Here is a 112,157-nt window from a genome sequence, read left to right on the forward strand (position 1 = left end):
CACGGCGGAGCCCAGCGGAGCGGACAGCGGCCGGCACGGCGGAGCCCAGCGGAGCGGACAGCGGCCGGCACGGCGGAGCCCAGCGGAGCGGACAGCGGCCGGCACGGCGGAGCCCAGCGGAGCGGACAGCTCACCTTTTGCTTTTCTGGGTTATGAATGGCGAAAATGCCAAGAAACGGTGAATCGCGAGCGGGTTTAATCTAGGTTTCGGCTCAAGCGATTCAATCCGAGAGAACTCAAACAAAGTTGAGTATTGACGCGCCGTCGAAATGTGATTGTCAAGCGCAAAGCGACAATCGGACGCGAATTGATGCAAGTGTCGAATTCGAGCCAAGTTGATCAACGGCGAGTGCGCAGAAGCGGGCTGTGACCGTGACCAAAGGGGCAGCGAGAGGTGGGCAGTGCATGACGATCAGACGGCGGGAAGTGGGGTACGAACGGATGGCGACCATCGCAGTCAGGGTGACCACGGGATCACGAGTGACGACAGGTGACCACCCACCCAAATCGACTGTTCATGTGCCTGCCGGCCACCGAGTCGGGCGTTACATCGGTAGCCCCTGCGGCCCTGGTGACCAGGCACTTCGCGGAGTCGGAGGGCTACCGCTCTAGCGGGCAGTTGAATCGGACCGTCGTCCGGTAGGTGACCAGGACACTGCAGAACGATCACTGACCGTGCTGTTGATCTACTAGTTGGTCACTCGATGTGGTGACGGCAGCTCGTCCTAAGTAGAAATACGCTGCACCGGGTACCCCGTTTGACGTAGCGTTGACAACCTTGACACTGATCAACCGAAGGTGGCTGATGGCGGAGACGATGATACGCCTTCTGGTCGGAAAAGGAGGCGATTCTCATTTTTGAATGTCAGGGCTCGCCTGTGCCGCGGGGGCGGGGTGTAGGCGGGCCATCGCGAACAAGTATGGGGGGTGTACATGGTAACGGGGGACGCTAGATACCTAGCGCGGTCGCGGGATCTCCGCCACGTGCTGAACGGTGAATGGATCACGCACATTCTCGTGGCGTTGAGCGCTGGTCCGCTGCATTACAGCGAGCTTCATGCAGCCATTCAGGAAATGACGACGTTCGATCCGTGGACCGGGACCGTACGCAGGATTCAGAGCCGGGCGTTGGGTCGCACCTTGCGGCGGATGGAGACCGCCGGTCTGGTGGACCGGGTCGAGGAGCGGACGTTCCCGCGGTCGGTGGTGTACTCGCTGACTCCCGCCGCCGCTGATCTGCTGGTCCGGGCGCGGCCTCTGATCGATTGGGCGGAAGAGAACCTCGATCTGATCGAGCAGCTGCAGAAGGCGCCGGACGACGGCGATCAGCCGCAGGACGACGACGAACAGCCTGACTGAGACAACGCTGCGCTGGCGGAAGCCGTTCAGCTGGCCGCGGCGTTGTCGGTGGAGACCGACCGCCGGGTGCTGCCGCGGCGCTGGAGGAAGTCGGCGAGGTTGAGCGTGTCGGCGGTGGGGCGTTGGCCGATCTCGTCGAGTGTGGTGGTCAGCAGCGCGAGGGTGCGGGGGATAGCGGCGTACTGGTCGAGGCGGGCTTGGGTGCGGATGATGTCGCGGTAGACGCCTTCGTTGTAGCGGTCGAGCTTCCGGGTGCGTTCCAGCAGCGTGAGCATGGTTTCTGGGGCGCTGTCGCCGTGCGCGCGGATCAGGGCGCCGAGCGCATCCAGGATGTCGCGCCTGGTGGCCTCGCGGAACGGTTCGATCCAGGGCACGAGCAGGTCTTCGGCGAGGTCGCCCTGGTAGAGCTCGACGGCGTCGTGCAGCTGGGCCTGGGCCTCGGCGTCGGGTGGGCGGGGCGCCTGCAGGGCGTGCTGGAGTTGCCAGTAGTCGATGCCGACGAGTTCGTCGTTGAGCTGGTAGCGGCCATCGTCGTTGAGGACGAGGTTGGTGATCAGGCCGTCGGTGGCGTCGGTGAGCGCGCGGCGCAACATGGACAGGGTGTTGTGGAACGAGTTGTACGGCCGCGGCGGCCGGCTGTCGGGCCAGACGGCCTCGTTGAGGACTTCGCGGCGGACGCCGTGGGGGTGCAGCGCGAGGTAGACGAGCAGTTCCCGCTGTTTCGGTGTCAGCGCGCCGCTGAGCTCGCGTTCTCCCTCGTCGCCGCGCAGGGCCAGGTGCAGGCGTCCCAGCACGCGTACGACCAGCGGGCGCTGCGGCGCTGCCCGGTCACCGTTGTTCGGTTTGTGGGGTTCCTCGGCGGCCGGTGCCTGGTCGGGGGCTGGCTTGACGTCCTCGGCGGCCGTGCGGCGGTCCTCGGTGTCGTCGTCCGGGGTGGCTGAGGCCGGGCCCTTCGGCTGGACGTCCACGGGGATGGGCTGGACGTCCAGCAGTTGCAGGCTCGGAACCGGTGGGGGCTGCCGGTTGTCTTCCTGTTCCGGCGGGTGGGTGGATTCGAGCTGTGTCATCTCGTCGACCGAACGTTGCTCGGGGACGGGTGGCGTGCGTACAACGTCGTGATCGTCCGCGGGCGGTAGGTGCTCGTCGCCGGTGAGGCTGCTGGTTGCGTGGTCGGATGTGGCCAGGTCGGCGCAGCCTTCGGCGTCCCGGAGCACGGCAAGAAGCTCGGTGGCGTCGGTGGCGGGCAGGCTGAACAGGCGTGTGTCTGCGAGGGCGTCGCCGAGGCCGGGGCTGGTTGCGCTGATGGTGCCGTCGTGGCGGACGCGCACTGTCGCGCCGGGGCGCCACTGGCCGAGGAGCACGCCGGCCAGGCCGAGGGTGGAGCCGTTGTCGAGGACGGCCTGCAGGCGCCGTTCGGCGTGAGGCGCGGGGCTGACGAGCAGCACGAGCGAGGTCGGGGTGAGTTGGGATTCGGTCTCCTCGATGGCGTGGCGAGTGCGGGTGAGCAGGGCCGCTTCCATCTCGTCGAGAGCGGCGTCGAGCGAGGTGACGACGTGGACGGTGGACGGCAGGTTCTCGACGTCGGCGCCGTCGAAGACGAGGTGCAGGTCGTCGGCGGGCACGAGCACGCAGATGCCCTCGCCGGGCTGCTGTTCGGTGAGCAGGTGCAGCAGGAGCGCGCGAGCAGCGGCGGGCGCGCCGGGACCGGCCAGGCCGAGCCCGCGGGTGCTGGCGAGGTTCAGGGCAAGTTCGTGACCGCGCCGCACGCCGACCCTCGCCGGTACCGGGACTGGTTTGTCGTCGGGTTCCAGGGCCCCGGCGGCGGTGATGTGGATCCGCGGTGGTGCCGGCGCGAGGTCGACGAACTCCACGTCGTCCCTGGGCCGCTGGTCGTTGTCGTCGTGGTCGTGCGCGGCCCGCAGGGCGCGGACCACGGGCGCGATCGGGCGCTGCAGGTCGGCGCGGTCGCCGCTGCCGATGCGGTAGCGGCGTCGGCGCCACATCCTGGCTGACACCGTGGCCGCGGTGATGGCTCCGGCGAGGCCGAGGCTGACGAACACGCCGGTCAGCAGGTCCAGGCCCGGTTCAGCGTGGTCTTCGCGGTGCTCGCCGGCCTGGTCCGGCGTGGCCGGCGCCGGGGTCGTGTTCGGTGCGGGCTGCGTTGAGGGTGGTGTGGTCGGCGCGGTGCCCGTCGGAGGTGGTGGTTGCTGGGGCGGCACCTGCGGCTGCTGCTCGCCGGGGAGATGCTGTTCGGGTGGGGCGGGGATGTAGGCGGTGATCTTCCAGCCGGGGCGCACGAGGTTGGGCTTGGTCAGCGCGTGGCCGTCGGGCTGCTCCACGCCGCGGTTGAGCTGGAACAACTCGGGCCAGCGGCTGCCGCCGCCGGGACCGTAGATGCGTTCGGCGACCCGCCACAGGCTGTCGTAGATCCCGTCGTGCGGCAGCCGGACTTCCTCGGTGACCTGGACCATGCCCGGCGGGGCCGGCGCTGCCCGGTCGACCACCAACGTGGTCGCCGGGACGACGGCGATCTGCGGAGCCGCGGCGGGCGTGACTGGGCCTGGGGTCAGCGGTGCGACGACCGCGACGGGCGTGAGATCGGCGGTCAGGTCCGCTGTGGTTGGGGTGGGCGTCGTGTACGGGGTCCGGTTGCCGAGCAGGGTCAGCACGATGGTGCCGATCAGTGCCGCGGCGAGCCCGTGCAGCGGGCCGGGTGGGCGGACCTGCGGCCAGGTGATCCCGCGCGCCGCGTCGATGGTGCAGCGCAGGACGTCGAGCGCGAAGAAGAACCAGGCGATCCAGCACAGCACCGCCAAGGTGTTGAGAAGGAATTGCGCGCTCATCGGGTTGAGCAGCGTCGCCTGGATCTCGTCCCAGGTCGGCACGTGGTCGGGCAGCGGCCAACCCACGAAGTGCACCAGGGCCCAAGGCAGACCCGCCACGAGGGCGAGCAGGACGACGAACGCGAGTAGCCCGCGCACGAACCGGAGGCTGGCGGCCAGCGCCCACCAGCCGGGCTGGCCTGTGCTCGGCCGTATCGGCTTCCGGCGGGAGAAGTGCGAGTGTGCGGTCACGACGTACTCAATTCCTTGGAACGTGCAGGTTTACGACTCCGCGGTCGCCACCCGAGACAGCGGCGGACGCTGAACGAGCCGGAGCGGCGATGTCACGTCACCGCCGCGGGAACCCGGCTGGACGTGTCCGCCGCGCCGCTGCGAGGCCCGGTGAGCTCGGGTGATGCGGACGTCTGGCTGGCCGGCGGTGTCTTCGCTGTGGTCTGTGTCCCGCTCGCGTCGCTCTTGGTGGTTGGCGTGCTGGCGGTGGAACGCTTGCGCTTGGGGCGAGTCGCTTTCCGGCCGTTGAGCCACTGGGTGAGGTCGGCGGCCGGTACGTCGGTGAACTTGGCGAGCTCGTCGACGCCGATGACGTCGCTGGACTCGGCGAGGACGTCCCCGAGCTCTCGCTCGATGTCGCCGAGTTTCTCGGCCACTTCTGCCCGCAGCTGTGCGAGCTCACCGACGCGCTTTGCCGCAGCGGCCCTCTTCGCGCTGCGGGCCGCGTCGGCTTCCTCGACGCGGCGTTCGATCTCTTCAGTAGTCGCCATCCTGGTCTCCTTCCGCGTTGTGGCACTGAATTGGGTACGAGCGTGTGGAGGTGGTCATGGGAGTACTCCGGAGATTCCGCGCTGTGGCTGGGCTTGCCCGGTTGCGGTGACCGTGATCGAGCCGATGCTGACCAGTCCGAGCAGCTGGGTTGGCTGGTTGATGCTGACCGTCACGTTGACGGTGTTGCCGGCGACCGACACGGTGCCGGTGTGGCCCGCGGCGGCGAGGTAGCTGTGAGCGGCTGCGCTGGCTTGTTGGGGAACCAGGCGCAGCGTGCCGTCGGCGCGGTAGGCGGCCAGGTCGATTTCCTGGGCGCCGGCCCGCGCGGCTTCCTGTGCCTCGCCCATCGCGCGGACCTTGGCGGCCAGCGCGAGCCCGCCGTCGAGCACGAGCCCGGCGAACAGCAGCGCGGCGAGCGTGATGATGACGACGAATGCAGTCACCCGACCGTCCTCGTCCTTGCGTAGCCGGTGCGTTCGGCGGCGCAGCGATGCGGCCCATCTCATGGCGCACCTCCCGCCTGGGCGTTCGGGGAGGTGCCGCGCCACACGTCAACTGGGGAGGAGAAGCTGGATTCGAAGGTCCGACTGCCGGGCACACTGAGCGAGGTCAGGTCACCGAGGCCGACGCTGCAGGACACGGTGACGGTCACCGTGGAACCCGGCTTGAGACCCTGGGTATCGGTGGACACCGACAGCGACTGGCAGCTGATTCCGGCCGAGGCCAGGGCTGCGCTGGCGGTGGCTTGGGCGTTGGCAGTGGCCTGCGATGGGGTTCGGGCCAGGGTGGCGGCACGGGCGGCTTGGTGCGCGACGTCGTTGATCCGCAACTTGGTGTCGGCGAGCCGGCCGCATAACACCACGAACAACAGCAGCAGGATCAGCAGCGGAGTCAGTAGAGTGAGCTCGGCTGCGGCGGAGCCCCGTTCGTCACGGCGCAGCGCGCGGATTCGCGCGCACGCCGAGCGTGCGAAGGCGGCAACCCACGGGGACGCGGTCATGGGGCCACCGCCCCGGTGCCGGTCGGCGGGGTGAATTTCTCAACGGGCCCAACGGCTTCGGCGTGAACCGTGAAGGTCGCGAACGGAATCACGTTGATCACTGTCCCGGTGATCGTCACGGATGCCTGGGTTGGTCCCCGCTGGACGTTGACCGAAGTTCCTTGCAGCGGACCACTTCCCAGTTGCGTGAGGATTCGTTGCCCCTCGGTGTTGCCTGCGGCGGAGCTGCCGCCGTACACCCGTGCCGCGGACAGTGCTTCGGATGCTGCGGCTTGGGCGATGTGGGTGGCGTGCATGTACAGGGCGAACTGCGCGATCAGCAGGATCAGCAGCAACAGCAGCGGCGTGGCGATGACGAGTTCGACCGTGCCGGCGCCACGCTGATCCGTCCGCAGCCGGCGCAGCGCCGCCTGCACGCGTGTCCGGCGTGGACGCTCGCGTGTGTTCGGCGTGCGGGGTCGGCTGTGGCGTCGAGGCATCGTGGTCACCGGCCTACAGGTTGATCCCGTTGGCTTTCTGGGTGACCTTGATGACGATGATCGCGATGACCGCGATGGCCAGCGCCGCCAGCAGGGCAGTGACCACGACCGCTTCGGTCGAGTAACCGCCTTCGTCGCGGCGCAGCCGCTCCAGCTCGGCCCGGATGCGGGCCATGAGGATCTGAACTTCGGTGAACATCAGCTTCTCCCCTGTGGTTCGGGGTCCGGTATGGACAGTTCTTGTGGAACTCAGAGACCTCCCAGCACGCTCGCGAGTGCAGGGAACCCGATGAAAATCAGGAATCCGCCGAACAGCATCACCACGGGAAGGCTCATTCGTTCGGTGGCGGCCTGGGCTTCGCCCTCGGCGTCGGTGAGCTCGCGCGTGCGCAGCGCGGCGGCCTTGGCCGCGAGGCTGGCGCGCACGCGGGCGCCTTCGGTGCCGGCGAGGCTCACCGACGCGGCCAGCTCGGACAGCTGGTGCACATCGAGTTCAGTACCGAGCTGGCCGAGGGTGGACCACGGCGTGGTGCGGGTCAGCTTGGCGGTTACGAGTGCGCGGCGCAGCTGTTGGAAGGCCCAGCCTTTGCCGATACCGACCGCGTCGGACAGGGCACCGTCGACTCCGGCGCCGCCGGCCAGCAGGACCCGGATCAGGTTCAGATAGGCCGACAGCGCGTGCCGGAAGGTGGAGCGGCGCCGCTCGGCTTCCTGCCGGACGCTGATGTCCGGCAGCAGGAACCCACCGAGCGCGAACAGCAGACTGGCGACCGCGGGGACTTCCCAGCCGAGACCGACATCGGCCACGACGAGCAGGAGGTGCATCAGGATCGGCAGCAGCAGCCCGGTCAGCGCCAACGTGGCCTTCTCGGCCAGGTGGTGTTCGATGCTCTTGCCGGTGACCGCGAGGTCGTTGCGTAGCTTGCGGTTGGGCAACCCGAGCGCGGCCAACGGTTTGATGAACGGACGGCCCACGCGCAAGGCCCAGCCGTCGGAGTCCGCGGTGAGGATCGGCGGTGGCGCGGGGGTCGCGTGCAGCCGGTCGACCAGCGCTCGCAGCGGCGGCCGGGGCGGGAACACGTAGACCACCAGCGCCCACAACCCGACGCCGAGCCCGGCGCCCCACAGCAACGCGCTGATCATGACGACGCCCCCTTCCCAGTGAGCAGGTCATCGACGTCCACGTCGGCGTCGTGTGGCCGGATCGTGGCCAGTTCCGTGAGGAAGCGCTCAGGCTCCCGCAGCCGCGCAATCCTTGCCAGCCAAGCAAAAGAGGCAGCGAACAGCGCGCCGACGAACAGCAGCATGATCTGGCCGAACGCGGAGTCGTACGGGGCGAGGTAGCCGCGGTTGAGCAGCACCAGACCAATCGCGAAGGACAGCGTGGTGATCACGATGACGCGCACACTGGTCCGGGTGCGAGCGCGGCCGGCTTCGACCCGCATCCGCATCGACGCCTGCTCGCGGGCCTCGCTGGCCAGTTCGCCGAGCAGGTCGGCCAGCTGGCGGGCCTGGTGCTCGGCAGCCAGCACGAGCGCGGAGATCACCAGGTCCGCCGTGGGGTCGCGCAGCTGGTCGGCGAGGTGACGCAGCGAGGGCGCGAGGCGTTCGCCGCGTTCCAGCCGGACGGCGAGCTCGGTGATCTCCTCGCGGATCGCCTCGGGGCAGGCTGGGGCGGTGGCGAGGATGGCCTGTTCCAGACCGGCTGCGGCGACCAGGGTGTCGCGCAGCATCTCAGTCCAGCCGGCGATTGCCTCGATGCGTTCGAGGTGGTGCTTGTGGTCGACGTTCGAGCCGAGGATCCGCGGCAGGCCGACGACCGCGAGGGCGGTCAGGATGGCGGCGACCACCCAGCCGGTGACCGCGCCGACGGCCAGGCCGGCGAGCACGGCCACGACCAGCCACCCGACCCGCTTGCGGTCGTGCCGTGCGGCCAGCCAGGCGCTCAGCCGCGACGGCGTCGCCGCGCGGGCAGGCCGGCCGCGCAGTCCGGCAACGATGAGCAGGACCCCGACGGCCGCACCGGCGCCGAGCAGGCCGAACAGGGCGGCGGTCGTGGTCATGGCGTCCACCACCCTTCGCGCCGCTCGAACAGGTCCGGGTCGTAGCCCGCCTCGACGAGCAGGTCGACGGTGTCGGTACGTAGCGGTGCGCCCGGTACGGCGCGCAGGTCCGGGCCGGGGCGCCAGACCTCGTTGCTGATGATCTGGGCGCCGTCGGCACCGACGACTTCGCGGATGGAGGACACGACGCGCTTGCTGGGGTCGTCTCGGGGCTTTTCCAGGTGCACCACGAAGTGCAGCGCCGCGGCGACCAGCAGGTTGGTTGCTTCCATCGGCAGCCGCTCGGGGCCTTGCACGGCGTAGGCGGCGAGCTTGGTGAACGCGCCCTGGCTGGAGCTGCTGTGCAGGGTGCCCATGCTGCCGTCGTTGCCCATGGACATGGCGTTGGTCAGCGGGATGACCTCCGGGCCGCGGACCTCGCCGACGATGACCCGGTCCGGCGACATGCGCAGGGACTGCCACACCAGGTCCGACAGGGAGATCTCGCCCTGGCCCTCGATGTTCGGTTCGCGGGCCTGCAGCGCCACCACGTCCGGGTGGGCGTCGGCGTCCTCGCCGAGGCCGAGCTCGAAGACGTCCTCGATGGTGATCAGTCGCTCCCACGGCGGGATGGCCGAGGCCAGGCCGCGCAGCAGCGTGGTCTTGCCGATCGCCGTGCCGCCGGTGACCAGGATGTTGCGCTTGGCCCGCACCAGGGCTTTCAGGAAGCTCTCCAGGGCGAGGTCGATGGTGCCGTTCTCGCGCAGCTCGGCGAGGGTGACCTTGGCGAACCGGTGTCGCCGGATCGATACCGACGGCCGCGTGGTGACCGCCATGACGGCCGAGACGCGCTCGCCACCGGGCAGCTGGAAGTTCACGATCGGGCTGCCGCGGTCGAAGCGGCGCTCTTCCACCCCGGAGCGGGTGGCGAGGTCGCGGATGAGGTCGATCAGCTCGGTGTCTGAGCCGACTACCGGGGGCAAACGGTTGCGGCGGCCGTCGGCGTACTTGACGAAGACGCGGTCGCCGTTGATGTTGATGTTTTCGATGTCGGTGTCGGCCAGCAGCGGTTCCAGGCCGGCCAGGCCGAAGACCTCGTCGAGGACCTGGCGGATCAGTCGCTGCTCGACCTCGGGCGCCACCAGCATCCCGCCGGTGGCGGAGTTGCGAAGTTCAGCCTGCGCGTGCGCCTCGGCCGCGTCGGTCAGGATCGCCTCGGCCAACCGGCGGCGTTGTGGGGCGTCCATCGGCGGGCGGCCCGCTGTTTCGTCGGCCCGGATGCGTTGGCTGAGCTGGGTGGACAACTCGTCGCGCAGGTGCTGGCGTAGCCGTTCCACCGCGGCGGCCTCACCGGCGGGCCGGTGAGGGAGCTCCGCCGGTCCAGGCAGGGGCTGGGCAGCGACCGGGTTCGGGCCAGTGCCGTTGTTCGAGGTGGTCAGGCGCGGGTCGCCGAGGCCGGGCCGGGTCATGACGTCGCTCCGTTACGGGTCTGCGGCCCGAGCGGTTGCAGTGCCGCGCCCGAGACCGGGTCGCCCGGAACGGCCACCCGCAGGTGCGGTGCACGAGTGCCGTTGCTCGTGGTCGGCGCGTGCCAGTGCGCGTGAATGTTGAGTGCGATCTTGGCGGCGGCGCGGCCGAGCGCGGACTTGTCGGGCCCACGTCGACCCGTGCCCTGGCCGCACAGCACGGCGGCGCCCTTGTCGTCGCGCGGCACGCGACCCATCACCGGGATGCGCAGCGCCTGGGAGACCTCCGCGGTCGGGTAGCCGTCGCCGACCAGGACGAAGCACGGGCGGCGCGACCACTGCTGGGCGGCCTGCAGTTTGAGCGCGACGTGCGCGAGCTCGTCGTCGTGGGGACGGGCGACCAGCAGCATCGCATCCGCGCTGCGGATGATCGGGAACGCGGGTGAATCGGGATCAACCCGGCCGCAGTCGGCGATGACCGTGGTCTCCGGCTGGTCCGCAGCCCGCCGCAGCGGCGAGGACGGCCCCGAGGCCAGCACCGCCAGGGCGGCGCGAGCTTGTTCGGCGCCGACCGGACCGAGCACCACCCGCAGGCCACCGGGGAGAAGCTGGGTGTGCTGAGCGAGCAAAGTCGGGTCGGCGCCGCCGCGGCCTCGCGCCGCCGCGGCCAAGCTCACCAGGCCCGGTGAGTCGGGCAGCCGGAAGCGGGCCATGAGGTCACCGCCGGCTGGGTCGGCTTCGACCACGATCGGATCTTCCTGTCCCGGCCAGCGGGCGCCGAGCGCGGTCGCCAGGGTGGTCGCGCCGGGCGATCCTTTGAGTGAGCAGACGGCGATGAGCATCAGCGGCCTCCTCCCGCGATCGCGACCAGGCTGAGTTGCCCTGCTGGGGCTGAGGCCAGCGCGCGAGCGTCCGATTCGGACATTTGCAGTGACACCACCGTGGTCTGCTCGGTATCGCGCGTGGCAATACCGGTCACCACCGCGGTCCACGACGACGTCTGTCCGGAGCCGGTCGACGTCCCTGTCGTCGTGCCCTGCCCTGGCGTGGTGAGGACCGCGACGGTGGTGCCGGGCGACAGGTCGGGCGGGAACTGTCCCGGCTTGAGCCCCACAGCGGCGATTGCCTTGCCCTGCGCGGGAATCTGCGGTGTCCCGAGGACAGATCGGGTCATGAGCGAGCCAGCGGGCAGGCTGAACGCGACCGGTTGTCCTACCACTGTGGACGCAGCCGATGCTGGCAGCACGTCCATACCGGAGTCCGCCGCCATGCTGACCTGCTTGAGATCCTGCGCGGTGAGGATCTGGCCTATGGCAACGGGACGGGCCAGCGCGAGAACGCTTTCCCGCTCGCCCAGCTGCATTCCGGCGAACACACCGCCGGCCGCGCACACCAGAACCAACAGGACACCGAGTAGCAGGTAGGGCACGCTGCGGCGCCGACCGCTGCCGCTCAAGCGCGAAGGAGTCTTGCCGTCACGGCCAGCCCACGCGTTCGGCGACGCCGGCTTCTGCGTCGTCGTGTCCGTGCTGGTCGAACCTGCGGTAGTGGTCACCACCGACCTCCTTCAGGCATGACGCCATCGCGACGCGTCGACTCGGGTGTTCGACGTGCCTTGCTCTCAACAGGGTTGTTTCGTTGTGCACGCCCGCCCTCGTGAGGCGGGAGGCTTCGGTTCAGCCGGTCGCGATGCCCTGGCTCTCCGCCACGCGGAACGCCACCGACGCCGAGGTCGTCATGTTCGGGAACGTGCCGCCCTGGCCAGCGCCGGACCACGTCACGGTCCAGTTCACCGTGGCGGTCACCGGGAACGCGTCGGCGCGCTGCCCGGCCGAGGACGTCTTGTAGGTGTAGCCGCAATCCGGCGAGGCGCTCTTCGGATCACCACCAGCGGGGAACGGCGAGCCAGGGCCGGTGCAGGTCACCGAGCCACCGTCACCCATCGACCACGTCACCGAGGTCGGCCTCGCGACCGCGGTCACCGACACGCCCGGCACGGACGCGGTAGCCGAGACATCGCCCCAGCTGCTGCGGTCCAGCCACAACCAGGTCGGCAGGCTAACCAGCTGGTCACCAGCAGGGTTCGCCGCGATCTTCGGAGCAGGCAGCCGCAACTGGTTCCGCGCCTGCGCCGCGAGCTCAGCCGGCGACGGCAACGGCACCGGGCCAGGCTGGCCGTCCGCGATCCACACCGGCGGCCGGTACAGCGCATCCGCGAAACCGGGCCCAGTGCACTTGTAGACGTACCAGGCACCCGACGGCGGCTGGGCCTGTGCGAACCGCGGCTGCGCGACCGCGAACTGCGCGGTGGCCGGCTCGCGCTGCGGCCGGTACACCGCGGGCACCGCGGTGACGGCACCCGACTTGGGCGGCACGTGGAAGGCCGCCGGCTGCGCGCCTCCCGGCGGCGGGCCCTGATAGTCACTGCGTTCATAGCCGCACTGGGCCAGATTGTTGTTGCCGCCGATGATCGTGTCGCCGTTGGCGTTGGCCTGCCCCGTGCCGGGATTGGTCTGGCCAGGGTTGCTGGGCTTGCCGTTTCCGTTGCCCTGGTTACCGGTTCCAGGCCGAGGGTTCTTGCCTGCGCCGAGCTCGCAACCAGGGTTGGGGTACTGGCTGCAGTCGGTGAATCCCCAGCCGCCGTCCGCGAACGCGGGTACCGCGGTCGCCACGAGCACGGCCGCAGACAGGCTGGCAACGACTCCTAAACGTTTCAACACGAGCCCACCGCCTCTACTGCGAAGCGGGTGACCCTCCACGTGCCGTCCTGCTGCTTCTTGACTTCCGCGGTGATCGAGCGTCGCCCGCCCGGTGTGTCGTTGACCAACTGGCCGTTCTTGTACTTGAGCCAGCCGCTGTCGTCTCCGCAGTCCGAGATCATGACCGTGGTGGGATTGTCCGGTGGTTCCACCTTGGACACTTCGGGGTTCGTCTTCGGCTCGCCCTTCGTCACCACACCATTGAGGTGGTCCGTGTACAGGCTGCGATTGATCACCCCGAGCGCGTCGCCGGTGGCGTACTTCGCGAGCTCGGGCGACTGCCAGTCTCCGGTCTCACCGGCCTTGGCCATCTGCCGCCACATGCCTGTGTAGGCAGCCGTCGCCTGCTGACGCGCCGCGTCCGCCGGAGAGACCGACGACGGCGGAGCGCTGGTCGTTGGTGGCGGCGTTGCCGCCCCAGTCGTGCCCCCAGGCGTCGAAGACGGATTCGAACTACAGGCCGCCAACGTCAGCGCAACGAGTCCAACAAGAGCCAGTCCCACCCTGCGCCGGCCGTTGCGGCCGTGTACGTTGCCCCCGACCACGTGCACCCCCTCGGATCTGCGAAAATTCCTTTCGATCTAGTGTGGTACTCCTCACGTCTACCTGCCGCCCCCTAGGAGACCGCAATGTCCCTATGAAGGGACACAGGTGTCGGAACAGCGAAAACTGGTCAAAGTTCACCCGAATGGGCTAATGACAGCGTGTCCAAATGGCGCTGCGTAGTAGGTTCACTACACCGGAAAGCCGTAACCAGGGGGCTACAGGGGGTAGATCGTTGACGAACTCTGTCACTCGTGCGAACCGACGAGCGGCACGAGATTCACGGTGACGCCGGTCAGCATCGCCGGTTGGGGCCTGGTAGGGCTCGTACTTGCCAGCATCCTGCGCATCGCCGTCCAACGGAGTTCGATCCTCCCAGCGACGTGCGATCGGCTGGCGCCACCAACCGTTCTGGAAGTAGTCACCGCCGCCCTGTTCTCGGCGCTGGCCTGGCGCATCGGCGCGGAACCTGACCTGTTCGCTTACTCCTGGCTCGCCGCTGCCGGTGTCTTGCTCGCCGCGGTGGACTGGAACTCCCGCATGCTGCCCACCAAGCTGATCTGGCCCAGCGGAATCATCCTGGCCGCGCTGTTCAGCCTCGCCGCCGTCCTCAATCGCGATGCGTACCCGCTCATTCGCTCCGCGGCCGGCATGCTCGCGCTACTCGCGTTCTACGGAGCGCTCTATTTCCTTCAGCCTGGCCAGCTCGGCGGCGGAGACCTCCGACTCGGCGCCCTTCTGGGCCTTGCTCTCGGGTGGGCAGGCTGGTCGGCGGTTCTGGGCGGCACGCTGTTCGGTTGGTTCAGCGCTGCCGTCGCTCTGCTCGTGCTGCGTATCGCTCGGCGATCGAGGACTGGCCGTGACGTGCCGCTAGGCCCGTTCCTGATCATCGGAGCCTTCGCGGCGGTGCTCATCCAACCGACGAATTGACGGCGTCCACGGGCGGTCTGTCGACCGCCGCTTGGTAACGCATCTCCAGCGCTGGAGCCGGGCGTGTCACTCGGAATAGTCCGTGGCGCCTGTGGCGAGGGCATCGTGCGCACGGGCCAGTCGCTGCGCCATGTCGGGCCGCAACATGGCCTTCGCCTCGGCAAGTTCGACGAACGCGAACTCGCTGATCTCTGGATCGCAGATGCTGATGGTCTCCACCTGCGTGGCAGACAGCGTTCCTCCATCGAAGATGAACACCAATTGGTCATCCCACGGGCCGTGAGGTCCGATCCAGTCCAGAAGTAGGACGCGGCCAGCGAGCACGGTGAGCCCGAGTTCCTCGGCCAGTTCGCGCTCGCCCGCAGCCTTCGGCGGTTCATTGCTTTCCGCCATGCCGCCAGGCAGGTCCCAATTCTCCTTGTAGGTGGGGTTCACCAACAGGATGCGTCCGGCTTCGTCACGGATCAGCAGGTCGGCGGCCACACGCTTGCGAGCCTGCTTGGCGTTGCCCTCCGCCAGGTAGGCGAAGCGGGCCTCGTCGTCGGTCATACCGGCCACGATGACACTGGTAGCCCGAGATATCACCGTGAGAGGGGTACCGCGCACCCGCCTCCGGTCAACTGCTTCAAGTGGGCGCCAGTTATCACAAATCGCCCCGTGGTGTCTCGCTTTTTTGCGGCCAGTACCCAGAGTATTGCGCGGTTTCACCCATTCGGCACAACCGTGCTCGATCGGGATTTCCGCAGGTCATGACACCTGCCGCCCCGTGCACGCCCCATGGCCGCCACGCCCGCGCTCTGGTTCGTGTCGGGCCGCGGACGTTTAGCTGCATTGGCGGGTTCGCAGCGGCTCTACCAGCACCGTTGCCGCTAGAGCCCGCCGGTCGCCCGGCTTGGCCGAGCGAACGACTAAACGCTCGACGCTATGGGAGTAGCAGAAGTTCGGGACATAAGTAAATCGGGACTCGCTGAGTATCGGAGTAGATGATGAAACTCTCCCAGCGATTCGCGGAACTTTCGGTTCCGCGATGCCCACAAGCAAAGCTCGCTGTGCCGCGTTTCCTCGTGCAGCCGGTGTGGGTACGGAGTTGGGCCACCGCACGAGGCGGTGACGCACGATGAACGACCGCGGACCTTGGGCGGTGACGTGCCGCGATGTCGCCGGCCGCTCTCGGAGCCTGACGGTGATCGTGCGCGGCTCGGAGGTCGTAGTGGTGGCGCCCGCGGGTGAGGCAGCCTCGCTCGACGCTGCCGAGGCCGAGCAGTTCCGCTCCGTCTTCACCAAGGCCAAGGAGGTGGCCGCCACCCCGGCCCCCGGTGGACTTGGCGCCTCCGAGGAGACCGGCACGGCGAGCACGGTGAAGCAGTACAGCGGCGGTCATCCCCCAGCCGTCGCGGGGCGCCCTGCTTCACCGCCATGTCGCGGCGGAATCACGACCCCGATACCTGGTTCCGCCGCGATCCCCGCCCTGCGAGGTGAGATCGCATGATCCCACTTGCCCCGGTGATCACCGCGATCGCCGCCGTGGTGTTCGTCAGTTGCCTGCTGTGCCGCGCCTTCCGGCAGCGCCGTCGTTCCGATGCGACTTCCACTGGCAGGCACCGACCTGCCAAGTTGCCGCGCGTCGGAAGGCATTGGCGCGAGCCGGACCAAAACCCGTCGCCGGTACTCGTGCACGCGCTGAAGACGGTTGGCACACACGGCCTGGGTTTCATTCGAGAAAGCGAAGCCGCATGAGGTGGCCTACATCAAGGCGTCGCATAAACCCGGCACTTCCCAGGCAGTTCCGAGCATTGCCTGACGTTGCCTGACCTGAATTGCCTCGCCCGCCTGTCGTCCGGCGCGATCTCGCGCGGTGTCACCACCGCCTCCTCGATCACGGCGGAGCTGGGGTTTTCCCGTTGAGGCACTCCGGCTCCGCCGCACCATCCCTTGCAGTAAGGAGCACAACCATGACCACCGCCACAGCAGCTGACGTTCAGCAGCGTGAAGCGGTTCACGAAAGTTCGCAGTCGCAGTACACCAAGTTTCTCAGCTGGCCGACCACCATCGAGCCGTCGACCGGCGAAGTTCGGCTGCGTCTGGGCGACACTGTGGACGCGCTGGTCATGCGGGCCGGGCTCGGCGACGAGGTAAACCATCAACTCGTCCAAGCGATTCTCACGGCCCCGATCATCGTCGTGCCCGGCGTACCAGGCACGAAGCCCGACGACTGGATCTTCCTGACTCAGCCCCGCACGCGCATGCGGGAGTCCACCATCGCCGACCTGGTGTCCATACAGGTCGGTTGGTATGAGTCTGATACGACGATCCCGTTGCCCGCCTTCGGTTGCACTGAAGGCGGACTGCGCTGGCTGGCGTGGCCCGAGGCCGGTCTGGAGTTGCCGACCTGGGGTGTCGTCGTCGGTGCTGTCCGGCGCACCTTGTCACGGGCGTGGTGAGCATGTCGACTGCCCAGGCCGAGCGCCGGCACCCCGAACACGTCGTCGTGATCGCCTCCGGCGGACTGGATTCGACGGTCCTGGCCTACTGGCTGGCGGCCCGACACGCCCGCTTAACGTTGCTGTCGTTCGACTATGGACAGCGGCATCGTATTGAGCTCGATCATGCCGCCGAGATCGCGCAACTGCTCGACAGTCCACACCGCATCATCGACTTGACCAGCCTGGGCGCGTTGCTGACCGGATGCGCGCTGACTGACGCCTCGGTGGCAGTACCGGACGGGCACTACACCGATGAGTCGATGGCTGCCACGGTGGTGCCCAACCGCAACGCGATCATGCTCGATGTCGCCGTGTCGGTCGCCATCGCCGTCCGGGCCGACGCGGTGGCGTTCGGCGCACACGCCGGAGACCACACGATCTACTCCGACTGCAGGCCCGAGTTCGTCGAGCGGTTCGCCCGCAGCGCGCAGGCCGCCAACGAGGGCCTACTCGTGCCGGACTTCCAGGTGCTCGCACCTTTCCTGACCCTGTCCAAGACCGACGTCGTACGGCTCGGGGAAGCACTGGAAGTGCCGTTCGCGCGAACGTGGTCGTGCTATCGCGGTCAGGACGTGCACTGCGGCACCTGCGGGACCTGTACGGAACGGCGGGAAGCCTTCCGTGGCAACGACATCACCGACCCCACCGTGTACCGGGCCGCGTAGAGGGCGTGACGACCGTGGACGTAGACGCTTCCGGAGCCGGGCCTGAGCGGGGCCGTCTTTCCTCGGGTCACAGCTCGCGCGTGTTGGGTTGCGAGCCTGACGTCAGTGACCGGGGGATCGTGCCTGCCGCCCAAGCGGCGCCGACGCTAGCGCACCGCCGCGCCGCGCCGCCACCCCGCCGCGCCGCGCCGCCACCCCGCCGCGCCGCGCCGCCACCCCGCGGCCCGCAAGCGCACTCGCTGATGCCGATGCTGGATGAGAAGCACCTGCGAACGGCCTTGCGGCAGTGCGGCCGGCGCACCTCGGCGCCCGGCGTGGACCGGATGACCCTGGCGGAGTTGCGTCGGCGCTCCGGTGAACTGCTGCCTCGGTTGGCAGACCAACTGGCCGATGTGGTTTTGAACGTGTGATGCGACGTCACTTGTCCGCGACCTGTGACGGCACTGCCGGTGAGGGGCGGGTTGCTGTCAGCGAATTTTGACGTCACTTGGGTCTTGCGGTGGCAGCATCGGTGTGCCTCGAAGTGAGGAGTGTCGATGCCGGGCATGTCGAAGGTCGAGCTGTACGCCGCGATCCGGCGTGACGCGCGCGAGGGCATGTCCGGCCGGGCGATCGAGCGCAAGCACGGGGTCGGCTGGCGCACGGTGCGGCGGGCGCTGGAGTCGGCGTGGCCGCAGCCACGGAAGAAGTACCCGAAGCGGCCGTCGAAACTGGACTCCTTCAAGGCGGTGATCGATGAAATCCTGCGCGCAGACCTGGACGCGCCGCGGAAACAACGGCACACCGCGAAGCGGATCTTCGACCGGCTGATCGACGAGCAGGCCATGACTGACGTGTCGTACCAGGTGGTCCGCAGCTACATCGCGACCCGGCGCCCACAGATCCGTGCCGAAGCCGGGCGGGGACCGGTGAACGTGTTCGTCCCGCAGACCCACCACCCCGGGGCGGAAGCCGAGGTCGACTTCGGTGAGGTCGCGGTCCGGCTGCGCGGAGAGCAGGTGACGTGCTTCCTGTTCGCGTTTCGGATGTCCTTCTCCGGCCGGTCGGTGCACCAGATCTACGCCACCGGCGGCCAGGAAGCCTTCTTCGAGGGCCACCTGCACGCGCTGACCACGCTGGGCGGGGTCCCGACCGGTGTCGTTCGCTACGACAACCTCAAGGCCGCCGTCGCCCGGGTCCTGGGGTTCTCCCGGCAACGGGTCGAAACCGAACGCTGGACCGTCTTCCGGTCGCACTTCGACCTGCAGCCCTTCTACTGCCGGCCCGGCATCGAGGGCGCCCACGAGAAGGGCGGAGTCGAGGGCCAGATCGGCTGGTTCCGCCGCAACCACCTGGTCCCCGTCCCCGAGGTCGACTCGCTGGCCGAGCTCAACGGCATGGTCGACAAGTGGGACGCCGACGACCTGTCGCGACGGATCGGCTCCCGCAGCCACACCATCGGCGAGCACTTCGCCATCGAGGCACCGCTGCTCAAGCCGCTGCCGGCCGAACCGTTCGAGACCGGCCGCTGGTTCACCCCGCGCGTCGACCGCTACGCCCAGATCCCGGTTCGCACCAACCGATACTCCGTCCCGGTCCGGTTGATCGGCCGCCGCGTCCGGGTTCTGCTCAACGCCAACGACTTGATCGTCTATGACGGTCGGGTCGAGGTCGCCCGGCACGAGCGGCTGCTGGCCAAGGGCGGCACCCGTCTCGAACTGGACCACTACCTCGAGGCGATGGTCCGCAAACCCGGCGCACTGCCCGGCGCGACCGCGCTCGAGCAGGCCCGCTCGGCGGGCAAGTTCACCCCGGTCCACGACGCCTGGTGGGCCGCGGCCCGCAGAACCCACGGCGATGCCGCCGGCACCCGCGCGCTGATCGAGGTCCTGCTGCTGCACCGCCACCTGGCCCACGACCACGTCGTCGCCGGATTGGCTGCCGCCCTGCGGGCGGGCGCCCTGACCGCAGACGCGGTCGCACTCGAAGCTCGCAAGGCCGCCGAGCTCGAAGTACCCGTCACCGGCGGCGCGACCGCCGAACCCGGCACGCCCGAGCAGGTCACCTCACTGACCCGGCGCCGGCTGGCCCACCTGCCACCCGACCCGAGGCCGCTGCCCTCGGTCGCGGTCTATGACCAGCTGCTGCACCGACATCGCACCACCACCGGCACCGACGAGGAAGGGACGACTGGACCATGAGCACCACCCGCCACCGCGGCCTGACCGAGCAGGCCGCCGACGCCGCCGTCGACCAGGCCTGCCGGATGCTGCGCCTGCCCACCATCCGCACCCAGTTCCCCGACATGGCCGACGCGGCGGCCCGTGAGCAGATGTCCTACCGCGGGTTCCTCGCCGAGCTGCTCATGGCCGAGTGCGACGACCGAGCCCGGCGCCGCTCCGAGCGCCGCATCAAGGCCGCAGCCTTCCCGCGGGAGAAGTCGTTGCGCGCCTTCGACTTCGACGCCAATCCCAACGTCGACCCGGCCGTCATCCACACCCTCGCCACCTGCGAATGGGTCAAGAAAGGCCTGCCGCTCTGCCTGATCGGCGACTCCGGCACCGGCAAGTCGCACCTGCTGATCGCCCTGGGCACCGAGGCCGCGATGGCCGGATTCCGGGTCCGCTACACCCTGGCCACCAAACTGGTCAACGAGCTGGTCGAGGCCGCCGACGAGCTGGTGCTGTCCAAGACGATCAACCGCTACGGCCGCGTCGACCTGCTCTGCATCGACGAACTCGGCTACATGGAACTTGATCGCCGCGGCGCCGAGTTGCTCTTCCAGGTACTGACCGAGCGCGAGGAGAAGGCCTCCGTCGCGATCGCCTCCAACGAGTCCTTCGGCGGCTGGACCAAGACCTTCACCGACCCGCGGCTCTGCGCCGCCATCGTCGACCGCCTCACCTTCGGCGGCAACATCATCGAGACCGGAACCGACTCCTACCGCCTCGCCCAGACCCGCAAACGCGCCACCAAGTGACGTCAGAATTCGCCGACATTGATCATGCTCTGAGCCCGCAAGTGACGTCGAGATTCACGGGCATCTGACGTCACCAAACACAGTCACGGCCACCGATGGCACCTGGCAACCAGGACCGCTGCGGGAGGTGCAGTTTCCGACCTACACCGGCAAGTCGATGGTGGTCTGCGTCCCCACACTGCTTGACCGGCTCGTACACCGCGCACTGCGCAACGCCATCGAACCGATTCTCGAAGCCCGCGTGCTGCGCGACTGGGTGTCGGGTTACCGACCTCGCCGCAACCGCATCACCGCACTGCGGCACGCCGCGGCCCACGCCGAGGCAGGTTTCCGCGCAGTGGCCGACGTGGACGTGGCCTCGGTGTCCGAGGGCGTCACAGTCGACCAGGTCGCGGACTGGTGTGCCCAGCACGTCCACGACGGCGCCTTCCTCGGCCGTATGCGCACCGCTTTGACCGCGATGCCGCATCCAATCGCTCCTGGGTCGGGACTCGCACCGATGCTGATCAACCTGCGCCTGTCGAGGCCGGACGCGCTGCTGGACGGATTGCGGGTGGTGCGGTTCGCCGACAACTACGCGGTCTTCTCCGCCGACGAGGCAGAAGCACGGGACGCCTTCGCGGTCATCAGTGCCGCGCTCGCCGAGTTCGGGCTCCGTCCCAACGAGTCCAAGAGCCGGGTGCGGCCACGCGCGAACGTCGAAGACCTCTTCCTGATCGGGGGCTGACTGAGGTGAACATCGAGTGGACCGAGGTGCCTGGCGGGACTTGCGCGTTCGGCGACGACGCCCGACCGGTCGAGATCGGTACCTTGCTGTGGACACGCACTCCAATCACCTACGCCCAACTGCACGGCGGACGCACCGGCACATGCGGCCTGCACCCGGTCACTGGCCTCAAGCACGCTCAGGCCGTTCAGGTCGCGCACGCTCTGGGCGGCAGGCTGCCGACCTCGGCGGAATGGGAGTGGATGGCGGCCGGGCCCACGGGCCGCCGTTGGCCGTGGGGCGATCAGGAGTGGATCCCGGAGCTGGCGAACCTGAATGGCTCAGGGCTGGACGCCACGAGCCCGGTCGACGCCCACCCTGCCGGCGCTACCCCTGAAGGACTGTTGGACGTAGCGGGCAACGTGTGGGAGTGGACCGCCCGCTCGACGATGGGCAACGGGGCGGTCCTGCGCGGCGGGTCCTACGCCTCGCACCCGCTGTACGCACGGTCAACGTTCCTCAACGCCGCGCCCGCCGAGCTGGCCTCGGAGGGCATCGGGCTTCGGGTGGTGCGCCGACCATGACGCTCGCCGCTGCCATCGAGCCCGAGCAGGGCTTGGTCATCGTCTCTTGCAGCCGCGAGAAGCTCGTCACCACCGACCCGACTCCGGCGCTGGAGCTGTACCAGGGCGCGCTGGTGCCTCTCCTGCGCGAGCACCTGGCCTCCGACTACCAAGCACGGATCAGGATCCTCTCCGCGGAACACGGTCTGCTGCACCCCGAGGACCTGGTCGGCACCTACGACCACAAGCTGCGCAGCCGCGACGAGGCCGAAGCCCTCCGGGCTCGGGTGGCCTCGCGCCTGGCCACCGACCTGCGCGGCAAGGCGCTGCGGCAGGTGCTGGTGGTCCTTGAGCCGCTCTACGTGATCGCCGCCGAGTGCCTATTCGACCACGTGCCGCCGCTGGAGTTGACGTTGTTGCCGGAACCGACCGACTGGTTGAGCGCAAGCGCAGGGCTGTCCCGGTGGGGCTGGCTATGACCGACAACTCCGTGCCGCTGCAGGAGGAGTTGCTGCGGCACGGCAACAACTACAGCTCCAGCACCCATGCCTGGGAGGCCCTCGCCGACGGGATCAGCTGGCACCAGCCCACCCCGTCGGACTGCTGGCTGGCGTCCGCACGGACGATCTCGGTGGTCATCCCCGCCCACCAAGTCGGTTACAGCCTGCCCACGGTGCTCGACGCCCTGGACGCTCAACACCACCAGTACGAGTTCGAGGTCATCGTCGTCGACGACGCCAGCACCGACGACACCGCCCAGGTCGCCGCTCGGCACCGGGTGGTCGATCGGCTGGTGCGGCTGCCGCAGCGGATGGGCGCGGCCACCGCCCGCAACGTCGGCACAGCGCTGGCGAAAGGGCAGACGGTGCTCTACCTCGACGGCGACATGGTGATCCCTCCACACGTGATCACTGACGTCGCTTCCCGCGCCACCGACACCAGCGTGCTGGTCGGGTTCCGCCACAACCTGCGCTACGAGGTCCACTCCCAGGAGCCGGCCATCCTGGGGCGCATCCCGAACCTCGCGGCCGACCACCGCGTCGTGTGGCGGCCACCGCCGAACACCGTGCTGCCCTACAGCGGGATCACGCTGCCCGAGCCGCTGGACGGCCGGCCACTCGACGACACCCACGACTTCATCGACCTCGGGTACGGGCAGTCCTACTACGACTGGGACCTGCCCCGCATGGTCGTCACCGCCCTGGTCGCGGTACCGCGCGCCGCCGTGCTGGACGTAGGGGGTTTCGACGCGGAGTTCGGCCGCCTCGGGTGGGGCATGGAGGACACCTACCTCGGAGCGTGCCTGATCGCCGCCGGACTGCTGGTCATCCCGCTGCGCCAGGTCGTCGGCTTCCACCTCGACCCACCGGACGCCGCCGAGCAGTGGCAGCACAAGCTCGCCGGCTGGCCGCGCACCCTCGCCCGCTACCGCGAGCTGCTTGACCTGCCCGCCCCGCGAGGCCGCACCCAGGACTTCATCGCCACCTTGAACACTCTGCTCACCCACTGCGAGGTACGCCCATGATCACTTCGACCGCGACTACCGGCCGCGCTTCGGCGCGCCGGAGGGTCGGCTGCGGCACGCGCGGCGGGACCGGTGTCGTCTACGACCCACTCACCGGCCTGACCCACCGAACCGGCGAGCCGACCCTGACCGGGCGCGCCACCCTAGCCAACGAGAGCATCGCGGCCTTGCCCGAGGTACACCCCGGTGGGCTGGGCGACGTGATGCCGGTCAGCGTGTGCTGGTCGCCGATCGTGCGCTGCAACCTGGCCTGCCCGCACTGCCTGGACGACAAGTCCGTCCCGGAGCTCGGCCGCGGCGGGCGCGCCGAGGTCGCGGCCAGGATCGCGGCCTCCGGGGTGCTCGGCGTGGACGTCTCAGGCGGTGAACCGCTGCTCATCCGGGACCTGCCCACCCTGCTCGATGTGCTGGTCGACGGCGGCTGCGCGGTCAGCGTCACCACCAACGGTACCCACTTGCCCCGCCGCGCCGAAGCCCTCGCCCGCCGGGTGGACGCGATCAGGGTCAGCCTCGACGGCCCGGACCCGCAGCAGCACGACCGCTGGCGCGGTGAGGGAAGTTTCGCCAAGGCCGTCTCCGGCATCCGCGCCGCCCTTGCCCACGGCATCCCCACCCAGATCCAGGCTGTGCTCATGCGCTCCACCGCCGCTGGTCTGCCCGCGTTGGTCGAGCTGGCCGACCGGCTCGGCGTCCACGGCGTGACTGTCCTGCAGTACCTGCCCTTCGGCGAAGGCGCCTCCCTTGCCAATGCCGAACAGGTGCCCGATGAGGAGGCCCTCGACCTGGTCGGCGCGCTCGGCCCCGCCCCGGTTCCGGTTCGGTTGCGCACCCGCGCCGACGCGGCCGGATTCACCGTTGTGCGCGCCGACGGGCAGGTCTGGCGCAACGCCCCGGACAGCACCGCCATCGCCGCCCTGCGCCCGCTGACCGGGCCGGTCAGCCTGGCCGTGACCGGACGGGACGGTTCGGCATGACCCGCACCGCACAGCGTGTGTTCGAGCACCAGCGCATCTGGCGGGTCACCCCCGAGGCCCTGAGCGATGCCTGCCTGCTGCTGTTCGCCACCATCAGCCGCGACCACCCGAAGGTCAACCACCTCATCGGCATCGCCAACGGCGGCGTCGCTCCCGCCCGCGTCCTCGCTGGCCGTCTCGGAGTGAAGCCCCGGACCGTGCAGGCCCGGCACAACGCCGACGACGGCCTCTACCGCCAAGCCACCGGCAGAGTCACCGTCGACTTCGACGCCTTCCGCCGCACCCTCGGCCGCCGCAAGCTCGACGGCACCATCCTCGTCGTCGACGACATATGCGGCAGCGGCGCCACCCTGCGCAAGCTCCGCAATGTGCTCACCCCGGTCCTCGCCCCGGACGCCCGAGTCATCACCGCAACGCTGTGCCTGAACACCGGTGCCGAGACCTGCCCGGACTACTCGGTGTGGACCGTGTCGGACTGGGTCAGCTTCCCGTGGGAGAAGCGCCCCGACCAGCCGACCACCGACATGCCGATCCCGGACCGGGTGACCAGCCATGCTTGACGCCATCAAGCCGCTGACCGTGGCATTCGTCCTGGCGTCCTACACCCGTGACGCGCCGGCTGGGATGGAACGTGCCACCGCCGCACTGGCCCGCGGACTGCGACAGCTCGGGCACCGCGCCCTGACCATCACCGCCGTCGAACCCGATCCGACCAAGGACGAAGTGGATGAGGACTTGGTGGTGCTCGGCTCAGTCGGCGTCGCCTTCCCCGCCGACGACGACGAACTGCGCGAGGCGATCAGCACCCACGGCCAAGACAAGATCATCGCCGCCGACCTACGCGCCCTCTTCCGCCACCACCGCGTCGACATCGCCGTCTACGTCGACGCCCTGTGGGGACTCGGGCGCCTTGCCCCAGCCTGCTTTGGCGTGCGGACGGTGCTTGCGGTGCATGTCGTCGGCCACGACCAGGACCTCGTGCCCGGTCTGGAACGTGCCGACGCGGTGATCGCGCCGTCGACCACGGTCCTTGGCCAAGCCCACGACCGGGGTTACGACAGCACCTGCTGGCAGACCGTGCCCAACGCGCTGCTCGTCGACCATGGCGCGCCCGACGCCCGCCAGCGCGAGGTGCTGCGGCAGGGCGGGCCGGTACGGGTGCTGGCCCGGCTCGGCCCGGAGAAGAACGTCCGCGCCCTGCTCGACGTCGGCCGCCTCGTCGACCGCGGCATCGAGGTCGTCCTCGCCGAGGCCGGGTTCGAGCACGCTGCCGGTGCACAGACGGCCGAATATCGTCGCTGCGCCCACTCTGCCGCCCACCTGCTGATGGGCAGCATCCGCGACGGCGGCCTGCCGTGGGATCAGGTCCAGCCGTGGCTGGCCGACGCCGCCGTGGTCATCGTGCCCTCGATCAAGGAGACCTTCGGGCTGATCGCCCTGGAGGCCATGAGCATGGGCACCCCGGTTGTCGCCTTCGACGTGGACAACCTGCCCGCCCTCATCGGCACCGGGGAGGGAGCGGGCGGGATCGTGGTGCCCCGCACCCACGGCGAGTTCGGGCTGTGGGGTGCCGCCGAAGTCCTCCTCGACGATCCGGTACGCTACGCAGCGCTATCACGGGCTGCGTACTACCGCTCGCGGGACTATCTGCCCACCACAGTCGCCCATGACTTCCTCAAGGCGGTGCGGTGATGAACGATGTCCCTCTTCTGCTGGTCGACGGCCACAACCTGCTCTGGCGCGGAGCCTTCGGCTTCCCCGCCGCGATCCACTCTCGCGACAAGACCCGCGACCTGACCGCCGAGTTCGCCTTCTTCGCGCTACTGCGCGTAGCCATCCGCGAGGAGTTCGCCGCGCCGCCCGAGGTGATCGTGGTGTTCGACGGCCAGCACGGCGCGGCCGAACGCCAAGCCACCGACAGCGACTACAAGGCCAACCGCGTCCTCGACGAAGCCGCGCTCAAACCCATCCGCGCCATCCCGCACGTCCAGGAAGCGCTGACCGCCTACGAGCTGGCGTGGATCGAGATCGAGACGGCCGAAGCCGACGACGTGATCGCCACCCTCGTTGCCCACGTCCGCCGCGACGACCCCGAGCGCCGGGTGTGGATCATGTCCGGTGACCGCGACTTCTACCAGCTCATCGATGACCACGTCCGGGTGCTCAACACCGCCATGAAGCGAGGACGCCGCCACATCGAGCCCGATACCGTGTTCGACCGCTACCGGGTCCAGCCGACCCAGTGGGCGGACTTCCGGGCCCTCACCGGCGACCCGGCCGACAACATTCCCGGCGTGCGCGGTGTCGGGACGGGCACCGCCGCCAAGCTCCTGGCCGGCGGCCTCACCCTCGACCAGCTCGCCGACGCCGGGCGGCTCATCGGCACTAAGGGCAAGGCCGTCGTCGAAGCCTGGGACCGGGTCCTCGGCTGGCGCGACCTGATCAGGATGCGCACCGATCTCGACCTGCCCCTGCTACCTGTCGGCCGCAGCAGCCGGACTCTGCCCACGCCCGCCGAGGTCATCGACAAGCTCGGGCTGTGGTGACTCCGGTGACCGCGACCGCGTTCATCCCGCCCGGCTCGGTGTTGACCGTGATGGCCCACCCCGACGACGCCGAACTCTGGGCAGGCGGCACGCTCGCTCTCTGCGCCGCCGCCGGAGCTGACGTCACCATCGCCGTCCCACGCCACCCGGAGCCCCGCGCCAGCGAGGCCGTCGCCGGGGCCGCCCTACTCGGCGCCGGGCTCCACGAGATCAACGAGCCCACCGCGGCGGCCGTACGCGAGCTGCTGCTGGACACCCGCCCTGAAGTCGTCCTCACCCACCCCCTGCGCGATGTGCACCCTGACCACCGACGCATTGCCGAAGCCGTGCTGGAGGCACTTCCCGAGGTCGTCATCGCCACCGGACACCCTCAGCGGGTCTACGCCGCCGACACCTACAACGGCCTCACGCTCGACGGCCCTGTCCCGGCTCACACCATCATCGACATCACCAGCACCTGGACCACCAAGCAACGCGCACTGGCTGCCCATGTCTCCCAGCCGATCGCCGAGCACTTCGGGCCGATGGCCAAAACCCTCGGCCGGCTATGGGGCGCACGCATTAGCGCTTCCCACGCGGAGAACTTCGTCCCGCTTCCCGTCCTCGGACGCTTGCCCGCCGCTGTAGCCCTCTGACCACGGTGTAGCGGGCCGGGTGGCTTCTGAGGCGCTGGCTAAGCGTGGAGTGGTTTGCAAGGAACCCAGGACACGACTCTTGGGTGGCGCCGCCCTTGGTTATCACCCGCGAGGAGATCGACATGGGTGTCGATGCGATCGGCGCCGTACTGAACTGACACGCTTTGTCCTCGCGAGCAGCCCACCGCTCACGAGGCAGCTGATCTGCGCCAGGTAATGTCGAGATTCAGGTGCTCGCGGGTAGTCAACTCCTCGTAATCGAAAGCGCGGAATCTTTCGGACTCTGTCCGATTCGATATGGGTTCATTCGGCAGGTACGAGCGGACGAAATCATCGAGATCCTCGCGTCGCATCGGCCGGCTCAGCCTGAACTGTTGATCGGTACGGAAGTCGTAAACCCAGACGCGGTTTGTTGCTGGCTTGTCTGGCGAAGTGGCCGGCTTGTCGAAGAAGACCACGTTCGCCTTGACGCCGCCGGCGTAGAAGATGCCGGTCGGCAGGCGAAGAACGGTATGAAGATTGTACTTCTCCAGCAGTTTCCGTCGGACAGATTCACCCGCACCGCCCTGGAAGAGGGCGTTGTCAGGCACGATCATCGCTGCTCGGCCGCCGACGCGGAGAAGATCCATCACATGTTGAACGAAGTTCATTTGCTTGTCTGTGGTCTGCACCCACGACTGGCGCGACGGAGCCTGTATCCGCTGAACCGCTCCCTCTGCACCTATAGTGACAACGTGCATTTTTCGGCCGAACGGCGGATTTGACAGCACGAGCGACGCCCGCCTCTTCGGGCGTTGTGCCAAAGAGTCGCCGATCTCGATCAAACTGCTGCCTTCTACGCGGCCAAGGCCATGAAGGGCGAGATTCACCGCGGCGAGGCGCGCTGTATTGCGAACAAGCTCCATACCGCTGATGCCGCCGTCAGCCAGGTGCTCGATATCGTTCGCAGTCAATTCGTCTCGATGGTTTCTGAGAATGTATTCATAACAACCCACGAGAAAACCTCCGGTGCCGCAGGCCGGGTCGAAGATTGTATCGCGAGGTGTCGGAGCCGCGCAGTCGATGATGGCGTCTATCAGTGCCCGCGGTGTGAAGTACTGCCCTGCGCCTGATCGGGCCTCCGACATGGGCCGCTCCAGCAGCGCGTCAAAAGCGTAGCCAGGGTGCGCCTTGTCCGAGGCAGACCAGTTCTCTCCGTCGATCAGGTCGACGAGCCTTCGCAGGATGACGGGGTTTGTGATCCTGGCGATTGTGTTCTGGAAGACCTCGCCGACATAGCTGTCCAGCCGGCCGAGCTGATCCATGATGCGCTGAAGGCGTTCAATTAGGTCGTTCTGGCTCGCGCTCGCCAGAGTGTGCCAGCTTATGCTCTCGGGTACGAGAACCAGTGATTCATCGTTCGCGTTCGCTCGCTCCTCGGATAGCTTGAGAAGCAACAGCGGGGCGAGAATATCCAGATAGTCCACCGTGGAGATCCCTTCGTCACGAAGTACGTGACTCAGGGACCACAGTTTATCGGCGAGTATTCGGTCATTCGATGTCCGGGCGCGGGACGTGAACTCCGCGCGACTTCCTGAATATGGAGCTTCTTTCTCTGAAAACGCCTCGTACAGCCGGTTGACTTTATCCGACAGCTCACGAAGTTCGTCGCGCAACATGCTGTTGGCGCGAACGGCGTCGAGAATGTCGCGCTCCGCCTTTGCGCGTGCCGCCGCCTCTGCACGTGCACGTGCGGTCTGTTCGTCGAGCTTAGCGGTCTGTGCGTTGATCGCGTAGTTCATGCGCACAAGCTCTTCTTTGTACAGCTCGAACTCGTCGCCGCCAGTCGACGGTTCGGAATCCGGAAGGGCTGGCGGAATGAATGGCGGCGGTTCGGCGGCATCGGGAATTGTCCGGTGATACCAGACGCCCAAGTCGTAACACGCGCGCACGAGCTGAAGCGCTTGGTTCCGATCGTCCAGCAGTTCCTCGTGGTTGGCTTGGTTGCCAGTCCTGCGTACATCGGTGAAGAGCGCACGGACGACGTCGTTAATGACGCCCTGGGCATACAGGGTCTGCACCCGTTCGTGCTGGGTCCCCGCGTGGCCGGTCAGCCGGAGTTCTGTCCAGAGCAGTTGCGTCAGTCGCTCACCGAACTGGCGGGACTTCAACATAGAGGTGTTCGCGTCCTTGTACACGTACGCCTCAGCGGATGCTCCGAGCAGGAACAGTTGGCTGTCGAGCCTGATGAGGTGGCCGAAGTTGGACAAACGGCGCGCCATCGCCTCCACTCGCGGTTCCACCGTCATGTGCTCCTCCCACGCCGTTTTCGTGCAGCCGAGCAGGCTAGCAGTGGCGGATCAACCAGTGCCACGACATTCGGGACGTGTCGGTGCTGGAGGATGATGAGACGGGGTGGCGACGGCGACCTGTACGGGAGCATGACGCTGCATGGGGGTCGGAGGCTCAGAAGGCGGACCACGACCACGGCCGTTCGATCTCGCCTCGCAGGCACGCCACCCGGTGTCGTACCTGTTCGGAGGCTTCCGGGTTGGTCGCGGCTTTGCCGAGGACGAAGGCGGTCCACCGTAGTTCTCTGATCGTCGCCAGGGTGCGGTAGCCAGGCCCAGCGGTCATGTCGTACCCGCCGTAGGCGTCCACAAAAGCCTGATAATCCGAGTCCGTGATCCGGGCGAAGTCGGTGTAGTCGACCGCCAACGAGACCAGGTCCCATTCGGGAGGTCCGATCCCGACATGGTCGAGATCCAGCAGCACGGGGGCGCCGCCCGCCCTGGGCACAACAACGTTGCCCTGCCAGGCATCGCCATGGATGACGCACCGAGGCAGTCCCGGAACCAGCACCAAGTACTCACTGCGCAGCTGCTCTGCGAGATCTCGAAGCCAGGCCCGGTCATCTTCGGGCAGGACGGTTCCGCCGTCGATTGATTCGCGCAGCCCTTCGAAGGGGTCGACTGCGGGGAACGAAGTCGACTTCGGTATCTCCAGGGCGTGCAGGCGTCCGAGGACCTCGCCCAGTTCGGCCGGCGTGGCGTGGCGATGATCAGGAAGCTCTACCCACCATGTGACGGGTCGGCTCCCAACAACCGTGGGCTGGTCGATGTCGTCGACGGCGCGCACAACGGGGATCCCGGCCTCAGCCAGCCAACGCGACGCCTGGATTTGACGGGCGGCGACAAGCTGCGAGCCTGGAGGGCCCACACGAGCAACGACACCACCGGTCATCTGGTAGATGACGTTCGTGCCGTCACGGATCAGCGTCGCTTTCGCGGTTGGCACACCGGCTTTCTTGCCCGCTGCCGCTAGCACGTCACGCGGATCTCCCGAGAGGACCAGCTCGGTGTCCACATCAGACATTGGTCATGGCCGATGCAGCGAAGTCGGAGAGGTCAGCCACTTCTGGTATTGACAGGTGACCTTCGCACGCACGTACCAGTTTGGACAGTTCCTCGTTCATCCTCCGCGAGTGCAACATCGCGGCATCGGCGATGGCTTGTTGTCCAATGTCGACTGCCTCGCGCGGATCGCCGATCGTCATGTGCAAGGTCGCCAACCGCGTTCTGGAGAATGCCCGTGAGCGAGGGTAGGCGTCGCTGTGCAAGCGGATCGCCGTTTCGAGGCGCTCCGTGGCATCACCCGGCCGCTTGTCGGCCATAGCGAGTGGAGTGAGTGCTCGCGCGCTGCTGCCTGCGTGTTCAGCCTCGTCGTAGTAGACCAACCAGGGCGGGTCGGTCGCCGCTTGACGCCCAACGAAGTGCATGTCAGCGCGCTCGACCTCGGCTCGCGCTTCGTCGTGGCGGCCTAGGATCGCCAGCAACCGAGCGCGGACGACGCCGATCATGGCCCGCGCTGTGGCGCTCAGCCGGTCAGCTCGGACCTGAGCGAACTCGATCAACGACAGAGCGTCGTCCAGATTGCCCAGGTAGATGGCTTGGCGCGCCATGTCGGCGAGAGTCGCAGCACGTAGCTCCCACGAGCCGCCCTGCTCTGCGCACCAGAGGCCGAAACGGAAGCATCGTGCTGCGGCGTCATGGTTACCGACATCGAAGGCTGAGAAGGCCACGACTCCTGCCAGGTTCCCGACCGCCTCGAACATCCCTGCTTCGACGCTGGTGTCGGCCTGGGAGCTCAGCAGGCGACTGGCCCACCGCAGGTGAGCGAGCCCGGCCTCGCCGGCCATGCCGCCGCCGTAGAGGTTCTCGCTGGCGGCCAGCGTGCGCGTCATCAGCTTTACCTGCTCGACCTCGGCCCACCTGACACGCCGGGGAGGCTGCACGTTCAAGGTCAACGGCTTGAGGAACTCGGCCGGGCCAGCTCCTACGTCAACATGCGCGGTTGGGTCGTAACCGGCCACGCCAGTGGCGGCAGAGCCTTGCAGCGCCAGCGAGGTACCGGATTGCCCAGGAACTTCTTGTCCGGTGCTCAACTGTGACGGATTCGTCGGGGCGTCAGCCGAGACCTGTCCGAGCAAGGCGTCCAACTCATCGAGGGGAACTTCGAGCGCTGTCGCGATGCGGGGCCTGCGCCACGGTTGAGGAGTCAGGGCACCGCGTTCCCAGCGGCCAACGGTAGAGAACTCCACACCGACGGCAGCAGCGAGGCTCTCCTGGGTGAAGCCCATCGCCTCGCGTCGAGCCGCGAATGCTTCACGCCTTTTCCCCACGTGTTTCCTCACTCCACCCGTTCACTCGTCCGCCACGCCGGAGCTTGAAGGCGGTGCCGCCCTACAGCGGCTTGGGCTTACACGTCCTGTTCGATGCGCTCGAAGATGTCGATGTCCGTCGCCTTCTGCCAGTCCGGCAGGTCGCCCCAGTCCGCGACGTAGGACGCCTTCGGCTCGGGGAAGTGCTTGAAGATCTGGCCGATCCAGCACAGCGCGACGAAACGGCCTTTCTGGTCGCGGGTGAGCTTGGCGGTGGCGCCATCGGTTGCCTTGATGAAGGCGAAGACCTGGTCGTACACAGCGGTCGCGGCGTCGCGCTCCCAGTCCGGGGTCTGGTCCCACGGCGTGATGTATCCGGGCTTGGGCTCGCCGGGGTAGTGCTTGGTGACTCCAGCGATCCACGCCTCGCGGAACACGCGGCCTCGGTCGTCCTGCATCCTGTTGTCCTCCATCACGCGGCGTGGCTGCCGATAAGGCTGTTGATCTCGGCATCGAGTTGTTGGATCTGCTGGTCGGCGAGCAAGGGTGCCAGGTGCGGCTGTAGGCCGCGCAGCTTGCGCACGACGACTCCGGAGCCTGTCTGGCGAGCGGTGGCTAGGACGGCGTTGGTGTAGCTGACGACCTGGTTGGGATCGCGCCGGTGCACACCGATCATTGCCAGGTCTGTGAGGACGCCTGCCTTTCGCCGCGCGGTCAGGTTGCCGGCCAGCGCATCGGTCAGCGCGGCCTCGGCGAGATCTGGGCGGCCAAGGGTGACGTAGCAGGTGCCGCGTTCCTCGGCAAGGCGGGAGCCGTCGAACCGGAGCCAGCCGCCGTTGTGCACCCGCCCCTGCAGGTGTTCGACCTCGGCGGCGGTGTCGAGTGCGCGCTGGCAGGTGTCGAGGTCTCCGAGTCCGGCGAAGGTCTCGGCCTGTACGGCGGCGATCCAATGCCGGGTCGAGAGAGCGGGGTCGCCGCGGCGGGCCAGGTCAGCAGCCAGTTCGAGGATCGGGGCGGCTTCGGTGAACCGGCGTTCGTAGACGGCGATGAAGGCGTGTCTGGTTAGCGCGCATGCCCAGAGGTCGGGGGCGTTGGCTTCTTTGCTCGCGGTCGCGGCGAGGGTGTAGCAGTGGGCGGCGTCGGTGTAGCGGTCACCGTCGAAGAAGATCTCGCCCGCCAACTGGAACAGGTCGGCGGACAACTCGCAAAGTCGCTGCCGGGTAGCCGATGTCTGTGGTCGACGCAAGCCTTCGGACAGCACGTCGAGCTGGGCGCGGACGAGGGGAAGTACCTGGCTCTTGGTCGGAGCGAAGGCATACACGCGCCACAGATGGCTGTTGAGCTGCTCAAACTCAGCGACTGCCGTCGAGTCCACGGCACCAGTTTGGGCTGCCGCGGCGAGCCTTTCCGCGTCGCAGACAGCCGACTCGGCCGCTGGCAACGCCAGCAAGGCGCCGGTCATGCTGAACAGGCGTAGCAGGTCGCGACGGTTCATATCGTCTGTCTCCGCGAGGTCTGGCTGAACAGGGAGGACATCCGCTCCCGCGATCTGGGCCGGGACGACGGCCGAGGTGCCGTTCTGCCCGGACGGTGTCGGTGTGAGCAACGTACCCAGCTCTTCGAGGGTGAGACCGAGCGCCTTTGCGATGCGGGGCCGCCGGTACGGCTGCGGCGTCAGATCGCCGCGTTCCCACCGGCCGACGGTGGAGAACTCCACACCGACGGCAGCCGCGAGGCTCTCCTGGGTGTAGCCCATCAGCTCACGCCGCGCAGCGAATGCCTCTCGCCGGTCGCCCATGAACATCACCTCGCTCCGTCGGTCCAATGCCACGATAACCAGCTACCGGTCAAGTCTGATCACCCGCTCGGCGAGCAGCACCCGTTCGGCCTACCGCCACAAAAGAGGTGTTTCCGCAGGTCAGGGAGGGTGGCGCCTCATTGCCGCCTCATTGCCGCCGCGTCGTCGCTCTGGATGCCGTTGATCATCGGGAGTTGACTGAGGTCGCTGCGGTCTGGGGGAGCTTCTGCCTCCGGCAGCAGCCCGAGTACCTAGAAGCACCTTCACCAGAACGCCCCGCTGTGGATGCAAGGTGGCGAGCCCACCCTCCACGTCGATGGGGAGTTCCCGTTCACGCGGACGTGCTGGTGGGCACGCTCGATGCGCCGCATTGAGATCTCGGACCGTTTCGTAATTCCAGGGCGTGACCGATGAGGAGATCGTCACCAATGCAGTTGCCGTGTCTGAAATCGAAACCCTTGGCATCGTGGCTCTAACCCAACTCGGTCTCTACGGTCTGGCGGTACAACAGCTCATACAGGTGTGCGCCCTTGATGAGGACCGAGGCTTCGACGGGGCGTTCGTTGTCGCTGTAGATGACACGCAACTGCCGGATCACCGGCGTCCCATCTGGAAGGTCCAGCGTCTCGGCTTCCTCCACCGTCGGGGGGCGTGCCGAAATCCGGTCGACGAAGGTCCGCTGAGGAAAGCCGAGGTCGGCAAGCGCCTGGGGTGCGCCGCCGCGGATTTTCGCGGCCTTCGCCAGGCTGCTGGTGGCGGCAATCTCGGCGGGATAGTACGACGCGGACAACTCCACGGGCTGCTCGTCGTGGAAGAGAATTCTGGTGCGAATGATCGTGGTAGCACCTGGCATCAGCTGCAATCCCTCGGCGATGCCCGCGGGTGGGACGACGTTGTCGACGTTGAGCAACTGGTAGCGGAACCGGCCTGGTTCAGGCTTGATGTAGGCGGAGGCGTCGATGATGAACGGCTGCCGATCACGGACATAGACGCCTTTGCCAACACGGCTGTCGAGGAAGCCTTCGTCCTTCAGTGCCTTCAGCGCGTGCTGGATGGTGGCGTTCGCTGCGCCGTACCGCTCGACGAGTTGCGCGGTGGACGGCAGTTGCGTACCTGGGCTCAGCTCGCCGCGCATGATGAGATCGCGCAGTTCCGCCGCGATCTGCTGATGCCGGGGCCGGATGTCACGGGCGCGAGGCAAGGCCGACTCCTGGAGACGCTGTCAGGGCGGTCATGGCGTCAGCTCGTATCGCAGCCGTCGCCCCTCGGCCACCATCGTCATCACGCTGGCTTCGACGGGCAGATCGTTCTCGGAGACGAGCGCGCGAGCGAGCAGCAGCACACAGGACGGGTCGTCCAGCTCCAGCGCGGTCCGTTCGTGTGGTGTGGCCAAGCGTGCGCTGACGTCTTCACAGACGCGGCGAGGCGGATGTCCGAGGTCGGTCAGGAGTGCGACAGCACCGCCGGGGATCTTGCGGGGCTCGGCCAGTCTGGTGCCCCGAGCGATGTTCGCGGGGTAGTACGAGTCGACGAGCTCGACCGGGTGGTCGTTGAACAGCATGAGGCGGCGCCGCACGACCACCGCCTCGCCCGCATTCAGGCCCAGCATGTCGGCGACCGTCGCGGAGGCGACCACCTCGTCAACACTCAGCAACTTTTGAGTCCCCGTGCCGCCATGCTCTGCTGCCTCGGCGCCCCAGGCGTCGCCCCGGTGGCCGCTCACGTAGGGCATCGACACGCTCGTCCACGGGCCGGCGCTCGTCATCGCTCGCCCTCCTTGTGTCTCGCGGTGGGAGGTACTCCCACCGTTGACCTTAGTCGTAAGGCAGCGAGGCCACGTTCGATGCTCATCCGACGAACTTGTCACCTTTCCGATATCGCAGTAAGGTCAATCGTAGCGAAGGTACTACAGATCGTCACTGGTCAGCTCGACCCCCGAACTTTCCGGCCGCTGCGTCAGCCGGGCCGGCAAGACAGTTCGGCCGCCAGCGCACATCGTCCGAGTGCCGTTCGGCATGACCGAAGAAGGAGGGCTACATGAAGGCCACTGAGGAGAAGTGTGTGGCGGACGGCCAGATCACCATCTCGCAGTCGTTCGGCTTCAGCGCCAGCCACGAGCTGAGGCAGTTACCGGCCAGTCACAAGTGTCGCCGCAACCACGGCCACAACTACACGGTGACCGCCTCGGCGTTCGTGCGCGATGACGCCCCCGGAGACCTGTCGCCTCTCGGGGACTATCTGGCCGCGACGTTTGACCACCGGTTGCTCAACGAGCAGGTCACCTTCCACCCGACGAGCGAACTTCTCGCTGCGCACCTTGCCGAGTGGTTCCGGGACCATGTGGAATCGACAATGCCGATCACGCTGGTCGAGATGGTGGTGTCGGAGACCGCGACCACGTCAGCACGCTGTGACGGCGTCACCAGCGAGGTCACGATCTCGAAGACCTTCAAGACCAGCCACGGCGACGTCACGCTGGTTCTGGGGGCGGACGGACTCAACGAGGTTGGGTTCATCACCGATTTCGGCGACCTGAAGCCGTTCGGGACGTACCTCCAGGCGCCTGACGCCGACGCGGGGTTACGTGCTGCCGGCCCTGCGCTGGTCGCCCACCTGGCTGGCTGGTTCGTCGACAACGTCGAGCCGGAGATCCGCGGTCGACTCGTATCCGTACGGGTCGACTCGGGGACGACCACCGGCCTGTGGGAACGAGGCGATGCCTCGTGAACACGCCGGCCTTGGCTCCCGAACGTGTAGAGGGTTCCGCGATTCTCACGGAGAAGTTCGAGTCGTTCCAGGGCGAAGGCCCGTGGACCGGGCAGCGCTGCGTGTTCGTCCGGTTCTCCCGGTGCAACCTCCGGTGCGGCTTCTGTGACACCCCAGAGAGCTGGGACTGGAGCAGATACAACCCGGCCGAGGTCAGCGACAGAGTCCCCATCGCCGAGCTGGTGTCGTGGGTGCGTGAGCGCGGCGTGGACATGATGGTGATCACCGGCGGGGAGCCGATGTTGCAGCAGCCCGCCATGACCGCCCTCGCCCGCGGCCTGGCGAACGTACGAGTGCAGGTCGAAACCAACGGCACGATGGCGCCCACACCGGAACTTGCCTCCTTGGTCGATCTCTGGGTGGTGAGTCCGAAACTCGCGAACTCCGGCATGACCTACTCAACCCGCATTAAGGCCGATGCCCTCTCGGCGTTGGTCGCGACAGACCGCGCGGTGTTCAAGTTCGTTGTCACTGAGCCCGACCGCGACCTCGACGAGATCGCCCAGCTCGTCGAGGAGCACCAGCTGGCTCCGGTGTGGGTGATGCCGGAAGGCACCACCCAGGAGAAGGTTCTGGCCGGTATGGATGCGCTCTACGGCCCGGCCACTGAACGCGGGTGGAACGTCTCCACCCGCCTGCACATCCTGACCGGAGCGCGGTGACACCGATTCCCAGACCGAGCGCTGGATCGCGTGGTTTCCGCGCCAGCACCAACAACTCGGCGATCTCCCGTTTGGACTCGGCTTCGGAGGACCTGACCGGGACCACCCTGATGCTCGCAGTCCCCAACGCTGCCCTGGCATGTCGCGCAGCGCCTGCGCGCCGGGGCTCTATCTCCAGCCGCCGCTGCTGACGTCTTTGACCCATTACCAAACCCGGAAGCGAGGCGAAGTCCGTGACCAACACCCTCGACAGGCTGGCTTCCAGCGACAGCCAGGACCTGGCGTCGCCGGGCCCGGTCGACACCGAGCGCGTCGCCGATCTTGTCGGCCAGCTCCTCGCCGCGATCGGCGAGGACCCCGGACGGGAGGGCCTGTCGGACACGCCGACCAGGGTCGCCGCGTGGTGGCGCGATTTCTTCTCCCCGGAGCCGTCGGCCACACCGACCTGCTTCACCGAGCAACACCTGAGCGGCCAGTTGGTCGTGATCGGCGGCATGAGCGTCTGGTCGCTGTGTGAGCACCACCTGCTGCCCATGAACCTGGACGTCGCAGTCGGTTACGTACCGGACGGCGAGGTGATGGGCCTGTCGAAGTTCGGCCGCATCGCACAGCAGTACGCGGGTCGCCTCCAGGTGCAGGAGCGCTTCACTCGGCAGGTAGCCGACGAGATCGCCTTAGCGCTCGGCAGTAACGACGTGGCCGTCGCGGTCCGCGGCACGCACCTGTGCATGAGCGCACGGGGTGTGCGGATGGAGGCAGCTCGTACCACCACAGTGCAGGCCGGTGGTCGATTCGAGAGCGATCCTGTGCTCTCCCAACAATTCCTCACCCTCGCCACCGACAGGTGGAGGGCAGCCTGATGGCCAAAAGCATCGCCTTCTCCGCGATCGCGCCGCCCGACTACCTGAACGCCTTCGTCGCGCAGGAGCCCGCCAGCGTCCACCACGTGGCAGCCCAGCGTGTTCTGACCGACGCTGCCTACCGCGCGTTCTTCCACCGCGAGGCCCAGCGGGGCGCAGAGATCATTGTCGACAACGGAGTCTTCGATCTCGGCCACGCCCTGCCGGCCGCCGACCTGATCGCGGCAGCCCGCATAGTCGACGCCCGCGAGATCATCCTCCCGGACGTCATGCGCGACGGGCTCGCCACCATCCAAGCCAGCGACGAAGCCGCCCGTCAGATCCTTGACCTGAGCGACGAGTTCCGCCTGTGCGTCGTGCTGCACGCGGCAGACGATCACGAGTGGCTGCACTGCTACGACTACTTCGCCTCCAGCGACTACGTCGGAGCAATCGCGCTGCCCGCCTCCCGGCGCCCCGCCCCCGAAGACCAGCTCTGCCGCACCCGCTGGGCGGCCACCCAGTACCTGGAAGACCACGGCATGATCGAGGACAGGATCGTCTATCGGCTGCTCGGCCTCGGCCGCACCGGACACCTGGAACTCGTCGAACAGCGCGAGCACGAATGGATCGCCTCGGTCGACGGCGCCGCGCCGGTCATCCTCGGCGCGATGGGCATCGCGATGCTGCCCGGCGGCCCCTACGAGAAGCCTAAAACTCCTCGGATCGAGGACCTGGGCCCCATCCCCGAGGAACGGTTCGACCTGATCCGACGCAACATCGCCGTCGTCCGCGAGGCGGCCGGCAGCAGCGTCCGTATCCCGGAGGCCGCCTGATGAACCTGCTCGCCAATGCCGTCCTGCCCGCACGCCCCGACTCGGCGTTGCGCAGTTCTCCCATCGCGGTGGACGGGCACACGATGGCCCCGGACCGCCTTCTGCGCTACCTCCAGATCAAGGTGCACCACCTGATCCAGGACCACGACTGGGACAGCATCCACGTCGTCGGCAGTTACGACCGCGAAGCTGTGATCTCCGCGCACGAGAAGACCGGCAAGCTGTTCAACTTCGAGCGCCCCACCGCCGACGTCCAAGGCCGCGACCTCACCGTCAAGGCATTCCCCGGTGCCGACTACGTCCACCACTACGCGCTGATCATCGCCACGTACCTTGCCATGACAGGAAAACCGGCCGACACCGTCACCTACGAGTTGCCCGACCCGACGTTGTCTCGCGAGGCGATGGGGATGCTCGACCTCGAACTCGATGGCGACCTCGTGATCGTCGGCTGGGGTCTGGCGCACCTCGCCCCGCCGGACGGTGTGTGGAACTACGGGCACGGCTACGCCTGGCAACGCGCCGAGGTCCACGGCCGCCGGGTGGTCTACCTCGGTTTCCTGCACAGCATCTGGGGCGACGTCGCCGGGCGCGTGGTCACGCGCCTGGCGGAGCTCGGTGCCCGCGAAGTCGTCTACGTCGGCAAAGTCGGCGCCCTGAACCCCGACATCGAACCCAACACGCAACTTGCCACCGGAAACACAAGCCTCGTAGGCGGCAGCCTCGTCACGTGGCCCGACTTCTTCGGCGACTTCGCCACCGCCCAACCGGGCGTGCACACCGGCGTCCACGTCACCTCGCCCTCGATCCTGCTGGAGAACCGGGACTGGCTGACCGAGCACGCCGAGCACGCATTCGTCGATCCGGAGATCGGCCCCATGGGGGTGGCAGCACGCGACGCCGGAATCGACTTCGGTTATCTACATGTCATTTCCAACAACCTCGCTCGCCATTACCCCGCGGACTTGTCCAACGAGCGTCACAGCGACGTTGTCCGGCGGCGCACCGTCCTCATCAGACAGATCCAAGACATCATCGCCAACCGACTGGCCGCCCGGCCGATCTGAACCCCTTGGAGGAGCACCACATGACGAACGCAGCACCCTTCTTCAACCCCGAGCGCGGACGGGAGATCACCGTCGTCGGCATCGACGGCGCGGGCAAGTCCACCCTCGCCGCCCGCCTGCACCAAGCACTCAACGAGGCCGGCCACGAAGCGATCCTGATCGGCAAGCACAGCACCGAAGTCCCGATGGACCCAGAATTGTCCGCCTACGTCGATCGGCTCAACGCCCTGGTCTATCGCCGCGACGCACGCGTCGCCCAGGCGTGCGGCGACCACTACTGGCTACTGGCGTTGGCCGCCTGGTACACCCTCCAGGACAAACTCGTCATCCAGCCCGCTCTCGCCGCCGGAACACACGTGATCCTCGACAACGCCCACCACAAGATCCTCGCTCGCTACGCGGTAAATCCCGACGTCTCCACCAGCCTGGCCGAACAGGTCTTCGCCCACCTCACCGAACCGGACCTGGTGTTCTTCCTGCGCATCAGCGCCCGTGACGCGCTCGCCCGCAAGGGCGAATTCAGCTCCCTGGAAACCGGCCACTCCGGCGGCGCGGACGAGGACTTCATCCGCTACCAGGACGTCGTTCTCGCGAAGCTGCGCGAGCACGAGCAGCGCGGCGGATGGCTGTCGATGGACGTGACCGACATGGACCGCGACGCGGTCTTCAAGACCGCCGCCGAAGCGCTCGCCGACCGTCTCCAACTCCCCATCTGACCCGCCCGCAGCCACCACGAGGAACGCAGCATGCCAGTGACCCGACCGACCGACGGCGAGTACGTGTGCCACGGCATCACCTGGGCGACAGGAGATCCCCGGCTGCTGCTGGCCCCGCTGCCCAACGACGGGCCGCTGGTGTACGCCGAGATCATGAACCAGCGACTCGGCTTTGCGGTGGGTACTGGCCGGTGGTGCACCGGCCGGTACCGATTCGCCGACACGGTGCGCGTCGAGGCCCTCGCGTGCCCCGACCGCGCGCAGACCGAGCAGAGCGACCAGTGCGCCCATTGCCTGCGCCAGGACGAGTTCCGCTTCGCCCACCAGTTCCACCAGGACGGCAACGTCCCCAAGGCCCTGCGCCAGTACATGGACCAGCCGCACTGGCTCTACCTCGCCACCTTCGCCGACGGCGCCACCAAGGTCGGCACCGCAGCCGAACCACGCAAGCAATCCCGCCTCGACGAACAAGGCGCCCTGATCGCCACCTACCTGACCAAGAGTCCCGACGGCCGGGCCGTACGCCACCTCGAAGACGCCATCACCCGCGGCCTGCAGATGCCCCAGACCGTCCGAGCCTCAACCAAGCTCAAGGCGCTGGCCAACCTGACCGACCTGTCCACCGCGACCGCGACCCACGACCACCACGTCTCCCGCGCCGCTGACGCGCTCGCCGCCATGGACGCCCCGGCAATGCTGGAGAAGTGGACTCCTCCTGCCGAAGGCGACCGAATGCGCGTCGCCGACGGTGTACGGATGCTGTATCCACACGACCTGCGCGACGGCGAGCACGGCTTCACAGTCGTCTCGTGCATCGGCACCCAGGTACTGGCCGTCCTGGACGGTGACGACGAGGTGGACTACATGCTCGACCTCGGCACTCTCAAGGGGCGCCATATCACGCTCGGCACGTTCACGTCGCCCGCCGCCGCCTTCCAGAACTCTCTCTTCTGACCGCCCCCGCCTGGCTCGTCGCGTCCATCCACCGAGAGCCCGGTCTGCACCCTGAAGCGAGGTACCCGCGATGGCACCCCTGGACGCCCTTCTCGGCTGGGACGAAGACACCACCGCAGAGGCGTACGCCGCCTTCACCCGTGACTTCCCCATGTACGCGGCCACCAGCCGAGACCTTGCCCGCCGCGCTGAGCTCACCGACGGCCGCCTGGTGGTCGACCTGTGCGGCGGAGCCGGCGCAACCGCAGACGCAATCCTCGAACTCGTTCCGATCGACGCACAGGTCGTCTCCCTGGACAACGCCGCAGCCATGCAGCGCGTTGGCCGACGTACCCTGGCCGACCCGCGCCTGACCTGGGTCACCGCCCCAGCCGAAGACCTGGCCGACCACGTTCCCGGCGCGGCGGACGCCGTGGTGTGCAACTCCGCGATCTGGAAAACCGACGTGCCACAGGTCTTCGCCGCCGTCCATCAGGTCCTACGACCCGGCGGCCGGTTCGCGTTCAACATCGGCGGCGGCTTTGCCGGCGTCCGCCACCCCGACGAGACCAGCGTGCGCACCGGACCGTCGCTGAACACCTTGATCCATCAGGTCGCGGCCCGTGACTACGGCTACGCCCCGCCGCCTCCAGCCGCCGAGGCAGCTCCCAAGCTGTCGCTGGACACGGTCGCCGAGCACCTGTCAGTCGCCGGGCTGACCGTGCTCGACACGGAGGTCGTCGCCCAGCACAGCACGATGGCCGAGAAGAAGGCGTGGCTGTCGATTCCGGTCTTCGCTCGACCCGACGGCGAGTTCACGCACGCTCAGCGGATGGACATCCTCGACAAGGCGTACTCGCTGACCACGCCCGACACACCTACCGTGACGAGCTGGCTCGTGGTGGTCGCGCAGCGACCCAGGGAACAACGTTGACCGCCCCGCCGCCGGCCAGTAGCCGCGGCAGCGGGACAAAGTACTGCGACCACGCGGCCGTCGGTGTGCTCATCTCCTCACCGGCCGGGCTGCTGGTCTTCGAACGGGCGAGGCCCCCGGCAGGGATCGCACCGGTCGCCGGTCATGTCGACCAGCACGGAGGACCCGAGCAAGCCGCCCACATTGAGGTCGCCGAGGAAGTGGGCCTGACCGTCACCTCCCTTCACCTGCTGCTGAGCGCATGGCGGCCCAACCACTGCCGCCGACCGACCAGGGACCGCGTGGGCCATCAGTGGTGGATCTATCAGGCCCAGACGTCTGGACCGGTCCGCCCCTCTGCCCAAGAGGTGCGCGCCCCACGATGGCTGCACCAAGACCAGCTCCAGCAGTACGCGCACCGCACCGCGGCCTATGCCGCAGGGCAGCTGAGCGAGGAGCAGTTCACCGCGGAACCCGGCTTGGAGCCGGTATGGGTTCGATTCCTGCACGAGCTCCAACTGGTGACGCTGCCCGACGACATCCTGAGCCTGGTCGACAAGGTCCTCTGACCGTGCGCCGACCACGGGCCTCAGTGCGCCCCCACCACGTTCCCCGCTGCCAATCGCCGCACGTACGCGCGGATACGTTCGCGGTCCTCGGGAAACACGCTCTCCCACATCTCGTCCAGGTCGACCCACTTCGACGGCTGCCCAGTCTCTCCGCCGAGCGGCACATCACGGCCGACGACGGCCCCGTAGGACAGGCTCAGCGTCGGCGCCCAGTCGGCACGGAAAGAGCGGACAGCCACCGCGGCCGGCGCAGGCAGCAACTCGCCCGCTACACCGGCCTCCTCTAGGAGTTCACGGGCTGCAGCTGCCCGCGGCGTCTCGCCCGGCTCGACCTTGCCGCCAGGCGGTACCCATCCACGCACGCGGTGCCGTACGAGCAGGACGTGCCTGCACGTCGGGTCGGTGACCCAGACCTCCGCCGCGAGCGGCTCCATCAGCGTCTGATGGGCGCGCAGCCACGCCTGGGCGTCATCGAACTCCATCGCAGCAAGGCGAGCATCGGCAACCGCCGCTTCCACGGTCAACTGGTCAATCACCTGACCCAGCGTAAGCCGACGTCGCGGCCACGCCGGACATTGCGGAGAGAGCAACGCGCTCCGTGTCACAGCCCGTGAATTCACCGCCACCACGAACGCCCGACGGTTGTGTGCCTCCAACGGTGGAATCGTCAGCGGCGAGTCGCCATGTTTCTGCAGGTCAAGCCCATTGGATCCGCATCGACGTGGTCAACCGGGAACCGGACGCCGGGCGGTCGCTGCGGACACGGATGTCAGTGGATTGGGCGGCCGAAGGGCCCTCGCTGTCGCGCGGTGTCAGCACGTGACGTAGGAGTAAGAGCATGGTGACCGCGGTGGTGTTCGACGTGGGCGAGACGTTGCTGGACGACTCGCGGGAGTGGGGTGCGTGGGCCGACTGGATCGGCGTTTCCCGCCATACCTTCTCGACGGTGCTGGGTGCGGTCACCGCCGCTGGCCGGGACAATGCCGAGACGTTCCAGTACTTCAAGCCGGGCTTCGACCTCGCACGGGAACGGCGGCTGCGCGAGGAGGCCGGCCTGGGTGAGCGCATCGAGGACAGCGACCTCTACAGCGATGTGCGGCCCGGCCTGGCTGCGCTGCGAGAACACGGCTTGTGGGTCGGGGTAGCTGGAAACCAGACCACTCGCGCGGCCGAGCTGTTGCGTGCGCTGGAGCTGCCGGTGGACCGGATCGCGACCTCGGGGGAATGGGGTGCCGCCAAGCCGTCGCCCGAGTTCTTCGCCCGCGTGGCAGAGATGGTCCCCGACGGGCCGGGCGAGACGGTGTACGTGGGTGACCACCGGGACAACGACGTGGTTGCCGCGAAGGCAGCGGGCTTCCGCACGGCGTTGATCCGGCGGGGCCCGTGGGGCTACCTGTGGGCTGACGACCCACTGGTCCGTCGCGACGCGGATTGGGTAATCGACTCCCTTTACGACCTGCCGAATCTGTTGTCCCCGCGCTGAGCGGCTGGTGGCGGCTCAGCGAGCGCGGGCCCAAGCGGCGAGGTCGAGCAAGCCGGCGCTGGGCGTGCTGTGGGTGCGCAGCAGGGACGAGAGGGACTGGCGGACCTGCGGGTGGGTGCGGGTGTGCTCGGGCGCGGCACGGCGCGCAGCCTGAAGGCACAGGTAAGCGTCTTCGTGGCGACCGAGGGTGAGCTGGGCGCGGGCCAGATCGATGAAGTAGTGGGAGCGACGCTCGGCGGGAAGTTCGTCGGGCGGGTGCCAGGACGCCGCGCGTTCGATACCCAGTGGATCTCGAAGTTCGACGGCGACTGCGAGTTCATGGATGCGTAGGGAGGCCGGGCCGAACGCGGTGCCGACGTAGATTCCCTCGGGCACCCTGCCCGCAGCGCGGCGGGCCTCGCGCAGGTGATCAGCTGCGACGTCGGCTTTGCCCGCCCGGCCGGCCACGACTGCGGCACGCATGTGCAAGGCACCGAACGCGGCTGAGGAGGAAGTCGTATCGAGATCGGGCACGTGGTCAACAGCAAGTTCGAGAGCGCGAGCGGCGGTGTCCAGGTCGCCGGTGGCAAAGAAGGTTTCGGTGCGCACGTACGCCACAGCGGCCAGTAGCAGCGGGTCCTCGGCGATCTGGGCGGCCGAGCGCATCAAGTCGATCAGTCTGGCGGACAGATCCAGGTAGCCGAACTTGAACGCCACGCCGTCAGCAGCCCGCAACGCCAAGGTCAGCAGGGCGGCGGCGTGGCGCTGGCCTGCCGCGTCGCCGAGCTGACCGGCGCGGGCGAGTTCGGCGATGAGGTCGGGCAAGCGGCGGGCGAGGTTGCCGTAGCGCGACTGCAGCCGGTCGTCGCTGGCGCGGATGATCTCGCCGTGCAGGTCGTCCGGAGACCTGGTTGGTCCGTCGTCGGGCAGGTCCAGCCGATCAAGCGCGCGGCGCAGGCGCGGGATGGCGGCATGGATGACGTCGGCCTCGGGCGCCGGTCCGTCCTCGTGAACGGTCCGCTCGACGGAGGCCGTCACCAGGCTCGACGAAGGTGAGATCAGGACCGTCGTGACGTTGGCAGCAGGTCGCCGAAGGGTACGTCGCAGCAGGTCGTCGAGTACGTCGAGCGAGACCTGCAGGGCGGTGGCGAGGCCGCGCCGCTGCCAAGGCTGAGGTGACTGGACCCCACGTTCCCAACGCCCGATGGTGGTCCGTTCGACCTTCAGGGTGACGGCGAGAGCTTCCTGGGTATATCCAGCGGCCTCGCGGGCAACGGCGAGCGGGGTGAGAGGCCGTGCTGCCATCGCGTTGTCCCTCCTTCCAGACCCTCCATAGCGCACAGTACTCGCCGGTTTTCGCAGCGTAGGGAGGGTGTCGCCTCATCGCTGCCGCATGGCCGCTCCGTTCTCGACCACGGCTGACGACCCGACTGACGCCAATCGCAGTTGCATGCCTCATCTGGGTGAAGCCCCTCGCTCCAGCAGACCAACAGCGCGCTGGTCAGCGCCTGGGTCGTCCCGTTGACGCCTCGTTCTCGCCGCACGGCCGCTCTGGTGATCGCCAAGGGCGGCGACGTTGACTGGGATTCGGCCTGCGGTGGGCGACCCCCGACCGCCCATCGCAGGCCATACCGGTCTCAACCACCCCCCTCGCTACGGAAAGTGAGCTTGCTTCAGTGGATATGCGCGGGGTGCAACCAGCACGCTCACCCGCGCCGGTCGACAACCAGTCGAGCCTGGTGGCCCCGGTAGTGCGATGAGGACCACCACGTTGGCCTCTTCGAGGCGTCACCTCGGTTATCGTCCTGTCCGTCGATCGTGAGAGCACCATGATGACCTCCACCACCACTCCAGCTCTCGGTCCTCTTGTCGGGGCATACGGCCTCGTTGGGCACGAGGAGCGCCTCCTGCTCGTCCGAGACCGGGACGCCAAAGCCTTCCGGCTACCCGGTGGTCGAGTACAACCCGGTGAATCCGTTGAGGACGCCCTGCGGCGCTCCCTGCGGGAACAGACCGACGTCGACCTCGCCTACCTCGACTTCTGCGCCACCGTCGAACTGCGTGACCACACCTCACCAAACGGGCCTGCCCTCTACGAACTGGCCCTGCTGTTCGACGTGACTCTCGCCGACCCCGAAGCCGCCCGGTCCAGCGAACACGAACTGCGGTGGCTCACCGAAGCGGACCTCCACCAAATCGAGCTGCGCCCCGCAGTCATCGCGGAACGACTGCGAAGCGACGCGCTGACCGTCGAACACCCGTGGTGGCCGCACCACTCCTGACCTTCACCGTCCACGGCCCGGTCCATTCGGCGCTGCTATACGAGCCGGGTATGCCCGAAGAACCGAAGGAACCATGCTGTCGGCACCCGACCTCACCACTGCCCTGTCCGCGGCACAGGCCGCGATCGATCTTGCGGTCGAGCATGTCCTCAGCCACCGTCCTCGCTCGATCCGGTACAAGGGCGACCGCGACCCTGTATCCGAAGTGGACGAGGACGTCGAACACGTTGTCCGCCAATGGTTGATTGCCGACGGGCACACCGAGATCGGGTTCCTCGGAGAGGAAACCGGCGCGGTTGGTAGCCAGGAGACCTACTGGGTTCTCGATCCCATCGACGGCACGATCAACCACCACCACGGCAGTCCCTTGTGTGCGATCGCCCTCGGGCTCGTGCACAACCACCGGCCCATCCTCGGCGTCACCGCGCTTCCCTTTCTCGGGCACCGCTACTGGGCGACCGACAGGCAAGGCGCCTACCGCGACGGAGAACCCATCGCCGTCTCGGCCACCGAGTCGCTCGATCGAGCCCTGATCGGGTTCAGCGACTATGGCAGCGGCCAGGACACTGCCCTGCGAGACCTGCTCTGCTCCACTGTGGACCGGGAACTCACCGCACGAGCACAAGGGCTTCGTCGCTACGGCTCTTCCGCACTTGACCTCGTCTGGGTCGCCGACGGCACCCTTGACGCCTGCGTCCTGCTCGGCAACCGGACCTGGGATACCGCGGCCGGGGCAGTCATCGCCCGCGAGGCGGGAGCCCTTGTCTTGGATGCCGACGCCAGTCCTCACACCACCCGTTCCCGGTGCGCGATCGCCACCACGCCGAGACTTCGCGACGAGTTGCTGCCCTTCCTGCGGGTCCTGCGTGGCACCCGGTTTTGGCCCGATGCCGACCGAGCCGAACCCGTCATGAGTCCGACCGGCTTGCCGCAGAGCGGTGAACCGTAGTGAGGAGCCCGACACGAAGGCGGACGCGATGGTGATCCTGCCGAGTCCTCGCTGCTCGCCGGAAACTCCCGGACTGTCGTTCGATGCTGTCCACGGTAAGGCCGCGCGCCGCCATGCCGACAACGGACCACTCACCGAGTACCTCCCCAGCCTTGGACAACTACCCGCCACGGGGCCGTCCGCGCTTCCGCTGGACCTCGACGAGGAACGGGCCGCTGCGCGGCGGGCCGCGCTGGAGGGACCGCGGCCAGACGACGAGCACCTGGCGCTTCTCGACCGCGTGCTGCAAGCACTGCGCCGCCTGTGACCAGCGCCGCCGCGACCTTGGCTGGAGTCCGTTTCATGCACCCGGCAACCGATGGCCTCACGATTCCCGACCCGATCCCGGACGCTTCGATCTTCCAACCCGCGCCGTGGGTCGCGCCGTCTTCCGAGCAGCTTCCCTTCCTCCGCCGGCGGCTTCACGACCACTACACCACCATCGCGGCCGAGGGCGCCCAGCAAGGACGAACAGGCCAGGTCGCGAGAGCCGCCGCGGCGGAGAGCGAGGACCGGGAAGTACGCCGATACGCCCGCGATGAAGCCGGCCGCCTCAAGAACGCGAGCCTGACGTGGGTCGACCACGAGGCGATCGAGATGGCCGTGACCTACTCGTCCACCCCGTCCACCGAACCCGCCCGCCCGGACCGAATGCCCAGCATGACCGGCTTCATGCTGTTCGAGAGCTGCATCGGCGGCGCCCTCTACGACGCCGCGCGTGCGCAAGACCTGCCAGGCTCAGGATGGACACCAGCCCCCTGGCTCCACGACGTCTCCGGTTACGTCGAGGCCCCAATCGTCGCCATCAGCTGGTCACGCCTGCCACCGCCGCACGAGGACCGGGTCCAACTGTCGTTCTACACCCCAAATCGGCCGCCCCAATGGGACGGCCTGCCCCCGGACACGTTCGTCGCCCAGTGGGCAGCGACAAAGACCTGCTACAGCGCGGGCTACTTCGCCGACCATGTCCGCACTGTCTCGGCCCGGATGAGCCCGATGCCGGTACTCGCTACCTTCACCGCGACCCTCCAGTTCGGTGAACTGCTCCCCGAACCCGACGCGAACCACTGCGCCGGATGGGTCCAGACCGTCTACGGCCTATGGCAATTGCTCGACCACAAAGTCAAGAAGCCGCTGACCCACACCGATGTGATCGCAGCTCCGCGATCAGTGACCCGAGGCGACGTCCGAGCCGGCATCACCGCGACGAGCGCCGTGAACATCGTCCGGGTACACCCGCGGTTCAGGACCGAAGACCTGCCTCCCGACGACGGAGAGGACAACGCCGACCACGACACGTCGGACAACAGCCGTCGCTCGCCTCACTATCGCCACCGGTACTGGCGCGGCCCGTATCGAGCAAACATGTGTATGAACACCTGGGGGCATAGCCAAGGAAACTGTGAACACAAAGAGGTGCCCGTGGGTCGGCATTTGCGCGGGCCGGTCGGCGCGCCATTCCGCGAGCGCGTCACGGAACTACGCGGCTCACCGGCTCGTAACTCCGGCACCGGCCAGCCCAAGCCGTAGACCGCGACCTGCACGTCGATGATGAGGCGAGGCGCCCTCGGGCTCGATACCTCGCATGCTCCGAGGTAGTCGGCTCGAAAACATCAGAGTCAGCCTGTTACGCCTTCTCGGGCCGGCGGTCATGGCTCGAACCGGAAACCGTAGGTTCGGTCGCCGATGGGCACGCGACCGTAAGGTGATCGGCGCTGCAGGGGGATGCCCGCCAGCGCCTGGTCGACGAGGACTTCAAGATCGGCGATGCTGCGTCGTTCCAAGAGCATGACGTAGTGCGTGCGTGGGGGCTTTCCCTTGGGCGGTTGCCAGTCGGAGTCTTCATTAATCCGGAGGCAATGTTCGACGCCGTGTCGTGGGCATCTCCAGACGGCGGGTATCTCGGCGTCTGTCGAGAATGGCACGGTGAACTCGTGTCCTCTTCGGCACGCGAAGCGGACTTGAATCCGCGGCGCCGGCCGCGCATCGCGATCCGGTTCGCCAGTGGGCGTTCCCAGGCGGTAGCCCCGCAAGACCCGTCTGGGCATCATGATCTCCGCTCGCGTATCGGATGGGCTGGTGTCGCGAGCCGTTCTCGTGCCCGCTGTCGCTGGGCTATGAGGCTTTGGGCTTGGTCCGGGTAGCGCCGCCGCGTCCACGCAGCACCACACCAGACTCCGACAGGATTCGGTGCACGAAGCCGTACGAGCGGTCGGTGGCCTCGGCCAGTGCACGGATGCTGGCGCCCTTTTCGTACTTCTTCTTCAGGTCAGCGGCCATCTTGATGCGGACCTCGCCGGTGATCCGGCGTCCCTTGGCCGTGGTGTGTGCTGCCATGCCGTTCGCTCCTCTTCGCGTTCAGGCGGTCGGTTGGTCGGAGTCGAGGGCGTCGCGCCGGGCGATGACGGTGGCCTTGCTCTTGTCGGCGCCGGGGCCGGCGGCGGTGTAGTAGTCGATGGCCTGGCCGTAGCGGCGGTGGGCCTCGGCGGTGTCGCCGAGCGCGGCGTGGACCTCGCCGAGCACGGTGCATAGGTCGGCCAAGTAGCCGACCGAGCCGTAGTCGCGCACGGCCTGCTCGATCGCGGCGAGCTCCGACACTGCCTCGGCGGCTTGCCCGTTCAGGGTCAGGGCCCGTGCCAGGTGCAGGACGGTGCGGGCGTGGCCGATGTCATCGCCGATGCCGGTGAACATGCTCGCCGCCAGCCGCAGGTGGTGGAGTGCGAGCGGGGCGTCGGCGACCTTGGGGTGCAGGGCAGTTTCGCCGAGGCGGCGGTGCCGCAGCGCGATGCTGCGGGCGTCGCTCATCCCCTCGGCGATTTCCAGGGCATGTTCGAGGTCAGGGAGGGCGGCGTGCGGGTCGTCGGCCTTGAGGTGGGCGCGGGCGCGGGTGGACAGCGCGCCGGAGTGCAGCCACGGGTCGCCGACTTCGGCGGCGCGCTCTACGGCAATCGTGCAGATGGCGACGGCGGCCTCGTGGTGGCCGAGGTTGGTCTCGCCGAAGCCCTGGCGGGTGTGGCAGACGACCTCCAGGATGTGCCCGGCGTCGGCCGCGGCATTGGCCCCGAGGAACTGCGAGCTCACCAACTCACCGGCGGTGTAGTTGGGGCGCAGCGGGTTCCACAGGACCTCGCCGAACTGGTACACCAGCTCCGTCCAGCCCTGGTCGGCGGCGACCTGTTGAGCGGCGAGAAGGTTGGCGCGTTCGGTCTCGGCCCAGTCCAGGGCGGCCTTCGCGTCGGCGAACACGCCGGTGTCCAGACCGGTGTAGACGGGGCTGAACCGGCGAGGGAAAGGATTGATGATCTTGTCGGCCGCCGCCGCGCGCCGCAGGTACCACTCGATCATCCGGCGGCGCACCGCGAGCCGCTTGGCCTGGTCATCCTGGCCTGCCAGGGTTTGCACGTGCTCTCGCAGGACGTCGTGCAGCCGGTAGCGCTCGTCTCCAGTCTCGGTGACGAGGTTCGCCTCCACCAGCCGCCCGAGCCCGCGGCCGACCTCGGCGACCGGCACGTCGAGCCCGGCCGCGAGCGGCTCGGCGGTGAACTCGACGCCGGGATGCTCGGCCAGGCCGCGGTAGAGCCGGGCGGTGGTGGCGTCGAGGTCCTCGTAGCTCATCTGCAGCACTCCTTCAACGGACAGCTCGTGCGGGTCCAAAGCGCCAGTGGACGCCTCGGCGAGGTGGGTCAGGCGGGTGATCAGGCGCGCCGGGTCGCGCCGGGGGTAGGCGGCGAGATGGGCCCCGGCGATGGTTAGGGCCAGCGGATGCCCGTGACAGCGGGTAGCCAGCGCGTGCAGCAGGTCCTCGCCGACGGGCTGTCGGTCCTCGTCGAGGAGGCCGGTCAGGAGCGCGGCGCCGGTGGCGGCGGGGAAGCAGTCGAGGTCGAGGTGGCGGAAGCCCGCGATGGCCAGCTCGGCGAGCCGATTGCGGCTGGTGACCAGGATCGTGCCGCGCGCCGTGGCAGGTACCAGGGGCTGCACCTGCTCGGCGGAGCGGGCGTTGTCGACCAGCATGGCCACCGCCTTGTCCGAGGTGACCGTCCGGTACAGCGCGACCAGCTCGGCCACCTCGCCCGGCAGGTCGTCGACGGCGACGCCGAGCGCGCGGAGCCATCCGGCGAGGACCTGCGCGGTGGCCGGTGGCGGGTGGCCGCTCCAGCCGTTGAGGTCGACGTGCAGCACGCCGTCGGGGTGGCGGTCGTGGTGTCCGTCGAGCCAGCGCACCGCCAAGCCGGTCTTGCCGACCCCACCCAGGCCGGTCACCACCACGCGGGTCGGGCCCGCCGTGGTGAGCAGACGGTCCAGCCGCTCCAATTCATCTGCGCGGTCGACCCAGGTGTGCGCGGGCGGCGGAAGCTGCCGGGGCACCGGCACTCGGTGCTCGGGAGCGTGCAGGACGATGGTTTCGGCGGTTACCGTGCGGGCTTGCAGCACCTGGCCGTGGACCGATCCGGACACGGTGTTGATGTGCTCGGCCTCGTTCATGCTCGCTCCGCGGGCTCGGAACGGCGGTCGGCGAGCACGGCGTTGCCCCACAGGCACTCGCGTACGGGCAGGGTGAGCCCGTCCGGTCGCCACAAGCCGATCGGCGCCACGCCGTCCGGGTGTGGTTGCCACGGTCCCAGCAGGTCGGCGAACTGCCGCCGGCTTCGGTGGACGAGCGTGATCCCGGCCCTGGCGAGACAGTCCTCGACTGCAGCGGCCGACTCCAGCCCGAGGACGATGCCGTCGGCGTGTGAGGCGGCCAACAGCGAGCCGGGTGCCAGCCGCTCGTGGTACCTGGCCAATGCGGCGGCCGGATCCTCGGCGTCGGGCAGGCAATGCAACACCGACCCGGCCACCACACCCACCGGGCGAGTCAGATCGAGCAGCCGAGTGGTCACGGCATGGTCGAGCACCTCGTCAACGTGCCGCAGGTCTGCCTCGATCACCCCGGTGCTCGGATCGTCCGCATGGACGATCAGACCGAGACCGGCGATGGCTATGGGGTCGCGATCGACGTAGACGACGTGGACGTCAGGACGTTCAGCCTGGGCGAGATGGTGCACGGGGTGGGCGCTGAACATGCCCGCACCCAGGTCGAGGAACTGCTCGATTCCGGCCGTGAGCATGTGAAGGACTGCGCGGCGGACGAAGGTGCGGCCCTCGCGGACGAATACGTCATACCCAGGCACCAGCGTGGTGATCTTGTCGGCCACGGCGCGGTCGGCCGCGAAGTTGTGCCCACCGCCGAGCAGGTAGTCGTAGATCCGGGACAGCGACGGCGCGTCGGGGTCTACCTGTTGCTCAAGACCTGACGCTCGCTCATGCGTCGCCATCACCGTGACGTTCTCCCCACCCCGTCTCGCCATCACGAGCCGACTCACCGTGCGTCTGGTCGACCCACCTGCCGTGACCTGCGGCGCACGAGCACCAGTCGAACCGCCGGGTCGATTCGTGTGGGCGATTAGACCCGCTGTATCAAGATCTGAACCAGAGCGGCAAGGAGGCGCTGGTGAGGCGTCCTTGAGGCGGCACCACGCGTGAGCACGACATCAGCGGCGGCACGGTTCACCCGGCCGAGTGGCATCCCATCGCAGTGACTGACCACGCTGCCTGTGCCGCCGTGCCTAGGGGCGGCGTGGGACGCTGTTCGGCATCGAGAAGGGATGTCGGCGCATGGCATTGGACTGGTCCAAGATCGGCGCGAACGGGAACGAACCGTTGCTGCGCCCCCGCGACATCTACGCCGCTCTGCCGCACCGGCCATGGCCCTACCTCCGGCAGGAACAAGGCGAGGTGCTGGAGAAGTGGTACCTCCGCAAGGACGATCGCGACATCGTGATCAAGCAGAACACCGGCGGCGGCAAAACTGTCGCTGGTCTGCTGATCGCGCAGAGCACGTTGAATGAGGGCGTCGGTCGGGCCGCGTACCTCGCCCCTGACACCTACCTCGCCGCTCGGGTCCGCCAAGAGGCGAACCTACTCGGCCTGCCCGTGGTCAGCGACCCTGATGACCCCGACTTCCACGGTCGGCAAGCCATTCTCGTGACGACATTCCAGACCCTGGTCAACGGCAAGTCCCGCTTCGGGGTGACCGGTGACGGCCGTGAACCGCTCGATCTGGGCGCCGTCATCGTTGACGACGCCCACGCGGCACTGGCCACGACAGAAGCTCAGTTCCGGCTCAAGGTTCCGCCCGGTCACGACGCCCACAACGCCCTGCTGGACCTGTTCGCCGACGACCTGAAGCAGCAGTCGATCAAGGCGTGGGAAGACATCCAGTACGGCGATTACACCGCCGCGCAACGAATCCCGTCCTGGGCTTGGGCCACCAAGATCAGCCAGGTGATGACGATCCTTTATCCGTACAGGCTGGAGGACGCGTTCAAGTTCGAGTGGCCGCTGATCGCCGACGTGCTGCATCTGTGCGCCGCGACCGTCACCAGCCGCGGTGTCGAGATCCGGCCGCCGGTCCCGCCGATCAGCAAGATCCCCTCGTTCACCAACGCCCAACGCCGCGTGTACCTGACTGCGACCCTGGCCGACGACAGCATTCTGGTCACCGACCTCGACGCCAACCCAGCACTGCTGTCCCGCGCTGTGACCCCCGGCAGCGCCGCCGACCTCGGCGACCGGATGATCTTGGCCCCCATCGCGCTGAACCCGTCCCTCGATCCCGAGGCGATCCGGATGCTGGCCAAGCAGTTCTCCGTTGGCGACCGCAACGGCGACGGTTTCGTGGACTCTCGCCCGGTCAACGTGGTCGTCCTGGTGCCCAGCACGAAGGTCGCGAAATCCTGGGAGCGCTTCGCCGACCGCACCTTGAACGTCAAGACCCTCGAAGCCGGCGTCGCCGAGCTGCGCGCAGGGCACGTCGGTGTCGTCGTGCTGATCAACAAATACGACGGAGTCGACCTACCGAAAACCGCCTGCGAACTCCTGATCATCGACGGCATCCCCGAACCAATGGACGGCGTCGAGCAGCGCGAAGCCGCCGCACTGGCCAACAGCCCCACGCGCCGCATCCGCGAGGTGCAGCGCATCGAGCAGGGCATGGGCCGCGGGGTCCGCGACAGCGACGACCACTGCGCTGTGCTGCTGGTCGGCTCGAAACTGGCAATGGCGACTCGCGACCCGGACTGGAAGAAGCTGTTCTCCCCGGCAACCCGCGCCCAGCTCGACCTCAGCAACCAGGTCGCGGGCCAGCTCAAAGGCCAGGGCCTCGACGCCGTCCGATCAGCGCTGACCGCGTGCCTGGACCGCGATCCCCAGTGGGTCGAACGAAGCCGCCGCGCGCTGGCCGAGATCCGCTACGTCGACACCGGGACGATCCGTCCGGAAGCCATCGCGATCCGCGCTGCGTTCGACCTCGCATCCGCTGGCCAATACAGCCCCGCGGCCGACGAGATCCAACGCGCCATCAACGGCATCGAGGACAGGCTGCTGCGGGGCCTGCTGCGCGAGCAGAAGGCCAGCTACTTGCACCACGTCAACCCCCAGCTCGCGCAGCAACAGCAAGGCGTCGCCATCCAAGAGAACGGAGCGCTGCTCAAGCCGCTCGTCGGGGTGACGACCATGCGAGTCCAGGCGGTTGTCGCGCAGGCTCAGGCCGCGGCCTCATTCCTCACTGCGGAGTACGGCACCGACGGCGTGCAACTGGTGCTCGGCATCAACGCCACCCTCGCCGACATCGAGTGGGACGAGGACCGCACACCGCAGGCGGAGGCCGCCTGGGAACGGCTCGGGTCGCACCTGGGATTCACGTCCATCCGGCCGGAGAAGCTGTACGGCAAAGGCCCGGACAACCTCTGGGCATTGGCCGGAGACCGCCACGCGGTCATCGAGATGAAGACGGGCTGCACCACAGACACGATCGCGAAGAAGGACGTCGACCAGCTCGGCGGCTCCGTCCGCTGGGACCAGGACAACCACCCCGGCATCACCAGCATCCCGATCCTGGTGCACCCCAGCCGGATCGTGGACCGCCAGGGAACGCCGGTGGCTGGAATGCGGGTGATCACGGCCGCCAAACTCGACGAGCTCAAGACCGCGGTGCGGTCGTTCGCGGTGGCACTGGCCGATGGGCAGGGCCGTTGGTCCGACGAGCAGGGAGTGTCGGTACAGCTCACCCAGGCACGGCTGACCGCCGGGAAGTTCCTCAATGCGTTCACCGAGGTCAACCTGGTCGAATCCTGACGACACCGAGGGCTCAGCTACTGGGTGCCCTCCGGATGGCCCCAGACGGCGACCGACCTGCGCTGTTCGGCGAGGTGATGATCGCCCTGCCGAACTCGATCTCCTCGGCCGTCGTGACCTGTGCCGAACTCCGAGTGGATGACGTCGCTGCTTGGGCAGATGCGCTGCGCAGAGCAGCCGGGCCGGCCGACCTCGACCTCCGGCTGTCAATGGAGGAGCTGGTCGAGTTCTTCAGCGTTGCGTGGACGACTGCGACGGAGGTCCTGTCGACGCTGGTCGACCCGGATCCGTACGGCGGGCTCTGGGCCGCGCCTCCCACTGTCGAGTTGCGGCTCAGCACCGAACAGCAGAGCGCCGCGGGACCGCTTCCGCGGCTATACGAGCTGGTCGACTTCACTGCCTCCGGTGATCGTGTTGATGATCAGCTCACCGAGATGGCGGTGACGATCACCGCTCCGCCACGGCTGATCCCTGGGGCCAGGCGGGACCTGACCCGTCGAGCGATGGTGCACATGGGACAAGCGTTCGGCTTCTGGACGCCACGGTCGATCGTCTCTAGCACTTTCATCAGCTACCTCAGTCGAACATGTGGACGAGGACACCGTGGGGGCACGGCAAGGTACGCCGAGGAAGAACCTCTGGACGCGATAGCCCCGAGATGGGAGTGGGCAGGAGCGTCGCTCTCGCGTGGATAACGAAGTCGGCCCGAAGGTGATTTGATCTTTGGCTGTTACTCAGTGTCGCCTAGGCTGACTGATCGTGGACGGCGGCAGCGGTGACGACGTAAACGACGAGGTCAGTGCGGCTGTGACCAGCCGCGAGCAGGATGCGGTGCGGATCTTGTTGTTGATCGACGGCGCTGCCGAGCCCTTGTCTGCGCCGATCCGGGACGACGCCGCCCTGGCCGACGCTGTCGGAGTAGTGGAGGGGCAGCTTCGGCTGCAGAAACTGGACTTCTGGCTACGGAGTCCCGATTTCCTCGCCGACGAGTTGCTCAACGACTACGAGCGCAGCGGCGAACCCAGACTGCTGGACTTGGCGGCACAGATCCTGGACTCCGAGGAGCCCGAGGTACGCCGATACCCGATGCTTCGTCACCACTTCGGCGCCTACGAGCCGCTCGATGACGCGCTGGCGGTCCTGCGCAGCGCGGGGCTGGTCGTGCGGCGGCGCCACGGCCGGGTCGGCCGTACTTCGCGACACGACTACTACCTGCTGGCTCGGGGCCGCGAGGTCGCCCGAACGGTCGTTGCCCAGGCGCCAGCCTTTCGCTATTACGTCGATCGTGTGCAGCTGGTGCTCGATCTGGCCGACGGACGAGGGGGGAACCAGTTGAAGGAGCGTCAGTACCTGCAGGACGAGTACGCGACGGCAGCCCGTGGGACACGGATTGGCAGCATCAGCGCTCGGGCACGGAGCCGTCTCGCCCAACTGCGGACGGAGGCCACGGTGACGGACGGGGTAGACGCATGACCGTGGAGGCATCCCGCGCCGAACACTCTGGCTCGCTCGTCGCGCGGATCGCTGCCGCGGCAAAAACCACCGAGGATGCTGTTGTTGAGGTCTTCACGACCCACGGCATCCCGCTGGCCTACCCGCCGGCACGCCCTCGGTCGGTCCGAGTCCACCGCCTGCGCGTGCACGGTGTGCGTGCCGGAACGAAGCATGACGGTCCGTTTGACCGCACGTTCACCTTCGACACCGACTTCACCGCGTTGGTCGCATCCAACTTCCGGGGCAAGACCAGCGTCTTGGAGGTCATCACGTGGTGCTTGCGGGGGTCACCTCGCGACCGCTTGCAGGCTGATGTCCGCCGCTGGCTCTCCGGAGTTGAGCTCGACGCCACCATCGCGGGGCAGGCGATTGGGTTTCGCCTCTCACTCGACAAGGGTGTTCTGACCAGAGGCGTGGTGCTCGCTGCCGCACGCTGGGAGAGCCTCACGGCGGAGGATGGTGCCGAGGACCGCCAGGGTGTCTCGATCCTGGTTGATGCCGCAGACGAGGACGACCATGCCGCGCAGGTGGCCACGTTGATGCTCGATCGGCTCGACTTGCAGCCGTTGGTGAATTCGGTGAGCAAGGACAAGCAGGTCGGCACCCAGACTCATGGCTGGCCTGCCTACTACTCCGCGATTAATCTTCCGGCTGGGCCCGACAAGCCCCTGCTCGGGGATCAGCCGATGGCCGGTCTGCCCGGACGGCTGTTGCAGGTGTTCCTCGACCTGCCTGCTGCCGCGGTGCTCACACGGGTGAAGGCGACGCGCGAGGTGTTGCAGTCCGAGGTCACCCAGGAACGTGAGCGCGCACGGGGAGCGGCCGAGCAGCGGGCGGCTGAACGTGCCCGAGCCCAGGAGGCGCTCACGGCTGCACAGACCGAACTCGACCGACTCGTCCAGCAAGCGCCCGGACCGTCGCTGACCGACCTGGCAGACACAGCCGGTCGGCTCGCCCGCCAAGTTGCCGATGCCGACGAGGAGTGGGACGAGCTCAACCGGGCCTACCGGGCCGCGCGGCGACAACGGCAGGCGGACGAGAAGGCGCTGAACGACGTCAAGGAAAGCCAGATCGCTCGGCTGCTGTTCCACGGTCTGGACCCCAGCGCGTGCCCGCGCTGCGAAACGCCGATCACCACGCAACGCCGCCAGGAAGAGCGCGATGTGCACCGTTGCGCGGTCTGCACCGCCGAGGTCGTCGGCGAGACCGCCAGCGACGAGGAGGTCGAGGCCGAGGCACAGGCGCGTGTCGATGCCAGCAGGGCTGCCGAAGATGCGGCACGGCAGGCGCTGGAATCCGCTGAATCAACCCTCTCCCAACTCACCGCACAGTTGGATGAGGCACAACAGCGATTGCGGGCCGCTGGCTCCACGGACACAGTGCGCCAGCGCATGACTGCAGAGCTTGAGGTGGCGCGGTGGAAGGGCGCGTTGGAGATGGTGCCCGAACTGGCCGAGCACGAGGAAGACCAGGAGTCCACTGTCCTCAAGGTGTTGGCCGCCGCGGACAAGGTGCTCGATCAGGACAGCAAGGCCGCTGCCGCCGCCCTGTTCACCGAACTGAACGCCGAGATCGCTGATCTTGCACGTCGATTCGGGATGAGCGCACTGGAAAGGGTGGAGGTCAACCGGGCCGCGCAGCTGAAGGTGATCAAAGGCGGGGGCGCGCAGTCGTTCTTCGGCAAGCAGAGTCCCGGTGAACAGGTCCGGCTGCGCATCGCCGTTGTGATCGCCTTGCTGCGGGTTGGTGCCAAGCTCGGGATCTCGACCCACCCCGGTCTCGTCCTGATCGACAGCCCCAAGGCCGAGGAGGTACAGGACTTCGACGCGGCCGTCGTCTTCAAGGAGCTCGCGGAGTTGGCCGCGAACAACCACATCCAGGTGCTGATCACAACCGCCGACCGCGAGCTGAGCAAGGCAGTTCTGCCCGCCGACTGCCTTGTCACCGCCGAGGAAGGTGCGCCGCTGTGGTGATCTCGGTATCTCCGCTGCAGCGTCCTGTAGGCGCATGCTCTGCGGCGTTCGACGTGACCGGTCGGAAAAATCGCTCACCATGGCGGTTGTGGACATGACCCGGCTCGCCGAACACCTCGCCGACACGGCGACCGCACGGACTACTGCCACGCTCGCCCAACTCGGAGTGGAGGCGGTAGCCGAGGAGGCAGCCGACATCGCCGCCGGCCCACTGGCTCCGGTGCTGGCGCACGCGCTAGCCCAAGTTGTCGGCGCCGAGACAGCTGGCTGGGAGACCGCCACTGCTAGCTTCATCGATGGCCTGACCGGCCAGCAGAGCCTGCTGGCGCTGGCGGGCAGCCTGGACGAGCTTCTTGCTAGTCCGTCCACAGTGGACACTCAAGGAGTGCAGCTGCACAACGTGTTGCTGCGCGACCTCGCGCCGCTGATCCACTCCAATCCGTTGCTGGCAGCTGGACGTCTCGAAGGCGCCGTGCGTCTGGCGGTGGCCGGTGCCGTCACGCCGTTCGGCATTCTCGGCCACCTCACCGCACCGCCGTCCGACGCTCCCGAGGAGTTCACCGAACGCCTTCCCCGCCTGCTGGGCGCGGCTATGGATCGCTGGGCGAACGAGGCCACCATCGCCACTTCACTGCGCAGCGCGCTGGATCAACTGCGCCACGACGAAGCGGCAGCGGTGGACGCGGCTTTTGAGCTGGCCTGTTACGAGTTGAGATCCGCCCTTGCCGCCGAGACTCTCCCGGCGGCAATGGAGGCGCTCACCACCGCCCGGTCAGGTTTCGCCACCGTCGACGCCGCCGAGGAGGCGCGTCACGATGCCAGGGCATACGCGGCTGCCTGTGATGCGATCCTCGCGTTCGCCGCCCACGACCAGAACCGGTTGACCGACGCCGTCGATCGGCTCACCGCGGCGCTGGACCAGCGCGAGGCATGGTTGAGTGGGATGCACGCGCCGTCGTGGCTTCGGCCTCGACGTGCCGCAGAACTCGCGTGGCAGCGACTCGTGCTCCTGCTCAATGCAGCAGCAGAGCGGTTGTCCGAAACGGTCTGGATGGACGTGTGGGAGGCGCTCGCAACGGTCCTCGACGCGTACGCCCAGGCCCGCACTGTGCGACCGCTGCCCGGCGTGGAAGCGACGCCAGGACTGGCTGCTGTTGTCGAGCCTGCTATCGAGAACGCGATCATGCGTCAGCAGAGTCTGCTTGCGGCGCTTCGCCGCTCGGTCACCGAAGTGTCCAAGTTGGATGCTCCTCCGCTCGACGTCTACACAGGAGAGCTGCTCCTTGCCCGTATTGAGGCAGTCGCTGCACGACAACGTGAGGACCACAGTCATTCGTCGCGCTCCGCAACCGATGGGGACGACGACGAGGAGCCTCACGCGGCCGATACCGCTCGGTTGCACCGTCTGGCACCCGCACTAGTCCATGCTCTTGGCGAGCAGCAGGCCGCTGATCTCGCTGCCGACATCAGCGACGACAATCTCCAGGTTCTCGAAGGGGTCGTGCACAGCAGCGAGCTTGCACGGTCGCGGACTGCGCACCCGGTACTCGATCGCCTCCTTGAGGATCTCCTCCGACAACTCGCCGAGTCACCGCACTTTGTCGGCGAAGTGCGAGACACCTTCGGGCTGCTGCTCGAACAGACCTTGCGGTTCCTGCACAGCCGCGCCGACCTCACGACCAAGACGTGGGGGCTGCACAAGGAGAAGGACAAGGACTACCGCCGCCAGCTCAAGAAGGGCGAACGTCGGCCTGTCGAGGCGGACCTGCAACAGGACTACCATCAGTGGCTCGCAACCGGACAGCTCGGCGGTTTGGTCTCGGTCGAAGCTTCCGACATCGCGACGGGGCGTGCCGACGTCATCGTGACGTTCGGAACCCTTCGGTACCTCACTGAGATCAAGCGCGAACTCGCCAACTCCGCTCCCACCAATCTTGAGGGCAAGTACGTTCGTCAGGCTGCGGAATACGGCAACACCAACGTGCCGTTCGGCCAACTTCTTGTACTCGACCTCACACCACATCCCGACGGCGCGCCACGAGTCGACGAATCGGTCTGGGCCGCCCGCCATCGTCCACCCGGTGCTACAACGGACCGCACTGTGATCGTTGGGGTCGTGGCTGGAAACCGCCCGACACCTCACGATCTGTCTACGTAGCCCGCCAAAGCGGCGCGCCGTCCTTGCCGCAGCAGCCGCCTTTCGACCGAAAGCGGGTCAGCGCGACGCCGGATGAGCCTGTTCGCTCATTGTTTCCGGTTGCGGTTCGTCGGCTGCGCACGCACCGCTGGGACGGAAAGGTTCGGCGAGCTGGGCGAGATAGCCGTTGGGGTAGTGCGGTTTCGCCGCCATGCCAAGGTCGTCGCTGCTGAACCGGCGCTCGGGGTCGTAGGAGTAGGTGCGGAGCAGGTGGTCCCAGATCAGGGTGAACAGTCCGAAGTTGACGTCGCCGATGCCGGCCCATTTCAGGTGGTGGAACCGGTGCGCCTGGTTGAGCGCGAGCACGACGCGCAGACGACCGACACGGTAGTCCACATTGGAGTGCTGGAGGAGGAGTTGGACGGCGACGCACAGCGCGAGCGCGTAGGCGACACTGGTCGGTAGGCCAAGTAGGACCAGGGGCGCTACTCCAGCGGCGGTTTCCAGGGTCTGATGCAGCGGGTGTTTCATTAGACCGTTGAAACCGTAAGCGCGTTTGACGCTGTGGTGCACCGCGTGCAGCCGCCACAGCGCCGGGACTTTGTGGCTGGCCAGGTGGACCAGCGTGATGCCGAGATCAGCCACGAGAACGGCGACGAGCACCTGCAGGATGAACGGCCAGTCGTGGGGCCAGACGCCGTCGATCGAGGCCACTGCAGTGAGCACAGGCAGGGCGGCGACGCTGCCGAGGGTGAGGGTTTCGTTCACCGCGGCGTGGACGGCGTCGCGCCGGTCGTCGTCGTGCGGAGTGTTCCAGTCCTCGCGGTAGGGCAGGACGCGTTCGGCGGTGAACGATGCGGCGATGGCGAGCAGCAGCAGGGCGAGCAGCCAGAGTTTAGAGCCGCCGGAGGCGGCGATGGCAATGCCGGCGCCATTGATGGCCAGGAGCATGAACGGCACGTAGCCGTACCGGACGAGCGTTTTCATGCTGTTGAGCCTGCGGGCAGATCACCCGTTCCACCTTGAACAGACTCGCTAACCCATCTCCGGCACTGGTTCGTGCCAGTGCACGGCGCGAGCCAGGAGTGAGGGGGCGAGGCCGAACATCTCGTGGCAGACGCGGGTGAGGTGGGCGCTGTCGGCGAATCCGGCGGCGTGCGCTGCGTCGGTAAGTGTTGAACCCTGCCGAGCGTGGTCGATCGCCCGCTGCAGGCGTGCCCAGCGGACGTAGGCACGGAACGGGAGGCCGAGTTCGTCGCTGAACAGGTGACCGAGCCGACTGGCCGAGATACCGACCGCCGCGGCGAGCTGTCCCAGGTGGACAGTGTGGTCAAGCATGGTCGGCAGCGCAGCTACCGCGTGCCGTAGCGCTGGGTGCAACGGCACCTGGTCAGGTGTGTCCGCATCGGCGAGCTCGGACAGGATCTGGTCAAGCAGCCCGATCGGGGTGCCGTCGACCGGGAGGCCGTTGTCGAGCAGTGGTTGCGCCGCCGCAGCCCAGGCGGCGACGGAGTCGACGGGCAGTCCGGTGCGCCGCACCCGTGCGGTCAGTGTCTGGCCGAGCAGGCCGTCGGCGTCGATCCATGCCAGCAGTCCCGCCGAGCCGCCGACCATCTCGTGTTCCGCGCCGGACGGAATCACCGCCGCGCGGGCCTGCCGGCCGGTGCCGGCCTCGTCGCGCAGCCGCACCGGCTCGTCGGTGGCGAGCACGAGTTGCACCGCGGCGTGTCGGTGCCGATGGGCGACGCCGACCTGGCCGGTGTAGATCAACCGGCCGGGCCGGAGAGCCACCGTTCCCTGCCACATCGTCAACTCCCGTGAGGGCGGCTGGCCCGCAGGCGACCGATACCGGGCAGGAAGCGGCCGACACGAGAGGCATAGTCGGTGTATGGCGCGCCGTGGACACCGCGGAGGTAGGGCTCTTCGACCAGGCGCACCTGGATCTCGATTCCGATGAGTGTGACCGCCAGGCCGGCGATCGCCACGAGGTTGGGCACCATCAACGCCAAGCCTAGGAACACACTGGCTGCGGCGGTGAAGACAGGGTTGCGCACCAGCCGGAACGGACCGGTGGTCACCAGCGTGGTGTGTTCGCTCTGGTCGACCCCGATCCGCCAGGAGGCGCCCAGCGCCAGCTGGGAACCGAAGGTCGCGAGGATGCCGAATATCACGAGCACGACGCCCAGACCGCGCACAACCGGGTAGTCGACGACGGCCAGCGGCGGCACGCCGGCCAGCGCGGCGACCGGCGCGCCGAGCCCCACCAGCAGGTAGCCGAGGTCAGCTACGGCGAGCCCCCACCATTCCAGCGAGCCGCGTGCCGCCCAGGTGCGCCGGTTGCCGGTGTCGCCGGTGCGGCGGCGCTGGATCAGCGTGCGCACTCCGCCAGCGAGGGCCATGAAGACGACGAACAGGGCCAGGGCTGCGACGGCCATCACCCGTCACTCCCTGTCAGCACCGGCTTCGCGGCCACGCCGAGCAGGTAGTCACCGCTGATCCGGGTGACCGAGCCGAGCACCGCGAGGCCGTGGTGGGCCAGTTGGTCGAGGAACTGGTCGGCGGTGAACCGGTCCTCGGTGGGGTGGTCGAACAGTCGCTGGTAGATGGGGCGGGCCAGGGCGTGGGCGGTGACCTCCTCGAAGTAGAACCGCCCGCCCGGCGTGAGCACCCTGGCGACCTCCGCGATGGCCGCGCGCCAGTCCGGGATGTGGTGGACGATCCCGAAGTCGAACACCGCGTCATAGCCGCCGTCCTCGGCATCCAGCGCGGCGCGCAGGTCGGTCGCGCTGCCCTGCACGAGCCGAACCCGGTCTCCGTAGCGAGCGAGGCGCCGGCCAGCGCGCTCGATCATCGCCGGGTCCAGGTCCACAGCGTCCACACTGCCGGCGCCAAACCGCTCCAGCACCAGCCGCGTCCCGTACCCGGACCCACAACCGATCTCCAGCGCCCGCGCCCCAGGGATCAGCCGCCCGCCGAACCGCAACAGCACCTGAGCCTCGTAGAAGCGCTGCAGCCAGCGCCGGGGCGGGGAATTCACCAGCGCTGTCTCGGCCTTATTCATCAACATGGTCCAACCTCGATTCCATCTCATCTCACTGCTATCATCGCCTTGTGACGATGAATAGCACGGATGGATGCCTCGCGTCGAGCGCGGCAGGGTTGGCCCCGGCCGTGGCGCTGTTCCACAACCTCTCCGACGCCACCCGGCTGGCGATCGTGCAGCGCCTGGCCCGCGGCGAGGCGCGGGTCGCGGACCTGGTGGCCGAGTTGGGGATGGCGCAGTCCACGGTGTCGGCGCACGTGGCCTGTCTGCGTGGACCTGCAGGTGCTGGCACCCCTGAACTCCGGATTTCGGCCCCAAAATCGCGACTAGTTACCAAACGTGGCTGGAAAGCCTCGAACTGTAACCGTGGAGTAAAAAGCGTTGCTTCACTGGGCACCGACTCCCCCTGTACGGTCTCGCCGACCTGGTCGACCGCACCCTCGCCGCCCTCAGCCTGGACGAGGTGACGTTGATCGGCAACGACACCGGCGGCGCCATCTGCCAGGCCGTCCACCCGGACAGGCTGTCGCGCCTGGAGCTCACACCGTGCGACGCGTTCGGCAACTTCCTGCCGCCGCCGATCAAGCACCTCCAACTGTTCGGATGCACCGCCCCGAGGCTCAAGGTCCTCGCCGAATCACTGCGGTACCGGCCGGTGCAGAGCCTGCCGATCGCGTTCGGATTGCTGACCCGACGGCCCCATCCCGGCCGACATCATGCACAGCTACACCGCTCCGCTGCGCGACCACGCCGACGTGCGCCGAAACTTCGCCCAGCTCGTGCGCGCGATCTCCACCAGCTACACCGTGGAGGCGGCCGAGGCTCTGTCCCGGTTCCCGCGTCCGGTACTGCTGGCCTGGGCCCGACAGAACTTCTTCCCCCTCGCCCACGCGGAACGGTTCGCCGGCCGCCTGCCCGATGCCCGGCTGCGGATCATCGAAGACTCCGGTCCCTTCGTCACCGAGGACCAGCCACGTCAGGTGGTCGCCCTCATCGAGGAGTTCCTCGACACCACCGCAGACCGAGCCCGTTGACCCACCCGAGAATCACCGTGCCGAGCAGGGCTTCGCCCTACCCAGAGTTCGTCGTTTCCCGGTCGGCCGGTACGTAGTTCATCCCGAGTTCACGACCGGCGCTGATACTCGCTCGTCCGCAGTCAGCAGCGAGAGGGTTCCGCCATGAATGATCCCGAACGTCCGCAGGTCTCACGACGTCAGCTGGTCAAATACGCCGGTGTCGGAGCGACATTCGTCGCCGCCGGTCCACTGGCGGCAGGTGGCAGCGCATGGGCGCAGGATGCCCCGGAGACGCAAGGGCGCGGCGACGGCCGGCACCGGTCGTGGCGGGCCGGCGACCACCACGTGCACTCCGAGTACAGCGGAGAGTTCGACACATCGGTCACCCCGCCGAGGTTCACCAAGGGCGCCGACGCGGTGTACCCGATCGTCACGAACGCGATCATGGCCAAGTTCTTCGGCTTGACCTGGGCGATGTGCACCGACCACGGTGGCCCGACACACTCGAAGGTCAACCTGGAACTGGCCTACCCCGATCTGCTGCGCTCCCGGCAGCTCGTGCCCGACGTGCTGCAGTTCTGGGGCATGGAACTCGACACCCCAGCCCAGGATCACCACACGCTGATGATCCCGCGCCACGACGGCGAGGCGCAGCAACTGTTCGAGCTGGAGAGCCGGTTCGCCAAGCACGACGCCTTCCCGGCCGACCCGGGCCGGGACACCGAAGCCAAGATGATCGAGTTCCTCAAGGTCGCCAAGGACATGCGGCACAAGCCGCTGGTGATCGCCCACCACGCCTCACGGTCCGCGCGCGGTCTCGGCGTGTACGGGCAGGACACGCCCCGGGAGTTCCGCAACGGCAACAACACCGCGCCGGACGTCTACGTCGGTTTCGAAGGCGCGCCCGGCCACCAAGCGGGGCCGCTGGTCGGTGGCGCACGCGGTTCCTACGGCAACTACCCGACCCACGGTGGCTTCGACCAGATGACCGCGCGGGTCGGCGGGCTGTGGGACTCGCTGCTCGGCGAGGGCAGGAAATGGTGGATCACCGCGACGTCCGACTCGCACGTGCACTGGACGCGCGGCGGCGCGGACTTCTGGCCCGGCGAGTACAGCAAGACCTATGTGCACGCGCGCCAGGACTACGGCGACATCATGGACGCCCTGCGCACCGGCAGGATCTTCGTCACGACCGGTGACCTGATCACCACCCTCGACCTGACCGCGAAGAGCCGGGACCGGTCGGCCGCGGTCGGCGAGACCCTCGTGCTGCGTCGTCGCGACCGCAACGACGTGGAGATCGAGATCAGGTTTCGGCCGCTGCAAGGCAAGAACGCCAACGGCGACCGCCCGCAGGTCCGGCGGGTCGACCTGATCGTCGGCCACGTGACCGGCCTCAGCTCAAACCTCGACGCTGACACCAACCCGACCACCAAGGTCGTCGCCCGGTTCGGCCCGAGCGACTGGCACCGGCAGGGATCCGAGTACGTCATCCGGCACACGCTGCGCAACGTCGACACCGACCTCTACGCCCGGGTCCGCGGCACGAACACCGATGAAGCCGAGCCGCTTCCCGACGGCACAGAGAACCCGTGGACCGACCTGTGGTTCTACTCCAACCCTGTGTTCGTCCGCCTCGGCTGAGCAGCCGGCCCGTTGTCGCTCGTGGATCCCGCCATCGCTGCGTTGCCAGGTGAGGTGAGGGGATCCACGAGCCACAGCAACGTTGTTCGCCGGCTTACCGGACACGTCGCATGGTGAATCGGCCCGTCTGGACGTGGGCCGTGGTGTTCTCCCACCACGATCATCGACATCTAGAACCGGTAGCGCAGCATCCGCGCGAAGTCCCGCAATCCCGGTAGGTGCGCCATGACCCGCATGCCGATTCGTGCGGACGTCGGGAGCCGGTTGATGCCCATCAGTTGCGGGACCCGTAAGGCGTCGAGGCACTCCAGCCGGTCGTGCCAGCCTTCGATCTCGGCGGGGTCGTCGATGCCCCAGTGAAGGTGTGCGCCGGTGGTGCGGATCGCGGGCACCAGTTTCTGCACGCGGATGGCGAGTGTGCCCCAGCTGTCGAACAGCAGCTGTCCGCTGGGGAAGTGCTCGACGATCCGCTGGATGAGCTGTTTGCCGTCCTTCTTGTGCAGATACATGGTCAGGCCTTCGAACACGGCGACGGTAGGGCGGTCGGCTGGCACCCGGGATAGCCAGCCTTCGTCGGTCACCGACGAGCCGATCATGTGGTAGTCGGCCGCGGGCTGGGGTAGCAGACGCGCACGCAGTTCAATCACGTCGGCGTAGTCGATGTCGCACCACCGCACCGAGGGCGGCGGTGCGAGCCGGTGCACTCGGGTGTCCAGTCCGCAGCCTAGGTGCAGCACCGTGGCGTCGGGGTGGGCGGCGAGGAACTCGGCGGTCCAGCCGTCCAGGAACGTGGCCCGCACCCCGACCCCGGCCGCGCTGGTGGCTTTGACCCCGGTCCGCGCCCAGTCGTAGTCGATGCGATCGACGACCTCGGCGGCCACTCGGTCACCGAGGATGGGATCAGGCGCCCTGGCGTCCAGGGCTCGGGCGTACAGCGTCGCGAGGAGTGTTTCTCGCGCGCCACGCAGGTTTACCTTCTCCTGGGGCATGACTGTTCCTGTCTCGATCGGGCGCGGCGGAATCAGGTTGTCTGCGAGCGCTCGGCTTGCAGGGCGCGGCCGGTGAGCCCGTCGCGCAGGGTTGCCCACATCGCCTTGCGGTTGCGGATGAGCAGGATCACGGCGAGCAGCAGGTAGAGCGCGCCCAGGCCGATGCGTTCGATCGCGGCCAGGTCCGGCGGGAGTGTCCAGGCCAGCGCGAACTGGGCCAGGAACAGTCCGAGCAGAGTCCACGCGCCGCGCCGGGACAGCGCTCCGGCGGCGACCAGGGCGACGGCGAACATCGACTGGGCGGCGGTGAGGAACAACTCCTCGCGCTGCAGCGGATCGATCGGCAGCCCGGTCAGCGACCCGGCCGAGATCGCGAACACCAGCGGCAGGATCCCGACCAGCAGCGTCCACTGGTTGATCTTCGAGGAGATCAGCGCGCCGAGCGCGGCGGCGCCGCGCAGCTTCCACGCCAGCAGCAGCACGGCGATGAATTCCGGGGTCTCCGAGGCCAGTGGCGCCACCCACTGGACCAGCAGGAACTGGCTGACCCCGAGCTCGGTGCCGGTCTCCACCAGGCTCTCGGCGAACGGCTCGGCCACGGCCAGGATCACCGCGGCGGCGAAGACCAGCATGCCGACCGCCGACCAGCGGCGGATGCGGGCCGGGCCGGTCGCGATCCGCGCGGCCGGGCCGATCAGCTCACCGCTCTCCTCGTCCTCGTCGTCGTCCTGGTCGACCCGGCTGACCCGTACCAGGTACAGCGCGAAGATCCCGAACAGGACGACCGCGTCGAGCAGGGTGAGGCTGTCGCGCAGCGCGAAGGTCAGCGCGTAGAGGCTGGCCACCGCCAGGTAGGCGATCTCCACGGTCTGCACCGGTTCCAGCCGTACGGCGGAGCGGTCCTCCGGGCGGGTGTCGGGGGCGCGGCGGCGCCGCGCGGCCAGCGCCGCCAGCACGACCAGCGACCAGCCCACGCCGATCAGCAACCGGTTCGCGCCGGTCATGTTGGCCAGCGCCAGCGGGGCGTAGGTCTCCGGATCTTGGCCGGCCTTCCAGGCGAACACCACGTCGACGGCGTATTCGGGCAGCACCGCGATCAGCGCCAACAGGGCCAGCGCAAGCCCTTGTCCGATGTCGCGTTCGGCCAGTTCGGTGCCCCAGCTGAGGAAGAACGCCGCCCCCACCACGGCCGTACCCAACAGCAGGACTGCGAGCACCGCGGGCATCGGCGCCCCGCTGAACCGCAGCACCACTCCGGGGATCGCGGCCACTACCGGCAGGGCCAGCGGCCAGTTCCGGCGCACCGCCCCGACTGCGGTCACGGCCGCCCCTCCGACTTGCGCATCCCCGAGTCGGCCCCGAGGCTCTGCCTGCCGTCCATTACCCCTCCAGAAGTATCGCAATTTGACGTTTACATCGCCGCATGACGATGAATACCATCCGGTGCGACGGCTGTCCATCCGGGATCCCCGATCCAGTGACGACTCACACAGGTCACCGAAATTCACCATGCGGAAGCGCTATCATCGCTTCATGGCGATTAATAGAGTGGAGGCATGCCCGGTCGCGGAAGCCGAGGCGGCCGGGTTGGACGCGGCGGTGGCGTTGTTCCACAGCCTGTCCGACGAGACCCGGTTGACGATCGTGCAGCGGCTGGCTCGCGGCGAGGCGCGGGTGGTGGACCTGGTGGAGCAGTTGGGGTTGGCGCAGTCGACGGTGTCGGCGCATGTGGCCTGCCTGCGTGACTGCGGCCTGGTGGTCGGCCGGCCGCAGGGGCGTCAGGTGTTCTACAGCCTGACCCGACCGGAGCTGATGGACCTGCTGGCCAGCGCGGAGACACTGCTGGCGGCGACCGGCAACGCGGTGGCGCTGTGCCCGAACTACGGCACCGACACCAATATCACGGCCGAAGCCGACCTGATGGACGAGACGAAGGAGACGCTGGCATGAGCGACGCGTGCGGGTGTGGCGACGACGAGCCCCGCGCCACCGGCGAGGAGGCCGAGGAGCACGAGCCGGAACGGCTGTGGGAAGTGAAGGAGTTGCAGTTCGCCGCGGTCTCCGGCGTGTTGCTGCTCGCGGCGTGGATCACCAGCCTGGCGGGCGGTCCAGCGACGGCCGTGACGGTGCTGGAGTGGCTGGCCCTGCTGGCCGGTGCCTACACCTTCGTCCCGTCCACGTTACGGCGGCTGGTCAAGGGCAAGATCGGGGTCGGCACCCTGATGACCATCGCCGCGGTCGGTGCGGTGCTGCTCGGCGAGGTCGGCGAGGCGGCGATGCTGGCCTTCCTGTTCTCCATCAGCGAGGGCCTGGAGGAGTACTCGCTCGCCCGGACCCGCCGCGGCCTGCGCGCGCTGCTGTCCCTCGTTCCGGACGAGGCGACCGTGCTGCGCGACGGGGTAGAGACCGTGGTCGCTCCGGCGGAGTTGCGGGTCGGGGACGTGATGGTGGTCAAGCCCGGTGAGCGGGTCGCCACCGACGGGATCATCCGGGAGGGGCGCACCGCGCTGGACGTCTCGGCGATCACCGGCGAGTCCGTGCCGGTCGAGGCCGGACCCGGCAGCGAGGTGTTCGCCGGGTCGATCAACGGCACCGGCGTGCTGACCGTCGAGGTGACCACCACCGCCGAGGACAACTCGCTGGCCCGGATCGTGCGCATCGTCGAGGCCGAGCAGTCCCGCAAGGGCGCCGCCCAGCGGCTCGCCGACCGGATCGCCAAGCCGTTGGTGCCCGGCGTGATGATCGCCGCCGCGCTGATCGCCGGAATCGGCAGCCTGCTCGGCGACCCGCTGGTGTGGATCGAGCGTGCCCTGGTCGTGCTCGTGGCCGCCTCGCCGTGCGCGCTGGCCATCTCCGTGCCCGTGACGGTGGTCGCTGCGATCGGCGCCGCCTCGAAGCTGGGCGTGCTGGTCAAGGGTGGTGCCGCGCTGGAAGCCCTGGGCCGCATCCGCGGGGTCGCCCTGGACAAGACCGGCACACTCACCGCGAACCGGCCCGCCGTGATCGACGTCGCCACCACCGGCGGCGCCAGCCGGGAACAGGTGCTGGACGTGGCCGCCGCGCTGGAGGCCCGCAGCGAACACCCCCTCGCGAAGGCGATCCTCGCCGCGGTCGACGAAGTCCGGCCCGCCTCGGAGGTCGAGGCGGTGACCGGCGCCGGGCTCACCGGACGCTACGACGGACGCACGGCGCGGCTCGGCCGGCCCGGCTGGCTCGAAGCCGGGCCACTGGCCAGCGACGTGCAGCGGATGCAGGCCGCCGGCGCGACCGCCGTACTGGTCGAGCAGGACGGACAGGTGATCGGGGCGATCGCGGTGCGCGACGAACTGCGCCCCGAAGCCGCCGAGGTCGTCGCCCAGCTGCGCCGCGACGGCTACCACGTCGCGATGCTCACCGGCGACAACCACGCCACCGCCACCGCCCTCGCCAAGGACGTGGGCATCGACGACGTGCACGCCGAACTACGCCCCGAGGACAAGGCCGCCCTCATCAAGCAACTGAGCGGCCAGCGGTCCACCGCGATGGTTGGCGACGGCGTCAACGACGCCCCCGCCCTGGCCACCGCCGATCTCGGGATCGCGATGGGTGCGATGGGCACCGACGTGGCCATCGAAACCGCCGACGTCGCACTCATGGGCGAGGACCTGCGCCACCTGCCGCAGGCGTTCACCCACGCCCGCCGTGCCCGGTCGATCATGCTGCAGAACGTCGGCCTCTCGCTGGCCATCGTGGTCGGGTTGATGCCGCTGGCGCTGTTCGGGGTGCTCGGCCTGGCCGCCGTGGTGCTGGTGCACGAGCTAGCCGAGGTCGTCGTCATCGCCAACGGCGTCCGCGCCGGCCGCACCAAGCCACTCGCGATCACCACGGGCGACCGCCCGGCACCACGGGCGCAGACCGCGGCGACGGTGGGGGCACCTTCGTGACCACCGACCACACCACCCGCGCTGCGAAGGTGACGCGGTCACGGCTGGTTCTGGTGGCCGTCGCGGTGGGGCTGGCCGCGCTCGACCTGGGCCTGAAGGCCTGGGCCGAGCGCGGCCTCACCGACGGCCGGTACGTCGACCTCGGCGTGATCCAGCTGCGGCTGGCGTTCAACCCCGGCGTGGCGTTCAGCCTCGGCGACACCCTGCCCGCCTGGCTCCTGCTCACCATCACCGGCCTGATCATCACCGGACTAGCCATCTACACCTGGCGCTCCGCCCGCACCGGCACACTGCCCATGCGGCTGGCGCTGGCCGTGATACTGGCCGGCGCGGTCGCCAACTTCGTCGACCGCGCCACCGACGGGGTCGTCACCGACTACCTGCACACCGGCTGGTTTCCCACTTTCAACGGTGCCGACGTGTTGATCACCCTCGGCGCCGCCGCCCTGATCCTGGCCACCCTGCACGCCGAACGCCGCGCCAAGGACCGCGCCGAGGCGGGCGGCTCGTGACAGCGCAGGGTGAGGACCGGCTCGTCCGGCGTGGGCTGGCGCTGGCCTGGTTCATCGTCGTCTGGGATCTCATCGAAGGCGTCGTCGCCGTCACCGCCGGGCTGGTGGCCGACTCCATCGCCCTAGTCGGGTTCGGGATCGACTCAGCGATCGAGGTCTTCGCCGCCTCGGTGGTGATCTGGCAACTGCGCGGCGGCGCCCACGCCCGGCAGCGACCCGCGCTGCGCATGATCGCGATCACCTTCTACGCGCTCGCCGCCTACGTCGCCTTCGAGGCAGTGCGCGACCTGATCACCCAGGACAAGGCAGGCGAGTCGCTGGTCGGCATCGTGCTCAACGTGGTCGCGCTGATCGTGATGATCCCGGTCGGGCTCGCCCAGCGCCGCACCGGACGGGCACTGCGCAACCCCGTCCTGGTGGCGCAATCGACCGAAACCTGGATGTCCAATGCACTGTCGATCTCGGTGCTCGCCGGTCTCGGACTCAACGCCGCCCTCGGCTGGTGGTGGGCCGACCCGGTCGCCGCGCTCGTGGTCGCCGCGCTCGCCGCCTGGTCCGGCTACGAGGCCTGGGAAGAAGCCGGGGAACCGCAACAACACTCCACGGAGTCGTGATGCACACCTTGCGCCTCTTGCTCGACGCGCGCCGCGCACACAAGCACGGCCCAGATGCTCTGCTTCGCCGGCAACGCGATCGCCTCGCCGAGATCGTGACCCACGCGCGCAGCCGGTCGGCCTATTACCGTGAGCTCTACCAGGGGCTGCCCGAGCGGGTCACCGATCCAACCTTTCTGCCGGTCGCCAGCAAGAAACAGTTGATGCCCCGGTTCGACGACTGGGTCACCGACCCGGCGGTCACGCTCACGCACGCTCAGACGTTCGTCGACGACCCCTCCCGGATCGGCGAGAAGTTCCTCGGCCGCTACACCCTGCTCACGACATCGGGCACCACCGGTACCCGCGGCCTGTTCCTGCTCGACCGCCGCTCGGTGGCCGTGACCACTGCGCTCAGCACGCGGATGCTCGGCTCCTGGCTCCGTCCCGCCGGCGTGGCGCGGATCGCCGCCCGTGGTGGGCGTATCGCCATGGTCAACGCCACCGGTGGGCACTTCGCCTCCGCGGTGGCGGCGGCCGGGCTGCGCCGCAACCCGTTGCGGCGCCGCCGTATCGGCGTGTTCCCGGTCCAGCTGCCGCTACCGGAGTTGGTGGCCCGGCTCAACACCTTCCGGCCCGCCATCCTCGCCCCCTACGCCACCACCGGCGCGCTGCTGGCGAACGAACAGCAGGCCGGACGCCTGCACATCGACCCCGTCCTGGTCGTTCTGTCCGCCGAAGGCCTGCCCGCCACCGAATACGACCGCATCGCCACCGCGTTCGGCGCCAGCGTCCGGCAGGGCTACGCCGCCACCGAATGCCCCTTCCTGACCTACAGCTGCCGCGAGAACTGGCTGCACATCAACAGCGACTGGGCCATCCTCGAACCCGTCGACGCCGACCATCAACCGGTCCCGCCCGGCCAGCAGTCCCACACCACTCTGCTGACCAACCTCGCCAACCACGCCCAGCCCATCCTGCGTTACGACCTCGGCGACGCCGTCCTCCTGCGGCCCGACCCCTGCCCGTGCGGCGACCCGCTGCCCGCCATCCGCGTCCACGGCCGCACGGCCGACCTGCTCACCTTCCCCACCCACGGCGGCGGGCAGGTCACCATCACCCCTCTCACCCTCAGCGCCCTGCTCGATCACGTCCCCGGCATCGACTTGGCCCAGATCGTGCAAGCCTCACCCACTGAACTCCGGATCCGCCTGCGAGCCAAGGCCGACGCCGACCCTGAACAGGTCTGGCAGGCCGCCCGCACCGAGATCGACCGCCTGCTGACCGACCACCACCTCGCCCACGTCACCCTCACCCGCGCCGACGAACCACCCCAGCAGACCACCGGCGGCAAGTACCGCCCGGTCATCCCACACACCACGTCGCCTGGCGACATTGGGACAAAAGCATGACCGGCAACTGGCTCTGCACGCCCGTCGGTGTGTGGCCCGTCGACCACAACTCGGTATGCCCGGCAGCGCGGCGGTGCCCGTGCGGTGGACCACAAAGTGGGTAAGGATGACGTCATGTCCGTGTTGCGGATCGCACTGGCCCAAGTCGACCCGACCGTCGGCGCCCTGGCGCGCAACGCTCTGTTGATCGTCGACTGGACGCGGCGGGCCGTCGCCGCAGGGGCTGACGTGGTGGTGTTCCCGGAGATGGCGCTGACCGGCTATCCAGTGGAAGACCTGTGTCTGCGCCAATCCTTCGCGCACGCGTCCCGGGCCGGGGTGGACGGCCTGGCGGGCCGGTTGGCCGACGCCGGCTGCGGTGCAGCGCTGGTGTACGTCGGCTACCTGGATCGTGACGAAGAGGGGCCGCGCAACGGCGTGGCCGCGTTGTTCGGTGGTGCGGTGGTGGCCCGGCAGTTCAAACACCACTTGCCCAACTTCGGTGTCTTCGACGAGCACCGGCACTTCCGTCCCGGCCGGACCCTGGAGGTGCTGCGGCTGCACGGTGTGGACATCGGCCTGGCCGTCTGCCAGGACCTGTGGGAGGACGGCGGCCCGATCGCGGCCCTCGGCCAGGCCGGCGTCGACCTGGTGGTCTCGCCGAACGCCTCGCCCTACGAACGGACCAAGGACGACATCCGGCTGCCGCTGGTGGCCCGGCGCGCCGCCGAAGCCGGTGCCCCGCTGGTCTACGTCAACCAGGTCGGCGGCCAGGACGACCTCGTGTTCGACGGCGACTCCTTCGTCGTGACGTCCGACGGCGCGCTGCACACCCGCGCCCCGCAGTTCGTCGAGGACCTGCTGCTGGCCGATCTCGACCTACCCGCGGGCGGGCACGAGGCTCAGGGGGAGTTCCACGGGCTGCGACTGCGGCGGCAGGTCCTGACCCACGCGCCGCCGCGGCGCCGGGCAGCACCCGCCGCACCGATCATCAGCGAGCCGCTGTCCGACGAGGCCGAGATGTGGGCCGCCCTGGTCCTGGGCCTGCGCGACTACGTGGTCAAGAACGGGTTCTCGACGGTGGTGCTGGGCCTGTCCGGCGGCATCGACTCGGCGGTGACCGCGGCCATCGCGGTCGACGCGCTCGGCCCCGACGCGGTGTTCGGGGTGTCGATGCCCTCGGCGTACTCCTCGCCACACTCCCGGTCGGACGCGACAGAGTTGGCCCGCAGGCTCGGCTGCCACTACCGGGTCGAGCCGATCGCCGACCTGGTGCGCGTCTACATCGAGCAGCTCGGCCTGACCGGAGTCGCGGAGGAGAACGTGCAGGCCCGCGTGCGGGGCATCCTGCTCATGGCATTGTCCAATCAGGACGGTCACCTCGTGTTGACCACCGGCAACAAGACCGAGCTCGCGGTCGGCTACTCAACGCTCTACGGCGACACGGTCGGCGGCTTCGCGCCGATCAAGGACGTGTTCAAGACCGAGGTGTGGCGGCTGGCCCGGTGGCGCAACACCACGGCCGTCGAGCACGGCGGCACCCCGCCCATCCCGGAGAACTCGATCAGCAAGCCACCGTCGGCCGAACTGCGCCCCGGCCAGGCGGACGCCGACTCGCTGCCCGACTACCGGCTGCTGGACGACATCCTGGACCACTACGTCCACGCCGACCGCGACCGCGCCGACCTGCTCACCGCCGGCTTCGACCCCGAGGTGGTCGACCAGGTGATACGCATGGTGGACCGCGCCGAATACAAGCGCCGCCAGTACCCACCCGGCACCAAGATCACCGGTAAGGCGTTCGGACGCGACCGCAGACTGCCCATCACCAACGCGGGCACGGTGCCCGGACGGCGATCAGGCAACCGAGTCCAGCACATCGCTTGATACCTGCACACCCGCGATCGGCCTCCGCCCACGCAGTCAGCGCACACCACCGGCCAGACTCCTGGTACGTCGATGCCGAAATCTTGTAACTCCCCGTCCGCCTATTGATCGTCTCGTCAGTAGTCTTTCAACTTAATTGACTCCTCGGCGACGACTTTGCCCCATGTCCTCTTCATGACGAATAGTGCCACGGCGTGAATGGACATCAGCTTCATCACTCGGTTGCGGGCCCACAGCGACTGGCGGACGGTCTCGCGCGGCGGCTGGACGAGGCCGGCTGCGGTGAGGTGCTCGCCTACGGCGGCTACCTCGACCGCGACGAGGCCGGGCCGCGCAACGCGGTGGCCGCCTACCATCGCGGCGCGGTGGTGGCCCGCCAGGTCAAGCACCACCTGCCCAACTACGGGGTGTTCGACGAGCACCGCCATTTCCAGCCCGGCCGTGCCCTGGACATCGTGCGGTTGCACGGGATCGACATTGGTCTGGCGATTTGCCAGGACCTCTGGGAGGACGGCGGCCCCGTCACCGCGCTCGGCGCGGCCGGCGTCGACCTGGTGGTCGCGCCCAACGCCTCACCCTACGAGCGGTCCAAGGACGACCTGCGGCTGCCGCTGGCCGCCCGGCGGGCGCGCGAAGCGGGTGCACCGCTGGTGTATACCAACCTGATCGGTGGGCAGGACGACCTGGTGTTCGACGGTGACTCGTTCGTCGTCGCGGCCGATGGCACCCTGCTCGCGCGCGCCCCGCAGTTCGTGGAGCACCTGCTGCTGACCGACCTCGACCTGTCCACCGGAGGGCACACCGCAGAAGGAGAGTTCCACGGCTGCGGGTGCGGCGGCACGGGCTGAGCAACCAACCCCTGTCGCGCGCCGAACCGATCGCCGGACCGGTGATCAGCCAACCGCTGTCCGACGAGGACGAGGTGTGGTCCGCGCTCGTGCTGGGCTTGCGTGACTACGTGCACAAGAACGGGTTCCGGTCGGTGATCCTGGGACTGTCGGGCGGCATCGACTCGGCCATGACCGCGGCGATCGCGGTGGACGCGCTCGGTCCGGACGCGGTGCACGGGGTGGCGATGCCCTCGGCGTACTCCTCGCGGCACTCGCTGTCCGACGCAGCCCAGTCGGCACGGCGGCTGGGCTGCCACTTCCGGGTCGAACCGGTGGCCGACATGGTGGAGGTCGTCGACCAGCTGAAGCTGGCCGGTTCCGGGCTCGCCGAGGAGAACGTCCAGGCCCGCGTCCGGGGCGTGCTGCTCATGGCACTGTCCAATCTGGACGGTCACCTGGTGCTGGCGACCGGGAACAAGACCGAACTCGCGGTGGGCTACTCCACCATCTACGGCGACGCGGTCGGCGGCTTCGCGCCGATCAAGGACGTGTTCAAAACCCACGTGTGGAGCCTCGCCCGGTGGCGCAACGCCGAGGCGACCACACGTGGCGAGATTCCGCCCATCCCCGAGAACTCGATCACCAAGCCGCCCTCGGCAGAACTGCGCCCGGGACAGCTCGACACCGACTCGCTGCCCGACTACCACCTGCTGGACGACATCCTGGACGACTACGTGGAAGGCGACCGCGACCACGCCGACCTGGTGGCGGCCGGGTTCGACCCCGAGGTGATCGAGCAGGTCGTGCGCATGGTTGTCTTTGCCGGGGTAGTCCGGCTCCACTCCTCCGGCCGTTCTCGGCCCCACCATTGGTCGCCTCCAAAGAAGCAAGGTCGAGCGGGAAGCTCTGCACTGGGCTGATTTCCGCGCCCGGCTTCCGGTTGGGCAGGTGGGGCCGGGTGCCGCCGGATTCGGCGGAGAAGTGGGGCCAGAACTGGCCGGAGAAAACACTTGGTGGACCGCGCCGAGTACAAACGCCGGCAGTACCCGCCCGGCACGAAGATCACCCTCAAGGCGTTCGGTCGGGATCGTAGACTGCCGATCACCAGTACCTGGGGCCACGGCCACAACCAGCCGACGGTCGCCCACCACTGCGTAGGCCCAGGCCGGACCGTCGTCGGCGAAGTGTGACTGACGGATATTGATCCTGGTCACCGGGGTGATCACGATCGCCATCGCGGTGGCCACCGTGCTCGGCCGCCGGCGCCGCCCTCGTGCTGGGCGGCGCGCTGGCCAACGTGCTTGACCGGGCGCCTGATGGCGCGGTCGCAGACTTTCTCGACCTGGGCTGGTGGCCGGTGTTCACCCTCGCCAACACCTTCATCACCCTCGGTGCCGCCGTCCTCATCTGGGGCGCTGTCCGGGCACGCAAACCGCAAGACGATCCGACGGAATCGGTGACAGCGAACCGGCGCGACCCGGCTGCGCAGCATCGTGACGATGCGCGGTCAGCCGTTGCCTCCGGTCGGCCCGGCGGTCAGGTACCGGTCCACCGTGCGCCGGACCTCTTCGGGCGAGCGAAACGGCGTCGGCGGGTCGACCCGCCGGACCGCACCCTCGGGCAGCACCACATAGCTCACCGGCAGGAACGCGGGCAACTGCAGTGCCCTGCGGATCGTGCCCTCCGTGTCGTGCACGGACGGAAACCGCACGCCGAGGTAGGCCAGCAGGTCCAGGCCGTCCGCGGGCTCGCTCTGTACTTGGACGCCGAGCACCGGGACCGCCCCGGTCGACATCGAGTACGCATCGAGGACCGGCAGTTCCTCCCGGCACGGCTGGCACCAGGTGGCCCATACGTTGATCAACGCCGGCTTGCCCGCCAACGCCGCACCCAGATCGACCACGGAACCGTCCCCGAGACAATCCCCCTTCACGTCCTTGAGCGGCGCGGAAGCCGCGGCTCGCGGCACGGGTCGCGGACAGGGACGGAGTGCGGCTTCGGCACGCGCCTGAGCCAGGTCGGGCACGACTCGGCTTGGTGCCTGGCCGGACGGCGCCGTTGCACCGCCCTGCTCGTGCCCGTCACGTGGCCACAACGCCACCGCGCTGGCGAGTACCAGCACGACCGTGACGAGGACCCATCGGCGTGTGTGCGTCATCAGAGCAGTGTCATCCAGTAGGTCCAGAAGGCTTGTAGCACGGCCAGGGCGGTGGCCAGGTACCACAGGGTGAGCACCACGCCGTGGTACTTGATCACCATGGTGCTGGCGCGTTGTGATCCCACCGGGGCGGGCAGGTGTCCGTGGTGCAGGTTGTGCAGGGTGGTGTACCAGAAGATCGGGATGGTGACCGCCCAGACGACCATGCAGTACGGGCACAGTGCGCCGATGACGTAGAGACTCTGGTAGATCAGCCAGTGCACGAACAGGACACCGAACAGCGTGCCGGCCTGCAGCCCGAGCCAGAACCAGCGGGGCAGGCGCGCACCGCCCAGCAGCGCCACGCCGACAGTGGTGACCACTGCGAAGCCGACGATTCCCAACAGCGGGTTGGGAAACCCGAACACCTCCGCCTGCGCCGTGCGCATGATCGAGCCGCAGCTCAGGATCGGGTCGATGCTGCAACTGGGGATGTAGGCGGGGTTGCGCAGCAAGGCGATCTTCTCGACCGTCAGCACCGCGGCAGCCAGCAGACCGATCATGCCGCCGATCGTCAGCAACCAGGGCAGCAGTCGCGTGGTGAACGGCTGCCGTTCAGTACGAGGCAGTACACCCGATCCGGTGCTCATTTCGTCAGTGCCTCGTCGAGCGCCGTCTTGAGTCCTTCGTAGGACGGCGTTCCCTGGAACTTCGTGCCGTTGATGAAGAACGTCGGCGTGCCCTGCACGCCGACGGCTGTGCCGTCGGCGCGGTCCTTGCGCACCCGGTCGAGGGTGGCCTGCGCGTCCAGGTCGGCTTCGAACTTCGGCATGTCCAGCCCGAGGTCGCGGGCGAAGCCCAGGAACGTGGCCCGGTGCGAGGTCTGCTGGTCGCCCCACTGCGGCTGGGTCTCGAACATCCTGCGGTACATCGGTTCCAGCTTGCCCTGCAAACCAGCCGCCTCCACCGCGCGCGCGGCGAGCTCGGCGTTGCGGTGGCTGGGAATCGGGAAGTACCGCATGACGAAGGTCACCCGGTCGCCGTACTCCGCGCGCAGCTTCTCCACGCCGGGGAACGCCGCCCCGCAGGCCTCGCATTCCAGGTCGAGGAACTCCACCACGGTCACCTTGCCGTCAGCGGCGGTTGACAGCCGATGGCTGTCTGGCCGGACCAGCACCGAGGCCGGTGCCGTGGGCGTGCCGCCGCTCGGGCCGGCCTGCGCGGGCGCAGATGGGCTGTCGGGGCGGGCGAACAGGATCAGCGCACCCACCACCGCCACCACGACGGCGATTACCGTCAACGAGATCCTGGTATTGCTCGTCATGTCATACCTTCACATCGGGTTTGGCCGGGCAACCCACGGGCCGGGTCAGAGGGGGGTGGTGAATCCGGCGATCGGGCCACGCATGTAGGCCACTAACGTGCCCCACAGGCCGGTCACCAGCAGTACCCCGACCGCGAGCAGCAGAACTCCACCGGTGATCTGGACAGCCCGGGTGTGCCGTCGAAGCCACCCGGCGGTGGTCAGCGCCCAGCGTGCGCTCACCGCGAGCAGTACAAATGGCAGCCCCAGCCCGAGGCAGTAGGCCAGTACGAGCAGCACGCCCCGCCACACGGCGGGCCCGGCTTGCGTTCCGCTGGCCAGCGCGATGACGCCGGCCAGGGTCGGGCCCAGGCAGGGGGTCCAGCCCAGGCCGAACACCGCGCCCAGCACCGGCGCTCCCCACAGTCCGCGCTGCGGGCGGTGCCGCAGCCGAACCTCGCGCTGCAGCGCGGGGATGAACCCGAGGAAAGCCAGGCCCATCGCGATGGTGACCACGCCGCCGATCCGCTGCAGCAACTGCTCGTTGGCCAGCAACGCGTCCGACACCCCGAGGACGGTGAGCACCGCCGCACCGAACACGACGGTGAACCCGAGCACGAACAGCAGCGCGGCTCCGGCGACCCGCCACCGGTCGCGGCGCCGCCGCACCGGTTCCTGCTCGTCAACGGCCGGGGCGTCCGCGCCGACCAGCCCCGCCAGGTAGGCCAGGTAGCCGGGCACCAGGGGGATACAGCAGGGCGAGGCGAAGGAAATCGTGCCGGCAGCCAGCGCCACCAGCGCGGCCACTACCAGCGGTCCTGAAATCGCCAGGTCGGTCAGGCTCACGACGGGCCACCGGCTCGAACAGGTTCCGCGGCGACGCGCTGCACCACCGGCAGCAGGTCCTCCTCCAACAGCGCCGTCAGGAACACCGCCGCCACCCGGCGCTCACGATCGAGAATGATCGTGGCGGGCACCACGTTGCGCGGGAGACCCTTGAGCGCCAACAGGGAGCGACCCGCTGGATCGTAGAACGACGGATAGCTGACCTTGAAATTGGCGACGAAGTCCTCGGCGGCGCTCCGGACCTCGTCGCGCACGTTCACGCCGAGAAATTGCACGCCCGACTCCTTGGTCTTGGCGTACACGTCTTCCAGTTCGCCGGTCTCGGCCCGGCACGGGCCGCACCAGGATCCCCAGACGTTGAGCACGACGACCTTGCCCGCATAGTCCGACAGCTTCAGCTGACGGCCCCGCTCGGTGAGGCTCTCGCCCGACATGTCCGCGACCATGCCGCGCTGCTCGGGCGGATCGTAGAAGATCCTGGTCTGCCCGCCGGGCGCGACGAACTCGAACCCGCTGCCCGTGGCCACCGCGTCCGTCCCGGTGCTGCAACCGGTCACAGCCAGCAGGACGGTGGACGCGATGACGCCGCCCCACCGCCGCCGACGGGCGGCGTTCGCCCGCCGATGCGGAGCAACGTGGCCGATCGGCAGCTTCGACGCGTGGCGCGACGTTGCTGATCGGGGCTCGGCTGGCCGCACCCCAGCACCACGGTCGCGCGTGACTACGTCAACGGACGGACGACCCTGTCCGGGCGACAGACGTTCGCCGACAACCGACTCAACGGCAATGGGACTCACAGCACTGTTCTCCAACGAGCCTGGAAGGTGGACAAAGGGCGGCATGGTCACCGGGAACCGGTGGCCTCACGTCCCGAGCAGCGGCCCCAAGACGTGGGCAAGCCGCTCTGCTACGTCCGCAACACGCAGAGCTGCTCCAGCCGCGGTGCCCGGAGCCGAACCGATCGCCCGGTTCGGGCCAGGCCCGTTGTCGGCGGGGAAACGAACGCGCCAGGCCGACGCAGCCCGACGACCGCGAACAGCACCGCCAACAGCACCGTCAGGCACAACTGGATCAAACCGCCACGATCGTCGGTCGAGCCGGTGACATCGAGCGCGGCCTCGTCACCGCTGGGCTGCAACGCGAACGCATCCACGACCATCACCGACATCGGGCCGGCGACAGGGCACGCCACGCACGGAGCCGCCGTCGCCACTCCGCCATCACACAGCGAGCCCTGCAACAGAACGATCCCGGCGGCGATAGCGAGCACAGCGACCAGCCGTGCGAGCGTCGCTCGCACGGCCATCCGGGGGCCCGCCCTGTCAACCACGCGCACCAGGTTAATCGGGACGGAACTCGACCAGCCGCACACCCCTCGCCCGCATGTAAAGCCGTCGCGCGACGACCATCAGGTCGTCGCCAGCCACGTCGACACGCAGCCGGACGAGTATCCGCGCCGACTTTGAACTCGACATGATCAACGCTGGAAACAACGGCAACTGCGCACTCGCGGACGTGGAAGGCGCGTGGCTCTGACTGGCGAGTGACTGTGGCCGGCCGCCGCCTGGGCTACGAAACGGAGCGTGGGTGACGGGAGCGCATGAGATGGTGGGTCATCACGGGCTCCTGGCGAGAACTGGTCACGCCGCCCGCTCTTCATGGTCGGAGGAACGTCGCGCCGCGGCGAGCAGCAGCCGCAGATCGTGGCGTTGCAGGATGAACAACACCCCGGCGACCAGGATGTAGATCGCCGAGATGATGTATCGGGCCTGCTGGTCGGGCAGGACGAACTGGGCGGCGAACAGGCCGAGCAGCAGCAGGGCCTTGCCGCCAGTGAGGCGCAGGCCGGCCAGCACGGCGACGCCGAGCACGGTCTGGGCGGTGGTGAGGACGAACTCCTCGGTCTGGCGGGCGTCCATCGACAGGCCGGCCGCGTCGCCGCCACCGAGGTAGTAGGCGATCGGCAGACACGCGATCAGCAGTGTCCACTGGTTGAGCTTGGCGGCGAGCAGGGCGCCCATGCCGTCGTCGACCCGACCCCACAGCGCAAAGGATGGCCAGGCGTGACGGGTCCGCGAGGCCGCGGAACAACGCGGCCTCGCGGGTCACCGCACGGACCTCACGTCCGGCAATGTGATCGGTACACACCTAAGTGATCGGGTGTCGACACGCGGTTCGAGGACACGCTGACCACGCTCCCTGCCGAGGCTGTCGCAGCGGCCAACCCACACCAGTCCTGCGGGCCGAGTGGATTCCGTCCCAGTCACGCGCGTGGGGTGACGTCGCCGATGATGAATCGGCTGCGGGGCAGGGCGGGCAGCTTCGAACAGTCGATCCGCAGGTCCTGCGCCGGCACGGTGTAGTCGATCCGCCGGACCAAAACGTCCACGGCGACCTTCATCAGTGCGATCGCGACGGGTTCGCCGGGGCAGCGGTGGGTGATGGTGGGATCCCCGCCGCCCTGCGGGATGAAGGTGAACGGGTTCGGATCGCCGGGACGGAAGCGTTCCGGCCGGAACTTCTCCGGTTCCTTCCACACCAGGGGGTCGTGATTGGTGCCGTGCAGATCCAGCAGCACCCGCCGCCCCGCCGGAAACCGGTAGCCGTTCCAGTCGGCGTGGTCGCGAACCAGGGCGGTGACGAACGGGAAGAAGGGGTAGAACCGCCGGACCTCCTGAACGAACATGTCCGCCTCACCGTCCTGGCCGGCCTCCAGCCTGCGCCGCCACACCGGATGCTCGTGCAGGGCCTGGGCGACGAAGGTGATGTAGACCGCGACCGCCACGGTCGGACGCAGCACGTTCAGCAGTTCCACCGCGGCCAGCCGCGGACTCAATAGCTCGCCGTCCACACTCCGGTGCCACGCGATGACGTGGGCGGCGGACTGCTCTGGTGGTTCGAGCCGTCCGGCGCGGATCTCACCGATCGCATCGGCGATCCACCGCTCGGCCGACGTGCGGGCCCGGCGCGACCACCAGTGCTGGGGGCCGGTCGATCCAGCGTACTGGAACATCGCGGTGAGTTCCCGCGTCCGCCGGTCGACCTCGGACTCCGCGAGCGGCACCCCCGACCAGGCGCAGACCGAGCGGGTCAGGATCTCGCGGAGCTCGTCGTAGAGCACGACGGAGTCCTCCGACGCCCACCTGACGGCCCTGGTCGCGCCAGCAATCGGCCATTAGCGCCGACAGGTGGCTAATGCGCTCGACGGTCATCAACGCCAGGAACATCTGCTTACGGTGACGGTGCGCGTCACCGTCCAGCCCTTGCACGCCGCCCTGTCCGAACAGGGTCTTCTGCAGCCGTGCAGGCGCCGCCCCGCGACGTGTGAACCGGCCCGGGTCGTAGAAGAACTCCGCCGCCTCCGGCCCCGTCATGCAGATCGTCTTCTGCAGCGCGAGCCGGGTCTCGAACAGGCGCGTGCGGTAGCGGCGGCACCGTGTCGAGATGAACTCGTAGGGATGGCGGATCAACGCGAGCGTGCTGTCCGGCATCGTGTCACGCGGAATCCTGGGCATCAGTCATCCTTCCTGCGCGCGGCGGTCATCGCCCTGCCGGCGGAATACCCCTGCCCGGGCCGAGGTAACCGCCGCGGTGCGTGCGCGGCGGCGTAGCACGCGATGACGGCGAGGCGGCCGGGTCGCCATGCCGGTGAAGCCCACGTCCGGGCGGCGCGCTTGATCGCTCCCGTTGTCGTGACGACCAGGCCCTCCGGGCGGGGGCATCCGCGACAGACCGCGGAGCCTCGCCCACGTCGCGGTGGACGGCCGTCGGCGGAACGGCTCAATCACATGTCGGGGCCCGATATCATAGGTGTATGCCGATCACATTGCCCGACGTGGAGGCTGGTGCGGTGACCCGCGCGGCCGCGTTGTTCCGCAGCCTGGGAGACCCGAAACGCCTGGCTATCCTGCTCGAATTGCGCAAGGGGGAACGACGGGTGGTCGACCTGGTCAACACGGTCGGACTGTCGCAGGCCACGGTGTCGGGTCATCTGGCCTGCCTGCGTGACTGCGGCCTGGTCGACTACCGGCCGATGGGGCGACAGTCGTTCTACCGGCTGACCGCCCCGGACCTCGACGAGGTGCTGCGTGGTGCGGAGGCGGTGCTCGCGAGCACCGGTGACTCGGTGGTGCTCTGCCCCAATTACGGCATCGCGACGACCGATTCTGAGCGGGTGTCGTGAGCTCTGGTGGGATGGCGCGGGCCACGGCCGGCCACGCCGGACGGCGGCGGTCTGCTCTCCTGGTCGCCGCGGGCGTGTTCCTGCTGGTCGACCTGCTGCTCAAGTGGTGGGCCGAGGCCGACCTGCCGGGCCGGGTCATCTCCCTCGGACTGATCGACCTGCGACTGGCGTTCAACCCCGGAGTGGCGTTCAGTCTCGGCGCCGGCATGCCGTCCTGGATCGTGCTCACCATCACCGGACTGATCAGCGCGGGCGTGGCGGTATTCGCCTGGCGAGAAGCACCCAAGATCCCGCTCGCGGGCAGCCTGGGACTGGCGGCCGTTCTCGGCGGAGCACTCGGCAACGTGATTGACCGGGCCGGTGACGGCGTGGTCACCGACTACCTGCACACCGGCTGGTGGCCCACGTTCAACCTCGCCGACGTGTTCATCATCTGCGGCGCCGGTCTGCTGCTGCTCGCCACCGCGTTCCAACACCGGCCGGCAGGCCAGTCCGACGGGATGAAAACCCGCCGCACATCGAGGTAGCGAACACTCCATTCATCGTTGATGTCCGTTTATCATTGCCAACTGACGATGCATTTGTCCGCCTATGACAGGAACGGGAGTGGCGCCGTGGGCGACGCCCGCTGCTGTGAACCGAGGTGGTCGGCTTGTCCACCGGGCTGACACCGACCGGGTCCGATACGTCATCGGCAGTGATCAGCGCGCCACGAGCCGGATCGACCGGCCGCGTCCTGGCCACGCGAGTGATCGCGACCGCCGTCGCCGGTGTGCTGCTGTACGCGAGCTATCCGCCCCGGTCGTGGTGGTGGCTGGCGCCGGTGGGGTTCGCGATCCTCGGCTTGGTCCTGCGGCGCTGTCGTGCCCGCGGCGGTGTCGGCTACGGCGCCGTGTTCGGTCTGGCGTTCTTCCTACCGCACCTGCGCTGGATCCAGGACTTCCTCGGCGCCGAGTTCGGCCCGGCTCCGTGGCTGGTCCTGTCCGGGGTGATGGCACTGTTCATCGCCGCGGCCTGCGCACTGATGACACTGGTGGCCCGATTGCCGGGCGCGCCGGTGTGGATGGCGCTGGTGTTCCTGCTGCAGGAGACGGTCCGTGCCCGGTTTCCGCTCAACGGCTTCCCGTGGGGCCGCGCGGCATTCGGCCAGGTGGAAGGACCGCTGCTGGCGCTGGCGTCGATCGGTGGCGCCCCGCTGGTGTCCCTCGCCGTCCCGCTCACGGGTTTCGGACTGGCGGCGCTGGTCATCTGGCTGCGTCAGGGTGGCTCGCGACGGGCGCGCGGCTGGATTCCCCCGACCGCGGCGGCCGTCCTACCTCTCGCCGCCGCCCTGGCGCTGTGGCCGGCGATCGGCACCGAGGCGCAGACCGGGACCCGCACTGTGGCCGTGGTGCAGGGCAACGCCCCGAACGTCGGTCTCGGACTGCTTCACCAGCGGGCGACCCTCCGCGACAACCACCTGCGGGCCAGCCGCGACCTCGCCGCCCGTGTCCGCACGGGCGCCGTGCCACGGCCCGACCTGGTGGTGTGGCCGGAAACCGCGACCGCGATCACCGGCGACGATCCGGCCATCGATCAGGCGGTGACCGACCTGGGGGCGCCGAGTTTGATCGGGGCACTGCACCGGCTGAACACCGGCCAGGACGAGAACGCGGTGATCGGATGGGACCCGCGCACCGGCCCCGGCCCCCGCTATGCCAAACAAGAACTCGTTCCCTTCGCCGAGTACGTACCGTGGCGGCCGATCGCGCGCTGGTTCACGCCGTTCGCCGACACCGGCGACCTGCGGCCGGGCACCCAACCCGGCGCGCTGGACATCGCCGGCACCCGGCTGGGCGTGGCGATCTGCTACGAGGTGGCCTATGACGCCATCCTCCGCGAGAGTGTGCGAACCGGCGCTCAGTTGCTGGTCGTACCGACCAACAACGCCTGGTACGGCCGCGGGGAGATGACCTACCAGCAGCTGGCGATGTCACGCCTGCGCGCGGTCGAACACGGCCGGGCCGTGCTCGTCGCGGCGACCAGCGGGGTCAGCGCCATCATCCGCCCCGACGGCAGCGTGTCAGCGTCGCTCGGCATGTTCACCGCCGGCTCACTGACCGCCCAACTCCCGCTCCGCACGACCACAACAGTCGCCGACCGGCTCGGCGGATGGACCGAACGTGCCCTGACCATCGCCGGCCTGACCGGGGTCACGGCAGCGCTAGTAGTTCGTCTCCGCGCGCGCCGCAGGACCGCGAGCCTCGATGGCGTGCCCGATCGTCGGCAACCCCGGCGTCGCTGACAACCCGCAGAGGGCGGCGGGCGCACCTCAACTCGCCATCGGTATATGCCGATGACAACGTCCGATCTTTATGGATGATGCGCGGCGAGGCCGCCGTCTGCTGCCTCGGATCCGGGGCAGCGAATTGCGGATCTTCGCGGCGCCCTGACACTGGGATGATCTTTCCGTTCCTTCTCCTGGAGCAGCCTCGTGGCGAACTCGGCAGAACCCGATATCGACGAGACCCTCTCTGGTCGTACCGCGACGTTGCGGGTGCTGGCCGCGCTGCTGGCCGCCGCGCCCGCGGTCGTGCTGCGCGTGAGCGGTGTCGCCCTGACTCCGCCGCTCGCGGTCCTGGTGTTTGGGGCCGCGGTGCTGGCCTCGGTGGCGCTGTTGATGTGGGCGGCCGAAGCGGCCCGCGCCGATATCTCCGGCAGCCTGGCGCTGGCGCTTACTCGCGTTGGTAGCGATCCTGCCCGAGTACGCGGTGGACATCTTCTTCGCCTACTCCGCCGGGAGCCGCCCCGAGTACGCGGCGTTCGCCACCGCCAACATGACCGGCGCCAACCGGCTGCTCATCGGGGTGGCCTGGCCACTGCTGGTGTTCGCCGCGATCTGGGCGCTGCGCCGCCGCGCTCGCGCGAAAGCCGGCACCCCCGCTGAGCCGACCGGCTGGCTGCGCGGCGGGGTCACCCTGGCCCCACACCGGCGCGTCGAGCTGGTGTTCCTGGCAGCGGCCACCGTCTACGCGCTGGTCATCCCGCTGACCCGGCAACTGGCCTGGTACGACACGATCGTGCTCGGCGGCCTGTTCGGCGCCTACCTGTGGCGCATTCGCGGCAGCGCGGAATCCGAGGAGGAACTGACCGGCGTGGCGGCCACCGTGGCCACCCAACCCCGCACCCGCCGACGGATCCTGGTCACCCTAAGGTTCGCCGCGGCGGCCGTGGTCATCCTGGCCGCCGCCGAACCGTTCGGCGAGGCCCTGGTCGACGCCGGCGGCGAACTCGGCATCGACCGGTTCCTGCTCGTGCAATGGCTGGCCCCGATCGCCTCCGAAGCCCCCGAGGTCCTCGTGGCGATCACCTTCGCGCTGCGGGGTCGGGCCGACGACGGCATGGGCGCCCTGCTCGCCGCCAAGCTCAACCAAAGGAAGGCGACGACCGCCGTCCGCTCAGATCAGCGGGATTACGGTGCGGTATTCCCCCTGCGGACTGCTGTGGCGGTTCCTCGGCGCGGGACACGGAGTAATGGAGTGAGCAGTCGGGTGATGTCGGCGTGCACCGTCTGCTACACGTGGTCGGGTCGGCGCCCGACGTGGGTTGCAGTCGATACCGAGGCTGTTGGGGCATGGCACGACCCTCAGATACGCCACGTCGATCAGCCGACCCCCGCGTAGGAGTGCAGACCGGCGATGACCAGGTTGATGAAGAACAGGTTGAACACGGTCACGACGAAGCCGACGACGTTGATCCACGCGGCTCGGCGCCCGCGCCAGCCGGCCGTGGCCCGGGCGTGCAGGTAGGCCGCGTAGGCGACCCAGGACACGAACGCTGCGGTCTCCTTGGGGTCCCAGCCCCAGAACCGTCCCCACGCAGCCTCGGCCCAGATCGCGCCGCAGATGACGCCGATGGTGAACAGCGGGAACGCGAACACGGTGCTGCGGTAGGCCATCCGGTCCAGCACGTCGGGGTCGGGTAGCTTGGCGAACCGCCCGCGTTTGTTGGATTTCAGCAGGTAGAGCACGCTGGCCACGCCTGGGACCAGCAGCACTCCGCTGGAAACGGAGATCACAGACACATGCACCACGAGCCAGTACGACTGCAGCGCGGGCTGTACGGGCGCGGCGTCGGTGTAAAGGGAAGTGCCGCCGACGAACAGCAGGATGATGACCGGGATCAGCACGAACCCGCCGAGCTTGCGTACCGGGAACTTCCGCACCAGTACCAGCCAGGTGGCGACACCCGCGAGGGTCAGCAGCGAGCCGTATTCGTACATGTTGCCCCATGGCGCGCGCTGGGTGGCCAGCCCGCGCAGCACCAGCGACGCGGCTTGCAGCAGCAGGCCCAGCACGGTCAGCGCTACGCCCATGCGGCCTAGGCGCTCGGGGCGCGACCATTCCCGCTGCACCACCAGGCCCGACGTGCCGGTGCCCGCGATCCGAGCACCAGCGGTGGCCAACTCGCGGTCCCGCGCCTCAGTGCGGCCGAACGCCATTTCGCACAGATAGAGCCCCGTGGCCAGGACGTAGACGGCCACGGCCGAACCGTAGGTCCAGTCGCTGTAGGTCGTCAGAGTCGCGTTGACCGGCATCAGCTGTCCTCCTTGGATACGAGCAGGTCACGGGAGAGTTCGGTGAACTCCTCGCCGTATCCGGCCTGGTCGGTGCGAGCGAGACCGCCGACCTCGATCACGGTGCGCCCGTCTGCTCCCGGTGCCGCCCGCATCCAGACTCGGCGCCGCTTGATGGTCAGCGACATCCCCAGACCAACGACAATCAGCACGGAGGACAGCAGAACCCACCCTTGGGTCGGGTCGTGGGAGATCTGCAGCGACACCCAATCGCGCACGCCGTCGAAGCGGACCACGGTGCCGTCGTCGAGCCTCAACTCCTCGCCGACGCGCAGGTTCTGTCGGGCGACCTTGGCCAGCCTGCCGTCGGCGACCATCTTCTGATCGATGGAGAAGATCGACTGCCCGAGGCCGGAGTCAATGCCGAGGTCGCCGCGGTAGACGTCAACCGCCACGGCCGGGTTGTTCGCGGCGGGAAACGCGGAATCCAGCAGTTCACCGCGGAACACGGCGGTGGGCGCGAGCAGACCGGTGATGGCGAGTTGGCCGCGGCGGCGCTGCTCGCCATCGGTCAAATGCGGCGGATCGAACTTGGTGGCGCCCTCGGAGGCCAGTGTGATCGGGTTGACGGGCCGCCACTGGGTTGCGCCGCTGCGGACCTCACCGTTGGGGAAGGTGACCGTGAACAGTGGCGTGTAGCCGTGGCCGAGCAAGTAGACGCGGTCACCGGCGATGCGCAGAGGGCTGTTGACCTCCAGCGGGTACGGCCGCCAGGTGTCGCTGTCGAGGTCCGTGCCCGACTGGTAGCCGATGTCCGCGCGGAAGCCCTCCGCTTGGCCGTTGGGCAGGTAAGTGGCGGTGAAGTCGTCGACCTTGACGCACAGCGGAGTCAGTTGGGTCCCATCCACGCGCAGGCCGGGTCGAAACCAGTCGTAGTTGTACACGCCGGCGTTGCAGAACTCGCCGCCGTCAGTCTGCACGATGACCTGGCCCTCGTAGCTGAACATCTTACCGAGGGCGAACGCGATCAGCAGGCCCAGCAGCGAGAAGTGGAACAGCAGGTTGCCAGCCTCGCGCAGGAAGCCGCGTTCGGCGCTGACCGTGCGCACGCCGCCCGGCTCCTCGCCGGTGACCCGGCGCCAGCCCTTGAGGCGACGCACGGCATAAGCGACGACCTCGTCGGGTACGCGCGCCGTGCTGCCGGTGGCATGGTGCGGCATCCGGGCCAGATTGCGTGGGGTGAGTACGGGCTGGGCGCGCATCTGGTTGAAGTACTCCCAGGCGCGCGGCAGCAGGCAGCCCACCAGGGAGACGAACAGCAGCAGGTAGATCGCGGAGAACCAGACGCTGGCATAGACGTCGAAGAACTGCAGCCGATCCAGCAACCGGCCCCACCAACCGTTCGCCGCGATGTACTCGTCAACCTTCCCCGCGTTGAGGGAGCGCTGCGGCAGCAGGGCACCCGGCATCGCGCCCAGAGCGAGCAGAAACAGCAGCGTCAACGCGGTGCGCATCGCTGTGAGGCCACGCCAGGTGTTGCGCACGGAGGCCAGGACGGTCACCAGGGTCTTGGATGGCATCACAACGGCCGCCCTCGGGGCCACGCTCGCACTCGCCGGGATAACCGAGCAGCCCACTGGAGCGTCGGGCTGGCAGGTGCGCCCACGGCCAGCGGGACAACGCGCGGTGAGACCATTGAGGCGGCTCTGGTCGACGACTGCCCGTTAGTGGCCACACAACCTCGACAGGGCGTTTTACCGCGACCGTGCCGTTGAGTCTCACGACGGCGACCGATGTCGGTCGACGAGCCTGGTGCCGCCGCTGCACCGAGCGAAGCCCCACGGTTGATCGCCACATGCCGATAATAACCAGCTGCGACGATGACAACTCTGCGGGGGGTCTGCTCACGGTCAGCACGGTGGCGACCCGCGACGCTCCGTTCCACGCTTATTCGCGACACGCGCCGATGTCCGGTTCGTCAGGTAGCTCCCGTCGTGACCGGTCGAGACTACTGGAGTAGACAAACGGCCGCTCGGACGAGTGGGCCCAACTCCTCGTCGTGTTGCCCCTGGCGCTCGCCCTGCCCGACCGCCTGGCACTCGCCGCGGCCGTCGTCGTAGCCCAGACCCTCATCGAGGTCCTCGGCATGCTCGCCTACGTCCGCCTTGTGCCCGGCCTCGTTCCCGACCGCCAACGGACCACCAGTCCCTAATCAGCAGCGTAGGCCTGCTCAACGTCAAAGCGGGGTATCGCGTACGCGCAGCGGCCGATAGAGCCGGTCGGGCGGAACTGCTCGGGTCACCCTCGACGTCTACGTCGCCGGAGGTTTTGATGTTCTCGTTGTGCGGCAGGGAGATCCGGCTCAATACCTCGTCGTCGATAAGCCACTCCACGCCGCGCATCGAGTCCACAACCGAAAGGTCGTCTAGCAGGGCCTGTCGGTTCTCTCCAGTCGTGCCACTTGGCAGCGCGTCGCGCTTCTTGCGTTCGACCTCGGTCCCGCCAACGCGACATGCACCAACGAATATGATCTACAGCACAGGACAGCGGCATCAAACGAGACACATGACCGTCCACACTGGACCACCCGCTCGGTTACTGCGAATGCTCATACCAGGACGCGAACTGTTCTAGACACGACAACTGCGGCCAGAAACTGCCACTGGGTTCCGTTGGTCGGGCGGCGAAGATCAGCGTCCGAGGCGTGGTCGAGGAGTTCGTGGAAGCTCGCTCGCGCTCGGTCGATCTCGTCGTGTACTGCTTGCCAATCCACGTTTCCAGTGTCCTCGCGAATCGCCGGTCTGGCGTTAGTTCACGGTGAGCGGCGTTCGATGAGGATGGTGTCGCGCAAGTGCCATCGCGTTGGGCGACGCGGTCTCGGATGCCGACGGTGCGATAGCCGGCACTACGCTCGACCGTGTAGAGAAAATCCGAGGTCGTAACGGCGCAAGCGTTTCCCCGGTACATCGGTGTGCGTGCCGAGAGCTCGCCGATCGCCATCGGCGTGCTCGTCGGCGTGGCGACCAGCCGCTCACGGTGCTTGAGTTGGGCGCTGGTCACGGGGTGCTGTCGCGGCGGGGTGTTCGGGGGTAGCGGTGGTCCGGGACGGGTTGGCCAGCTTGCAGGTCGAGTGGGTCGTGGCCGGGTAGCGGCCGGTAGGTGGCGTCGGCGTCGGTGAAAGTGACCAAAAAGGACAGTCGGGCTTCGTCGGTGGTGTTGGCGTCGGCGTAGTGGGCCATGCGAGCTTGGTGAAAGGTCGCGTCGCCGGCCCGCAGCGGCACGGTGACGCGTGGGCTCCAGCGCAGTTCGGGCCAGTGGTTGAACAGGTAGTTGTCCGGATCGGACTTGTGTTCGGCCAACTCGACGAGATCCGGTCCGCCGCGGCGGTGCGAGCCGGGCAGAAGGTCAGGCAGCCGCGTTCGGCGGGTACGTCGACCAGGGCGATCCAGGCGTTGAAGATCAGGCGGGAGTCCAGCAGCGCGAAGGTCAGGTCGTCGTGCCAGCCGGTGGGCGCGCTGTGTCCGGGGTCCTTGCGCAGCACTTCGCCGCCCCACACGCGCAGCGGCATCCCGGCCAGCTGCTCGGCGAGCGCGCCGATGCGCGGGTGTAGTGCGAGTTCGCGCAGAAAGGGGTGGTGTTCCCAGGCGTCGGTGGTGGCCACGATGCGGGTGCCGAACTCCTCGTCGGTGTTGCTCTGGGCGGCGAGGGCTTCCTCGGCGGCGGTGCGGAAGCGGGTCACCTCCTCGGTGGTGAGCAGGTTCGGCACATGGGTAAAGCCCCGCTCGCGGAAGTCCTCGACGGAATGCCCGGTTGCGTGCGTGGTGTCGATGGTGGTCATGGCAGCTCCCGATCAACGGTCGTGGGGTGTCGCGGAATTGCCGGCCCGGATCAGTGCGCCGAACTCGGCGATGCCGGTGGCCAGCGCTTGGTGCCGGTCGAGGACAGCCCCGGTGATACGGGGGTTGTTCGCGGCCCAGGCGTGGGCGGCGTCGGCGGTGGTGAAGAAGTTGATGTGACCGCAGGTGCGGTCCACCGACGGGCAGCAGGCGGTGTCGCCGTCGGTGTGGCCGGCGAAGATGACGGCGGTAGTGGGCTCCCAGCGCGCCGTGTCGTGGTCGACGGTGACGGTGACGGTGCGTTCGGTGTCGGGTTCGGCGCTGGTGATGGTGACCGGAAGCCCGAGCATGGCGGACATGCCCAGGGCGTCGATCGCACACATCGCATACACGGTCGGGCCTGCTTCCCAGGTGACCTTGTGGCGGGTCGGGACAGGCGAGAACGGATAGGCCGCGCGGATCTCGCCCCGCTCGTCCACGGCAAGCACGTCACGTCCGGTCAGTTCGGCCACGACGGCGTCGGGATCGACACCCGCGTCGGCGGTGTGCTCGCGGGCCGCTCGTTCCAGGTCCGTTCGCGATGGTGCCCGGCCGGTCTCGGCGAAGACCGTCTGCACCCACCGGTGCACCGCACGTGCTGCCGGAGACAGCGAGGCCGCCGCGGATGCCTTGTCCAGTTCCAGATCGGGAAGGTCGGTCATCGGTTCACTCCTGGCGCAATGGCGCGTGCCCCGGTGGAGGTGTCCGCGCTGAAGAGGGCTTCGAGGAGGCGGCGGCCGAAGAGGTAGCCGTCGGCCACTGGCAGGACGACCGACTCGGGATGCTGGTGTTGCCAGTCGGTGGCGGCTTGTGCGGAGGCGAAGAAGTGGCCCTGGTCGCACACCGGCGCGCGCACGCCGCACGGGGCGTCAGGAGCCGGGACCTGGGACACGACCGCGGCAACCGGTTCAACGTCGGTGACTCGCTCGGGCTCGGCGGTCAAGCGGATCTCGGTCCCGGTCGCCGGGCAGGTCGAGATCACGCGGACCGGGCGCTGCAGGATGCGCGGGAACATCAGGGTGTCCATGGCGCATCAGCCGTACAGCGTCCGCCCGTTTGTCTCGACGCGGTGCGGGGTGAGATTCTGGGTCAGGCCCAGACCGACGACGCGTCCGTCGGCGTCGTACTCGGTGTCCGGCTCGGCGGCCAGCCCCTGGCGCACCTGGTCGACGCCGGTGCCGGCGGCCTCCGCCAACTGGTCGAGGGCGACGGGCTCGCCCTCGGCGAGCAGCCGCAGCAGCGGACGGAACAACCACGGCTGAGCGGCAGGGTGGCCGGTGCCGTGCAGAGCGCAGGCGAGCTGGTCGACCAGCTGCTCGGGAGCAGTGCTCATGATCATCACCTCACAGGTCGGGCACTCGGAACAAGCGCCGATTGCGACTACGAGCGCGACGCTAGGGTCTGCCCCTGGGGTGAGGGTCAAGCCGTTGCCGTGCACCGAAATCGCGGCACGGGGCACGTGTCGGAGCTACTGTCGCTGAAGGCGGGTGGGTGGTTCCGGTGCACAGCACGCGGAGTCCGATGAGCGTGCGCCGCGAACATGGCGACGAATTCGCCAGACCATGGCAGCGACGAGCAGCGCGATGGCCGCGCTGATCACCCACGGGTTACCCAGGACCGATCCGAGCCCGGCGAGCGCGCCTCCGGCGATCAGCAGCGGCAGGCCGTAACACAGCGCGGGCAGCACCAAGAGAGCGCCGGTGGCCAGGGCGGTGCGCTTGCCGTCGCGATCAGGATTGGTGGACATCGCCAGACCGCCGTCGCTCAGGGAGTGGGGGTGATGCGCATGCAGGCCGCGAGGGCGGCGGCGTTGTCCGCGGCCAGCGAGCGGGCCAGCAGCACCAGTTCGGCCACGCGCGGGTCGGTGACCTTGTAGTGGGCGAACCGGCCGTGGCGCCGGACCTGCACATAGCCGCAGTCGGCCAGGCAGCCCAGGTGGGTGGAGACCCGGCCCTGGGACAGGCCGACGTGGGCGACGCATTCGGTGACGGTGTGCTCGTCGTGCAGCAGGAACTCCAGCAGGCGCAGGCGTGCCGGGTCGCCCAGGGCGCGGAAGAACTTGGCCATCATCTCCACGCCGCTGCGCTCGGTCGGCAGCAGCGCTACCGGTTCGGGTGCCCTGGCCATCGACTCGCCGTCCTCACATCAGATATGCAACGTATGCGGATGAGCGGATATAAGGTTAGCATCGTCGTATCCGTCATAGCGAATACGTCTGGCGGTAGGTGTCGGCCAAGGGCGGAGAGGAGCCTCGGGATGCGGTACGACCTGGCGGTGATCGGTTCGGGTGGGGGCGCGTTCGCCGCGGCGATCGCGGCCCGGAACAAGGGCCGCACTGTGGTGATGATCGAGCGCGACACCGTCGGTGGGACGTGCGTGAACACCGGGTGTGTGCCGTCGAAGGCGCTGCTGGCCGCCGCCGAGGCCCGCCACGTCAGCCTGGATGGTCGGTTCGCCGGCATCAGCGTGACCCCATTCGGGGTCGACCTGCCACGCCTGATCGACGCCAAGCGCGACCTGGTCGATTCACTGCGGGCGGAAAAGTACACCGACCTGGCCGCAGAGTACGGCTGGGACAGCCTCCACGGCACCGCCACCTTCACCACTGACGAGGCGACGGATCCGGTACTGCACGTGGACCTCGCCGACGGCGATGCGGTCACGGTGGTGGCCGAGCACTACCTGATCGCCACCGGTTCGACCCCGTGGGCACCGCCGATCGACGGGCTGGCCCAGGCGGGCTATCTGACCTCGACCACCGCGATGGAACTCGACGCGCTGCCGGCCTCGATGATCGTGATCGGCGGCAACGCGATCGGCCTGGAACAGGCGCAGCTGTGGAACCGCCTCGGTGTCGAGGTGACCGTGGTGGAGGCGCTGGATCGGCTGGCGCCGTTCGAGGAGCCCGAAGTCTCCGCCATGATCGAGGAGGCGTTCACCCGCGACGGCATTGGCGTGGTCACCGGCGCCACCATCACCCGCGCCGAGCGCCATGGCGACGGCTACCGGGTGGGACTCACCGGCGCCGACGGTCACCCAGCCGAGCTGCGGGGCGAGCAGCTGCTCGTGGTGACCGGCCGTCGTCCGGTCACCGCCGGGTTGAACCTGGCCGCGGTCGGGGTGAAAACCGGACGGCGCGGCGAGGTCGTGGTCGACGACTACCTGCGCACCGACAACCCGCGGATCTGGGCGGCCGGGGACGTCACCGGGCACCCGCAGTTCGTCTACGTCGCCGGAGCCCACGGCACCCTCGTCGCCGACAACGCCTTCGACAACGCCGGGCGCACGCTGGACTACCACCACCTGCCGCGCGTGACCTTCACCAGCCCCGCGATCGCCTCAGCCGGACTCACCGATGCGCAAGCCGTCGAGCAGGGCTACCGGTGCGAGTGCCGGACGCTGCCCCTGGAGTACGTACCGCGGGCACTGGTCAACCGCGACACCCACGGACTGATCAAACTCGTCGCAGACCAAGACACCGGCCGCCTGCTGGGCGCGCACGTGATCGCCGAGGGCGCCGGGGACGTGATCGCCACCGCCGTCTACGCGCTGGCCAATCAGATGACCGTGCAGCAGATGGCCGACCTCTGGTGCCCGTACCTGACCATGGCCGAAGGCATCAAACTCGCCGCGCAAACCTTCACCCGCGACGTGTCCAAGCTGTCCTGCTGCGCCTCCTGATCAGGAAGGGAGTAGCCGATGACCAGCGGAACCCGTTCGGAGTTGATGACGGTCGGCGAGTTGTCCCGCCGCACCGGAGTGCCGATCAAGGCGTTGCGCGAGTACACCGACTCCGGATTGATCTACACGGAGGGCCGCAGCCAGGCCAACTATCGCCTGTTCACCGGCGACGCCCTGCGATGCGTGCAGTGGATCGGGCAGCTGCGCGGCCTCGGGCTGACCCTGGCCGAAATCCGCGACCTGGCCCGCGACTGCCCACGAAATGACGCTGAGCTCATCGGCCCCCGCCTCGCCGGACTGCTCCGCACTGCCAGAGCCCGCCTGGATGCGCGCCTCGCGGAACTGCAGCGGACACGGGAACGGATCGACGAGTTCGAAGCCACGCACCACGCGGAACTGGCGGGCCGCGCGAGGTCGAACGGCTGGGCCGGTGAGCCGCGACGCTGCGCCGACTGCGCGTGACCCGGTTCGGGCGCTCCGGCGCCGACCAGGGCGGTGCTGCTAGGCAGGACTGTCACCGACGTCCCCGCGATCGGTAACGAGTCCAGCTTCGGTGAAGGCGCGCCGGTGCAGCGGGCGCAGCCCGGCCGGAAGCGCCAGGCACCCGAACGCCTCAGCGGCCGGCACGAGCCGCCGATGCGTGATCTCGAACCGCGGTTCCCAGGGCTCGACCGCCACCTCGGCCCGCCACAGCGACCGGACCAGCACCAGTCCTGCTCGTGCCTGCGCACGCAGGTGCCGCGGCTGAACCCCAACAACCGACAGGACCCCACCTCGGCGCAGGCTTCCTCACCCACCTCTCGCCGCAGCGTGTTGATCATCATCTCGCCGGGTTCGGGACGCCCGCCGGGCAGGCCCCACGTCTCGCCGTTGGTGCCGACCCGCACGACCTGGTCGCCGGCCACGCAGATCGCCGCGGCCCCGTGCGGGGTTCCCGCTGGTGGGTTCGGTGGCGGGAACCAGGCCACCCGCCAGTCCTGCCCGTTCTGGGAGAAACGTGACGTCGACGCCGTCCACCGCGACGTCATCCATCCGCGACCTGCTAGGGAAGATGGCGGTCGATCCAGCGCAGCACGGTTCCCAGCGTGCCTCGCCGGTGCCAGCCTTTCCGGATCACCGCGGCCCGGACGGTCTGGATCCCGCTGCGCAGCAGGGCACCCGGCGAAGGGTGTTGTTCGTCGTAGCGCTGAACGGCGCGGCGTTGCAGCCACCGCGCGCACCGCAGGCACACCCCGACCTCCGGATGATTGCCCAACCGGACCAGCTGTGCCTCCGGGTACTCGCCGCCGCAACATCAGCACCCCGTCTCCGAGACCCGCTCCTGCTCAGGCTGAACCGACGCCAGATTCACCTCCACGCGACGACCAAGGCCGCACCGCCGCCACCATGCCACCCTTCGTCCCATCAGTCCGCAGTTGCGACATCCACACGGCTTTGACCCGATCAACGTCGCGACCACGGCCGATACCCGAAGCTCAGCATCAGGCAGCAGCAGGGTCGACTCGCTTCGTCTCCCGCGAGACGCCGGCCTGCTGCTGACCGCCTGCGGCTCCCGCCTGAAATTCGGAGCGCACGGCCTTGACCAACCGCCGTGCCTGAGCCGCACCTATGCCCAACCGACCCCGAAGCGTCTCTGCCGAAATCGGCTTCTGGTGAGCGGCGCGATGTGCCGCGTCCTCTCCTCGCGCCAACTCCAGCAGCTTCTCCGGCGAGCGCTTCTGCCGCGTCAGACGAGGCCCGTCCTTGTCGCAAGCCTCGTCTTGGTCGATCGCGCGGCCCGCCGCGCTGGGTTCCGGCTGTTCCCGCACGAGCACCGGCGGCCTTCGCCCGGCAACCGTGCTGCGCGCCGTCGAAGAACCGCATTCACCGATCGCCTGAAGGAAGCCGGGGCCGACTTCTGCCCAGCCGATCAAGAGCAGCGGCCCGACGGCGTCGAAGGCCGCCTTTCCGTACTCACCTGCGACTACAGGGTCGGCCACGTTCAACGCCAACGTGACCACGCTCGCGAAGATCAGGAGTCGACGCGCAGGCCGCAGTACGTCCGCCGACGCGCCCGCGAGCGCCAGATGCCGGGTACCCAGCAGCAAACCAAGGATCGACAGATCGACCGCAGGTGCGACGAGCGGCGCGACCCAGACCGGGACGCCGAGCCGGAGCGCAAGGTTGAGGACGTTACCGAAGCCGAACAGGAAGGTCAGGCCAACGACGACGCCCATGATCACAGTGACAACGTGAACGATAGAAGCCCCGTCCGAACCTGATCGAGTTGACATAACTGCAGGTCGGCTCATTGAGGACCACCTGCTTCGACGCGCGGACGCCCGTGGGTGTCTCGGGTGGGGATGCCGCGTTCGCGCAGCTTGTTCAGCACGGTGGTGTGGTTGACGCCCAGGTGATCGCCGACTCGGGCCAGCGACCAGCCGAGGTTGTAGAGATGGATGGCGTCGTCGACCTGAGCGGGCGAGAGGCCGCGGCGGCGCATCGGCACGCCGTGTCGGTGGAGGATGTTGCTGACCGTTCGTCGTTCGATGCCGAACCGGTCGCCGAGCTCGTACACCGTCGCGCCGGACCGGTAGTCGGCGATCAGCTGCTTGACCTGCTCGGTGCCGAGTTGCCGAGCGCGGCCGGGGCGGACGCGCTTGACCGACGGTGGCGCGGGTGTATCGAGGCTGGGAAGCTTCTCGCGGAGCTCTTCCAGTGCTCTGACCTGGTCTTTTATGTTCGAGTAAGGTCCCCTAACCTCCACGTTGTGAAGGCTCGCACTCGCAAGAGTGCGGGCCTTTTTCGTATGCGCGGTGCGTGACAGGGGCCGTGTCAGTTCGGGGTCAGGCCGGTGTCAGGGCGGGCCTTCAAAGTTCCTCCCATGACCACCTCAGCCATCACCGCCACCGGCCTCCGGAAGGCCTACCAAGACAAAGTCGTCCTCGACGGCATCGATCTCGATGTTCCTTCGGGGAGCGTTTTCTCGCTCCTCGGGCCCAACGGGGCCGGGAAGACCACCACCGTCAACATCCTCACCACCCTCGCCCAGGCCGATGGCGGGACCGTGCGCGTCGCCGGGCATGACGTCGGCTCCGATGCCAAAGCCGTGCGGAAGGCCATCGGGGTCACCGGGCAGTTCGCCGCCGTCGATGAACTGCTCACCGGGCAGGAAAACCTGCAGCTCATGGTCGATCTCAGTCCCGTCGGGAACGGCAAGACGGTCGTTGCCGAACTGCTCGAGCGCTTCGAACTCACCGAATCCGCGCGGAAGCCCGCCTCCACCTACTCCGGGGGTATGCGGCGGAAGCTCGACCTCGCCATGACCCTCGTCGGGAACCCGCGGATCATCTTCCTCGACGAGCCCACCACCGGCCTCGACCCGCGTAGCCGGCGGACCATGTGGTCCATCGTCAAGGACCTCGTCGCCGACGGCGTCACCATCTTCCTCACCACCCAGTACCTCGACGAAGCCGACCAGCTCGCCGACAAGATCGCCGTGCTCGACCGGGGGCGGCTCGTCGCTCAGGGCACGCCCGACGAGCTCAAGCGGCTGATCCCCGGTACGCACGTCCGGCTGCGGTTCACCTCCGTCGCCGAACTCGACGCCGCCGCGCGGGTCATCTCCGGCTCCACCCGCGACGACGAGTCGCTCACCCTGCGCGTTCCCGGCGACGGTGGCACCAAATCACTGCGCAACCTGCTCGACCGGCTCGACGAGTACGCCGTCAGCGCCGAAGAGTTCTCCGTCCACACCCCTGACCTCGACGACGTTTTCCTCGCCCTGACGGGCCACACCACGGAGGTAGCCGCGAAATGAACGCCCAGACCGTCATGCTGCGCCGCAACTTCAAGCACATCGCCCGGAACCCGACCTCGGTGTTCAACGCGGTCCTGATGCCGATCGTGATCATGCTGATGTTCGTCTACATGCTCGGAGACGCGTTCGACGTCGGCGTGAACTACGTCGACTACGCCACGCCCGGCCTGATGCTGCTGGCCATCTGCTACGGCCTCGGCGCGACCGCGACCTCGGTGAACTCCGACATGACCAAGGGCATCATCAACCGCTTCAAGGTCATGGACGTCTCGCGCGGCGCGGTGCTGACCGGGCACGTCGTCGCGAGCGTCCTGACGAACCTGGTCGCCATCGCCGCCCTCGTCGGCGTGGCCTTCGCGCTGGGCTTCCGGCCCAACGCGAGCTTCCTCGACTGGCTGGGCGTGCTCGGCATCGTCGTGTTGCTGGCTTTCGCGGCCGGCTGGCTGACCGTCGCTTTGGGACTGTTCGCCAAGTCGCCGGAGACGGCGGGCCTCGCTTCCGTGCCGCTGGTCATGCTGCCGTTCTTCAGCAGCGCGATCGCCCCGGCGGACAAGATGGGACCGGGCCTGCGGCAGTTCGCCGAGTACCAGCCCTTCACGCCGATCATCGAAACCGTGCGCGGGCTGCTCAACGGCACCCCGTCCACCGGGTACGCGATCACGGCCGTCGCCTGGTGCCTCGGCATCGCCCTCGCCGGCTACTTCTGGGCGCGGTCGACCTTCAAGAAGCGAGCGTGACCTCGGCGAGTTCCCGCCAGTCCGCCCGCGCCCCCGCCGCAGCCGCCTCGGTGAACCCCTCGTCACCGAGGCGGCTTCGCGCTGCCTGCTCGATCCGGGCCAGGTCCGGCCGGGACCGGTCCGGCCGGCCGCGCACGCCGGCGCTCGCCGCCAGCAGCCGCGCGGCCTGCTCGTGCTGTTCGCGCCGCGACGCCAGGTCGGCGATCCCGACGAGGACCTGTGCGAGCAGCGGCGGGTGGCCCACCTCGGCCGCCGCCGCGAAGGCGGCGGCCCGGTGTTCGCGGGATTCGGCGAGATCCTCCGCGAGGTACCCGAGCAGGTCGTGGAACATCGCGCGGATCTGGGCCCGCTCGGCGGCGGTGCCGAGCATCGCCTTCGCGACGTCGAGCTGGCGGCGGGCCTGCCCCGGGTCGCCGCTCCAGCGGGCGAGCTCGGCTTTCGACAGGGCCAGCTCGGTCAGCGCCTCCGGCCAGGCGACCCGTTCCGCGCACCGCTGCGCCTCCGCGATGGCGCTCGCGCTCGCCGCCTCGTCGCCGGAAAGCCAGTGCAGCTGGGCCTGTCGCGCCCGCATCCGCACGACGTCCTCGACGGCGCCGACCTCGGTGGCGATCGCGGTCGCGGCTTCGTAGTGCCCGCACGCCCCGGCGAAGTCGCCGTGCATGGCCATCAGATCGGCCAGCTCGGTCTGGGCGAACGACGTGCCCCACCGTTCGCCGAGCGTGCGGAATTCGGCGAGGGCCGCCTCGAGGTAGGCCCGCGCGTCCTGCCCCTCCTGCCCGAGCTGGATCCGCATCTTGCCGAGCTGCAGCCGGGCCAGCGCGCGGACCCAGGGGTCGTCGTCGGTGATCAGCGGCTCCCACGCCGACTCGAACGCCCCCGAGGTCTGCACCATGCGTTCCAGCGCGGCGACCAGCGACACCGCCGGGTGCGGGTGCTCCAGGCGCGAGGCGATCTCGTGCACCTGGCGGATCCACTCGACCGCCTGGTTCTCATCGCTGCCGCGGCCGGCGGTCAGGAACCCCGTGACGAACGCGTAGACCGTCGCGCGGATTTCGTCGGGCACTTCGCCCGGCACGGCCGTCGCCGCCATCAGCAGTTCGTTGCCTTCGGACTTGTGCCCGGCGAGCCACCAGTACCAGCCCGCGCCGGCCGCGAGCCGCATCGCCCCGGCCGCGTCGCCCGCGGCCAGCGCACCGCGCATCGCGGCGGCGATGTTGTCGTGTTCCGCGTCGAGGGTGGCGAGCCACTCCAGCTGGTCGGCCCGGCGGAGGTGCGGCTCCGCGGTTTCGGCGAGCTCGGTGAAATAGGCGAGGTGCGCCTGCCGCGCCGCATCGGTGTCGCCGGCTTCGGCGAGCCGCTGCTCGGCGTACTCCTTGATCGTGCCGAGCATCCGGTAGCGCGGCGCCTGGTCGCCTTCGCTGACCACCAGCGACTTCTCGGCCAGCGCCGTCAGGATCTCCTCCACGGCGTCGTTCGCGCAGACCCGCTCGGCCGCCTCCAGGCTCGCACCGCCGGCGAACACCGAGAGCCGGCACAGGACGGCACGTTCTTCGTCGGAGAGCAGCTCCCAGCTCCAGTCGATCACCGCGCGCAGCGTCCGGTGCCGCGGCAGCGCGGTGCGGCTGCCGCCGGTCAGCAGCCGGAACCGGTCGTCGAGCCGGTTGGCGAGCTGCTCGAGGGACATCGTGCGCAGCCGCGCCGCGGCGAGCTCGATGGCCAGCGGCATCCCGTCCAGCGCCCGGCAGACGCGGGCGAGCGTCGGGGCGTCGGCCACGAAGTCCTTGCGCACCGCGCCGGCCCGGTCCCGCAGCAGCTGGACGGCGGGAGCTTCCTCGATCTTCGCGGGGTCGGCGTCCTCGGCGGGCAGGACGAGCGGCGCGACCGGCCACAGCGCCTCACCGGTGATGCCGAGGGGCTCGCGGCTCGTCGCGAGGATGCGCAGCCGGCGGCACTCGCCGAGCAGCCGGTGGGCGAAGGCCGCCGCGGACTCGATGACGTGCTCGCAGTTGTCGAGGACCAGCACCATGTCGCGGTCGCGGATCGCCGCGACGACCCGGTCGATCGGCTCGACGTCCGAGGTGTCGCCGAGCAGGGAGTCGCGCAGCTTGAGCGCGGCGAGCGTCGCCTGGGCCACGTCGCCCTCGGTCGGCGCGAGCTCCACCAGCCAGGCGCCGTCCGGGACGTCGCCGAGCAGCGTGCGTGCCGTCTCGGTGGCCAGCCGGGTCTTGCCCGAGCCGCCCGGTCCGACCAGCGTGGTGAGCCGGTGTTCAGCGACGAGGCCGCGGACGGCGGTGACGTCGTCCTCCTTGCCGACGTAACTGGTCAGCTCGGCGCGCAGGTTCGTCTTGCGCGGCTCTTCGCGCCGGGTCAGCTCACCGCGCAGCAGCGCGACGTGCAGCGCGGCCAGCTCCGGCGACGGGTCGACGCCCAGTTCGTCGGCCAGCGTCTCGCGCGTGCGCTCGTAGACGCGCAGGGCTTCGGTGTCCCGGCCGGTCGCGACCAGGCCGCGCATCAGCGCGCCGACGAGCCGCTCCCGGGCCGGGTGCGCGGCCACCAGGTCGGTGAGTTCGGTGACGACACCCTGGTCGAAGGTGGTCTCCGCGTCGAAGCGGTCCTCGAGGGCGGCCAGCCGGAGTCCTTCGAGCCGGGTGACCGCGGCGTCGAACGCGGCGCTCTCGGTGAGGCCGACGTCCTGCATGGCCGCGCCCCGCCACAACCCCAGCGCTTCACGCAGCTGCCGGACGTCGTCGCCGGCTTGGGCGACAAGGCGTTCGAACCGCACGGCGTCGACGGCGTCGGGGTCCACCACCAGCCGGTAGCCGGCCGGGCGGCCTTCGACGGCGCCGTCCGGCAGCACCTTCCGCAGCCGGGAAACCAAGCGCTGCAACGCGTTCGCCGCGTCGGCAGGCGGCTGCTCGCCCCAGATCCAGTCGATCAGCGTCGCCTTCGGGACCACCCGCCCCGGATCCAGCGCGAGGGCGATCAGCAGTCCGCGCAGGCGGGCGCCCGGTACGTCGGCGACGACGCCGTCATCCGCGCGGACTTCGAAGGACCCCAGTATCCCGATGTGCACTCGGCCGATGATGCCACGTCGCGGCTGGTGACCGGTCCGTGTCAGCGCCGTGTCAGGCCCGGCGGCGATGGTGGTCGGCACAACCACCACGAAAGGACCTCCGATGAGCGACATCCCGCAGGGTCTGCCGATGGAGCGGGACGCGGGTCCCTTCGACCCGCCCCGCGAGATCACCCGGCTGCGCTCGGTGCGGCCGGTCAGCCCGATGGTTTTCCCGGACGGGCACGAGGGCTGGCTCGTCACCGGTTACGAAGCGGTGCGCCAGATGATGGCCGACACGCGGTTCAGCTCGCGGCTGGACCTCGACGTCGTCCACGTGCCGTACGAGACGCCCGGTATGCCCGTCGCCACCGAGCCGTCCCCGCAGCTGCCGGGCATGTTCATCGCGATGGACCCGCCGGACCACGGCCGGCTGCGCAAGCGCCTGACCGGCGCGTTCACCGTCAAGCGGATGAAGCAGCTGGAGGAGCGCGTCGCCGAGGTCGTCGAGCAGCAGCTGGACCACCTTTCTCGCTTGGCTCCGCCGGTCGACCTGGTGAAGGAGTTCGCGCTGCCGGTGCCGTCGCTGGTGATCTGCGAGCTGCTCGGCGTCCCGTACGAGGACCGGGACAGCTTCCAGGCGAACTCGGCGCAGTTCATGGTCCGCGACCAGACGCTCGAGCAGAAGATGGGCGCGTACATCGCGTTGAACACGTATCTGTCCGAATTGGTCACGCGCAAACGGTCTTCGCCGACCGAGGACATCCTCTCGGACCTGGCCCGGCACGAGGACCTCACGATCGAGGAGCTGACCGGGGCCGCGTTCCTGCTGCTGATCGCCGGCCACGAGACCACGGCCAACATGCTGTCCCTGGGGACGTTCGCGCTGCTGGAGCACCCGGCCGAGCTGGCTTCGCTGCGTGCGGAGCCTGCGCTGATGCCAGGGGCGGTGGAGGAGCTGCTGCGGTACCTGTCGGTGGCCGACATCTTCTTCCGCTACGCGACGGAGGACCTTTCGCTTGGAGGTGAAACGATCCCTGCGGGCTCGACGGTCGTCGTCTCGCTGCTGGCCGCCAACCGGGACCCTTCGCGGTTCGAGAACCCGGACGCGTTGGACTTCCGGCGCAACGCGCGGGGGCTGCTGTCCTTCGGGCACGGCGTTCACCAGTGTCTCGGGCAGCAGCTGGCGCGGATCGAGATGCGGGCCGGGTTCGAGGGGTTGCTGCGGCGGTTCCCGACGTTGCGGCTCGCTGTTGCCGCTGATGAGGTGAAGCTGCGGACCGATATGACCATCTACGGGGTGCACGAGCTGCCCGTCAGCTGGTGAAACCGCGGCGGGCGCGCATCCACAGGACGACGTCCAGGCAGCGCAGCAGGCTGATGTCCTCGATGCCGCCCGCCTCCTTCCGCAGCTCCTCGAGCGCCGGTGCTCTCGTCGGGTCCGTGTGGAACCAGCTCCACAGGCAGTGCCACTCGCTCTTCGGTGCCTTCAGTGCCGCTCTGACGCGGCTGTCGTACACCGGGACCAGCTGGGGGCGCTTTCGCGCCAGGAGCTTGGCCGCCGTCACCGGGCGGTGGCCGCCGCCGCAGGTTCGGAACAGGTTCCACAAGCGGTACGCCGGTGCGCCCTCTTCGTACGTCGACCAGGCTGTCGCGTGCATCGGGACGTCCACCGGGATCTGTTCCAGCAGGGCGCGGATCTGGTAGCCGTACGTCATCGTCGTGTCGATCGCCACGTCCGCCAGGCTTCTGATGCTGAGGAAGTTCAGCGCCAGGACGTCGGCTTCGGTCACCGTGTTGGCGACCGATGGTCCGTCGCCGCCGCCGGCGTAGCGTTCGAACCAGCGGCCCGTGCAGCCGTCGAAGTAGTACCTGAGGGCCGTCAACGACTCGTCGCGGTGTTCGCCGCGGACGCATTCGTCCAGAAGCTCGTGCTGGTCTGCGTAGTCGGGCATGGCGGGCGCTCCCCTCGTCGCCGCTTAGGGGTCGCGCCCGCCCGATCCACCGTTACTACAGGGCTTTCAGCCAGTTTCCCACCACGCCGAAGTACAGCGGGGCGTCCGGGGCGTAGTCGATCGAGTGGCCGTAGCCGTCCAGGATGTACGTCTGCAGGTTCGACGTGCCGAAGAACGGTGCTTCGGACGCGCGCAACGCCTCGGGTGACGAACAGTCGCTGCCCAGCAGGCCGCAGAAGTTCGGGTCGTTGCCGACCACCAGCAGGACCGGGACCGTGATCTGCTGCGATGCCGGGCTGACCACCGTCGTCAGCGTCAGGCTGTCCACCGCCTCGGTCGCCGCGAAGACGTCCTTTGTGGACTCGTCGTAGGCGATCGCGCCGTCGTCGTACGGGCCCGGGGTGTGGAACGCCGTGTAGCGGGTGCCCGCGTCGGTCGTCAGGTAGCCCGCGTCGCGGCCCGGCAGCGACGGGTCCAGTGTCGCCGGGTGCATCCCCGCCAGCGTGGGGATCACCGAGACCAGGTTCATCCGGTGCGTCATCCCGGTGACGAGCACGCCGTCGACGTCGCCGTAGCGGCCGGCCTCGATCATCGCCATCGCCGAGCCGATCGAATGGCCGCCGATGACCACCTTCGCGTACCGAGGACGCACCGCCTGGACCACCTGGTGCGCCGCGGTGGCCTGGACGGACGCGCTCAGCAGCGTGCTCAGCGGCTTCGAACTCTGCCCCGTGCCCAGCCGGTCGAGCGCGAGCGTCGCGATCCCCGACTGGTTCACCGCCAGGCGGAACGACCGCGTCTCCGGGGTGTAGCCGATGTCCCAATAGGACGCGTTGTACGTGCCGCCGGGGATCAGGACCACCACCGTCGACGCGCCGGGCGGGCCGCACAGGCGGCCGTGCATCGTCTGCGGCAGGAGGGCCACCGTGACCGGCACGTACAGGTCTTCGCACGTCGTCGCGTAAGCCGGGGCGGGCACGAACAACGTGGCCGCGAACAGCACGAGGACAGCACAAATTCGGCGTAGCAAGGGGAAAGACCTCCAGCTAGTGACGGGGGACAGCCGTCATCGGCAGGCTGTCCGGGTAGGCGGCGGAGGTGAACTTCACGCGCACCGGCCGGCCCGGGAGCGGGACCAGCCGCCAGCGCGCGGCCACCGTGGCCACCGTGATGACGATTTCGTTCTGGGCGAAGCGGTTTCCGATGCACTGCCGTCCGCCGGCGCCGAACGGGATGAACGCGCCCTTCGGCAGCCGTGCCACCCGGTCCGGCTCCCAGCGGCCGGGATCGAACCGGTCCGGGTCGGGGAACGACGCGGGGTCGTGGTGCAGGGCGTGCGGGCTGACGATCACCTCGGCGCCCGCCGGGATCCGCGTGCCGCCGAGGTCGACCTCTTCGAGCGTCCGGCGCATCAGCATCCACAGCGGGTAGCAGCGCAGGACCTCGTCGACCACCTGCCGGACGTAGGTCAGCCGCGGCAGGTCGTCGACGGTGACCGGGCGGCCGCCCAGCACCTCGTCGACCTCGGCGTGCACCCGGGCTTCCACGTCCGCGTGCCTGCCGAGCTCGTGGAACGTCCACGCCAGCGCGAGCGCGGTCGTCTCGATGCCGGCGGTCAGCAGGGTGAGCACTTCGTCGCGGGCCTGCTCGTCGGTCATGCCGGCCAGCAGGAGCGTCGACAGCAGGTCGCCGTGGTCGACGCTCTCGGTGCGCCAGTCGCGGATCACGTCGACGACGATTTCCCGCATCCGCTCGATCGCTTCGTCGAACCGCCGGTTGCCGGGCACCGGCAGGTTTTCGACGAACTTCGGCGACAACGCGCGAATCATTCCCTGCTGGATGATGAGGTAAATGGACCGCCGCGCTTCGTCGACCGCCTGTTTCCCGATTTCCGTGTGGAACAAGGCCTCGCCGACGATCGTCACCGCGAGTTGCTGCAGGTCTTCGTCGAGTGCGCGCACTTCGCCCGGCTGCCACGAGTCGCTCAGTTCAGTCGCCGCGCGCCGCATGGTTTCGGCGTACGCGGCCAGGCGGTCGCGGTGGAACGCGGGCTGCATCAGCCGCCGCTGCCGGAGGTGGAAGTCGCCGTTCGAAAGTACCAAGCCGTTTCCGACGAATGGCTTGAACTTGTCGAACATGACGCCCTTGCGGAACTTCGGACCCGCCGTGACCAGCACTTCGTGGGCCAGTCGCGGGCTCGTGACGAAGTAGGCGGGCATGGGGCCGAGGTGGAGTTTGACGATTTCTCCGTGTTCGTGCAGGGAATCGGTGAATGCGAAGCGTCGCCGCAGCAGTGCCGGAGTGTGCCCGAGAAAAGGCCACCGGCCCGGGGCCTCCGGGACGGTCATGCGGACTCCTCGTTGCGCCATTGTGTGGATTTCCCAAGGAGACGGCCTACGGTAGGCGCGTCCGGCCGAACGGGACAGTGCCCGATCGGGTGGTGTGCCCTCACGCGGATGGCGCAGTCACCGGTCGTTCGGGAATCGCTAAGCTCTTTCCGGTCCGACGCGGCTGAGAAGGTGTTTCTCGTGACACGATCACCGGAATGGGTTCCACCGGGTGTCGATATCTCCGTGCCCAGCATGGCGCGCACTTACGACTTCATGCTCGGCGGCGGCCACAACTTCGCCGTCGACCGCGCGGTCGGCGAGCAGATCGAGCGCGCGATGCCCGGCCTGCGCGACGCGGCGCGCGTGAACCGCGCGTTTCTCGGTCGGGCGGTGCGGTTCATGACGGCCAACGGGATCCGCCAGTTCCTCGACATCGGTTCGGGGATCCCGACCGTGGCGAACGTCCACGAAGTCGCGCAGGCGCAGGATCCGGACTGCCGCGTGGTGTACGTCGACCGCGACCCGGTGGCGGTCGCCCACAGCGAGCTCATCCTGGCGGGAAACGATCACGCGGCGATCGTGCAGGCCGACATGCGGGATCCGGAGAAGATCCTCGAATCGCCGCAGGTGCGCGGGCTGCTCGACCTCGAAAAGCCGATCGGCCTGCTGATGTTGTTGATGTTGCACTGGGTTCCGGACGAATCCGGGCCGCTCGACCTCGTCGGCCGGTACAGTTCGGCGCTCGTCCCGGGCAGTTTCCTCGCGATCACCCACGTCACCGGCGACCACCAGGGCGAAAACCTCGAGGACGCGACTGACGTGATCAAAGAAAGCCGAAGTCCCGATCAGGTGACACTGCGAACGCACGCTCAGGTGACCGCCCTTTTCTCCGGTTTCGAAATCGTCGAACCCGGGCTGGTCGGCTGCGGCGAATGGCGCCCGTCCGGGCCGGCGGACATCTCCGCGGCGGCGGAGATGAACATGCTGGTCTACGCCGGCATCGGCCGAAAGAGCTGAACGGGCGCCGCACATGCCGATGATCGAACAACGACCGGAACGCCCGGTGGGGCCGGACCCGGAACGCGCGCGGACCGTGCTCGCCCGGAAATGGGCCTACCTGCTCAGTGGCGTGACCGTCGTTTCGCTCAGCCGTGAGCTCCTCGACGAAGAACTGCGCGGAATGCTCGACACGCTGGTCGACTCCCTCCGGAGCACGTCCGCGGACACCGCGCCGGCCGAGCGGATCGGCGCGCGGCTGGTGGGACTCGGCTACGTCGGCGAGCCGGGGCTGCGGTGCACGCTCGACGTCCTCGGGAAGGGCCTGCCGTCGCTGCCGGAGCTGCGGCCGGCGGACCGCTTCGTCGAGCGGATCGTGGTGGCGCTGGGCGCGCTCTCGTGCGGGTTCCTGCTCGCGCACGAGCGGAGTGTGCTGGACCAGCAGGAGATCATGCACCTGTCGCTGCTCAAGGCCGTGCGGGACGCGCAGTGGAACCTGAAGCAGAGCGAGGCGCGCTTCGAAGAGGTCGTGACGTCGTCCGCGAGCGGCATCGCGCTGGTCGACCTCGACGGCCGGATCGTGCGCGCGAACGCGGCGCTGGCCGAGATGCTCGGGCACCCGGCGGGCGAGCTCACCGGGACGCAGCTGACCGACCACGTGCACCCGGAGACCGTCGAGGTCCTCCGCGAGGCGATGGCGGAACTGGTCGGCGGTGGCAAGGAACGGATCCGGCAGTCCCAGCGCCTGCTGCGCAGGGACGGCGACGTCGCCCGCATCTCACTCACCGCGTCGCTGCTGCGGGACGCCGAAGACCAGCCCGGCCACTTCGTCGTCGTGGTCGAGGACGGCACCGAGCTGATGCTGCTGCAGGGCGAGCTGAGCCGCCAGGCCCTGCACGACGTGCTGACCGGGCTGCCGAACCGTCAGTACTTCGGCACCCACCTCGAAGCGGCGCTGCGGCGCGCCGACCCGGAGTACGGGGTCACGCTGTTCCACGTCGACCTCGACGCGTTCGGCATGGTCTGCAACAGCCTCGGCCGCCGCGTCGGCGAGCAGCTGCTGGTGCACTTCGCCCAGCGGCTGAAGTCCGTCATGGCCCGCGAAAAGGCGATGATCGCGCGGTTCCACGCCGACGAGTTCGGCATCCTGGTCGAGAACTCCGCGACGACGCCGGACATCGACGCCACCGTCCGCGCGATCAACGACGAGCTCGCCGAACCGTTCTTCGTCGACGGCCACGGCCTCGCGCTGTCGGCCAGCGCGGGCGTGGTCCACCGGCCCGCCAAGAGCATCGACCCGGCGGAGCTGCTGCGCGCGGCCGACCAGACGCTGCGGCGCGCGAAGGTGCGGCGGCGCGGCCAGTGGAAGATGTTCGACCCCGAAGCCGACGT

The 112,157-nt window shown here is 68.6% G+C and carries 112 protein-coding genes and 5 pseudogenes (1 of these 117 cut by a window edge); 59 read left to right on the forward strand and 58 right to left on the reverse strand.

Annotated elements, in window-relative coordinates; genetic code table 11:
- Positions 1–984 precede the first annotated feature (984 nt).
- Entirely contained in the window at positions 985–1,359 is a 375-nt protein-coding gene (locus tag ACWEVP_RS34745) for a winged helix-turn-helix transcriptional regulator (RefSeq protein ID WP_452066814.1), read from the forward strand.
- 26 nt (positions 1,360–1,385) lie between these two features.
- Here ACWEVP_RS34745 and ACWEVP_RS34750 read toward each other — a convergent pair whose 3' ends face one another.
- The 13 genes from ACWEVP_RS34750 to ACWEVP_RS34810 form a co-directional block, all read right to left on the reverse strand.
- The gene (locus ACWEVP_RS34750) at positions 1,386–4,340 is read right to left on the reverse strand and encodes a BTAD domain-containing putative transcriptional regulator (protein ID WP_452066815.1); all 2,955 of its coding nucleotides are present in this window, start codon (positions 4,338–4,340) and stop codon (positions 1,386–1,388) included.
- Between the two features lie 185 nt (positions 4,341–4,525).
- Positions 4,526–4,963: a hypothetical protein gene (locus tag ACWEVP_RS34755; RefSeq protein WP_452066816.1), complete on the reverse strand. Its 438-nt coding sequence runs from the start codon at positions 4,961–4,963 to the stop codon at positions 4,526–4,528.
- A gap of 54 nt (positions 4,964–5,017) precedes the next feature.
- Entirely contained in the window at positions 5,018–5,407 is a 390-nt protein-coding gene (locus tag ACWEVP_RS34760; RefSeq protein WP_452066817.1) for a pilus assembly protein TadG-related protein, read from the reverse strand.
- 59 nt (positions 5,408–5,466) lie between these two features.
- Positions 5,467–5,964 (reverse strand): TadE/TadG family type IV pilus assembly protein, encoded by a 498-nt coding sequence (locus ACWEVP_RS34765; protein WP_452066818.1) that lies wholly within the window; start codon positions 5,962–5,964, stop codon positions 5,467–5,469.
- Positions 5,961–6,380 (reverse strand): TadE/TadG family type IV pilus assembly protein, encoded by a 420-nt coding sequence (locus tag ACWEVP_RS34770; RefSeq protein WP_452066819.1) that lies wholly within the window; start codon positions 6,378–6,380, stop codon positions 5,961–5,963. Before ACWEVP_RS34770 ends, ACWEVP_RS34765 begins: the two co-directional genes overlap by 4 nt.
- 76 nt (positions 6,381–6,456) lie before the next feature.
- Positions 6,457–6,642: a hypothetical protein gene (locus ACWEVP_RS34775; RefSeq protein WP_452066820.1), complete on the reverse strand. Its 186-nt coding sequence runs from the start codon at positions 6,640–6,642 to the stop codon at positions 6,457–6,459.
- 50 nt (positions 6,643–6,692) lie between these two features.
- Positions 6,693–7,574, reverse strand: a complete 882-nt coding sequence (locus tag ACWEVP_RS34780) for a type II secretion system F family protein (RefSeq protein ID WP_452066821.1) — start codon at positions 7,572–7,574, stop codon at positions 6,693–6,695.
- 8 nt (positions 7,575–7,582) lie between these two features.
- On the reverse strand, positions 7,583–8,506 hold the full coding sequence (locus tag ACWEVP_RS34785; protein WP_452066822.1) for a type II secretion system F family protein: 924 nt from the start codon (positions 8,504–8,506) through the stop codon (positions 7,583–7,585).
- A complete protein-coding gene (locus tag ACWEVP_RS34790) occupies positions 8,503–9,954 on the reverse strand; it encodes a CpaF family protein (protein ID WP_452066823.1) in 1,452 nt (483 codons plus the stop codon). The genes ACWEVP_RS34785 and ACWEVP_RS34790 overlap by 4 nt, the downstream gene beginning before the upstream one ends.
- Positions 9,951–10,793, reverse strand: coding sequence for a chromosome partitioning protein (locus ACWEVP_RS34795; RefSeq protein ID WP_452066824.1), 843 nt, complete (start codon positions 10,791–10,793; stop codon positions 9,951–9,953). Before ACWEVP_RS34795 ends, ACWEVP_RS34790 begins: the two co-directional genes overlap by 4 nt.
- Complete coding sequence (locus ACWEVP_RS34800; protein WP_452066825.1) at positions 10,793–11,506, reverse strand: SAF domain-containing protein; 714 nt, start codon at positions 11,504–11,506, stop codon at positions 10,793–10,795. Before ACWEVP_RS34800 ends, ACWEVP_RS34795 begins: the two co-directional genes overlap by 1 nt.
- A 121-nt stretch (positions 11,507–11,627) precedes the next feature.
- Entirely contained in the window at positions 11,628–12,629 is a 1,002-nt protein-coding gene (locus ACWEVP_RS34805) for a hypothetical protein (protein ID WP_452066826.1), read from the reverse strand.
- A gap of 35 nt (positions 12,630–12,664) precedes the next feature.
- A complete protein-coding gene (locus ACWEVP_RS34810; RefSeq protein ID WP_377393699.1) occupies positions 12,665–13,021 on the reverse strand; it encodes a hypothetical protein in 357 nt (118 codons plus the stop codon).
- Positions 13,022–13,538: 517 nt separating this feature from the next.
- Here ACWEVP_RS34810 and ACWEVP_RS34815 point away from each other — a divergent pair.
- The gene (locus ACWEVP_RS34815) at positions 13,539–14,183 is read left to right on the forward strand and encodes a prepilin peptidase (protein ID WP_377393723.1); all 645 of its coding nucleotides are present in this window, start codon (positions 13,539–13,541) and stop codon (positions 14,181–14,183) included.
- Between the two features lie 66 nt (positions 14,184–14,249).
- On the opposite strand, the gene ACWEVP_RS34820 is transcribed toward ACWEVP_RS34815, so the two are convergent.
- Complete coding sequence (locus ACWEVP_RS34820; RefSeq protein WP_377478217.1) at positions 14,250–14,732, reverse strand: NUDIX domain-containing protein; 483 nt, start codon at positions 14,730–14,732, stop codon at positions 14,250–14,252.
- A gap of 936 nt (positions 14,733–15,668) precedes the next feature.
- On the opposite strand from ACWEVP_RS34820, the gene ACWEVP_RS34825 reads away from it, so the two are divergent.
- From ACWEVP_RS34825 to ACWEVP_RS34895, 15 genes are all read left to right on the forward strand, one after another.
- Positions 15,669–15,920, forward strand: a complete 252-nt coding sequence (locus tag ACWEVP_RS34825) for a hypothetical protein (protein ID WP_452066827.1) — start codon at positions 15,669–15,671, stop codon at positions 15,918–15,920.
- A 215-nt stretch (positions 15,921–16,135) separates the two neighbouring features.
- On the forward strand, positions 16,136–16,624 hold the full coding sequence (locus ACWEVP_RS34830; RefSeq protein ID WP_452066828.1) for a hypothetical protein: 489 nt from the start codon (positions 16,136–16,138) through the stop codon (positions 16,622–16,624).
- 2 nt (positions 16,625–16,626) lie between these two features.
- A complete protein-coding gene (gene queC, locus ACWEVP_RS34835; RefSeq protein ID WP_452066829.1) occupies positions 16,627–17,331 on the forward strand; it encodes a 7-cyano-7-deazaguanine synthase QueC in 705 nt (234 codons plus the stop codon).
- Between the two features lie 248 nt (positions 17,332–17,579).
- Positions 17,580–17,741: a hypothetical protein gene (locus tag ACWEVP_RS34840; RefSeq protein WP_452066830.1), complete on the forward strand. Its 162-nt coding sequence runs from the start codon at positions 17,580–17,582 to the stop codon at positions 17,739–17,741.
- Positions 17,742–17,876: 135 nt separating this feature from the next.
- Entirely contained in the window at positions 17,877–19,511 is a 1,635-nt protein-coding gene (gene istA, locus ACWEVP_RS34845; protein WP_452066992.1) for an IS21 family transposase, read from the forward strand.
- Positions 19,508–20,290 carry an IS21-like element helper ATPase IstB gene (gene istB, locus ACWEVP_RS34850; RefSeq protein ID WP_452066831.1) on the forward strand — a complete coding sequence of 261 codons (783 nt, stop codon included), beginning with the start codon at positions 19,508–19,510 and terminating at the stop codon, positions 20,288–20,290. Before istA ends, istB begins: the two co-directional genes overlap by 4 nt.
- Before the next feature lie 127 nt (positions 20,291–20,417).
- On the forward strand, positions 20,418–21,017 hold the full coding sequence (locus ACWEVP_RS34855) for a reverse transcriptase domain-containing protein (protein WP_452066832.1): 600 nt from the start codon (positions 20,418–20,420) through the stop codon (positions 21,015–21,017).
- Positions 21,018–21,022: 5 nt separating this feature from the next.
- Positions 21,023–21,580, forward strand: a complete 558-nt coding sequence (locus ACWEVP_RS34860; RefSeq protein WP_377396491.1) for a formylglycine-generating enzyme family protein — start codon at positions 21,023–21,025, stop codon at positions 21,578–21,580.
- On the forward strand, positions 21,577–22,038 hold the full coding sequence (locus ACWEVP_RS34865) for a DUF6884 domain-containing protein (RefSeq protein ID WP_452066833.1): 462 nt from the start codon (positions 21,577–21,579) through the stop codon (positions 22,036–22,038). Before ACWEVP_RS34860 ends, ACWEVP_RS34865 begins: the two co-directional genes overlap by 4 nt.
- Positions 22,035–23,084 (forward strand): glycosyltransferase family 2 protein, encoded by a 1,050-nt coding sequence (locus ACWEVP_RS34870; protein ID WP_452066834.1) that lies wholly within the window; start codon positions 22,035–22,037, stop codon positions 23,082–23,084. Before ACWEVP_RS34865 ends, ACWEVP_RS34870 begins: the two co-directional genes overlap by 4 nt.
- Entirely contained in the window at positions 23,081–24,058 is a 978-nt protein-coding gene (locus tag ACWEVP_RS34875) for a radical SAM protein (protein ID WP_452066835.1), read from the forward strand. Before ACWEVP_RS34870 ends, ACWEVP_RS34875 begins: the two co-directional genes overlap by 4 nt.
- Positions 24,055–24,618 (forward strand): phosphoribosyltransferase, encoded by a 564-nt coding sequence (locus tag ACWEVP_RS34880; RefSeq protein WP_452066836.1) that lies wholly within the window; start codon positions 24,055–24,057, stop codon positions 24,616–24,618. Before ACWEVP_RS34875 ends, ACWEVP_RS34880 begins: the two co-directional genes overlap by 4 nt.
- Positions 24,611–25,750: a glycosyltransferase family 4 protein gene (locus tag ACWEVP_RS34885; protein WP_452066837.1), complete on the forward strand. Its 1,140-nt coding sequence runs from the start codon at positions 24,611–24,613 to the stop codon at positions 25,748–25,750. The genes ACWEVP_RS34880 and ACWEVP_RS34885 overlap by 8 nt, the downstream gene beginning before the upstream one ends.
- Positions 25,750–26,604: a 5'-3' exonuclease gene (locus ACWEVP_RS34890; RefSeq protein ID WP_377396474.1), complete on the forward strand. Its 855-nt coding sequence runs from the start codon at positions 25,750–25,752 to the stop codon at positions 26,602–26,604. Before ACWEVP_RS34885 ends, ACWEVP_RS34890 begins: the two co-directional genes overlap by 1 nt.
- 5 nt (positions 26,605–26,609) lie before the next feature.
- Positions 26,610–27,239 (forward strand): PIG-L deacetylase family protein, encoded by a 630-nt coding sequence (locus tag ACWEVP_RS34895; protein ID WP_452066838.1) that lies wholly within the window; start codon positions 26,610–26,612, stop codon positions 27,237–27,239.
- A 188-nt stretch (positions 27,240–27,427) separates the two neighbouring features.
- Here ACWEVP_RS34895 and ACWEVP_RS34900 read toward each other — a convergent pair whose 3' ends face one another.
- The 7 genes from ACWEVP_RS34900 to ACWEVP_RS34930 all read right to left on the reverse strand — a co-directional run bounded on the left by ACWEVP_RS34900 (position 27,428) and on the right by ACWEVP_RS34930 (position 35,441).
- Positions 27,428–29,527 (reverse strand): N-6 DNA methylase, encoded by a 2,100-nt coding sequence (locus tag ACWEVP_RS34900; RefSeq protein ID WP_452066839.1) that lies wholly within the window; start codon positions 29,525–29,527, stop codon positions 27,428–27,430.
- Positions 29,528–29,684: 157 nt separating this feature from the next.
- Entirely contained in the window at positions 29,685–30,584 is a 900-nt protein-coding gene (locus ACWEVP_RS34905; protein WP_452066840.1) for a phosphotransferase enzyme family protein, read from the reverse strand.
- Between the two features lies 1 nt (position 30,585).
- Entirely contained in the window at positions 30,586–31,911 is a 1,326-nt protein-coding gene (locus tag ACWEVP_RS34910) for a helix-turn-helix domain-containing protein (RefSeq protein ID WP_452066841.1), read from the reverse strand.
- 65 nt (positions 31,912–31,976) lie between these two features.
- The gene (locus tag ACWEVP_RS34915) at positions 31,977–32,336 is read right to left on the reverse strand and encodes a hypothetical protein (protein WP_452066842.1); all 360 of its coding nucleotides are present in this window, start codon (positions 32,334–32,336) and stop codon (positions 31,977–31,979) included.
- Between the two features lie 14 nt (positions 32,337–32,350).
- Complete coding sequence (locus ACWEVP_RS34920; protein ID WP_452066843.1) at positions 32,351–33,682, reverse strand: helix-turn-helix domain-containing protein; 1,332 nt, start codon at positions 33,680–33,682, stop codon at positions 32,351–32,353.
- A gap of 466 nt (positions 33,683–34,148) precedes the next feature.
- A complete protein-coding gene (locus tag ACWEVP_RS34925) occupies positions 34,149–34,877 on the reverse strand; it encodes a GntR family transcriptional regulator (RefSeq protein ID WP_452066844.1) in 729 nt (242 codons plus the stop codon).
- A gap of 30 nt (positions 34,878–34,907) precedes the next feature.
- A complete protein-coding gene (locus tag ACWEVP_RS34930; protein ID WP_377396445.1) occupies positions 34,908–35,441 on the reverse strand; it encodes a GntR family transcriptional regulator in 534 nt (177 codons plus the stop codon).
- 272 nt (positions 35,442–35,713) lie between these two features.
- Between ACWEVP_RS34930 and ACWEVP_RS34935 the strand changes: the two genes are divergently transcribed.
- The 9 genes from ACWEVP_RS34935 to ACWEVP_RS34975 all read left to right on the forward strand — a co-directional run bounded on the left by ACWEVP_RS34935 (position 35,714) and on the right by ACWEVP_RS34975 (position 42,977).
- Positions 35,714–36,403 carry a 6-pyruvoyl trahydropterin synthase family protein gene (locus ACWEVP_RS34935; protein ID WP_452066845.1) on the forward strand — a complete coding sequence of 230 codons (690 nt, stop codon included), beginning with the start codon at positions 35,714–35,716 and terminating at the stop codon, positions 36,401–36,403.
- Entirely contained in the window at positions 36,400–37,104 is a 705-nt protein-coding gene (locus ACWEVP_RS34940; protein WP_452066846.1) for a 7-carboxy-7-deazaguanine synthase QueE, read from the forward strand. The genes ACWEVP_RS34935 and ACWEVP_RS34940 overlap by 4 nt, the downstream gene beginning before the upstream one ends.
- A gap of 233 nt (positions 37,105–37,337) precedes the next feature.
- A complete protein-coding gene (gene folE / locus ACWEVP_RS34945) occupies positions 37,338–37,964 on the forward strand; it encodes a GTP cyclohydrolase I (protein WP_452066847.1) in 627 nt (208 codons plus the stop codon).
- Entirely contained in the window at positions 37,964–38,779 is an 816-nt protein-coding gene (locus tag ACWEVP_RS34950; protein WP_452066848.1) for a hypothetical protein, read from the forward strand. The genes folE and ACWEVP_RS34950 overlap by 1 nt, the downstream gene beginning before the upstream one ends.
- On the forward strand, positions 38,779–39,846 hold the full coding sequence (locus ACWEVP_RS34955; RefSeq protein ID WP_452066849.1) for a hypothetical protein: 1,068 nt from the start codon (positions 38,779–38,781) through the stop codon (positions 39,844–39,846). The genes ACWEVP_RS34950 and ACWEVP_RS34955 overlap by 1 nt, the downstream gene beginning before the upstream one ends.
- A gap of 20 nt (positions 39,847–39,866) precedes the next feature.
- On the forward strand, positions 39,867–40,562 hold the full coding sequence (locus ACWEVP_RS34960) for a dTMP kinase (protein WP_452066850.1): 696 nt from the start codon (positions 39,867–39,869) through the stop codon (positions 40,560–40,562).
- Between the two features lie 30 nt (positions 40,563–40,592).
- On the forward strand, positions 40,593–41,516 hold the full coding sequence (locus ACWEVP_RS34965) for a DUF2797 domain-containing protein (protein ID WP_452066851.1): 924 nt from the start codon (positions 40,593–40,595) through the stop codon (positions 41,514–41,516).
- Positions 41,517–41,586: 70 nt separating this feature from the next.
- A complete protein-coding gene (locus ACWEVP_RS34970; protein ID WP_452066852.1) occupies positions 41,587–42,429 on the forward strand; it encodes a class I SAM-dependent methyltransferase in 843 nt (280 codons plus the stop codon).
- Positions 42,426–42,977 (forward strand): NUDIX hydrolase, encoded by a 552-nt coding sequence (locus ACWEVP_RS34975; protein WP_452066853.1) that lies wholly within the window; start codon positions 42,426–42,428, stop codon positions 42,975–42,977. The genes ACWEVP_RS34970 and ACWEVP_RS34975 overlap by 4 nt, the downstream gene beginning before the upstream one ends.
- Positions 42,978–42,997: 20 nt before the next feature.
- On the opposite strand, the gene ACWEVP_RS34980 is transcribed toward ACWEVP_RS34975, so the two are convergent.
- A complete protein-coding gene (locus tag ACWEVP_RS34980) occupies positions 42,998–43,513 on the reverse strand; it encodes an NUDIX domain-containing protein (RefSeq protein ID WP_452066854.1) in 516 nt (171 codons plus the stop codon).
- Between the two features lie 302 nt (positions 43,514–43,815).
- Between ACWEVP_RS34980 and ACWEVP_RS34985 the strand changes: the two genes are divergently transcribed.
- Entirely contained in the window at positions 43,816–44,460 is a 645-nt protein-coding gene (locus tag ACWEVP_RS34985) for an HAD family hydrolase (protein WP_452066855.1), read from the forward strand.
- 15 nt (positions 44,461–44,475) lie between these two features.
- Here ACWEVP_RS34985 and ACWEVP_RS34990 read toward each other — a convergent pair whose 3' ends face one another.
- Positions 44,476–45,744, reverse strand: coding sequence for a helix-turn-helix domain-containing protein (locus tag ACWEVP_RS34990; RefSeq protein WP_452066856.1), 1,269 nt, complete (start codon positions 45,742–45,744; stop codon positions 44,476–44,478).
- A gap of 524 nt (positions 45,745–46,268) precedes the next feature.
- On the opposite strand from ACWEVP_RS34990, the gene ACWEVP_RS34995 reads away from it, so the two are divergent.
- The 4 genes from ACWEVP_RS34995 to ACWEVP_RS35010 all read left to right on the forward strand — a co-directional run bounded on the left by ACWEVP_RS34995 (position 46,269) and on the right by ACWEVP_RS35010 (position 49,239).
- Entirely contained in the window at positions 46,269–46,721 is a 453-nt protein-coding gene (locus ACWEVP_RS34995; protein WP_452066857.1) for an NUDIX domain-containing protein, read from the forward strand.
- 73 nt (positions 46,722–46,794) lie between these two features.
- Complete coding sequence (locus ACWEVP_RS35000; protein WP_452066858.1) at positions 46,795–47,670, forward strand: inositol monophosphatase family protein; 876 nt, start codon at positions 46,795–46,797, stop codon at positions 47,668–47,670.
- 28 nt (positions 47,671–47,698) lie between these two features.
- Positions 47,699–47,977, forward strand: coding sequence for a hypothetical protein (locus ACWEVP_RS35005; protein ID WP_452066859.1), 279 nt, complete (start codon positions 47,699–47,701; stop codon positions 47,975–47,977).
- Positions 47,974–49,239 carry a hypothetical protein gene (locus tag ACWEVP_RS35010; protein WP_452066860.1) on the forward strand — a complete coding sequence of 422 codons (1,266 nt, stop codon included), beginning with the start codon at positions 47,974–47,976 and terminating at the stop codon, positions 49,237–49,239. The genes ACWEVP_RS35005 and ACWEVP_RS35010 overlap by 4 nt, the downstream gene beginning before the upstream one ends.
- A 119-nt stretch (positions 49,240–49,358) precedes the next feature.
- Here ACWEVP_RS35010 and ACWEVP_RS35015 read toward each other — a convergent pair whose 3' ends face one another.
- The 4 genes from ACWEVP_RS35015 to ACWEVP_RS35030 form a co-directional block, all read right to left on the reverse strand.
- Positions 49,359–49,757, reverse strand: coding sequence for an RNA polymerase-binding protein RbpA (locus ACWEVP_RS35015; protein ID WP_452066861.1), 399 nt, complete (start codon positions 49,755–49,757; stop codon positions 49,359–49,361).
- Positions 49,758–49,824: 67 nt separating this feature from the next.
- The gene (locus ACWEVP_RS35020; protein ID WP_452066862.1) at positions 49,825–50,046 is read right to left on the reverse strand and encodes a helix-turn-helix domain-containing protein; all 222 of its coding nucleotides are present in this window, start codon (positions 50,044–50,046) and stop codon (positions 49,825–49,827) included.
- Positions 50,047–50,067: 21 nt separating this feature from the next.
- On the reverse strand, positions 50,068–52,191 hold the full coding sequence (locus ACWEVP_RS35025; protein WP_452066863.1) for a hypothetical protein: 2,124 nt from the start codon (positions 52,189–52,191) through the stop codon (positions 50,068–50,070).
- Positions 52,188–53,024, reverse strand: coding sequence for an SAM-dependent methyltransferase (locus tag ACWEVP_RS35030; protein ID WP_452066864.1), 837 nt, complete (start codon positions 53,022–53,024; stop codon positions 52,188–52,190). The genes ACWEVP_RS35025 and ACWEVP_RS35030 overlap by 4 nt, the downstream gene beginning before the upstream one ends.
- A gap of 340 nt (positions 53,025–53,364) precedes the next feature.
- Between ACWEVP_RS35030 and ACWEVP_RS35035 the strand changes: the two genes are divergently transcribed.
- The 5 genes from ACWEVP_RS35035 to ACWEVP_RS35055 all read left to right on the forward strand — a co-directional run bounded on the left by ACWEVP_RS35035 (position 53,365) and on the right by ACWEVP_RS35055 (position 61,509).
- Positions 53,365–55,884, forward strand: a complete 2,520-nt coding sequence (locus tag ACWEVP_RS35035; protein ID WP_452066865.1) for a DEAD/DEAH box helicase — start codon at positions 53,365–53,367, stop codon at positions 55,882–55,884.
- 35 nt (positions 55,885–55,919) lie between these two features.
- On the forward strand, positions 55,920–56,579 hold the full coding sequence (locus tag ACWEVP_RS35040) for a hypothetical protein (RefSeq protein WP_452066866.1): 660 nt from the start codon (positions 55,920–55,922) through the stop codon (positions 56,577–56,579).
- Positions 56,580–56,643: 64 nt separating this feature from the next.
- The gene (locus ACWEVP_RS35045; protein WP_452066867.1) at positions 56,644–57,357 is read left to right on the forward strand and encodes a hypothetical protein; all 714 of its coding nucleotides are present in this window, start codon (positions 56,644–56,646) and stop codon (positions 57,355–57,357) included.
- Positions 57,354–59,351, forward strand: coding sequence for a hypothetical protein (locus tag ACWEVP_RS35050; RefSeq protein ID WP_452066868.1), 1,998 nt, complete (start codon positions 57,354–57,356; stop codon positions 59,349–59,351). The genes ACWEVP_RS35045 and ACWEVP_RS35050 overlap by 4 nt, the downstream gene beginning before the upstream one ends.
- A 79-nt stretch (positions 59,352–59,430) precedes the next feature.
- Positions 59,431–61,509, forward strand: coding sequence for a hypothetical protein (locus tag ACWEVP_RS35055; protein ID WP_452066869.1), 2,079 nt, complete (start codon positions 59,431–59,433; stop codon positions 61,507–61,509).
- Positions 61,510–61,566: 57 nt separating this feature from the next.
- Here the strand turns inward: ACWEVP_RS35055 and ACWEVP_RS35060 are convergent, their stop codons facing one another.
- From ACWEVP_RS35060 to ACWEVP_RS35075, 4 genes are read right to left on the reverse strand one after another with little or no spacing between them, the layout of a single operon-like run.
- A complete protein-coding gene (locus tag ACWEVP_RS35060) occupies positions 61,567–62,475 on the reverse strand; it encodes a sterol desaturase family protein (protein ID WP_110341228.1) in 909 nt (302 codons plus the stop codon).
- 48 nt (positions 62,476–62,523) lie between these two features.
- Entirely contained in the window at positions 62,524–63,294 is a 771-nt protein-coding gene (locus tag ACWEVP_RS35065; protein ID WP_452066870.1) for a helix-turn-helix domain-containing protein, read from the reverse strand.
- Positions 63,295–63,296: 2 nt separating this feature from the next.
- Positions 63,297–63,923 (reverse strand): methyltransferase family protein, encoded by a 627-nt coding sequence (locus tag ACWEVP_RS35070; protein ID WP_452066871.1) that lies wholly within the window; start codon positions 63,921–63,923, stop codon positions 63,297–63,299.
- Entirely contained in the window at positions 63,923–64,555 is a 633-nt protein-coding gene (locus ACWEVP_RS35075; protein WP_452066872.1) for a class I SAM-dependent methyltransferase, read from the reverse strand. The genes ACWEVP_RS35070 and ACWEVP_RS35075 overlap by 1 nt, the downstream gene beginning before the upstream one ends.
- 50 nt (positions 64,556–64,605) lie before the next feature.
- Between ACWEVP_RS35075 and ACWEVP_RS35080 the strand changes: the two are divergent.
- From ACWEVP_RS35080 to ACWEVP_RS35090, 3 genes and pseudogenes are all read left to right on the forward strand, one after another.
- A pseudogene (locus ACWEVP_RS35080) lies at positions 64,606–64,803 on the forward strand (ArsR/SmtB family transcription factor); the annotation flags it as partial.
- A gap of 444 nt (positions 64,804–65,247) precedes the next feature.
- Positions 65,248–65,565, forward strand: coding sequence for an alpha/beta fold hydrolase (locus ACWEVP_RS35085; RefSeq protein WP_452066873.1), 318 nt, complete (start codon positions 65,248–65,250; stop codon positions 65,563–65,565).
- Positions 65,566–65,709: 144 nt separating this feature from the next.
- Positions 65,710–67,191, forward strand: coding sequence for a hypothetical protein (locus ACWEVP_RS35090; RefSeq protein WP_452066874.1), 1,482 nt, complete (start codon positions 65,710–65,712; stop codon positions 67,189–67,191).
- Positions 67,192–67,361: 170 nt separating this feature from the next.
- On the opposite strand, the gene ACWEVP_RS35095 is transcribed toward ACWEVP_RS35090, so the two are convergent.
- Both ACWEVP_RS35095 and ACWEVP_RS35100 read right to left on the reverse strand, forming a co-directional pair.
- Positions 67,362–68,180 (reverse strand): class I SAM-dependent methyltransferase, encoded by an 819-nt coding sequence (locus ACWEVP_RS35095; protein ID WP_452066875.1) that lies wholly within the window; start codon positions 68,178–68,180, stop codon positions 67,362–67,364.
- A gap of 32 nt (positions 68,181–68,212) precedes the next feature.
- Entirely contained in the window at positions 68,213–69,502 is a 1,290-nt protein-coding gene (locus ACWEVP_RS35100; RefSeq protein WP_452066876.1) for a sodium:proton exchanger, read from the reverse strand.
- A 211-nt stretch (positions 69,503–69,713) separates the two neighbouring features.
- On the opposite strand from ACWEVP_RS35100, the gene ACWEVP_RS35105 reads away from it, so the two are divergent.
- The 8 genes and pseudogenes from ACWEVP_RS35105 to ACWEVP_RS35140 form a co-directional block, all read left to right on the forward strand.
- Positions 69,714–70,130: an ArsR/SmtB family transcription factor gene (locus tag ACWEVP_RS35105; protein WP_452066993.1), complete on the forward strand. Its 417-nt coding sequence runs from the start codon at positions 69,714–69,716 to the stop codon at positions 70,128–70,130.
- Positions 70,127–72,103 carry a heavy metal translocating P-type ATPase gene (locus tag ACWEVP_RS35110; protein ID WP_452066877.1) on the forward strand — a complete coding sequence of 659 codons (1,977 nt, stop codon included), beginning with the start codon at positions 70,127–70,129 and terminating at the stop codon, positions 72,101–72,103. The genes ACWEVP_RS35105 and ACWEVP_RS35110 overlap by 4 nt, the downstream gene beginning before the upstream one ends.
- Complete coding sequence (lspA, locus tag ACWEVP_RS35115) at positions 72,100–72,615, forward strand: signal peptidase II (RefSeq protein ID WP_452066878.1); 516 nt, start codon at positions 72,100–72,102, stop codon at positions 72,613–72,615. Before ACWEVP_RS35110 ends, lspA (ACWEVP_RS35115) begins: the two co-directional genes overlap by 4 nt.
- Complete coding sequence (locus ACWEVP_RS35120; RefSeq protein ID WP_452066879.1) at positions 72,612–73,229, forward strand: cation transporter; 618 nt, start codon at positions 72,612–72,614, stop codon at positions 73,227–73,229. Before lspA (ACWEVP_RS35115) ends, ACWEVP_RS35120 begins: the two co-directional genes overlap by 4 nt.
- The gene (locus tag ACWEVP_RS35125; RefSeq protein ID WP_452066880.1) at positions 73,229–74,620 is read left to right on the forward strand and encodes a phenylacetate--CoA ligase family protein; all 1,392 of its coding nucleotides are present in this window, start codon (positions 73,229–73,231) and stop codon (positions 74,618–74,620) included. The genes ACWEVP_RS35120 and ACWEVP_RS35125 overlap by 1 nt, the downstream gene beginning before the upstream one ends.
- A gap of 114 nt (positions 74,621–74,734) precedes the next feature.
- Positions 74,735–76,486, forward strand: a complete 1,752-nt coding sequence (locus ACWEVP_RS35130; RefSeq protein ID WP_452066881.1) for an NAD+ synthase — start codon at positions 74,735–74,737, stop codon at positions 76,484–76,486.
- Positions 76,487–76,734: 248 nt separating this feature from the next.
- A pseudogene (locus ACWEVP_RS35135) lies at positions 76,735–78,131 on the forward strand (NAD+ synthase); the annotation flags it as partial.
- A 452-nt stretch (positions 78,132–78,583) separates the two neighbouring features.
- Positions 78,584–78,718: pseudogene (locus tag ACWEVP_RS35140) on the forward strand (signal peptidase II); the annotation flags it as partial.
- Between the two features lie 105 nt (positions 78,719–78,823).
- Here ACWEVP_RS35140 and ACWEVP_RS35145 read toward each other — a convergent pair.
- The 8 genes from ACWEVP_RS35145 to ACWEVP_RS35180 form a co-directional block, all read right to left on the reverse strand.
- Complete coding sequence (locus tag ACWEVP_RS35145) at positions 78,824–79,474, reverse strand: TlpA family protein disulfide reductase (RefSeq protein WP_452066882.1); 651 nt, start codon at positions 79,472–79,474, stop codon at positions 78,824–78,826.
- Positions 79,474–80,103, reverse strand: a complete 630-nt coding sequence (locus ACWEVP_RS35150) for a vitamin K epoxide reductase family protein (RefSeq protein ID WP_452066883.1) — start codon at positions 80,101–80,103, stop codon at positions 79,474–79,476. Before ACWEVP_RS35150 ends, ACWEVP_RS35145 begins: the two co-directional genes overlap by 1 nt.
- Positions 80,100–80,753 carry a DsbA family protein gene (locus ACWEVP_RS35155; RefSeq protein ID WP_452066884.1) on the reverse strand — a complete coding sequence of 218 codons (654 nt, stop codon included), beginning with the start codon at positions 80,751–80,753 and terminating at the stop codon, positions 80,100–80,102. The genes ACWEVP_RS35150 and ACWEVP_RS35155 overlap by 4 nt, the downstream gene beginning before the upstream one ends.
- Before the next feature lie 69 nt (positions 80,754–80,822).
- The gene (locus ACWEVP_RS35160) at positions 80,823–81,602 is read right to left on the reverse strand and encodes a cytochrome c biogenesis CcdA family protein (RefSeq protein WP_452066885.1); all 780 of its coding nucleotides are present in this window, start codon (positions 81,600–81,602) and stop codon (positions 80,823–80,825) included.
- The gene (locus ACWEVP_RS35165; RefSeq protein ID WP_452066994.1) at positions 81,599–82,183 is read right to left on the reverse strand and encodes a TlpA disulfide reductase family protein; all 585 of its coding nucleotides are present in this window, start codon (positions 82,181–82,183) and stop codon (positions 81,599–81,601) included. Before ACWEVP_RS35165 ends, ACWEVP_RS35160 begins: the two co-directional genes overlap by 4 nt.
- 326 nt (positions 82,184–82,509) lie before the next feature.
- Positions 82,510–82,932 (reverse strand): hypothetical protein, encoded by a 423-nt coding sequence (locus ACWEVP_RS35170; RefSeq protein WP_452066886.1) that lies wholly within the window; start codon positions 82,930–82,932, stop codon positions 82,510–82,512.
- 310 nt (positions 82,933–83,242) lie between these two features.
- The gene (locus ACWEVP_RS35175) at positions 83,243–83,623 is read right to left on the reverse strand and encodes a hypothetical protein (RefSeq protein ID WP_452066887.1); all 381 of its coding nucleotides are present in this window, start codon (positions 83,621–83,623) and stop codon (positions 83,243–83,245) included.
- 242 nt (positions 83,624–83,865) lie between these two features.
- The gene (locus ACWEVP_RS35180) at positions 83,866–84,723 is read right to left on the reverse strand and encodes a cytochrome P450 (protein WP_452066888.1); all 858 of its coding nucleotides are present in this window, start codon (positions 84,721–84,723) and stop codon (positions 83,866–83,868) included.
- A gap of 693 nt (positions 84,724–85,416) precedes the next feature.
- Between ACWEVP_RS35180 and ACWEVP_RS35185 the strand changes: the two genes are divergently transcribed.
- From ACWEVP_RS35185 to ACWEVP_RS35200, 4 genes are all read left to right on the forward strand, one after another.
- Positions 85,417–85,785: an ArsR/SmtB family transcription factor gene (locus ACWEVP_RS35185; RefSeq protein WP_452066889.1), complete on the forward strand. Its 369-nt coding sequence runs from the start codon at positions 85,417–85,419 to the stop codon at positions 85,783–85,785.
- Positions 85,786–85,859: 74 nt separating this feature from the next.
- Complete coding sequence (lspA, locus tag ACWEVP_RS35190) at positions 85,860–86,312, forward strand: signal peptidase II (protein WP_452066890.1); 453 nt, start codon at positions 85,860–85,862, stop codon at positions 86,310–86,312.
- Positions 86,313–86,437: 125 nt separating this feature from the next.
- On the forward strand, positions 86,438–88,069 hold the full coding sequence (gene lnt / locus ACWEVP_RS35195) for an apolipoprotein N-acyltransferase (protein ID WP_452066891.1): 1,632 nt from the start codon (positions 86,438–86,440) through the stop codon (positions 88,067–88,069).
- A 439-nt stretch (positions 88,070–88,508) separates the two neighbouring features.
- Complete coding sequence (locus ACWEVP_RS35200) at positions 88,509–89,447, forward strand: hypothetical protein (protein ID WP_452066892.1); 939 nt, start codon at positions 88,509–88,511, stop codon at positions 89,445–89,447.
- Here ACWEVP_RS35200 and ccsB read toward each other — a convergent pair.
- Positions 89,429–90,361, reverse strand: coding sequence for a c-type cytochrome biogenesis protein CcsB (gene ccsB, locus ACWEVP_RS35205; protein ID WP_452066893.1), 933 nt, complete (start codon positions 90,359–90,361; stop codon positions 89,429–89,431). The two genes, ACWEVP_RS35200 and ccsB, sit on opposite strands and share 19 nt — an antisense overlap.
- Positions 90,361–91,920, reverse strand: coding sequence for a cytochrome c biogenesis protein ResB (resB, locus tag ACWEVP_RS35210; RefSeq protein ID WP_452066894.1), 1,560 nt, complete (start codon positions 91,918–91,920; stop codon positions 90,361–90,363). The genes ccsB and resB overlap by 1 nt, the downstream gene beginning before the upstream one ends.
- A gap of 479 nt (positions 91,921–92,399) precedes the next feature.
- On the opposite strand from resB, the gene ACWEVP_RS35215 reads away from it, so the two are divergent.
- Positions 92,400–92,552 carry a hypothetical protein gene (locus tag ACWEVP_RS35215; RefSeq protein WP_452066895.1) on the forward strand — a complete coding sequence of 51 codons (153 nt, stop codon included), beginning with the start codon at positions 92,400–92,402 and terminating at the stop codon, positions 92,550–92,552.
- 844 nt (positions 92,553–93,396) lie between these two features.
- Here the strand turns inward: ACWEVP_RS35215 and ACWEVP_RS35220 are convergent.
- The 6 genes and pseudogenes from ACWEVP_RS35220 to ACWEVP_RS35245 all read right to left on the reverse strand — a co-directional run bounded on the left by ACWEVP_RS35220 (position 93,397) and on the right by ACWEVP_RS35245 (position 96,342).
- Positions 93,397–94,178 (reverse strand): annotated as a pseudogene (locus ACWEVP_RS35220) (phytanoyl-CoA dioxygenase family protein).
- Between the two features lie 12 nt (positions 94,179–94,190).
- The gene (merB, locus tag ACWEVP_RS35225; protein WP_452066896.1) at positions 94,191–94,877 is read right to left on the reverse strand and encodes an organomercurial lyase; all 687 of its coding nucleotides are present in this window, start codon (positions 94,875–94,877) and stop codon (positions 94,191–94,193) included.
- Complete coding sequence (gene merB / locus ACWEVP_RS35230) at positions 94,874–95,242, reverse strand: organomercurial lyase (RefSeq protein WP_452066897.1); 369 nt, start codon at positions 95,240–95,242, stop codon at positions 94,874–94,876. Before merB (ACWEVP_RS35230) ends, merB (ACWEVP_RS35225) begins: the two co-directional genes overlap by 4 nt.
- 6 nt (positions 95,243–95,248) lie before the next feature.
- Positions 95,249–95,548: a hypothetical protein gene (locus tag ACWEVP_RS35235; RefSeq protein ID WP_452066898.1), complete on the reverse strand. Its 300-nt coding sequence runs from the start codon at positions 95,546–95,548 to the stop codon at positions 95,249–95,251.
- Between the two features lie 135 nt (positions 95,549–95,683).
- Entirely contained in the window at positions 95,684–95,962 is a 279-nt protein-coding gene (locus tag ACWEVP_RS35240) for a hypothetical protein (protein WP_452066899.1), read from the reverse strand.
- 17 nt (positions 95,963–95,979) lie between these two features.
- On the reverse strand, positions 95,980–96,342 hold the full coding sequence (locus ACWEVP_RS35245) for an ArsR/SmtB family transcription factor (protein WP_452066900.1): 363 nt from the start codon (positions 96,340–96,342) through the stop codon (positions 95,980–95,982).
- 39 nt (positions 96,343–96,381) lie between these two features.
- Here ACWEVP_RS35245 and merA point away from each other — a divergent pair, with 39 nt between their 5' ends.
- Together merA and ACWEVP_RS35255 are read left to right on the forward strand one after the other, a co-directional pair.
- On the forward strand, positions 96,382–97,896 hold the full coding sequence (gene merA / locus ACWEVP_RS35250) for a mercury(II) reductase (protein ID WP_452066901.1): 1,515 nt from the start codon (positions 96,382–96,384) through the stop codon (positions 97,894–97,896).
- 18 nt (positions 97,897–97,914) lie between these two features.
- Entirely contained in the window at positions 97,915–98,358 is a 444-nt protein-coding gene (locus ACWEVP_RS35255) for a MerR family transcriptional regulator (RefSeq protein WP_452066902.1), read from the forward strand.
- Positions 98,359–98,397: 39 nt separating this feature from the next.
- On the opposite strand, the gene ACWEVP_RS35260 is transcribed toward ACWEVP_RS35255, so the two are convergent.
- From ACWEVP_RS35260 to ACWEVP_RS35280, 5 genes and pseudogenes are all read right to left on the reverse strand, one after another.
- A complete protein-coding gene (locus ACWEVP_RS35260) occupies positions 98,398–98,604 on the reverse strand; it encodes a hypothetical protein (RefSeq protein WP_452066903.1) in 207 nt (68 codons plus the stop codon).
- A 53-nt stretch (positions 98,605–98,657) separates the two neighbouring features.
- Positions 98,658–98,924 (reverse strand): annotated as a pseudogene (locus ACWEVP_RS35265) (NUDIX domain-containing protein); the annotation flags it as partial.
- A 14-nt stretch (positions 98,925–98,938) separates the two neighbouring features.
- Entirely contained in the window at positions 98,939–99,151 is a 213-nt protein-coding gene (locus ACWEVP_RS35270; protein WP_452066904.1) for a hypothetical protein, read from the reverse strand.
- Positions 99,152–99,377: 226 nt separating this feature from the next.
- Positions 99,378–100,169 carry a hypothetical protein gene (locus ACWEVP_RS35275; protein WP_452066995.1) on the reverse strand — a complete coding sequence of 264 codons (792 nt, stop codon included), beginning with the start codon at positions 100,167–100,169 and terminating at the stop codon, positions 99,378–99,380.
- 14 nt (positions 100,170–100,183) lie between these two features.
- Positions 100,184–100,642, reverse strand: a complete 459-nt coding sequence (locus ACWEVP_RS35280; protein ID WP_452066905.1) for a hypothetical protein — start codon at positions 100,640–100,642, stop codon at positions 100,184–100,186.
- Between the two features lie 117 nt (positions 100,643–100,759).
- On the opposite strand from ACWEVP_RS35280, the gene ACWEVP_RS35285 reads away from it, so the two are divergent.
- Together ACWEVP_RS35285 and ACWEVP_RS35290 are read left to right on the forward strand one after the other, a co-directional pair.
- Positions 100,760–101,695 carry an ATP-binding cassette domain-containing protein gene (locus ACWEVP_RS35285; protein WP_452066906.1) on the forward strand — a complete coding sequence of 312 codons (936 nt, stop codon included), beginning with the start codon at positions 100,760–100,762 and terminating at the stop codon, positions 101,693–101,695.
- Complete coding sequence (locus ACWEVP_RS35290) at positions 101,692–102,432, forward strand: ABC transporter permease (protein WP_452066907.1); 741 nt, start codon at positions 101,692–101,694, stop codon at positions 102,430–102,432. The genes ACWEVP_RS35285 and ACWEVP_RS35290 overlap by 4 nt, the downstream gene beginning before the upstream one ends.
- On the opposite strand, the gene ACWEVP_RS35295 is transcribed toward ACWEVP_RS35290, so the two are convergent.
- Complete coding sequence (locus ACWEVP_RS35295; protein WP_452066908.1) at positions 102,416–105,505, reverse strand: BTAD domain-containing putative transcriptional regulator; 3,090 nt, start codon at positions 105,503–105,505, stop codon at positions 102,416–102,418. The genes ACWEVP_RS35290 and ACWEVP_RS35295 overlap by 17 nt on opposite strands.
- Positions 105,506–105,608: 103 nt before the next feature.
- Between ACWEVP_RS35295 and ACWEVP_RS35300 the strand changes: the two genes are divergently transcribed.
- A complete protein-coding gene (locus ACWEVP_RS35300; protein ID WP_452066909.1) occupies positions 105,609–106,811 on the forward strand; it encodes a cytochrome P450 in 1,203 nt (400 codons plus the stop codon).
- Here the strand turns inward: ACWEVP_RS35300 and ACWEVP_RS35305 are convergent.
- From ACWEVP_RS35305 to ACWEVP_RS35315, 3 genes are read right to left on the reverse strand one after another with little or no spacing between them, the layout of a single operon-like run.
- Positions 106,801–107,439: a DUF6308 family protein gene (locus tag ACWEVP_RS35305; RefSeq protein WP_452066910.1), complete on the reverse strand. Its 639-nt coding sequence runs from the start codon at positions 107,437–107,439 to the stop codon at positions 106,801–106,803. The two genes, ACWEVP_RS35300 and ACWEVP_RS35305, sit on opposite strands and share 11 nt — an antisense overlap.
- 55 nt (positions 107,440–107,494) lie before the next feature.
- Positions 107,495–108,442: an alpha/beta hydrolase gene (locus ACWEVP_RS35310; RefSeq protein WP_452066911.1), complete on the reverse strand. Its 948-nt coding sequence runs from the start codon at positions 108,440–108,442 to the stop codon at positions 107,495–107,497.
- A gap of 43 nt (positions 108,443–108,485) precedes the next feature.
- Positions 108,486–109,787: a cytochrome P450 gene (locus tag ACWEVP_RS35315; RefSeq protein WP_452066912.1), complete on the reverse strand. Its 1,302-nt coding sequence runs from the start codon at positions 109,785–109,787 to the stop codon at positions 108,486–108,488.
- 180 nt (positions 109,788–109,967) lie between these two features.
- On the opposite strand from ACWEVP_RS35315, the gene ACWEVP_RS35320 reads away from it, so the two are divergent.
- Both ACWEVP_RS35320 and ACWEVP_RS35325 read left to right on the forward strand, forming a co-directional pair.
- On the forward strand, positions 109,968–110,786 hold the full coding sequence (locus tag ACWEVP_RS35320; protein WP_452066996.1) for an SAM-dependent methyltransferase: 819 nt from the start codon (positions 109,968–109,970) through the stop codon (positions 110,784–110,786).
- 13 nt (positions 110,787–110,799) lie between these two features.
- A protein-coding gene (locus tag ACWEVP_RS35325; protein WP_452066913.1) for a putative bifunctional diguanylate cyclase/phosphodiesterase crosses the window boundary here: on the forward strand, positions 110,800–112,157 show its 5' portion. 760 nt of this gene lie beyond the right edge of the window; only the first 1,358 of its 2,118 coding nucleotides appear in the window; the start codon lies at positions 110,800–110,802; its stop codon lies beyond the right edge, outside the window.

This window comes from Amycolatopsis sp. NPDC003865 (assembly GCF_053605345.1).

What these genes read in the sequence shown, in the direction of transcription:
- ACWEVP_RS34755 (WP_452066816.1), bottom strand. Translation starts at nt 4,963, where the DNA reads ATGGCGACTACTGAAGAGATCGAACGCCGCGTCGAGGAAGCCGACGCG.
- ACWEVP_RS34765 (WP_452066818.1), bottom strand. Translation starts at nt 5,964, where the DNA reads ATGACCGCGTCCCCGTGGGTTGCCGCCTTCGCACGCTCGGCGTGCGCG.
- ACWEVP_RS34775 (WP_452066820.1), bottom strand. Translation starts at nt 6,642, where the DNA reads ATGTTCACCGAAGTTCAGATCCTCATGGCCCGCATCCGGGCCGAGCTG.
- ACWEVP_RS34785 (WP_452066822.1), bottom strand. Translation starts at nt 8,506, where the DNA reads ATGACCACGACCGCCGCCCTGTTCGGCCTGCTCGGCGCCGGTGCGGCC.
- ACWEVP_RS34790 (WP_452066823.1), bottom strand. Translation starts at nt 9,954, where the DNA reads ATGACCCGGCCCGGCCTCGGCGACCCGCGCCTGACCACCTCGAACAAC.
- ACWEVP_RS34795 (WP_452066824.1), bottom strand. Translation starts at nt 10,793, where the DNA reads ATGCTCATCGCCGTCTGCTCACTCAAAGGATCGCCCGGCGCGACCACC.
- ACWEVP_RS34810 (WP_377393699.1), bottom strand. Translation starts at nt 13,021, where the DNA reads ATGGCCAAGGCCGGTGAGACCGGAGACTGGCAGTCGCCCGAGCTCGCG.
- ACWEVP_RS34820 (WP_377478217.1), bottom strand. Translation starts at nt 14,732, where the DNA reads ATGACCGACGACGAGGCCCGCTTCGCCTACCTGGCGGAGGGCAACGCC.
- ACWEVP_RS34825 (WP_452066827.1), top strand. Translation starts at nt 15,669, where the DNA reads ATGATCCCACTTGCCCCGGTGATCACCGCGATCGCCGCCGTGGTGTTC.
- ACWEVP_RS34830 (WP_452066828.1), top strand. Translation starts at nt 16,136, where the DNA reads ATGACCACCGCCACAGCAGCTGACGTTCAGCAGCGTGAAGCGGTTCAC.
- queC (WP_452066829.1), top strand. Translation starts at nt 16,627, where the DNA reads ATGTCGACTGCCCAGGCCGAGCGCCGGCACCCCGAACACGTCGTCGTG.
- ACWEVP_RS34840 (WP_452066830.1), top strand. Translation starts at nt 17,580, where the DNA reads ATGCTGGATGAGAAGCACCTGCGAACGGCCTTGCGGCAGTGCGGCCGG.
- istA (WP_452066992.1), top strand. Translation starts at nt 17,877, where the DNA reads ATGTCGAAGGTCGAGCTGTACGCCGCGATCCGGCGTGACGCGCGCGAG.
- istB (WP_452066831.1), top strand. Translation starts at nt 19,508, where the DNA reads ATGAGCACCACCCGCCACCGCGGCCTGACCGAGCAGGCCGCCGACGCC.
- ACWEVP_RS34865 (WP_452066833.1), top strand. Translation starts at nt 21,577, where the DNA reads ATGACGCTCGCCGCTGCCATCGAGCCCGAGCAGGGCTTGGTCATCGTC.
- ACWEVP_RS34870 (WP_452066834.1), top strand. Translation starts at nt 22,035, where the DNA reads ATGACCGACAACTCCGTGCCGCTGCAGGAGGAGTTGCTGCGGCACGGC.
- ACWEVP_RS34875 (WP_452066835.1), top strand. Translation starts at nt 23,081, where the DNA reads ATGATCACTTCGACCGCGACTACCGGCCGCGCTTCGGCGCGCCGGAGG.
- ACWEVP_RS34880 (WP_452066836.1), top strand. Translation starts at nt 24,055, where the DNA reads ATGACCCGCACCGCACAGCGTGTGTTCGAGCACCAGCGCATCTGGCGG.
- ACWEVP_RS34885 (WP_452066837.1), top strand. Translation starts at nt 24,611, where the DNA reads ATGCTTGACGCCATCAAGCCGCTGACCGTGGCATTCGTCCTGGCGTCC.
- ACWEVP_RS34890 (WP_377396474.1), top strand. Translation starts at nt 25,750, where the DNA reads ATGAACGATGTCCCTCTTCTGCTGGTCGACGGCCACAACCTGCTCTGG.
- ACWEVP_RS34900 (WP_452066839.1), bottom strand. Translation starts at nt 29,527, where the DNA reads ATGACGGTGGAACCGCGAGTGGAGGCGATGGCGCGCCGTTTGTCCAAC.
- ACWEVP_RS34915 (WP_452066842.1), bottom strand. Translation starts at nt 32,336, where the DNA reads ATGCAGGACGACCGAGGCCGCGTGTTCCGCGAGGCGTGGATCGCTGGA.
- ACWEVP_RS34920 (WP_452066843.1), bottom strand. Translation starts at nt 33,682, where the DNA reads ATGTTCATGGGCGACCGGCGAGAGGCATTCGCTGCGCGGCGTGAGCTG.
- ACWEVP_RS34930 (WP_377396445.1), bottom strand. Translation starts at nt 35,441, where the DNA reads ATGACGAGCGCCGGCCCGTGGACGAGCGTGTCGATGCCCTACGTGAGC.
- ACWEVP_RS34935 (WP_452066845.1), top strand. Translation starts at nt 35,714, where the DNA reads ATGAAGGCCACTGAGGAGAAGTGTGTGGCGGACGGCCAGATCACCATC.
- ACWEVP_RS34950 (WP_452066848.1), top strand. Translation starts at nt 37,964, where the DNA reads ATGGCCAAAAGCATCGCCTTCTCCGCGATCGCGCCGCCCGACTACCTG.
- ACWEVP_RS34955 (WP_452066849.1), top strand. Translation starts at nt 38,779, where the DNA reads ATGAACCTGCTCGCCAATGCCGTCCTGCCCGCACGCCCCGACTCGGCG.
- ACWEVP_RS34960 (WP_452066850.1), top strand. Translation starts at nt 39,867, where the DNA reads ATGACGAACGCAGCACCCTTCTTCAACCCCGAGCGCGGACGGGAGATC.
- ACWEVP_RS34965 (WP_452066851.1), top strand. Translation starts at nt 40,593, where the DNA reads ATGCCAGTGACCCGACCGACCGACGGCGAGTACGTGTGCCACGGCATC.
- ACWEVP_RS34970 (WP_452066852.1), top strand. Translation starts at nt 41,587, where the DNA reads ATGGCACCCCTGGACGCCCTTCTCGGCTGGGACGAAGACACCACCGCA.
- ACWEVP_RS34985 (WP_452066855.1), top strand. Translation starts at nt 43,816, where the DNA reads ATGGTGACCGCGGTGGTGTTCGACGTGGGCGAGACGTTGCTGGACGAC.
- ACWEVP_RS34990 (WP_452066856.1), bottom strand. Translation starts at nt 45,744, where the DNA reads ATGGCAGCACGGCCTCTCACCCCGCTCGCCGTTGCCCGCGAGGCCGCT.
- ACWEVP_RS34995 (WP_452066857.1), top strand. Translation starts at nt 46,269, where the DNA reads ATGATGACCTCCACCACCACTCCAGCTCTCGGTCCTCTTGTCGGGGCA.
- ACWEVP_RS35000 (WP_452066858.1), top strand. Translation starts at nt 46,795, where the DNA reads ATGCTGTCGGCACCCGACCTCACCACTGCCCTGTCCGCGGCACAGGCC.
- ACWEVP_RS35005 (WP_452066859.1), top strand. Translation starts at nt 47,699, where the DNA reads ATGGTGATCCTGCCGAGTCCTCGCTGCTCGCCGGAAACTCCCGGACTG.
- ACWEVP_RS35015 (WP_452066861.1), bottom strand. Translation starts at nt 49,757, where the DNA reads ATGCCCAGACGGGTCTTGCGGGGCTACCGCCTGGGAACGCCCACTGGC.
- ACWEVP_RS35020 (WP_452066862.1), bottom strand. Translation starts at nt 50,046, where the DNA reads ATGGCAGCACACACCACGGCCAAGGGACGCCGGATCACCGGCGAGGTC.
- ACWEVP_RS35025 (WP_452066863.1), bottom strand. Translation starts at nt 52,191, where the DNA reads ATGAACGAGGCCGAGCACATCAACACCGTGTCCGGATCGGTCCACGGC.
- ACWEVP_RS35030 (WP_452066864.1), bottom strand. Translation starts at nt 53,024, where the DNA reads ATGGCGACGCATGAGCGAGCGTCAGGTCTTGAGCAACAGGTAGACCCC.
- ACWEVP_RS35035 (WP_452066865.1), top strand. Translation starts at nt 53,365, where the DNA reads ATGGCATTGGACTGGTCCAAGATCGGCGCGAACGGGAACGAACCGTTG.
- ACWEVP_RS35040 (WP_452066866.1), top strand. Translation starts at nt 55,920, where the DNA reads ATGGCCCCAGACGGCGACCGACCTGCGCTGTTCGGCGAGGTGATGATC.
- ACWEVP_RS35050 (WP_452066868.1), top strand. Translation starts at nt 57,354, where the DNA reads ATGACCGTGGAGGCATCCCGCGCCGAACACTCTGGCTCGCTCGTCGCG.
- ACWEVP_RS35055 (WP_452066869.1), top strand. Translation starts at nt 59,431, where the DNA reads ATGGCGGTTGTGGACATGACCCGGCTCGCCGAACACCTCGCCGACACG.
- ACWEVP_RS35060 (WP_110341228.1), bottom strand. Translation starts at nt 62,475, where the DNA reads ATGAAAACGCTCGTCCGGTACGGCTACGTGCCGTTCATGCTCCTGGCC.
- ACWEVP_RS35065 (WP_452066870.1), bottom strand. Translation starts at nt 63,294, where the DNA reads ATGTGGCAGGGAACGGTGGCTCTCCGGCCCGGCCGGTTGATCTACACC.
- ACWEVP_RS35070 (WP_452066871.1), bottom strand. Translation starts at nt 63,923, where the DNA reads ATGGCCGTCGCAGCCCTGGCCCTGTTCGTCGTCTTCATGGCCCTCGCT.
- ACWEVP_RS35075 (WP_452066872.1), bottom strand. Translation starts at nt 64,555, where the DNA reads ATGTTGATGAATAAGGCCGAGACAGCGCTGGTGAATTCCCCGCCCCGG.
- ACWEVP_RS35085 (WP_452066873.1), top strand. Translation starts at nt 65,248, where the DNA reads ATGCACAGCTACACCGCTCCGCTGCGCGACCACGCCGACGTGCGCCGA.
- ACWEVP_RS35090 (WP_452066874.1), top strand. Translation starts at nt 65,710, where the DNA reads ATGAATGATCCCGAACGTCCGCAGGTCTCACGACGTCAGCTGGTCAAA.
- ACWEVP_RS35095 (WP_452066875.1), bottom strand. Translation starts at nt 68,180, where the DNA reads ATGCCCCAGGAGAAGGTAAACCTGCGTGGCGCGCGAGAAACACTCCTC.
- ACWEVP_RS35105 (WP_452066993.1), top strand. Translation starts at nt 69,714, where the DNA reads ATGGCGATTAATAGAGTGGAGGCATGCCCGGTCGCGGAAGCCGAGGCG.
- ACWEVP_RS35110 (WP_452066877.1), top strand. Translation starts at nt 70,127, where the DNA reads ATGAGCGACGCGTGCGGGTGTGGCGACGACGAGCCCCGCGCCACCGGC.
- ACWEVP_RS35125 (WP_452066880.1), top strand. Translation starts at nt 73,229, where the DNA reads ATGCACACCTTGCGCCTCTTGCTCGACGCGCGCCGCGCACACAAGCAC.
- ACWEVP_RS35130 (WP_452066881.1), top strand. Translation starts at nt 74,735, where the DNA reads ATGTCCGTGTTGCGGATCGCACTGGCCCAAGTCGACCCGACCGTCGGC.
- ACWEVP_RS35145 (WP_452066882.1), bottom strand. Translation starts at nt 79,474, where the DNA reads ATGACGCACACACGCCGATGGGTCCTCGTCACGGTCGTGCTGGTACTC.
- ACWEVP_RS35150 (WP_452066883.1), bottom strand. Translation starts at nt 80,103, where the DNA reads ATGAGCACCGGATCGGGTGTACTGCCTCGTACTGAACGGCAGCCGTTC.
- ACWEVP_RS35175 (WP_452066887.1), bottom strand. Translation starts at nt 83,623, where the DNA reads ATGGGCGCCCTGCTCGCCGCCAAGCTCAACCAGTGGACACTGCTGATC.
- ACWEVP_RS35185 (WP_452066889.1), top strand. Translation starts at nt 85,417, where the DNA reads ATGCCGATCACATTGCCCGACGTGGAGGCTGGTGCGGTGACCCGCGCG.
- ccsB (WP_452066893.1), bottom strand. Translation starts at nt 90,361, where the DNA reads ATGCCGGTCAACGCGACTCTGACGACCTACAGCGACTGGACCTACGGT.
- resB (WP_452066894.1), bottom strand. Translation starts at nt 91,920, where the DNA reads ATGCCATCCAAGACCCTGGTGACCGTCCTGGCCTCCGTGCGCAACACC.
- merB (WP_452066896.1), bottom strand. Translation starts at nt 94,877, where the DNA reads ATGACCGACCTTCCCGATCTGGAACTGGACAAGGCATCCGCGGCGGCC.
- merB (WP_452066897.1), bottom strand. Translation starts at nt 95,242, where the DNA reads ATGGACACCCTGATGTTCCCGCGCATCCTGCAGCGCCCGGTCCGCGTG.
- ACWEVP_RS35235 (WP_452066898.1), bottom strand. Translation starts at nt 95,548, where the DNA reads ATGAGCACTGCTCCCGAGCAGCTGGTCGACCAGCTCGCCTGCGCTCTG.
- ACWEVP_RS35240 (WP_452066899.1), bottom strand. Translation starts at nt 95,962, where the DNA reads ATGTCCACCAATCCTGATCGCGACGGCAAGCGCACCGCCCTGGCCACC.
- ACWEVP_RS35245 (WP_452066900.1), bottom strand. Translation starts at nt 96,342, where the DNA reads ATGGCCAGGGCACCCGAACCGGTAGCGCTGCTGCCGACCGAGCGCAGC.
- merA (WP_452066901.1), top strand. Translation starts at nt 96,382, where the DNA reads ATGAGCGGATATAAGGTTAGCATCGTCGTATCCGTCATAGCGAATACG.
- ACWEVP_RS35255 (WP_452066902.1), top strand. Translation starts at nt 97,915, where the DNA reads ATGACCAGCGGAACCCGTTCGGAGTTGATGACGGTCGGCGAGTTGTCC.
- ACWEVP_RS35275 (WP_452066995.1), bottom strand. Translation starts at nt 100,169, where the DNA reads ATGTCAACTCGATCAGGTTCGGACGGGGCTTCTATCGTTCACGTTGTC.
- ACWEVP_RS35285 (WP_452066906.1), top strand. Translation starts at nt 100,760, where the DNA reads ATGACCACCTCAGCCATCACCGCCACCGGCCTCCGGAAGGCCTACCAA.
- ACWEVP_RS35290 (WP_452066907.1), top strand. Translation starts at nt 101,692, where the DNA reads ATGAACGCCCAGACCGTCATGCTGCGCCGCAACTTCAAGCACATCGCC.
- ACWEVP_RS35300 (WP_452066909.1), top strand. Translation starts at nt 105,609, where the DNA reads ATGAGCGACATCCCGCAGGGTCTGCCGATGGAGCGGGACGCGGGTCCC.
- ACWEVP_RS35305 (WP_452066910.1), bottom strand. Translation starts at nt 107,439, where the DNA reads ATGCCCGACTACGCAGACCAGCACGAGCTTCTGGACGAATGCGTCCGC.
- ACWEVP_RS35315 (WP_452066912.1), bottom strand. Translation starts at nt 109,787, where the DNA reads ATGACCGTCCCGGAGGCCCCGGGCCGGTGGCCTTTTCTCGGGCACACT.